Consider the following 112,959-nt stretch of genomic DNA (forward strand, 5'->3'; position numbering starts at 1 on the left):
GCGCAGGCAGGCGCCCGGGGTACGCAGTAGTGAATAGGAACTAGGAATGCCACCCAAGAAGAAGAAGCTTGCAGCGATCATCAAGCTGCAGATTCAGGCGGGTGCCGCGAACCCGGCTCCGCCGGTCGGCCCCGCGCTGGGTCAGCACGGCGTCAACATCATGGAGTTCTGCAAGGCCTACAACGCCGCCACCGAGTCGCAGCGCGGCAACGTGGTGCCGGTCGAGATCTCCGTGTACGAAGACCGGTCGTTCGACTTCAAGCTCAAGACCCCGCCGGCCGCGAAGCTGCTGCTGAAGGCCGCCGGGATCGAGAAGGGCTCCGGCGAGCCGCACAAGACCAAGGTCGCGAAGGTGACCTGGGACCAGGTGCGTGAGATCGCGGAGACCAAGAAGAGCGACCTCAACGCGCTGGACATCGACCAGGCAGCCAAGATCATCGCGGGTACGGCCCGTTCGATGGGCATCACGGTCGAATAAGCACGACGAACAGTGGGAGGGCCAGGCGCTGGCCCGGACCACGACTGATCCACTTTTTTCGTAGTTAAGGACAGAGCATGGCAAAGCGCAGCAAGGCCTACCGCCAGGCCTCCGAGCTGGTCGACCGCGAGCGGCTGTACGCCCCGCTCGAGGCGGCGAAGCTCGCGAAGGAGACTTCCAAGGTCAAGATGGACGCCACGGTCGAGGTGGCCGTGCGTCTCGGGGTCGACCCCCGCAAGGCCGACCAGATGGTCCGCGGCACCGTGAACCTGCCGCACGGTACGGGCAAGACCGCTCGCGTGATCGTGTTCGCCGTCGGTGACAAGGCCGCCGAGGCCGAGGCCGCCGGCGCGGACGCGGTCGGCACGGACGAACTGATCGAGCGCATCCAGGGTGGCTGGCTCGACTTCGACGCCGCGATCGCGACGCCGGACCAGATGGCGAAGGTCGGGCGCATCGCCCGCATCCTCGGCCCGCGTGGCCTGATGCCGAACCCGAAGACCGGCACCGTGACCCCCGCGGTCGCGAAGGCCGTCGCCGACATCAAGGGCGGCAAGATCAGCTTCCGGGTCGACAAGCAGGCCAACCTGCACCTCGTGATCGGCAAGGCGTCGTTCGAGCCGGAGAAGCTGGTGGAGAACTACGCGGCCGCGCTGGACGAGATCCTGCGGGTCAAGCCCTCCGCCGCGAAGGGCCGCTACCTGAAGAAGGTCGTCTTCTCGACCACGATGGGCCCGGGTATCCCGGTCGACCCGGCACGCACCCGCAACCTCCTCTCGGAGGACGCGAACGCCTGACGGCGACAACGTCACGACCGGCCGGTCTCCCCACCCGGGAGGCCGGCCGGTTTCGTCTGTCAGGACGTCGGCGAGGCGGCCGTGGTCGGAGGCGCGCAGGTGCGCGGGCCGGGCTCGTGGCCCGTGATCAGCCACTGGCCCTTGTCGACCTGCTGCACCGTGAAGACGCCCAGCGCGGGACCGCCGCTGACGCCGAACGCGCAGGAGTCGATGGTGATCGTGGTGCCCTGCTGGCCCGAGACGTAGCTCGGCAGGGACTCGGCGTAGTCGTTGACGTTCGTGACCCGCGTCTTCAGGTCCAGCACCGCCGCCTGGCAGTCCGCGTACCCGAGGTCCGTCGCGAACTTCTGCTGCACCGGGATGTCGAAGTACCCGCACGCCAGGTCCGGCCGCCCCTGCGCGACCTGCTGGTACACCTTCCGCACCGCCTCGTACGGCTGCGTCGAGAGAATCTTGTTGGCGTGGTACGTCCCGCCACCGGTCTCCGACGCGGGGCGGTCGTCGTCCTGCGGCGGGAAGAAGTGGTCGTACAGCAGCTTGCCCGCGACGCCCAGCACGGCGAGGAAGATCAGCGCCGACAGCACCGACGCGAGGATCCGCTTCACGAACCGCGGCATCCGGACCTTCGGCCGCGGGCTCGGCGCCGGCGGCGCCACCTGCACCTGCCCGCCCGGCGGCGGCACCGGCGGCCCGCCGGACCCCGGCACGACCTGGCCGCGCTGCTGGGCCTCGGTGTAGCGCAGGTAGTCCTGGAACTGCTGGAACTGCTGGAACTGGCGCAGCTGCTCGGGATCGAGCTGGGGCGCCGACTGCACGTGCGGCGGCTCGGCGGGCCGCGCGCGCTCCAGTTCGCCGTGGTCCTCGGACTCGTCACGCTGCTCGGGCACCCGCTCATGATGCCCGCCCGGTCCCGCCGCTGACCACCGGGAGCGGGTGTGTATGCTGGACGACGGTTCTACCGAAGACCGCTGGTCATCCACACACCGTGTGGAACGAAGGTCCCGCATCCGCCGGGCGGCCCGCGCAGGAGGAACGAGGCATTTCCGGGTGCGCCCTCGCGGCCGCCCTGCACGCCCCGCGCCTTGCTGCGCCGGGGCGTTTCGTCGTTTGAGGGCCCCTCGACCGGCCGGTGGTCACCAGCCAAGAGAGGAGGCGAGGAATGGCGAAGCCCGACAAGGTGTCGGCGGTCGCCGAGATCGCGGACAGCTTCCGCGGGAGCTCGGCCGCCGTGGTCACCCAGTACAACGGCCTCTCCGTGTCCCAGCTGAGTCAGCTGCGCCGCGCTCTCGGCACCAGTGCCAAGTACCGGGTCGCGAAGAACACCCTCGTCAAGCGCGCCGCTCAGGACGCCGGGCTCGAGGGTCTCGAAGAGCTGTTCGTCGGTCCGACCGCCATCGCCTTCGTCGAGGGTGAGCCGGTCGACGCCGCCAAGGCGCTTCGTGACTTCGCGAAGGACAACAACGCGCTTGTCATCAAGGGCGGCTACATGGATGGCCGCGCCCTCACTGTCGACGAGATCAACCAGCTGGCCGATCTCGACAGCCGTGAGGTCCTGCTCGCCAAGGCGGCGGGCGCGTTCAAGGCGAAGCTGTCCCAGGCCGCCGCGCTGTTCCAGGCGCCGGCGTCCCAGGTGGCCCGTCTGGCTGCCGCGCTGCAGGAGAAGCAGCAGGGCGGCGACGCCGAGGCACCGGCCGAGAGCTGACTTTTCACCACCCCCCGAACCCAGTAAGAAAGGACCGCCATCATGGCGAAGCTGAGCACCGAAGAACTGCTCGACGCTTTCAAGGAGCTGACCCTGCTCGAGCTCTCGGACTTCGTGAAGAAGTTCGAGGAGACCTTCGACGTCACCGCCGCCGCGCCGGTCGCCGTCGCGGCCGCCCCGGGTGCCGCTGCCGCCGCCCCGGCCGAGGAGGAGAAGGACGAGTTCGACGTCATCCTCGAGGGTGCCGGCGACAAGAAGATCCAGGTCATCAAGGTCGTCCGCGAGGTCGTCTCGGGCCTGGGCCTGAAGGAGGCCAAGGACCTCGTCGAGGGCGCGCCGAAGCCGATCCTGGAGAAGGTCGACAAGGACGCCGCCGACGCGGCGAAGGAGAAGCTCGAGGCCGCCGGCGCCAAGGTGTCGGTCAAGTAGTTTCTTCCGCACTCCGGAATTCGAGGCGGGCATCCCGAGAGGGGTGCCCGCCTTTTTCTTGCCTTATCTGCATCCGCCGTGCATGCTGGGCGTATGCAGACCAGTATGCGTGTCGCTCAGGAGAATCGGGACAGGCTCGCCAGGATCGCGGAATCCGAACTCGGCGGTGCCACGCTCGACGAGGCGCTCCGCGTGTTGCTCTTCGAACACGAGTCGCGCCGGGCGCTCGCCAAGTTGGCTGCGGATCCGGAGATGGCCGATGACTACCTCCGGGAGAGCGCTGAACTGGCCGAAGTGGACACCGAGGTCGCCGAGTGACCCGGACGGTCTGGCCTTGGCAGGTGTGGTGGGCGAACTTCGATCCTCAGGTCGGCCGAGAGCAGGCGGGGCAGCGGCCCGCCGTGGTGGTGGGTTCCGCGTTCGCCTGTGAACTGCCGAACGACCTCGTCTTGGTGGTGCCCTGCACCACCAAGGACCGAGGTCTTCCTTTCCAGCCGCGACTCGAGTCGCTGGGCAAGCCGAGCTTCGCCATGTGTGATCAGCTGAAGTCGATCAGCCGCAGTCGGTTGGTGAAGCAGCACGCCGCGCGCCTCGACAAGCCGGAAATCGAGGCGATCCGCTTCGTCCTGCGGCGGCTGATCGAGGTCTGAGTCCTCACCGGACAGTCGTTCCGCCAGGAATGACCGGCTTCTTTCGTCACCTGGTTTGTGGATTGCGAAACTCGTGAGTAACCTCCACGTCGCCCTGCTCGTTGGGTCACAAGAGGCGGACGCGCTCACCGTGCGCAACCTGTTTAGGGTGTGTGAGCCGTCACCGTAGGAGCTCCGGGAGGTGCGATGGGTGCCGAGGTGGTCATCGAGGGTCTGACGAAGTCGTTCGGCAGACAGACCATCTGGCGGGACGTCACGCTGACCCTGCCCCCGGGCGAGGTCTCCGTGATGCTCGGGCCTTCGGGGACGGGCAAGTCCGTCTTCCTGAAGTCGATGATCGGGCTGCTCAAGCCCGACCGCGGCAAGTGCATGATCAACGGCGTCGACATCGTCACCTGCAGCGAGCACAAGCTCTACGAAACCCGAAAATTATTCGGAGTTCTGTTCCAGGACGGCGCGTTGTTCGGGTCGATGAACCTGTACGACAACGTCGCCTTCCCGCTGCGCGAGCACACCAAGAAGTCCGAGACCGAGATCCGCCGCATCGTGCTGGAGAAGCTGGAGATGACGGGTCTGGCCGGTGCGGAGAAGAAGCTCCCCGGCGAGATCTCCGGCGGTATGCGCAAGCGCGCCGGGCTCGCCCGCGCGCTGGTGCTGGACCCCGAGATCATCCTGGTCGACGAGCCGGACTCGGGCCTGGACCCGGTGCGCACCACGTACATCAGCCAGCTGTTCCTGGACGTGAACGCACAGAGTGACGCCACGTTCCTGATCGTCACCCACAACATCAACCTCGCCCGCACCGTGCCGGACAACCTGGGCATGCTGTTCCGCAAGGAGCTGGTCATGTTCGGCCCGCGCGAGGTGCTGCTCACCAGCGAGGAGCCGGTGGTCAAGCAGTTCCTCAACGGCCGCATGGACGGTCCGATCGGCATGTCCGAGGAGAAGGACCAGGCGCAGATCGCCGCCGAGCAGGCGATGTTCGAGGCGGGCCACCACGCGGGCGGCGTCGAGGAGGTCACCGGCATCCCGCCGCAGATGCAGCCCGCGCCCGGGCTGCCGACCCGCCAGGGTGCGATCCGCCGCAAGGACCGCGTCATGCAGATCCTGCACACCCTGCCGCCCGCCGCGCAGGAGGGGATCATCGAGTCCCTCAGCCCGGAGGAGCAGGAGCGCTACGGCGTGCACCCGCACCGCGGTGGCTACCAGGACCCGCCGACCATCAACACGACGCCGGTCGCGCCGCACCACCGCGGTGAGCTGCCGAGCGAAGAGGTGGCCCGCATCCCGGGCGCCCACCGGCGGACCCAGGGACCGGGTGACTCATGACCTCGTCGGCCTCTCCAGCCAAGATCCCCGGAGTCGGGATGCTGCGGGAGACCGGGAAACTGTTCGCTCTCGGGCTGGACATCATCCGCGGGTTCTTCCAGCGGCCGTTCCAGATGCGCGAGTTCATCCAGCAGTCCTGGTTCATCGCTAGCGTCACGATCCTGCCCACCGCGCTGGTCGCCGTCCCGTTCGGCGCGGTCATCTCGCTGCAGTTCGGTTCGCTGGCCCGCCAGCTCGGCGCGCAGTCCTACACCGGTGCCGGCAGTGTGCTGGCCACCGTCCAGCAGGCCAGCCCGCTGGTGACGGCGCTGCTGGTCGCGGGCGCGGGCGGCAGCGCGATCTGCGCCGACATCGGCGCCCGCACCATCCGCGAGGAGATCGACGCGATGGAGGTGCTCGGCGTCTCCGCGGTGCAGCGGCTGATCGTGCCGCGCGTGCTCGCGTCGATGCTCGTGGCGCTGCTGCTCAACGGCATGGTCAGCGTGATCGGCGTGCTGGGCGGCTACTTCTTCAACGTCGTGCTGCAGGGCGGGACGCCGGGTGCGTACCTGGCGAGCTTCTCCGCGCTCGCGCAGCTGCCGGACCTGTGGGTCGGTGAGCTCAAGGCCCTGATCTTCGGGTTCATCGCCGCCGTGGTCGCGGCCTACCGCGGGCTGCACCCGTCCGGTGGGCCGAAGGGCGTCGGGGACGCGGTGAACCAGTCGGTGGTCATCACGTTCCTGCTGCTGTTCGTCGTCAACTTCGTGATCACCCTGGTCTACCTGCAGATCGTGCCCGGAAAGTTGAGCTAGCCATGGCGACGTTCGGCCAGACCGCGAAACGCATCGCGAACCGGCCCCTTGAGGTGCTGGACAACTTCGGCGACCAGATGTCGTTCTACATCCGGGCGCTGGCGTGGACCCCGCGGACGTTGCGGCGCTACACCAAGGAAGTGCTGCGGCTGCTCGCCGAGGTGAGCTTCGGCTCGGGCTCGCTCGCCGTCATCGGCGGCACCGTGGGCGTGATGATCGGGCTGACGCTGTTCACCGGTGTGCTCGTCGGCCTGCAGGGCTACTCGGCGCTGAACTCGATCGGCACCTCGGCGTTCACCGGGTTCCTGACCGCGTTCTTCAACACCCGCGAGATCGCGCCGCTGGTCGCCGGGCTCGCGCTGTCGGCGACCGTCGGCGCGGGCTTCACCGCGCAGCTGGGCGCGATGCGGATCTCCGAGGAGATCGACGCGCTCGAGGTCATGGCCGTGCCGAGCCTGCCGTACCTGGTGACCACGCGGATCATCGCCGGGTTCGTCGCGGTGATCCCGCTGTACATCATCGGGCTGTTGTCGTCGTACCTCGCGTCGAGACTCGTGGTCATCTACATCTACGGCCAGTCGGCGGGCACGTACGACCACTACTTCGACCTGTTCCTGCCACCGCAGGACGTGTTCTACTCGTTCATCAAGGTCCTGATCTTCAGCGTGGTCATCATCCTGACCCACTGCTACTTCGGTTACCGCGCCTCCGGCGGCCCCGCGGGTGTCGGTGTCGCGGTGGGCCGCGCGGTGCGGCTGAGCATCGTCACCGTGGCCATCATCAACTTCTTCGTCGGCTTCGCCATCTGGGGTACCTCGACGACGGTGAGGATCGCGGGATGAAGACGTTGCGCCGCAGGCTGCTCGGGCTGCTGCTGATCGCCGTGCTCGTCGGCGGGGTCACGCTGAGCATCGCCATGTACAACAACGCCTTCACCTCCTACGTGGACGTGAAGCTGGACGCGAGCGACATCGGCAACCAGCTGCTGGAGCAGTCCGACGTCAAGGTGCGCGGGCTGATCGTCGGCTCGGTGAAGTCCATCGACGCGAAGCCCGACGGCGCGGAGCTGACCCTGGCACTGGACCCGGAGTCGGCGAAGCTGATCCCCGCCAACGTGTCCGCGCGGTTCCTGCCGAAGACGCTGTTCGGCGAGCGGTACGTGTCGCTGGAGATCCCGCAGGACCCGTCGGCGAAGACGCTGCAGAACGGCGACGTGATCCCGGAGGACCGCACGCAGGACGCGGTGCAGCTGTCCAAGGCGCTCGACGACCTGCTGCCGGTGCTGCAGGCCGTGCAGCCGCAGAAGCTCTCCGCGACCCTGACCGCGATCTCGACCGCGTTGCAGGGCCGCGGTGACGAGCTCGGCCAGACGCTGTCGGACCTCGGGCAGTACCTCGACGGCCTCAACCCCCACCTGCCGCAGCTGCAGCACGACCTGCAGTCGCTGGCGAAGTTCTCCGGCAACCTCAGCAACACCGCGCCGGACCTGGTGCAGACGCTGGACAACCTGTCCACCACGAGCAGGACCATTGTGGACGAGCAGCAGAACCTGCAGGCGTTGTACGGCAACGTGACCGCCGCTTCGCAGACGCTGCAGTCCTTTGTGGCCGCGAACTCGGACAACATCATCACGCTGTCCGAGAGCTCCCGGCCGACGGCGGAGCTGCTCGCGAAATACGCGCCGGAGTACCCGTGCTTCCTCGGCGAGATGTCGAACCTCATCCCGCGGCTGAACCAGGCGTTCGGCCAGGGCACGGACCAGCACGGCCTGCACGCGACGCTGGAGATCGTGGCCAACCGCGGCCCGTACGTGGCCGGCCGCGACGAACCGCGGTTCGAGGACAAGCGCGGCCCGCGCTGCTACGACTTCCAGAACGGCCCGGACCCGTTCCCGCAGTACCCGCCGGACGGCCCGTTCAAGGACGGCAGCCAGCCGACCCCGGCCTCGCGCAGCGCGAGTGACGGGCTGGTGCCGGCCAACACCACCGCGACCGCGGGCGGCTACAACGGCAGCGGCACGACGGCGGGCAACCCGGCCAACACCCCGGCCGAGCAGGACTTCCTGGACGTGCTGGTCGGCCCGCAGGTGGGGCTGACCGCCGACGAGATGCCCGGCTGGAGCGGCCTGCTGGTCGGTCCGCTCTACCGCGGGACGGAGGTGACGATCCAGTGAGGGGCCTCGCCGCACCGCTGATCAAGCTGACGATCTTCATCGTCGTGACCGTGTTGTTCACCGCGGTGCTCGGCATCAGCATCGCGAACATCAACACCAGCAGCACCAAGGGTTACAGCGCGCGGTTCAGCGACGCGACGCTCGTGATGGCCGGTGACGACGTGCGCATCGCGGGCGTGCGCGTCGGGCAGGTGACCGACGTGAAGATCGTCGACCGCAGGCAGGCGCAGGTGGACTTCGAGGTCGACTCGGACCGCACGCTGCCCGCCGACGTGACGGCCACGATCAAGTACCGCAACCTCGTCGGGCAGCGGTACATCTCGCTCGGGCAGGGCACCGGCGACGGGACCAAGCCGCTGAAGCCCGGCGCCACGATCCCGCTCGACCACACCACCCCGGCACTCGACCTCGACCAGCTGTTCAACGGCTTCAAGCCGCTGTTCGCCGCGCTCAACCCGGACGACGTGAACAAGCTGTCCTACGAGATCATCCAGGTGATGCAGGGCGAGGGCGGCACCATCGACAGCCTGCTCGCCCACACGGCGTCGCTGACCAGCACGATCGCACAGAAGGACCAGGTCATCGGCGAGGTCGTCGACAACCTCAACAGCGTGCTCGACACCGTCAACGCGCACACCCCGCAGCTCAACACGCTGATCGTCAACCTGCAGCAGCTCGTCACGGGGCTCGCGCAGGACCGCAAGCCGATCGGTGACGCGATCGACGCGCTCGGCGGCCTCGCGGACACCACCGCCGGCCTGCTGGACAAGGCGCGGGCGCCGCTGAAGGACGACATCGCCGCACTCGGAGTGCTCAGTGACAACCTCAACGACAACCAGGCGCTGGTGGAGCACTTCATCCAGTACCTGCCGCAGAAGGTGACCGCGTTGACGAGCACCGCCGACTACGGGTCCTGGTTCAACTTCTTCCTGTGCTCCACCGAGGGCGACGTGACAGTGCCCCTGGTCGGGGCGATCAACGTCCCGCTCACGACGTCGGGCAACGGGCGGTGCACGGGATGAAGAGCTTCCAGCAGCGCAACCCCGTCCCCATCGCCGTCGTCGGGCTCGTCCTGATGGTGCTGGGCCTCGTCGTCGCCCTCAACGCCGACGACCTGCCGATCATCGGCGCGGGCACCACGTACAGCGCGGACTTCACCGAGGCGGCCGGGCTCAAGCCGGACGACGAGGTGCGCGTGGCCGGCGTGAAGGTCGGCAAGGTGACCGACGTCGGCCTGGACGGCGCGCAGGTCAAGGTGTCGTTCAAGGTCAAGAACGCGTGGCTGGGCGACAAGACCAGCGCGGCGATCAAGATCAAGACCCTGCTCGGGCAGAAGTACCTCGCGCTCGATCCGGTGGGGGACCGGACGCTCGACCCTGGCACCACGATCCCCAAGGAACGCACGCTCGCGCCCTACGACGTGCTCGACGCGTTCCGCGACCTGTCGACCACGGTGGACCAGGTCAACACGCAGCAGCTCGCGCAGAGCTTCGACACCCTGTCGCAGACGCTGTCCGGCACCCCGGACGACGTGAAGGGCGCGCTGTCGGGGTTGCAGCAGTTGTCGGACACCGTCGCCAAGCGCGACACCCAGCTCTCGCAGCTGCTCGCGAACACCCGGCAGATCAGCCAGACGCTGGCCAACCGCGACCAGGAGCTGACGAAGCTGCTGACCGACGGCAACCAGCTGCTCGACGAGATCTCCCAGCGCGAGCAGGCCATCTCGACGCTGCTGACCGGCTCGCAGGAGCTGTCGAAGCAGCTCAAGGGCCTGATCGACGACAACGACAAGCAGCTGACGCCGGTGCTGGACTCGCTCGACCAGCTGACCTCGATGCTGCAGCGCAACCAGGACTCGCTGGCGCAGGGCCTCGCGCGGTTCGCGCCCTACATCCGGGTGTTCACCAACACGGTCGGCAACGGGCACTGGTTCGACAACTACATCTGCGGGCTGCTGCTGCCCTCGACCGGCCCGTTGAACCAGGAGGGGTGTAACCAGCAATGACGGACACCCGCTTCGGACAGTCGCTCGCCCGCGGCGTCGCCATCGCCTGCGTGCTCGGGCTCGTCGTCGCCGGCGTGCTGTGGTGGACGCTCAAAGACGCCAACAAGAAGCACCTGACGGCGTACTTCCCCAGCGCGATCGGCCTGTACGTCGGCAACAGCGTGCGCGTGCTCGGCGTCGACATGGGCACCATCACCGGCGTCCAGCCGATGGGCAACCAGGTGCGCGTCGAGATGGAGTACGACCGCTCGATCGCGATCCCCGCCGACGCGCAGGCCGCGATCATCGCGCCGTCGCTGGTCAGCGACCGGTACGTGCAGCTCGCCCCGGCCTACACCGGCGGCAAGGTGATCGACGACGGCGCCACGATCCCGCTGAACCGCACCGCGGTACCGGTCGAGGTCGACGACCTGTACTCGAGCCTGGACAAGATCAGCCAGGACCTCGGGCCCAACGGCGTCAACTCCAACGGCTCGCTGTCGGACCTGCTGAACACGCTCGCGAAGAACTTCGACGGCAACGGCGAGTCCCTGCACGACACGATCACCAAGCTCAGCCAGCTGTCGACCACGTTGTCGGGCAACAAGGAAGACCTGTTCGCGACCATCCAGAACCTCGCGCAGTTCTCCCAGACCCTCGCCGACAGCGACGGCCAGGTGCGGCAGTTCGAGTCGAAGCTGGCCGACGTCAGCGGCTATCTGGCGGGGGAGAAGGACAACCTCGCCGCGACGGTGCAGCAGCTCGGTACCACGCTGGGCATGGTGCAGGAGTTCATCGACTCCCACCACGACAAGCTGCGGACCAATGTGGACAACCTGGCGAGCGTCACGAAGGTGCTGGTGGACCAGCGGAGCGCGCTCGCGCAGATCCTCGACGTCGCGCCCGTCGGCCTGAGCAATGTGATCAACGCCTACAACGGCTCGTCCGGCACGCTGGACGCGCGGCCGAACCTCAACGAGCTGACCCAGCCGCCGTTGGTGATGATCTGCGGCTTCCTCAAGCAGGCGGGCCAGCTGGGAGCGGTCGGGACCCTGTGCGATTCGGTCGCCGGACTCCTCGACGGCACGCTGAAGCTGCCTTCGCTGGCGCAGACGGCGTACGCGCTGCAGCACGGCCAGCTGCCGCCGCTGCCGCTGCCGTTCGTCGACCTGGTCGGAACGGGGGCGCAGCAGTGAAGCGCAGCATCGCACTGACCGCACTCGGCGCCGTCGCCGCGCTGACGCTGGCGGGCTGCGGGTTCGGCGGCATCTACGACGTCCCGCTGCCCGGCGGCGCCGACCTCGGCGACCACCCGTACACGGTGAAGGCGCAGTTCCAGGACGTGCTCGACCTGGTGCCGAAGTCCGGCGTGAAGGTCAACGAGGTCGCGGTCGGCCGCGTCGAGTCCATCGGGCTCACCCCGGACGGCTGGCACGCCGAGGTGACCATGGAGATCAACGGCGACGTGAAGCTGCCCGCGAACGCGCTGGCCAACATCCGCCAGTCGAGCCTGCTCGGCGAGAAGTACGTCGAGCTGACCTCGCCCGGCGACGACCTCGCGCAGGGCGCGCTCGCGAACAACGCCGAGATCCCGCTGGCGCGCACCAACCGCAGCGTCGACGTGGAAGAGGTGCTCGGCGCGCTGTCGATGCTGCTCAACGGCGGCGGGGTCGAGCAGATCAACACGATCACCAAGGAGCTCAACTCCGCGACGGAGGGCCGCGAGCCGGACATCCGCAACCTGCTGAACAACGCGAACCAGCTGGTGACCACGCTCGACAAGCAGTCCGCGGACATCACCCGCGCCCTCGACGGGCTCAACCGGCTCTCGTCCACCCTGGTCACGCAGAAGGACCAGCTGGCGAACGCGATCGACAACCTGGGACCCGGGCTCGGTGTCCTGGAACAGCAGCGCACCCAGCTCGTCACGATGCTCCAGGCGCTGCGGAACCTGTCGGGGGTCACCGTCGACACGATCAACAAGAGCCAGGAGGACCTGGTCGCCGACCTGCGCGCGCTGCTGCCGACGTTGCAGAAGCTCGGCGAGGCGGGCTCGGACCTGCCCAAGTCGCTGGAGCTCCTGCTGACGTTCCCGTTCACCGACTCCGCGATCCCGGGCGCGAAGGGCGACTACTTCAACCTGTACGCGAAGGTCGACCTGAACCTGCAGACGATCCTGCAGAACCTGGGCCGCAGCCGGGACAACCCGCTGTCCGGGATCCTGCCGCAGAACCTCGCGGGCGGGACCTCGTCGGACGGCACCGGCGTGCCGCTGCCGCTCCAGATCCCCGGCACGTCGAGCAGCGGCACCTCGCCGGGCACGACGGGGAGCACGGGGAACAGCCAGCAGTCGCAGTCCGGGCTCGCCGGCCTCTTCGGCCTGCTGTCGGGGGGAGGTGCCTGATGCTGGTCCGCAGGACGAAGATCCAGCTGATCGCGTTCCTGGTGATCTCGGTCGTCGCGGTCGTCTACGCGCTGATCCGGTTCGCCGGGCTCGGGCAGGTGTTCGGGCAGCACGGCTACACCGTGAAGCTGGAGCTCAACCAGTCCGGTGGCATCTTCACCGGCGCCGAGGTGACCTACCGCGGTTACGACATCGGGCGCGTCGGGCAGCTGCGGCTCACCGCGAGCGGGCTCGAAGCCGACCTGAACATCGACCCGGACACCCCGTCGGTGCCCGCGGACCTGCAGGCCGTCATCGCCGACCGGTCGGCCGTCGGCGAGCAGTTCGTCGACCTGCGCCCGACCGGCACCACCGGGCCGGTCCTCAAGGCGGGCTCGGTCATCCCGGCCGCGAAGACCCAGACGCCGATCGGCACCGAACAGGTGATCAACGACCTCGACGGGCTCGCGCGGTCGGTGCCCACCGACGCGCTGCGCACGGTCGTCGACGAGTCGTACAACGCCTTCAACGGCACCGGCACCGACCTGCAGGTGCTGCTCGACACGCTGCGGGACTTCACCAAGTCGGCGCAGGACAACCTGCCGCAGACCGTGCAGCTGCTCGGCGCGGGCGGGAAGGTGCTCGACACCCAGAACGCCGAGGCGTCGAACATGGCGGAGTTCAGCAAGAACCTGAACGAGCTGTCGGCCACGCTGAAGAGCTCGGACGGCGACCTGCGCAAGCTCATCGACGTCACCCCGGGTGCGGCGCAGTCGCTCAACCAGCTGATCACCGACACCGGGCCGGGACTCGGGGCGCTGGTCGCGAACCTGCTCACCACGTCGAACGTGCTGCTCACCCGTCAGGACGGCATCGAGCAGCTCATGGTGAGCTACCCGGCGCTCGCGGCGGCGTCCTACAGCGTGGTGCCCGGCGACGGCACCGCGCATCTGGGGCTCGCCCTCAACCTGTTCAACCCGCCGTCCTGCACGAAGGGTTACCAGGACCCGAGCCAGTACCGGACGGGCGGGGACACCACGGAACGCGAGCCGGACTGGAACGCCTACTGCGCGGAGCCGACGGGCAGCCCGATCGACGTCCGCGGCGCCCAGAACGCGCCGTACAACGGCGTGCCGGTGGCGCCGAACCAGCAGCAGCTGGCCGCCAGTGCCGACCGGCCGCAGCAGCAGCTGGCCGAGCTCGCCGGGACGCCCGGCGTCACCGGCTCGCCCGCGGTCACCATCACCAGCCTGTCGTCCCTGCTGGGGCTGCCCGGCTGACGGGGACGACACACCGTCTATCTACTCTGGAGAGTTATGAGCGCCGAGGACGCCGAGGACCGGGACCTGCCCGAGGCTCCGGCCGCGGAGACCACGGAGACCGCCGAGCGGGACGGTTCCGGGGACGCCAGGCTGGGCCGCTACCTGCTGTGGGGCTCGGCGGTGCTCGCGGTCGCCGCGCTGGCGACGGCCGCGATCTTCGGCATCCGCTGGTGGTCGGCGTCCGGCAGCGACGACGTCGCGCTCGCGCAGGCCCGTGACAAGGTCGCGCAGCAGGGCGCGGTCGCGGTCAAGGCGTTCACCGAGCTGGACTACACCAACCCGGACGCGTACTTCCAGAAGCAGCTGGACGTCTCCACCGGGGACATGCAGACGCAGATCAAGAACTCGGAGCAGACCTACCGCCAGGCGATGACCGACGCGAAGACCAAGGTCACCACCACAGTGCAGGACATCGGGGTCGAGGAGCTCGACGACCACGAGGGCAAGGCCAGCTTCCTGGCAGCGATCAGCACCCTCGTCACGAAGGAGGGGCAGCAGCCCGCGGCCAAGCCGCTGCGGCTGGAGGTCCAGATGACCCGCGTCGGCGAGGACTGGAAGGTCTCCTCGATCGGGTCGGTGCCGCTCGTCAGCAGCGGTCAGTAGCGTCGCAGGAACGGAGTTCGTAGTGCCATCCAGCAACCCCGGCCGTCCGCAGCCGGTGCGGCGGCCCAAGGTGGCGGGTCTGCGCCGCCCCTCGCCGAGCCCGCGCCCGCGGGACGCCGAGGAGACGACCGAGCCTGCCGAGACCACCGAGGCCGAGGCCGTCCGGCCGAGTCCGCGCCCGAAGGCGCGGGACGAGGGCGCGCCGAAGCCCTCGGACTACGCCGAGGCCGAGGCGGCGGTCAGCGAGCCGGAGCCGGAGCCGGAGCCGGAGCCGGAGCCGGGCGAGCGTCGCGCGCGCAACCCGTTCGTCATCGCCGGGGCGCTGTTCGGCCTCGCGCTCGTGCTCGTCGGCTTCGCGGTGTGGTTCGCGATCGAGGGCAACAAGCTCGACTCGGCGACGTCCAACACCGCGCTCGTGGACGTCGCGCGCACCTCGCAGGTGAACCAGGCCGCCACGAGCGCGGCGGAGACGCTGTTCTCCTACGACTTCAACGACATCGCCAAGACGCAGAACGCCGCGAAGGACCTGCTGCTCAACGACGACGTGCGGGCGACGTACGACAGGCTGATGGGCGAGGTCGAGCGCTTGGCGCCGCAGCAGAAGATCGTGGTCACGGTGAAGGCGACCCGCAGCGCGGTGATCATGCTGCAGGGCGACCGCGCCAAGGTCATGGTGTTCGTCGACCAGACGGCGACGCGCACGGACCAGAACCAGACCTCCAGCGGCAGTGCGCAGCTGTGGCTGAACATGCAGTACACCGGTGGCAAGTGGAAGGTGTCGGCGCTCAACACGTACAACTCGGAGAACCCGGCGACCACCAGCCCGGCCCCGAGCAGCGCCCCGCCGGCGAGTAGTCAGGCCCCCGCGAGCAGCAGCAAGGCCCCGGCGACGCCGTCCCGCTGACCCGGCGGGAAACCCTCGCGAAGACAGCGCCCCGATGATCGTCGGGGCGCTGTCCTTTTCCGCCGAGTGATCCATCCGCGCGGCCCGCGGGCCGCGGAAACAGCAGGTCACGACGGGTGGATCACCCGGTGTGCACGGCGCGAGCACATTGCGCCAACCGGCGGGTTGAGGGCGTGGCATCTTGACGGAACGGCGCCGGGGGGTCACGCTTACTGGCGACGGCACCGCCCTGCGGGAGGGCGAAGCTGGAGGCATACCTGAAGACGGTGTGATCGAGATCTGGGCCCCATCGGGAGCGCCCCTCGACAAGACACGTCATTCGGGCTAGACTGCTTCTTTGCGCTGCCCTCTTTCAGGCTGCCCGGGCACGGCAGTTAGGATAGTGGGCACCACGGCACCCCTGACAGTCGCTTTAGCAGTTGCTATCGCGGCTGCTCACCGCTCATTGTCCCCGGAAGGACGCATCTTGGCAGTCTCTCCCGCGAACCAGGCCACTGCTGCGACCACCTCTGCTGCATCCCACTCGAACCCCCAGGGAATCCCCGGAGCCCCGCTGCGGGTCTCCTTCGCGAAGATCCGCGAGCCGCTCGCCACGCCCAATCTGCTCGACGTGCAGATCCAGTCGTTCCAGTGGTTCACCGGTGACGAGAAGTGGTTCCAGCGCCGTGTCGAAGAAGGCGAGGAGAACCCGGTCGGCGGCCTCGAAGAGGTCCTGAACGAGATCTCGCCCATCGAGGACTTCCAGGGCTCGATGTCGCTGTCCTTCTCCGACCCCCGCTTCGACGAGGTCAAGGCTTCCGTCGAGGAGTGCAAAGACAAGGACATGACCTACGCGGCTCCGCTGTTCGTCACCGCGGAGTTCGTCAACAACAACACCGGCGAGATCAAGAGCCAGACCGTCTTCATGGGTGACTTCCCCGTGATGACCGACAAGGGCACCTTCGTCATCAACGGCACCGAGCGTGTCGTGGTGTCCCAGCTGGTCCGCTCGCCCGGCGTGTACTTCGACCAGGCGATCGACAAGACGACCGACAAGGACGTCTTCAGCGTCAAGATCATCCCGAGCCGCGGTGCCTGGCTGGAGTTCGACGTCGACAAGCGCGACACCGTCGGCGTCCGCATCGACCGCAAGCGCCGCCAGCCCGTCACGGTGCTGCTGAAGGCGCTGGGCTGGACCACCGAGCAGATCCGCGAGCGTTTCCACTTCTCGGAGACCCTGCTCGCGACGCTCGAGAAGGACCACACCGCCGGCACCGACGAGGCGCTGCTCGACATCTACCGCAAGCTGCGCCCGGGCGAGCCGCCGACGAAGGAGAGCGCGCAGACCCTCCTGGAGAACCTGTTCTTCAAGGACAAGCGCTACGACCTGGCCAAGGTCGGCCGCTACAAGGTCAACAAGAAGCTCGGCCTGTCGATCCCGATCGAGACCGGCACGCTGACCGAAGAGGACATCGTCACCACCATCGAGTACCTGGTCCGCCTGCACGCGGGCGAGGTCAAGATGGGCGAGGGCGAGCACGAGGTCCCGGTCGAGGTCGACGACATCGACCACTTCGGCAACCGCCGCATCCGCACCGTCGGCGAGCTGATCCAGAACCAGATCCGCGTCGGCCTCTCGCGCATGGAGCGCGTGGTCAAGGAGCGGATGACCACGCAGGACGTCGAGGCGATCACCCCGCAGACCCTGATCAACATCCGCCCCGTGGTGGCGGCGATCAAGGAGTTCTTCGGCACCTCGCAGCTGTCGCAGTTCATGGACCAGAACAACCCGCTGTCGGGCCTGACCCACAAGCGCCGCCTCAACGCGCTGGGCCCCGGTGGTCTGTCCCGTGAGCGCGCCGGCATGGAGGTCCGCGACGTCCACCCGTCGCACTACGGCCGCATGTGCCCGATCGAGACGCCGGAAGGCCCGAACATCGGCCTGATCGGCTCGCTGTGCTCGTACGCGCGGGTCAACCCGTTCGGCTTCATCGAGACGCCGTACCGGAAGGTCGTCGAGGGCCGGGTCACCGACCAGATCGACTACCTGACCGCCGACGAGGAGGACCGCTTCGTCAAGGCGCAGGCCAACGCGCCGCTGACCGACGACGGCCACTTCGCCGAGGACCGCGTGCTGGTCCGCCGGAAGGGCGGCGAGGTCGAGCTGATCGACCCGATCGACGTGGACTACATGGACGTGTCGCCGCGCCAGATGGTGTCGGTCGCCACGGCGATGATCCCGTTCCTCGAGCACGACGACGCCAACCGCGCGCTGATGGGTGCCAACATGCAGCGCCAGGCTGTGCCGCTGCTGCGCAACCAGGCGCCGTACGTGGGCACCGGCATGGAGCTGCGCGCCGCGATCGACGCCGGTGACGTGCTCGTCGCCGAGCAGGCGGGTGTGGTGGAGGAGCTCTCCGCCGACCTGATCACGATCATGCACGACGACGGCACGCGGAAGAGCTACGGACTGTACAAGTTCCGCCGCACCAACCACGGCACCTGCTTCAACCACCGGCCGATCGTGAACGAGGGCGACCGGGTGGAGAAGGGCCAGGTCATCGCGGACGGGCCGTCCACCGAGAACGGCGAGATGGCGCTGGGCAAGAACCTGCTCGTCGCCGTCATGCCGTGGGAGGGCCACAACTACGAGGACGCGATCATCCTCTCCGAGCGGCTCGTGCAGGACGACGTGCTCACCTCGATCCACATCGAGGAGCACGAGATCGACGCGCGCGACACCAAGCTCGGTGCCGAGGAGATCACCCGGGACATCCCGAACGTCTCCGAAGAGGTGCTGGCCGACCTGGACGAGCGCGGCATCATCCGCATCGGTGCCGAGGTCCGCGACGGCGACATCCTGGTCGGCAAGGTCACGCCGAAGGGTGAGACCGAGCTGACCCCGGAGGAGCGCCTGCTGCGGGCGATCTTCGGTGAGAAGGCCCGCGAGGTCCGCGACACCTCGCTGAAGGTGCCGCACGGCGAGACCGGCAAGGTCATCGGCATCCGCGTGTTCTCCCGCGAGGACGACGACGAGCTGCCCCCGGGCGTCAACGAGCTGGTCCGCGTCTACGTGGCCCAGAAGCGGAAGATCCAGCCGGGCGACAAGCTCGCGGGCCGGCACGGCAACAAGGGCGTTATCGGCAAGATCCTGCCCGCCGAGGACATGCCGTTCATGGAGGACGGCACCCCGGTCGACATCGTGCTGAACACCCACGGTGTGCCGCGACGGATGAACATCGGCCAGATCCTCGAGCTGCACCTGGGGTGGCTGGCCTCGCAGGGCTGGAAGATCGAGGGCGAGCCGGAGTGGGCCAAGGGCCTGTCCGAGGAGCTCTACGACGTCGACCCCGGCACCAACACCGCGACCCCCGTGTTCGACGGCGCGAAGGAGGAGGAGCTCACCGGTCTGCTGGCCTCGACCAAGCCGAACCGCGACGGCGAGCGGCTCGTCCGGCCGGACGGCAAGGCGGTGCTGCTGGACGGCCGCTCCGGCGAGCCGTTCCCGTACCCGGTGGCGGTCGGCTACATGTACATCCTCAAGCTGCACCACCTGGTCGACGACAAGATCCACGCCCGGTCCACCGGCCCGTACTCGATGATCACCCAGCAGCCGCTGGGTGGTAAGGCGCAGTTCGGTGGTCAGCGCTTCGGTGAGATGGAGTGCTGGGCGATGCAGGCCTACGGCGCGGCCTACACGCTGCAGGAGCTGCTGACGATCAAGTCCGACGACGTGGTCGGCCGCGTGAAGGTGTACGAGGCGATCGTCAAGGGCGAGAACATCCCGGACCCGGGCATCCCGGAGTCGTTCAAGGTGCTGTTGAAGGAGCTGCAGTCGCTCTGCCTCAACGTGGAGGTCCTGTCCTCCGACGGTGCGGCGATCGAGATGCGCGACTCCGACGACGAGGACCTCGAACGCGCCGCGGCCAACCTCGGCATCAACCTGTCCCGCAACGAGTCGCCCTCCGTGGACGACATCGCGCAATGACCCAGCCGCCGGTGTGCGGGGCCACCTCCCGCGGCCCCGCACACCGGTAGCCGACCCCTCTAGCCACATCTACCCCAAGGGGATGCAAGGACGTGCTGGACGTCAATTTCTTCGATGAGCTCCGGATCGGCCTGGCCACCGCGGACGACATCCGTCAGTGGTCCTTCGGCGAGGTGAAGAAGCCGGAGACCATCAACTACCGCACGCTCAAGCCCGAGAAGGACGGCCTCTTCTGCGAGAAGATCTTCGGCCCCACCCGGGACTGGGAGTGCTACTGCGGCAAGTACAAGCGGGTGCGCTTCAAGGGCATCATCTGCGAGCGCTGCGGTGTCGAGGTCACGCGGGCCAAGGTGCGCCGTGAGCGGATGGGCCACATCGAGCTGGCCGCCCCGGTCACCCACATCTGGTACTTCAAGGGCGTGCCGTCGCGGCTGGGTTACCTGCTGGACCTGGCCCCGAAGGACCTCGAAAAGATCATCTACTTCGCGGCCTACGTGATCACCGGCGTGAACACCGAGCTGCGGCACAACGACCTGCCGACGCTCGAAAACGAGATCGGTGTCGAGCGCAAGAACATCGAGACCAAGCGCGACTCCGACATCGAGGCGCGGGCGCAGAAGCTCGAAGCCGACCTCGCGCAGCTCGAGGCCGAGGGTGCCAAGTCCGACGTGCGCCGCAAGGTCAAGGAGGGCGGCGAGCGTGAGATGCGCCAGCTCCGCGACCGGGCCCAGCGCGAGCTGGACCGGCTCGAGGAGATCTGGACCACCTTCACCAAGCTCGAACCGCGGCAGCTGATCGCGGACGAGATGCTCTACCGCGAGCTGTACGACCGCTACGGCGAGTACTTCACCGGCGGCATGGGCGCGGAGGCCATCCAGAAGCTGGCCACCGAGTTCGACGTCAGCGCGGAGGCCGAGAACCTGCGCGAGACCATCCGCAGCGGCAAGGGGCAGAAGAAGCTCCGCGCGCTCAAGCGGCTCAAGGTCGTCGCGGCGTTCCAGGCCACCGGCAACGACCCGCGCGGCATGGTGCTCGACGCCGTCCCGGTGATCCCGCCGGACCTGCGCCCGATGGTGCAGCTCGACGGTGGCCGCTTCGCCACCTCGGACCTGAACGACCTGTACCGCCGGGTCATCAACCGGAACAACCGCCTCAAGCGGCTGATCGACCTCGGCGCGCCCGAGATCATCGTCAACAACGAGAAGCGGATGCTGCAGGAGGCCGTCGACGCGCTGTTCGACAACGGCCGCCGCGGCCGTCCGGTCACCGGGCCGGGCAACCGGCCGCTGAAGTCGCTGTCCGACCTGCTCAAGGGCAAGCAGGGCCGGTTCCGCCAGAACCTGCTCGGCAAGCGCGTCGACTACTCGGGCCGTTCGGTCATCATCGTCGGCCCGCAGCTGAAGCTGCACCAGTGCGGTCTGCCGAAGGACATGGCGCTGGAGCTGTTCAAGCCGTTCGTGATGAAGCGGCTGGTCGACCTGAACCACGCGCAGAACATCAAGTCCGCGAAGCGGATGGTCGAGCGGGCCCGCCCGGCCGTGTGGGACGTGCTGGAAGAGGTCATCACCGGGCACCCGGTGCTGCTCAACCGCGCGCCGACGCTGCACCGCCTCGGCATCCAGGCCTTCGAGCCGCAGCTGGTCGAGGGCAAGGCCATCCAGCTGCACCCGCTGGTCTGCGAGGCGTTCAACGCGGACTTCGACGGTGACCAGATGGCGGTGCACCTGCCGCTGTCGGCCGAGGCGCAGGCCGAGGCCCGGATCCTGATGCTGTCGGCGAACAACATCCTGTCGCCGGCGTCGGGCCGTCCGCTCGCCATGCCGCGTCTGGACATGGTCACGGGTCTGTTCCACCTGACCCGACTGGACGAGAACGCGGCCGGTGCCGGGCACGCCTACGCGTCGCCGGCCGAGGCCATCATGGCCTTCGACCGCAAGGCGCTGGGCCTGCACGCGCCGATCAAGATCCGGATCAACGACCGGCAGCCGGGCAAGGCCGACCTGGCCAGGCTCGCCGAGGCCGGCTGGGAGCCGGGTCAGCCGTGGCTGGCCGAGACCACGCTGGGCCGGGTGCTGTTCAACGAGCTGCTGCCCGCGGACTACCCGTTCGTGAACGAGCCGATGCCGAAGAAGCGGCAGGCCGCGATCGTGAACGACCTCGCCGAGCGGTACTCGATGACGCAGGTCGCGCAGACCCTCGACCGGCTCAAGGACGCCGGCTTCTACTGGGCGACGCGGTCCGGCGTCACCGTGTCGATCACCGACGTGGTCGTGCCCAAGGAGAAGAAGGAGATCCTCGACCAGTACGAGGCCAAGGCCGACCAGGTCGAGAAGCGCTACCAGCGCGGTCAGCTCTCGCACGCCGAGCGCAACAACGAGCTGGTCAAGGTGTGGAGCCAGGCGACCGACGACGTCGCCAAGGTCATGGAGGACGCCTTCCCGGAGGACAACCCGATCTCGATGATCGTGAAGTCCGGTGCGGCGGGCAACATGACCCAGGTCCGTTCGCTGGCCGGTATGCGTGGTCTGGTGTCGAACCCGAAGGGTGAGTACATCCCGCGTCCGATCAAGGCGAACTTCCGCGAGGGCCTGTCGGTGGCCGAGTACTTCATCGCCACCCACGGTGCCCGGAAGGGTCTGGCCGACACCGCGCTGCGGACCGCCGACTCGGGTTACCTGACCCGGCGTCTGGTGGACGTGTCGCAGGACGTCATCGTCCGCGAGACCGACTGCGGTACCCGCCGCGGCATCAACATGCCGATCGGCGAGGACCTCGGTGACGGGCGGGTCGTGCGTGCCCAGCACGTCGAGACCAGCGCGTACGCGCGGACTCTCGCCACGGACGCCACGGACGCCCAGGGCAACGTGGTGCTCAACGCGGGTGACGACCTCGGTGACCCGGCCATCGAGAAGCTGCTCTCCAGCGGCATCTCGAAGGTCAAGGTGCGCAGCGTGCTGACCTGTGAGTCGGCCGTGGGTGTGTGTGCGATGTGCTACGGCCGTTCGATGGCCACCGGCAAGCTGGTGGACGTGGGCGAGGCCGTCGGTATCGTCGCCGCCCAGTCGATCGGTGAGCCGGGTACCCAGCTGACGATGCGTACCTTCCACCAGGGTGGTGTCGCCGGTGACGACATCACCACGGGTCTGCCGCGTGTCACCGAGCTGTTCGAGGCCCGCGTGCCGAAGGGCAAGGCGCCGATCGCCGACGTCGACGGCCGCGTGCGGATCGAGGAGAGCGAGCGGTTCTGGAAGATCACGCTGATCCCGGACGACGGCAGCGAGGAGATCGTCTTCGACAAGCTGTCGAAGCGGCAGCGCCTGGCCAACACGCCGACCGGGCCGCTGGCGGACGGTGACCACGTCAACGTCGGTCAGCCGCTGCTCGAAGGCACGCCGGACCCGCACGAGGTCCTGCGCGTCATGGGGCCGCGTGAGGCGCAGATCCACCTGGTGGACGAGGTCCAGAAGGTGTACCGCGCGCAGGGTGTGTCGATCCACGACAAGCACATCGAGGTCATCGTCCGGCAGATGCTGCGCCGGGTGACGATCATCGACTCCGGTGCCACGGACTTCCTGCCGGGCGAGCTGCCCGAGCGGACCAAGTTCGAGGCGACCAACCGGCAGGTCGTGGCCGAGGGCGGGCAGCCGGCCTCGGGCCGTCCGGTGCTGATGGGCATCACGAAGGCGTCGTTGACCACGGACTCGTGGCTGTCGGCGGCGTCGTTCCAGGAGACCACGCGAGTCCTGACCGATGCGGCGATCAACGGCCGCAGCGACAAGCTCGTGGGCCTCAAGGAGAACGTGATCATCGGTAAGCTGATCCCGGCCGGTACGGGCATCAACCGCTACCGCAACATCCAGGTGCAGCCGACGGAGGAGGCCCGGGTGGCGGCGTACGCCATCCCGTCCTACGACGACGGCTACTACACCCCGGATGTGTTCGGCAGCGGCACGGGTGCCGCCGTCCCGCTGGACGACTACGACTTCGGTCGCGACTTCCGCTGACCCGAGTTGTGCACGAACCCCCCGGTTCCCTCGCGGAGCCGGGGGGTTCGTCGTTTCAGCCCCGGCGGGCGCCGGGGATGCGGTCGAGCAGGCCGAGCATCGCGTCGACGGTGGTCAGCAGCGTCTGTGGCTGGATGCGGGTGGGCCAGGTGGCGTACAGCAGCCCGCTCTCGAAGGTGAGGCCCCACGGCAGCGCGCCGGTGTTCCGTGACAACCACTCCAGCGCCTCGGGTGTGAGCGGAGCACCCTGGGGAGCGCTGCTGAACGCGACCCAGTCCGTGCTGACGGAGAGCGGCAGGTTCACTTCCAGCCACTGGCCCTGCTGCTGCGCCACCGTGACGGGAGCTTCTCGCACCGGTTTGCCGCCGAGAGCCAGGATGCTGTCCGGTTTCACCGGGCGACCGCGGAAGTCCGTGTGCAGGCGGCGGTGGAGTTTCATCGGAGGTAGCGGGGCGGTGGCCACGTCGATCCGGTGCTCGTAGAACGTGCTCGTGCCGTTGGACACCGCCCTGCGCATCGACGCCTCGCTGACCCGGACCTGCCAGCCGTCGCGCCGGAAGTCCAGCGCGGTCTCGAAGCGCGGTTTCCGGACAGTGCCCATCCAGTTGATCAGGCCACCGACATGGGTCTTGAACGGCGGGCGCAGCCCGGTAGACCACGCCGTCGCCTCGTCCCGTCCGATCACCACTCCGCCGATCGAGGCGGTCAGCGCCGCCAGCGCCTCGTAGTGCTTGCGATCCTCACGCCGCTCGCGACGCCGCACCCACCAGAACGTGAGGCTGATCGGTAGTACGAGGCAAACCAGCACCGCCAGCGCGATCCGCAGCTCGAACTCACCCATGCTCAGATGTCCAGGTACCCCTCGGTCTCTTCCTTCGGTTGGTCCTCGCCGACGTCGTCGACCTCCGCGGCCTTCATCCCGCCGCTGACGTTGCGCAGCGGCTTGTCGATCCCCGCGTTCTGGCCCTTGCCCAGCCCCAGCTCCGAGACGGCCGTGTCGCGCGCCGTGTTCAGCAGCGACTTGCCCAGGCCGTCGTTGAGACGGCCGCCGAGCAACCCCTCGTTGCTCCACAGCTTGGTGAGCGGGGACTTGTCGCCGAACTCCTTCTTCGCGGCGTCGGCGAAGATGTTGCCCACCCGCTTGTTGAGCATGGCTCGCTGGAAGGCTGTGCGCACGTTCCCCAGCCGGGAGACCAGGTTCCGCAGGAACGCCAGGATCCGGTCGAGGAACTCCCGCAGCTTGGCGACGATCCGCGACACCCGGCTGCCGGTCTGCGCCGCCCGCACGCCGGTCGCCGTGCCGGCCGCGGCGGTCGAGGCACCGAAGCTCGGGATCGCGGCCGCCAGCGCGGGGATCCAGATCATGATCAGCCAGGTGATCAGCTCGGTGAGGATGGCCTTGATGAAGTCCTCGACGACGGTCATGATCATGCTGGAGATCTGCAGCATCCGCGCCAGTTCACCGGCCTGCCCGGCGACGCCGTCGATGCCGTTCGCGAACTCGCCCAGCTTCGTGCTCGCCGCCTCGCCCGCGGGCCCGCCCCAGCTCGTCACCGAGTCCGCCAGCTCCTGCTCGAAGCGCTTGCCGAGGTCGGCGACGCCCTTGCCGATGGCGTTGAAGTTCTCCGCGGCCTGCGACAGCGCCGGGCCGTCGCCGCTGACGAAGTGGATCGCGTCCTCCAGCGGCTGCACCACGCTGATCAGGAAGTTCAGCCCCTGCCCGACCAGCCAGCCGATCGGGTCGGTCGCGATGCCGTAGGCGCTGGTGCCCACCGCGCCGAGCAGCGCCGTGCCCTCGGAGGCCAGGTTGGACACCTCCGAGCCGTCCGCGCCGTCGCTGAACTTGCCCACGGCGTCCTTGGTCTTGAGGTAGTTGCCGTAGAACGGGACCGCCTCGGCCATCTTCTGGCCGGTGTCCTTGTCGCCGGTGGTGATCTCGACGCCACCGGCCTTGGTCTTCTCTTCAGCCATCAGTGGCCCTCGATCTCCAGCTGGAAGCCCTTCAGGAGGTCCTTCACCGCGTCCTCCTGCGCCTGGTAGCCGTCCGCGGCGCCGCGGAACTTCTCCGCCCCCGACTGCAGCCCCTCCTGCAGGTCGGTGAACAGGTCGTTCAGGTCGGCCAGCATCCCGGTGTACTTCTGCTTCACGAACAGGCCGACCACGCCCCACGACTTGTCGGACACGTCGGCTTTGCTCACCAAGCCCGCGATCTCGCCGGCGGTGCCGCGCTGGGCGTCGAGCTTGCCGGCGTACTGCCGCAGCTCGTTGGCGTCGACGTCGAAGCTCATCGGCCCTCCTCGTCCTCGTCTTCCCCGGTTCGACCACACGGCCGCCGGATCGGTTCCGGACAAAGTACTCATTGGTGACGCGAGCAGGGGCACGGCTCACTCGCCCCGTCCCTTCTCGGTAGCGTGTCGCCAGAGGGGTTCGCACGAAGCGAGCAACGAGGAGGGCGTTGTGAACACTGACGAGAACGGGAGCCAGCAGGAGGCTCCGGCCACCGGACGGCACGCCGCACCCGAGGGGGCGCCGCGGCACCCGGCGATCGACCTGTCCCGGGACCCGAACCCCGGCAGGCCGGACCACGCCAAGCCGGACGAGGACTGAGGCACCCGGGCCCTGGACGTGCGGTCCGGGGCCCGGCTGCTGTTTCACACCGGTTCCGCGGCCTGCTTCTTCTCCCGGAGCGCGAAGGCCATCAGCACGCCGCCGGCGACCAGCCCGAAGGCGCCGCCGCCGGTGATCACCCACGCAGCGGAGTCGTCCTCGATCATCACCGTCGGCCACAGCCGCGAGATCGTGACGGGCACGGAGTCGCCCACCTCCGGCAGAGGAGCCCACGACAGCCACATGCTGCCGTCGAGGTGGTGCGTCGTGCCGCCCAGGACGTAGTCGCCGTCCACGTTGTCGACGGAGCCCTTGCGCCCGTGCCTGCCGTGGTTCACGTCGGTGATCCGCAGCTCGACGGGCTGCGCGAGGCCGGTCAGGTGCATGAGCCCCTCGGCGGCGAACACCGCGCCGGGCAGCAGGCAGACCAGGCCGAACGCGCCGAGCAGCACGGCGGGCCAGAGCGGGCCGTTCTTCCCCCGGCGCCTCCGCGGCTCGCCGAGCCGCTGCGCCACGAAGATCACCACGAACGGCACGAACACGAACAGGAAGACGAAGAAGAACACCCCGCCGACGACCCCGCCCGACAGTGCGGCGGGCAGCAGCCACGACGTCGTCGTCACGGTGGCCACCACTCCGGCGGCGATCCGCGGCCCCACGCCGAACCGGCGCCCGGCGGCCTGCAGCGCGATGGCCAGCGCGTACCCGCAGACCGCGACGAGGAAGTAGTCGAGAACGCTCACGAGGTGCCCGCCAGCTTGTCGAGGGCGCCCGTCATCCGGCGCCGGCTCAGGTGCCCGAACCAGCTGACCGACCGCATTCCGGCGTCCTCCTGCACGACGTCCCCGGTGTCCAGCAGCTTGCGGTTGCGGGCCCACTCCACGAAGTCGGGGTAGAACGCGATCGGATCGCCGTTGACCACGGTGCCCCGCCGCCCGGCGTTGAAGCCCTGGAACGGCCGGTCCGACACGGCCATCGTGACCACCGAGTAGTAGCGCACGTACTTCCCGCGCTGCCGTAGCGGATCGTGGCTGTGGCGGCGCTTCACGGACACCTCGATCCCGTGCACGGGACGGCCGCGGTAGGTGCCGAGGAACTCGCACATCATGCCCGGCAACGGGGTTTCCCAGCCCTGGCTGCCGTCGCCCGGCAGGTCGCCCGCCGGCTCGTACCCGACCGGCCTCCCGCGCGCCCGCCAGCCACGCCGCCGCGCGAACGCGGGCAGCACCAGTAGCCGGAACACGACGGGGGAGAGCACGGCCCAGAGGAGACCGACGACCAGGACCAGACCCGCGACGGCGCCCACATCCACTGCCACGCCTAGAAGTCCAGCTTCTTCTCAGTGTCCTCAGTGGACGCTTCGTCGCCGGTGTCCCCGTACTCCACGGTCTTGCTGACCTTGTCGAAGTAGTCCGGCACCTTCGACAGCTTCACCTGGTCCTTCGCCGTCTCGCCGACCTTCTTGAGCACGGACTTGCCGAGGCCCTCGCTGACCCGGCTGCCGACCATGCCCTCGGCCGAGTCGTAGAGCCGCGCCGTCCGGCTCGCGGTGCGGCCCGCGGCCTTGGCCGAGTCGACCTCCAGGTGTGCCAGGCTGGAGCTCATCTTCTTGGTGTCCATGACGCGCTGGAAGTTCGTCCGCAGGTTCCCCATGAACGACTTGAGGTTCGCCAGCATCTCGCGGATCCGGTCCAGCAGCTGCCGCAGCTTGTTCACCATCCGCGTCGCGCGCGAACCCGTCTGCGCCGCGCGGACGCCGGTGGCGGTGCCCGCCGCCGCGGTCGAGGCCCCGCAGCTGGGAACCGCGGCCGCGAGCGCGGGGATCCAGATCATGATCAGCCAGGTGATGAGCTCGGTCAGCAGGCCCTTGATGAACTCCTCGATGACCGTCATGACCATGCTGGAGATCTGCAGCAGCTGCGCGATGTCACCGGCCTTGCCCGCGACCTCGCCGATCCCGCCCGCGAACTGCCCCAGCTTGTCCGCGGCGGTCTCCGCGCCCCTGCCCTCCCACTTGGCGAGCGCCTCCTGGGCGTGCTGCCCGAACTGCTCGCCGAAGTCGGACAGGCCCTGCCCGATGTTGCCGAAGTTGCCCGCGGCCCGGCCCAGCTCCTCGCCGTCACCGCTGACGAAGTGGATGGCGTCCTGCAGGGGCTGGCAGATCGCGAGCAGGAAGTCCAGGCCCTTGCCGACCAGCCAGCCGATCGGGTCGGTGGCGATGTCGGAGACGTCCATGCAGGACTGGACGAGGCTGCCGCCGTCCGCGGCGATCCCGCGGACCTCGTCGAAGCCGACGCTGCCGTCTGCCAGCGCGTCCTTGCCGCCCTGGAACACCTTGACGGCGTCCCCGACGAACGGGATCGCGTCGACGACCTGTTCGCCGTAGCCCTTCTCGTCCTCGATCTCGATGGAACCCAACGGGTCCGACACGGCTGCCCCCTCAGGCGTTCAGGTCGCGCACGACCACGTCGTCGAGCTGTTTCACGATTTCGGACAGGGCCTGCTTGTGCTCGTCGTCCTTGTTCTTGTACGCCTTGGCCGCAGTGCCGATCTTGTCGGAGGCCGACTGGAGGCCGTCCTCCATCTCCTTCAGCAGGTCCTTCAGGTCGTCCAGCATGTCGGTGTACTTCTGCTTCACGAACAGCCCGACCACGCCCCACGACTTGTCGGACACGTCGGCCTCGCCCACCTGGTCGGTGACCTTCGAGACGGCGTCCTTGTTGCCCTTCAGCTCGCCGGAGTACTTCGTCAGCGCCGCGATGTCGACCGCGTACCCGTCCTTCGGCGCCATCACTGGTCCTCGTTGTCGTAGAGGTTGAGGTACCCGCCTTCCTGCGGCCGCTGCTGCGGGCGCGGCGGCGGCGTCTGCTGCGAGTCGCGGCGCAGGACGCTCTCCTGCGAGAAGTCGTCGGGCTCGGCCGGGGGCCGCGGGGGAGCCGGGCGGCGGACCGGGGTGGGCGGCGGCGCGGGCCGTGCGGGGCCTCCCGCGGGCGGCGGGGGAGTCGGCGGCGCCTGCGGTGGCGCGGGCTGCTGCTTCTCCTGCTCCATGGCGGCGCGCAGCTCCTCCGGCGTGGTGCCGAACAGCTGGGCCTGGGTCTCCAGCACCTGGTCGGTCAGGTGCATGTCGTCGCCGAGCGCGTCCTCCACGATCCCGGCCTGCCGGCGGGCGGCCTCGGCGACAGCGCGCTGCAGCGTCGACATCAGCGCCGCGGACAGCGCCTGCGGGGACTGGCGCAGCGCGAGGTCGGTCAGCCGGATGTCCTTGATCGAGCCGGACGGGCCGGCGACCACGGTGACCGACCGGTCGGGGGTGGTGGCCACCGCCTCCAGTCCGGCCAGCTCCTGCTGCATCCGCCCGACCTCGGCGAACTGCTCGTCGACGCGTTTCAACCTGGCCTGGAACTGCTCGAACTGGGCGACGAGCTGATCGAACTCGGCCGACACGGCACGACCTTTCGCGGAAGAGGGACGACTGGCACGACACGCCCACAACGGACGTGCGAGCCCATCTTGGCCGATGGCGTTCCGCTCGTGGGCCGAATGGCGCAATTGATCCAGCGGCTCACTCCTCCGGGGCGACTGACGTGGGAATCAGCGGGCGGGGCTGCGCGTTGTAAGCCGTGCGGGTGATCGGGAACGGCCGAAGATCGATCCGCCCCACGGCCGGGACGGATGGGCTAGGGTGAAGCGTCGGGCCACTCGCACCGCCCGTATGCCCCTCAAGTCACCCCCGATGTGACCGGTCTCGGATCGGGCGGGTATCTTTGACGACTGTGCCCGGCACGCGCTGGGCCGCTCTGCGTGCCGTCAGGTCGCGTCAGGGTGCGAAAGCGCCCCGACCCGCACCGCGGTGATGCGGGGCTCCGCGGAAATCCGAGGGAACGTTATCGGCCGCAAGGCCTAGACGCGGGCCGACACGCCCGACCTCGGGGGCCGGGGACTGAAGACGGAACAAGCAAGACGCGACAGAAAGCTGGTCCATTGCCCACGATCCAGCAGCTGGTCCGCAAGGGCCGCCAGGACAAGGCTGCCAAGCAGAAGACCGCGGCGCTCAAGGGGAGCCCGCAGCGGCGTGGCGTGTGCACTCGCGTGTACACCACCACCCCGAAGAAGCCGAACTCGGCGCTGCGCAAGGTCGCGCGTGTGAAGCTGACCAGCGGCATCGAGGTCACCGCCTACATCCCGGGCGAGGGCCACAACCTGCAGGAGCACTCGATGGTGCTCGTGCGTGGTGGTCGCGTCAAGGACCTCCCCGGCGTTCGCTACAAGATCATCCGCGGTTCCCTGGACACCCAGGGCGTGAAGAACCGCAAGCAGGCGCGCAGCCGGTACGGCGCGAAGAAGGAGAAGAGCTAATGCCCCGCAAGGGACCGGCCCCGAAGCGGCCGTTGATCTCCGACCCGGTCTACGGCTCCCCGCTGGTCACCCAGCTGGTGAACAAGGTGCTGACCGACGGCAAGCGGTCGCTGGCCGAGCGCATCGTCTACGGCGCGCTCGAAGGCGCCCGCGAGAAGACCGGCACCGACCCGGTCGTCACGCTCAAGCGTGCGCTCGACAACGTGAAGCCCGCCATCGAGGTGAAGAGCCGCCGTGTCGGTGGTGCCACCTACCAGGTGCCGATCGAGGTCAAGCCGGGCCGCTCCACCACCCTTGCGCTGCGCTGGCTCGTCAGCTTCTCCCGGCAGCGCCGCGAGAAGACCATGATCGAGCGCCTGCAGAACGAGCTGCTCGACGCGAGCAACGGCCTCGGGGCCAGCGTGAAGCGCCGCGAGGACACCCACAAGATGGCCGAGTCCAACAAGGCGTTCGCCCACTACCGGTGGTGAACGTAGCCCGGCTGCCGACGAAAGCCTGGCCGGGCCCCACGCTTCTAGACAGGGGATTTGTGCAGTGGCACGCGAAGTGCTGACCGACCTCAACAAGGTCCGCAACATCGGCATCATGGCCCACATCGACGCCGGTAAGACCACCACCACCGAGCGGATCCTGTTCTACACCGGGATCAACTACAAGATCGGCGAGGTGCACGACGGCGCCGCGACGATGGACTGGATGGAGGAGGAGCAGAAGCGGGGTATCACCATCACCTCGGCTGCCACCACCACCTTCTGGGCCGACCACCAGATCAACATCATCGACACCCCCGGCCACGTCGACTTCACCGTCGAGGTGGAGCGTTCGCTGCGGGTGCTCGACGGTGCGGTCGCGGTGTTCGACGGCAAGGAGGGCGTCGAGCCCCAGTCCGAGCAGGTCTGGCGCCAGGCCGACAAGTACGAGGTTCCGCGCATCTGCTTCGTCAACAAGATGGACAAGCTGGGTGCGGACTTCTACTTCACCGTGCGCACCATCGAGGAGCGCCTCGGTGCGCGCCCGCTGGTGATCCAGCTGCCGATCGGCGCCGAGAACGACTTCCAGGGCGTGGTCGACCTCGTCCGCATGAAGGCGCTGACCTGGCGCGGTGAGGTCAAGAAGGGTGAGGACTACGAGGTCGAGGACATCCCGGCCGACCTCGCCGACCGCGCCGCGGAGTACCGCGACAAGCTGGTCGAGGCCGTCGCGGAGACCGACGACGCCCTGATGGAGAAGTACTTCGGCGGCGAGGAGCTGACCGAGGCCGAGATCAAGGCCGGTATCCGCAAGCTCACCGTGGCCCGCGAGGCGTACCCGGTGCTGTGCGGCTCCGCGTTCAAGAACAAGGGCGTGCAGCCCATGCTCGACGGCGTGATCGACTACCTGCCGTCGCCGCTGGACGTGCCCGCCGTCGAGGGCACGCTGCCCGACGGCGAGACCAAGGCGACCCGCAGGCCGTCGGTCGACGAGCCGTTCTCCGCGCTCGCGTTCAAGATCGCCGCGCACCCGTTCTTCGGCAAGCTGACCTACGTCCGGGTCTACTCGGGCAAGGTCGCCTCCGGTGCTCAGGTCGTCAACGCGACCAAGGAGCGCAAGGAGCGCATCGGCAAGCTCTTCCAGATGCACTCCAACAAGGAGAACCCGGTCGAGGAGGCCCAGGCGGGCCACATCTACGCGGTCATCGGGCTCAAGGACACCACGACCGGCGACACGCTGGCCGACCCGCAGAACCCGATCGTGCTCGAGTCGATGACCTTCCCCGAGCCGGTCATCCGGGTCGCCATCGAGCCGAAGACCAAGGCCGACCAGGAGAAGCTGTCGACCGCGATCCAGAAGCTCGCCGAGGAGGACCCGACCTTCCAGGTCCAGCTCGACGAGGAGACCGGCCAGACGATCATCGCCGGTATGGGCGAGCTGCACCTCGAGGTGCTGGTCAACCGCATGAAGTCCGACTACAAGGTCGAGGCGAACATCGGTAAGCCGCAGGTCGCCTACCGCGAGACGATCCGCAAGACGGTCGAGAAGCTCGACTACACGCACAAGAAGCAGACCGGTGGCTCCGGTCAGTTCGCCAAGGTGATCATCAAGCTGGAGCCGTTGGCGACGACGGACGGTGCGCTCTACGAGTTCGACAACAAGGTCACCGGTGGCCGCATCCCCCGGGAGTACATCCCCTCGGTGGACGCGGGCGCGCAGGACGCCATGCAGTACGGCGTGCTGGCCGGATACCCGCTGGTCGGGTTGAAGGTGACCCTGTTGGACGGTGCCTACCACGAGGTCGACTCTTCGGAGATGGCGTTCAAGATCGCCGGTTCGATGGCGCTCAAGGAAGCCGCGAAGAAGGCCAGTCCGGCACTGCTGGAGCCGATGATGGCGGTCGAGGTGACCACGCCCGAGGACTACATGGGTGACGTCATCGGTGACCTCAACTCCCGCCGTGGTCAGATCCAGGCCATGGAGGAGCGGGCGGGCACCCGTGTCGTGAAGGCACTGGTTCCGCTCTCGGAGATGTTCGGCTACGTCGGCGACCTGCGGTCCCGCACCCAGGGTCGCGCGAACTACTCCATGACATTCGACTCCTACGCCGAGGTTCCGGCGAACGTCGCGAAGGAGATCATCGCGAAGGCGACGGGGGAGTAATCCCTTAAGCACCCCAACGCGGGCGCCGACAGGGGGCCTCCCCTAAGGTCCGCACAACGAACCAGATCGAGTCGCTGTCCGACTAAGCCACGTCGGCCGGTGAAAAGCAACAGTCCAGGAGGACATTCCAGTGGCGAAGGCGAAGTTCGAGCGGAGCAAGCCGCACGTCAACATCGGAACCATCGGTCACGTCGACCACGGGAAGACCACTCTGACCGCGGCGATCACCAAGGTTCTGCACGACAAGTACCCGGAGCTCAACGAGTCCCGCGCGTTCGACCAGATCGACAACGCGCCGGAGGAGAAGCAGCGCGGTATCACGATCAACATCTCGCACGTCGAGTACCAGACCGAGAAGCGCCACTACGCCCACGTGGACGCCCCCGGTCACGCGGACTACATCAAGAACATGATCACCGGTGCCGCCCAGATGGACGGCGCGATCCTGGTGGTCGCCGCGACCGACGGCCCGATGCCGCAGACTCGTGAGCACGTGCTGCTCGCCCGCCAGGTCGGCGTGCCCTACATCGTGGTGGCCCTGAACAAGGCCGACATGGTGGACGACGAGGAGATCCTGGAGCTCGTCGAGCTCGAGGTCCGTGAGCTGCTGTCCTCGCAGGAGTTCCCCGGCGACGACGCCCCCGTGGTCAAGGTCTCCGGCCTCAAGGCCCTCGAAGGCGACCCGAAGTGGGCGGAGTCGGTCCTGGAGCTCATGCAGGCCGTCGACGACAACGTGCCGGACCCGGTGCGTGACCTCGACAAGCCGTTCCTGATGCCGATCGAGGACGTCTTCACCATCACCGGCCGCGGCACCGTCGTGACCGGTCGTGTGGAGCGCGGCCAGATCAACGTCAACGAAGAGGTCGAGATCGTCGGCATCAAGGAGAAGTCGCAGAAGACGACTGTCACCGGTGTCGAGATGTTCCGCAAGCTGCTCGACTCGGGCCAGGCCGGTGACAACGTCGGCCTGCTGCTGCGTGGCATCAAGCGTGAGGACGTCGAGCGCGGCCAGGTCGTCGTGAAGCCCGGCACCACCACTCCGCACACGGAGTTCGAGGGCTCGGTCTACATCCTGTCCAAGGACGAGGGTGGCCGGCACACGCCGTTCTTCAACAACTACCGCCCGCAGTTCTACTTCCGCACCACCGACGTGACCGGCGTGGTGACCCTCCCCGAGGGCACCGAGATGGTCATGCCGGGCGACAACACCGAGATCTCGGTGTCGCTGATCCAGCCGGTCGCCATGGACGAGGGTCTGCGGTTCGCCATCCGTGAGGGTGGCCGGACCGTCGGCGCCGGCCAGGTCACCAAGATCATCAAGTGATTTCATCCGGCCCCGGGGCGCTTATAGCACCCCGGGGCCGGGTTGTGAAATCACGTGTGCGACACTATTTGGGTTGCTCGTCGCGGGGCGGCCGATTCTCGTTGAGGATCCGGCCGCCCTTGCGTGAGCGGCCTGGGGCCGGCTAGCCCGGCAGATACTCAGACCAACCGGCACGACAACGATCCCACGGGATCAGTCTGCGCTCACCTGGGCGACACGCCCGACCGCGTGGACCGGGCGAAAGCCAGTTGACGTGCGGAAATAGCGGCACAAGACGGTAAGGACGAGCTGCAACCATGGCGGGACAGAAGATCCGCATCAGGCTCAAGGCCTATGACCACGAGGCGATCGACGCCAGCGCGCGCAAGATCGTCGAGACGGTGACGCGCACCGGCGCCTCGGTCGTCGGACCTGTGCCGCTGCCCACCGAGAAGAACGTTTACTGCGTCATCCGCTCGCCGCACAAGTACAAGGACTCGCGCGAGCACTTCGAGATGCGCACGCACAAGCGTCTGATCGACATCCTCGACCCGACGCCGAAGACGGTCGACGCGCTCATGCGCATCGACCTGCCGGCGAGCGTCGACGTCAACATCCAGTAAGCGTTGGGCGAGCGGCGGAGATAAGAGACTCATGTCTGACAGGCAAGTGAAGGGCATCCTGGGCACCAAGCTCGGCATGACCCAGGTCTTCGGCGAGGGCAACCGGATCATCCCGGTCACCGTCGTGCAGGCCGGGCCGAATGTCGTCACCCAGGTGCGCACCAAGGACAACGACGGCTACGAGGCCGTGCAGCTGGCGTTCGGCGCCGTCGACCCCCGCAAGGTCAACAAGCCGCGCACCGGCCACTTCGAGAAGGCGGGCGTGACCCCGCGGCGCCACCTGGTGGAGCTGCGCACGGTCGACGCCGGCAGCTACGAGGTCGGCCAGGAGATCACCGCCGAGGTGTTCCCCGCCGGTTCGCGCGTCGACGTCACCGGCACCAGCAAGGGCAAGGGCTACGCCGGTGTCATGAAGCGCCACGGCTTCAAGGGCCAGGGCGCCAGCCACGGTAACCAGGCCAAGCACCGCGCGCCGGGCTCGATCGGTGGCTGCGCCACCCCGGGCCGCGTGTTCAAGGGCCTGCGCATGGCGGGCCGCATGGGCCACGTCAAGACCACGATGCAGGGCCTCACCGTGCACGACGTGCGCGCCGAGGACGGCCTGCTGCTGATCAAGGGTGCCGTTCCCGGCCCCAACGGCGGCCTCGTGTTCGTCAAGACCGCCGCGAAGGGTGGTGCTACCGCATGACCAGCGTCGAGCTGAAGACCCCGGCCGGCAGCGCCGAGGGCACCGTCGAGCTCCCCGCGGAGATCTTCGACGTCCAGGCCAACGTGCCGCTGATGCACCAGGTGGTGGTGGCCCAGCAGGCGGCCGGCCGCCAGGGCACGCACGACACCAAGACCCGCGGTGAGGTCTCCGGTGGCGGCAAGAAGCCGTACCGGCAGAAGGGCACCGGCCGGGCCCGCCAGGGCTCCACCCGTGCGCCCCAGTTCGCCGGCGGTGGCACCGTCCACGGCCCCACGCCGCGCGACTACGCCCAGCGCACCCCGAAGAAGATGAAGGCCGCCGCGCTGCGCGGTGCCCTCTCCGACCGGGCGCGCGCGGGCCAGGTGCACGTGGTGACCGAGCTGGTGACCGGTGAGAAGCCGTCCACCAAGGCCGCGATCAAGACGCTGTCCGCGCTCACCGAGGCCAAGCGCGTCCTCGTGGTGCTGCACCGCGGCGACGAGCTGTCCTGGCTGTCGGCCCGGAACCTGCCGAACGTGCACCTGCTCTGGTGGGACCAGCTCAACACCTACGACGTGCTGGTCAACGACGACGTGGTGTTCACCAAGACCGCGTACGAAGCCTTCGTCGCCGGGCCCGCCAAGGGCAAGGCCGTCAAGGCTTCCGCGACGTCCAGCGAGGTCGAAGGGAGTGACCAGTGAGCAGCGTGGCCATCTCCGACCCGCGTGACATCCTGCTCGCGCCGGTGATCTCCGAGAAGTCCTACGGGCTGCTCGAAGACCACAAGTACACGTTCATCGTCCGGCCGGACGCGAACAAGACGCAGATCAAGATCGCTGTCGAGCAGGTCTTCGGCGTCAAGGTCGTCAGCGTGAACACGCTCAACCGGACGGGCAAGCGCAAGCGGACCCGCACTGGCTTTGGCAAGCGCAAGGACACCAAGCGCGCCATCGTGACGCTGTCCGCCGAGAGCAAGCCGATCGAGATCTTCGGCGGACCCGCCGCGTAAGGGACGGAAGCTGTCATGGGTATTCGTAAGTACAAGCCGACAACCCCGGGTCGCCGCGGGTCGTCCGTCTCGGACTTCGCCGAGATCACCCGGTCGACCCCGGAGAAGTCGCTGCTGCGCCCGCTGAGCAAGAGCGGTGGCCGCAACGCCTCCGGCAAGATCACCACCCGGCACAAGGGTGGCGGCCACAAGCGGGCCTACCGGGTCATCGACTTCCGGCGCAACGACAAGGACGGCATCCCGGCCAAGGTCGCGCACATCGAGTACGACCCGAACCGGACCGCCCGCATCGCGCTGCTGCACTACGTCGATGGCGAGAAGCGCTACATCATCGCGCCGGACAAGCTGAAGCAGGGCGACAGGGTCGAGAGCGGCCCGCGCGCCGACATCAAGCCGGGCAACAACCTGCCGCTGCGCAACATCCCGGTCGGCACGGTGATCCACGCGATCGAGCTTCGTCCCGGTGGCGGCGCGAAGATCGCCCGCTCGGCCGGCGCCCGCGTGCAGCTCGTCGCCAAGGACGGCCCGTACGCCCAGCTGCGGATGCCCTCGGGCGAAATCCGCAACGTGGACGTGCGCAACCGCGCCACGGTCGGCGAGGTGGGCAACTCCGAGCACCAGAACATCAACTGGGGCAAGGCGGGCCGCAACCGCTGGCGGGGCAAGCGCCCCACCGTCCGCGGTGTCGTCATGAACCCTGTCGACCACCCGCACGGTGGTGGTGAGGGCAAGACGTCCGGTGGCCGCCACCCGGTGAACCCGAACGGCAAGCCCGAGGGTCGTACCCGTCGTCGCAAGCCGTCCGACCAACTGATCGTCCGCCGCCGGCGTACCGGCAAGAAGCGCTGAGCAGGGAGGTAGAAACACATGCCGCGTAGCCTCAAAAAGGGCCCGTTCGTGGACGACCACCTGCTCAAGAAGGTGGACGCGCTCAACGAGTCGGGTAAGAAGACGGTGATCAAGACGTGGTCCCGCCGGTCCACGATCATCCCCGACATGCTCGGGCACACGATCGCCGTGCACGACGGCCGCAAGCACGTCCCGGTGTTCGTCACCGAGGCGATGGTGGGTCACAAGCTGGGCGAGTTCGCCCCGACTCGGACCTTCAAGGGCCACATCAAGGACGACCGCAAGTCGCGCCGTCGCTGAGCGCGCACCGAGAAGAGGAACTAACGAATGAGTGCCCAGAAGGACGCTACGGCCGAGGCGTTGCCGATGGCCTACGCGCGGGCTCGCTTCGTCCGGGACTCGCCGATGAAGGTGCGCCGGGTGATCGAGCTGATCAAGGGTCGTAACGCCCAGGAGGCGCTGGCCATCCTGCGGTTCGCGCCGCAGGCCGCGAGCCAGCCGGTGGCCAAGGTGCTCGCCAGCGCCATGGCGAACGCCGAGAACAACCTGGACCTGGACCCCGAGACGCTGTGGGTGAAGAACGCCTACGCCGACGAGGGCCCGACGCTGAAGCGCATCCGCCCGCGTGCCCAGGGGCGCGCGTACCGGATCCGCAAGCGCACGAGCCACATCACGGTCGAGGTGGAGTCGCGCCCCGAGGCCAAGAAGAGCGGTAAGAAGAAGGGTGGCCGGTAGTGGGCCAGAAGATCAACCCGCACGGCTTCCGGCTCGGGATCACCACGGACTGGAAGTCCCGCTGGTACGCCGACAAGCAGTACGCGGAGTACGTGGCCGAGGACGTCAAGATCCGCAAGCTGCTCTCCACCGGCATGGAGCGCGCCGGCATCTCCAAGGTCGAGATCGAGCGCACCCGTGACCGCGTCCGCGTGGACATCCACACCGCCCGGCCGGGCATCGTCATCGGCCGCCGCGGCGCGGAGGCCGACCGGATCCGCGGCGCGCTGGAGAAGCTGACCAAGAAGCAGGTGCAGCTGAACATCCTCGAGGTGAAGAACCCCGAGGCCGACGCCCAGCTCGTCGCGCAGGGTGTCGCGGAGCAGCTGTCCAACCGCGTGGCGTTCCGCCGCGCGATGCGGAAGGCGATCCAGACCTCCATGCGCTCGCCGCAGGTCAAGGGCATCCGCGTGCAGTGCGGTGGCCGCCTCGGCGGTGCGGAGATGTCGCGCTCGGAGCACTACCGCGACGGCCGCGTGCCGCTGCACACGCTGCGTGCCGACATCGACTACGGCTTCTTCGAGGCCCGCACCACGTTCGGCCGCATCGGCGTCAAGGTGTGGATCTACAAGGGCGACATCGTCGGTGGCCTCAAGGCCAAGAACGAGCGGGACGCCGCCGCGGCCGCCGAGCGTGCGCCGCGTCGCGACCGTGACCGCCCGTCCCGCCCGCGTCGTTCCGGCGCGTCGGGCACCACGCCGACCTCGACCGAGGCCGGCCGGGCTGCGGCTGCCGCCAAGACTGACATGGACGTCGCGACCAGCGAGGCCCCTGCGCAGGGCAAGCCGGACGCGGCCGAGAAGACGGAGGGCTGAGGCGTGCTCGTCCCACGCAAGGTCAAGCACCGCAAGCAGCACCACCCGAAGCGCTCCGGTGCCGCCAGTGGCGGCACGAAGGTGACCTTCGGCGAGTACGGCATTCAGGCGCTTGAATCCGCTTACGTGACCAACCGGCAGATCGAGTCCGCTCGTATCGCCATGACCCGGCACATCAAGCGTGGCGGCAAGATCTGGATCAACATCTTCCCGGACCGCCCGCTGACCAAGAAGCCCGCCGAAACCCGCATGGGTTCCGGTAAGGGTTCGCCGGAGTGGTGGATCGCCAACGTCAAGCCGGGCCGCGTCATGTTCGAGATGAGCTTCCCGAACGAGGCCACCGCCCGCGAGGCGCTGCGCCGCGCGATCCACAAGCTGCCGATGAAGTGCCGAATCGTGACCCGTGAAGGTGGTGAGTTCTGATGGCGAAAGCCGGAGTCGCTCCCTCGGAGCTGCGTGAGCTCACCAACGAGGAGCTCGTGCTGCGCCTGAAGGAAGCCAAGGAGGAGCTGTTCAACCTCCGCTTCCAGATGGCCACCGGGCAGCTGGACAACAACCGTCGGCTGCGTACCGTGCGCACCGACATCGCGCGGATCTACACGATCATGCGCGAGCGGGAGCTCGGCCTGTCGGTCGCTCCCGACGGTGAGAACGAGGAAGGTGCGGCATGAGCGAGAACGAACAGCTCGCGGCGCAGCCGGTGCAGAAGCGCGACTCGGGTCGTAACTACCGCAAGGTTCGCGAGGGTTACGTCGTCTCGGACAAGATGGACAAGACCATCGTGGTCGAGCTCGAGGACCGCAAGAAGCACCCGAAGTACCCGAAGGTCGTCCGCACCACCAGCAAGGTGAAGGCGCACGACGAGGAGAACAGCGCAGGCGAAGGCGACCGCGTGATTCTCATGGAGACCCGCCCGCTGTCGGCCACCAAGCGGTGGCGACTCGTGCGGATCGTGGAGAAGGCCAAGTAAGTAGGGGTTCGCGCCCCTATCCGTTCCGCCAGGCTCGCGCGAGCGAGAACCGGCGAGACATACAGGAGTTGACGTGATCCAGCAGGAGTCGCGGCTGCGAGTCGCCGACAACACGGGTGCCAAGGAGATTCTCTGCATCCGCGTGCTCGGTGGATCGGGGCGGCGCTACGCGGGTATCGGCGACATCATCGTCGCCACCGTTAAGGACGCCATCCCGGCCGCCGGGGTGAAGAAGGGCGACGTCGTCAAGGCTGTCGTCGTCCGCACGGTGAAGGAGCGGCGTCGCCCGGACGGCTCCTACATCCGGTTCGACGAGAACGCCGCTGTCCTCATCAAGAACGACAACGAGCCGCGTGGGACCCGTATCTTCGGCCCGGTCGGCCGTGAGCTGCGCGACCGCAAGTTCATGAAGATCATCTCGCTGGCTCCGGAGGTGCTCTGAACATGAAGGTCAAGAAGGGTGACACGGTCGTCGTCATCTCGGGCAAGGACAAGGGCGCCAAGGGCAAGGTCATCCAGTCCTACCCCGAGCGCAACCGCGTGCTGGTCGAGGGCGTGAACCGGATCAAGAAGCACACCCGGATCACCCAGACCCAGCGCGGTGCCCAGTCCGGCGGCATCGTCACGCAGGAGGCGCCGATCCACGTGTCGAACGTGATGGTCGTCGACTCGGACGGCAAGCCGACCCGGGTGGGTTACCGCATCGGCGAGGACGGCAAGAAGGTTCGCATCTCGCGCCGGACCGGTAAGGACATCTGATGACGACCGCAGAGAAGATCGTGCCGCGGTTGAAGACCCGGTACCGCGAAGAGATCAAGGGCCAGCTCCAGCAGGAGTTCAGCTACGCCAACGTGCACCAGATCCCGGGTGTCGTGAAGGTCGTCGTCAACATGGGTGTCGGCGACGCGGCGCGGGACAGCAAGCTGATCGAGGGCGCCATCCGCGACCTGGCGATCATCACCGGGCAGAAGCCCGAGGTGCGCCGGGCCCGCAAGTCCATCGCGCAGTTCAAGCTGCGCGAGGGCCAGCCCATCGGCGCCCGCGTGACCCTGCGCGGCGACCGCATGTGGGAGTTCCTGGACCGGCTGCTGAGCATCGCGCTGCCGCGTATCCGTGACTTCCGCGGGCTCTCGCCCAAGCAGTTCGACGGCAACGGCAACTACACGTTCGGCCTGTCCGAGCAGTCGATGTTCCACGAGATCGACCCGGACGCCATCGACCGCCCGCGCGGCATGGACGTCACCGTTGTCACCACCGCTACCACCGATGACGAGGGCCGCGCGCTGCTTCGCAAGCTCGGCTTTCCGTTCAGGGAGGCGTAAGCCATGGCCAAGAAGGCTCTGATCGCCAAGGCCGCGCGCAAGCCGAAGTTCAAGGTGCGCGCCTACACCCGTTGCAACCGTTGCGGCCGGCCGCACTCGGTCTTCCGCAAGTTCGGCCTGTGCCGGGTGTGCCTGCGCGAGATGGCGCACGCGGGCGAACTGCCGGGCGTGTCCAAGTCCAGCTGGTAATACCGGAACTCAGGCTCCCACTTCGCCACAGGCCCTCTGGACGGGGGAACCAGGCGAGAAAGGTTGACAGGTCACCATGACGATGACCGACCCCATCGCAGACTTCTTGACTCGTCTGCGCAACGCCAACTCGGCGTACCACGACGAGGTCGTGCTGCCCCACTCGAAGCTCAAGCAGAACATCGCGGAGATCCTCAAGCGCGAGGGTTACATCGCGGGTTACCGCTCGGAGCCGGGCGAGAAGCACAAGAACCTCGTCGTCGAACTGAAGTACGGCCGCAACCGCGAGCGCAGCATCGCGGGTCTGCGCCGGGTTTCCAAGCCTGGGCTGCGGGTGTACGCCAAGTCCACCGAGCTCCCCAGCGTGCTCGGCGGCCTCGGCATCGCCATCATCTCGACGTCCGGCGGCCTCCAGACCGACCGGCAGGCCAAGCGCAACGGAGTGGGCGGGGAAGTCCTCGCCTACGTCTGGTGAGGAAGGGAGTTTAGGCATGTCGCGTATCGGAAAGCTGCCGATTCCCGTCCCCTCCGGGGTCGAGGTGAACATCGACGGCCGCAACATCTCGGTCAAGGGCCCCAAGGGCACCCTGTCGCACACCATCGCCGAGCCGATCACCGTCGAGCGTGACGAGGACGGCACGCTGCAGGTGAAGCGGCCCGACGACGAGCGGGAGAGCAAGGCCCTGCACGGCCTCACCCGGACCCTGGTGCACAACCTGGTGGTCGGCGTGACCGAGGGCTACGAGAAGAAGCTCGAGATCCACGGCGTCGGTTACCGCGTGCAGGCCAAGGGCAGCGACCTCGAGTTCGCCCTCGGCTACAGCCACCCGGTGCTCATCGAGGCCCCCGAGGGCATCACCTTCAAGGTGGAGACCCCGACCCGGTTCTCGGTGTCCGGCATCGACAAGCAGAAGGTCGGCCAGACGGCCGCGGTGATCCGTCGCCTGCGCCGCCCGGACCCGTACAAGGGCAAGGGGCTGCGCTACGAGGGTGAGCGCATCCGTCGCAAGGTCGGAAAGACGGGTAAGTGATCATGAGCGACACTGCAACCACGAAGCGGAAGCCGATCGGCAAGGACGTGTCGACCCGGCGCCGCGTCGCGAAGACGCGCCGTCACTTCCGCCTCCGCAAGAAGATCAGCGGCACCGCGCAGCGGCCGCGGCTGTCGGTGAAGCGGTCCTCCCGCCACATCTACGTCCAGGTGATCGACGACCTGACCGGCCACACGCTGGCCGCGGCGTCCACCATGGAGGCGGACGTGCGCGCCGTGGAGGGCGACAAGAAGGCCAAGGCCGCCAAGGTCGGCGAGCTGCTGGCCGCCCGTGCGAAGAACGCGGGCATCGCGGGTGTCGTGTTCGACCACGGTGGCAACGGCTACCACGGTCGCATCGCGGCGCTGGCCGACGCTGCCCGTGAGGGCGGGTTGGAGTTCTAGACCGATGATGATTTTCGACAACGGAAGGAACGCCTGATGCCGGGACGTACGCGGCAATTCGGCGGCGGACAGGGCGGACCCGGCGGCCAGGGCGGCAACGACCGCGGTGACCGCAGGGACCGCAGGGACCGTCGCGACGGTGGCCGTGGCGGGGCCGGCCAGGAAAAGACCCCGCACCTCGAAAAGGTCGTGACGATCAACCGCGTCGCCAAGGTCGTCAAGGGTGGTCGGCGCTTCAGCTTCACCGCCCTCGTGGTCGTGGGTGACGGCGACGGTCAGGTCGGCGTCGGCTACGGCAAGGCCAAGGAGGTGCCCGCGGCGATCGCCAAGGGCGTCGAGGAGGCCAAGAAGAACTTCTTCCGCGTGCCTCGGATCGCCGGCACCATCCCGCACCCGATCCAGGGTGAGGACGCCGCCGGTGTGGTCCTGCTCCGTCCCGCCAGCTCCGGTACCGGTGTCATCGCCGGTGGCCCGGTGCGCGCGGTGCTGGAGTGCGCCGGTGTGCACGACGTGCTGTCGAAGTCGCTCGGCAGCGACAACGCCATCAACATCGTGCACGCCACCGTCGCGGCCCTGAAGGGCCTGCAGCGTCCGGAGGAGGTGGCGGCCCGCCGTGGCCTGCCGCTCGAGGACGTCGCGCCGGCCCGGATGCTCCGCCAGCGTGCGGGACAGGGGGTCTGACGTGGCTCAGCTCAAGGTCACCCAGGTCAAGAGCAAGATCGGCACCAAGCAGAACCACCGGGACTCGCTGCGGACCCTGGGTCTGCGCAAGATCCGGCAGTCCGTGGTGCGGGAGGACACTCCTGAGGTGCGTGGCCTGATCCACACGGTCCGGCACCTCGTGACCGTCGAGGAGGTCCAGTCATGAGCGCCATCAAGATCCACCACCTGCGGCCCGCCCCCGGCGCCAAGCGCGACAAGATCCGCGTCGGCCGTGGTGAGGGCTCCAAGGGCAAGACCGCGGGTCGCGGTACCAAGGGCACCAAGGCCCGGAAGAACGTGCCCGCCGGGTTCGAGGGTGGGCAGATGCCCATCCACATGCGGCTGCCGAAGCTGCGTGGCTTCAAGAACCGGTTCCGCACGGAGTACCAGCCGGTGAACGTGGGCGACATCGCCCGGGTGTTCACCGACGGCGGCACCGTGTCCAAGGAGGACCTGGCCGCCCGCGGCCTCGTCCGCAAGGGCAAGCTGGTGAAGGTGCTGGGCAACGGCGAGGTCAGCGTCAAGCTGGACGTCACCGCCGACGCCTTCTCCACCTCCGCCAAGGAGAAGCTCGAAGCCGCCGGTGGCACCGCCACCACGGCCTGACGCTTTCCCCCAGGAACGGCCCGCCGGATCACCGGCGGGCCGTTTCGCTTTGTCCGGGCCGTGACCTCGGGGTGCGACCATCTGAGGGTGGACGCGGGGGAGGAGCCGGCCCGCCCGCCCGGGTGGGACGGGTGGTGGCTGGCGGGCGCCCTGCTGTGCGCGCTGGCCTCGGCGGCGACCTTCGCCAGTTCGTTCCTCACGCTGTTCGCCACGCAAGCGCTGTCGGTCACAGGCTGGGAGTCGCGCCCCGCGTCCGCAGGCGTGGTGCGCAACGGCTACCCGCTCGCGGTCGCGGGCGCGCTGCTGGCGATCGCGGCCCTGTTCGCGGTCATCACGGCGGCACGCCTGCTCCCCGACGGCGTGGCCCTGCTGACCACCGCCCTGGCCGCCGCGTTCCTGGCGGGAGTGCTGGTCACCATCGGCGCGCAGGCCGCGCACGCGACGCCTGGCGCGGGCTTCTGGCTGGCCCTGGCGGCGGCGGTGTCGTCCCTCGCCGCGGCGGCACCGGCGGCCCTGCCGCGCCGCTCGCCCTACTAACGGCGGCTAAAGGCCACCTGACGTGTAGCCCCACCGGGTGTGGCTGTTAGAGTCGGCAGCACGCTGCGGGACGAGTCTGTCCTGAAGCGCCCCTGGCTTGCCCAGGAAGTTGTGTCCCGCCGGCACCCGCCGGCCAAGCCGATCGCCGGCGACAACCGTCGGCGACGCCGAGGAGGTCCCCCGCGTGCTCAGCGCCTTCCGCTCGGCTCTCGCCACGCCGGACCTGCGCAAGAAGATCCTGTTCACGCTGTTGATCGTGGCCGTCTACCGGATCGGTGCGGTCACTCCGGCGCCAGGGGTCTCCTATCCCAACGTGCAGACGTGTGGGGCGCAGGCCGACTCATCGGGCATCTACTCGCTGCTGAACCTGTTCAGCGGCGGTGCGCTCCTGCAGCTCTCGATCTTCTCGACCGGCATCATGCCGTACATCACGGCGAGCATCATCGTCCAGCTGCTCACGGTGGTGATCCCGCGCTTCGAGGAGCTGAAGAAGGAAGGCCAGTCCGGCCAGAACAAGCTGACGCAGTACACCCGGTACCTGACGATCGCGCTGGCGATCCTGCAGGCCACCGGCGTGGTGGCGCTCGCCGACCGCGGTCAGCTGTTCCCGAACTGCACCGAGTCGATCATCCCGGACAACAGCATCTGGTCGCTGGCGATCATCGTCATCACCATGACCGCGGGCACCGCCGTGATGATGTGGCTCGGCGAGCTCATCACCGAGCGCGGCGTCGGCAACGGCATGTCCGTCCTGATCTTCCTGAACATCGCGGCCCGCATCCCGGCCGAGGGCATGAACATCCTGAACAGCCAGGGCGGCCTCGTGTTCGCGTTGGTGTGCGTGTTCGGTCTGCTCATCATCGCGAGCGTCATCTTCGTCGAGCAGGGCCAGCGGCGGATCCCCGTGCAGTACGCCAAGCGCATGATCGGGCGGCGGATGTACGGCGGCACCTCCACGTACCTGCCCATCAAGGTGAACCAGGCCGGTGTCATCCCGGTCATCTTCGCGTCGTCGCTGCTGTACCTGCCCGACCTGATCAGCAGGCTCATCGGCAACCCCACCAGCTCGTCGGGCTGGCAGGTGTTCCTGCAGAACTACGTGGTCAACCAGGGCAGCTGGGTGCACATCCTGCTGTACTTCGCCCTGATCATCTTCTTCACGTACTTCTACATCACGATCACGTTCAACGTGGACGAGCGCGCGGAGGAGATGAAGAAGTTCGGCGGCTTCATCCCGGGCATCCGCCCGGGCAGGCCGACCGCCGAGTACCTGAGCTTCGTGCTGGGCCGGATCACCCTTCCCGGGTCGATCTACCTCGGCATCATCGCGATCCTGCCGAACTTCTTCCTGTCGATGACCCAGCAGGGGAACAACCAGAGCTTCCCGTTCGGGGGGACGGCTGTGCTGATCATGGTCGGTGTCGGGCTCGACACCGTCAAGCAGATCGAAAGCCAGCTGATGCAGCGTAACTACGAAGGGTTCTTGCGATGACGCGCCTGGTTCTTGTCGGTCCGCCCGGAGCAGGTAAGGGTACCCAGGCCACAGCGCTCTCGCAGAAGCTCGACGTGCCGCACATCTCCACCGGTGACCTGTTCCGCGCCCACGTCGCCGAGCGCACCCCGCTCGGCGAGGAGGCCAAGCGCTACCTGGACTCCGGCGAGCTCGTGCCCGACACGGTGACCAACGAGATGGTGCGCGAGCGCCTCGCGGAGGACGACACCAAGGGCGGTTTCCTGCTCGACGGGTTCCCGCGCAACACCAAGCAGGCCGAGGTGCTGGGCCAGCTGCTCGCGGAGTCGGGCCAGGGGCTCGACGCCGTCATCCAGCTCGAGGTGCCCGAGGACGTCGTCGTGGCCCGGCTGCTGTCGCGCGGCCGCACGGACGACACCGAGGAGGTCATCCGGCGCCGCCAGCAGGTGTACCTGTCGGAGACGGCCCCGCTGCTGGACTACTACTCGGACATCCTGGTCAAGGTCGACGGCGTCGGCGAGGTCGACGAGGTGTCCGACCGCGTGCTCGCCGCGCTGCGCGGCCGGCAGTGACCCGGGAAGCGGTCGGATCTTGAGGCTGTTGCGACGGCGGAACTCTATCGAGCTGAAGAGCCCCGGTGAGCTGCAGGCGATGCGCGCCGCGGGGCTCGTGGTGCGGCGCACCCTGGGCAGGCTGGCCGAGGCCGCCAAGCCCGGGGTGAGCACGCTGGAGCTCGACGAGCTGGCCGAGCAGACCATCCGGGACGCCGGCGCGGTGCCCTCGTTCAAGGGCTACCACGGCTTCCCGGGGTCGATCTGCACGTCGGTGAACGAGCAGATCGTCCACGGCATCCCGTCGGCGCAGACGGTGCTCGCGGACGGCGACCTGATCTCGATCGACTGCGGCGCGATCCTCGACGGCTGGCACGGCGACTCCGCCGTCACGCTCGCGATCGGTGAGGTCGGCGCCCTCGACAAGGCGCTGTCCGCGGCCACCGAGGCCGCGATGTGGGCCGGTATCGAAGCGGCCGTGCCGGGCGCCCGGCTCACGGACATCTCGTTCGCCGTGCAGACCGCTGCCGACGCAGCCTCCGCCGCCGACGGAACCGAGTACGGCCAGATCGTCGAGTACGGCGGGCACGGCATCGGCCGCGAGATGCACATGGACCCGTTCCTGCCGAACGTCGGCAAGCCGGGCAAGGGCCCGCGGCTGGAGGTCGGCATGGCGCTGGCCATCGAGCCGATGCTCACCGGCGGGACCAACGAGACGGTCGAGCTGGAGGACGGCTGGACGGTCGTCACCGCCGACGGTTCTCGCGCCGCCCACTGGGAGCACACGGTGGCCATCACGGCCGACGGCCCCTGGGTTCTCACCGCCCCCGAAGAGGGCTGACACCGGCTGGAGCCCCGCGGCTCGCCGTTCCCGCACGAGTGAAGTGGCCGCCTGGTGGCGAGACGCTTAACACACCTCCCCCCGCCTCGCCGGGTGCGACACGGAGTGCGTACACTGTCTAGTCGGCGTACTCATCACGCCGGGTCCAGCGTGCTCGTGAAACTTTTTGCGGCTTTGGAGTCGGGGTGGCGTGTGTGCCGGCACCACCAAGGCAGGCATTCGGTGCTCAACCAATATCACGAAACGCGGAGGACATGGCTAAGAAAGACGGGGCCATCGAGGTCGAGGGTCGCGTGGTCGAGCCACTCCCCAACGCGATGTTTCGAGTCGAGTTGGAGAACGGCCACAAGGTCCTGGCGCACATCAGCGGCAAGATGCGGCAGCACTACATCCGCATCCTGCCGGAGGACCGGGTCGTCGTGGAGCTTTCGCCCTACGACTTGTCCCGTGGTCGCATCGTCTACCGCTACAAGTGATGACGGTGAGCAACGCATAAGGAAGCAGGAGACGTGAAGGTTCAGCCGAGCGTCAAGAAGATCTGCGACAAGTGCAAGGTGATCCGCCGCCACGGCCGGATCATGGTGATCTGCGAGAACCTGCGGCACAAGCAGCGTCAGGGCTGATCGCGCACTCCGCGGAGCGGATTGACAGCGAGTAGAGACCTCCCCGTACCTGCCGGTCGCGACAGCGGCACGGCACACCCCCGGACTCCAGGCCGGGGCCGGGACACCACCCGCGCAAGCGGGTGGCACGACAGCGAGTCGGTCCCGGAACCGGACGGGGAGCACACCTGGAGCGACGAACACCACTGAAGGAGCATCAGCCGACATGGCACGACTCGCCGGCGTAGACCTCCCCCGCGAGAAGCGGTTGGAGATCGCGCTGACCTACATCTACGGCATCGGCCGTACCCGCTCGAAGGAGCTCGTCGCGGCGGCGGACCTGAACCCGGACACCCGGGTGCGGGACCTGACCGACGACGACCTGGTCAAGCTCCGTGACTACATCGAAGAGCACTACAAGGTCGAGGGTGACCTCCGCCGCGAGGTGAACGCCGACATCCGGCGCAAGATCGAGATCGGCACCTACCAGGGGCTGCGGTGGCGCCGCGGGCTGCCGGTGCGCGGCCAGCGCACCAAGACCAACGCCCGCACCCGCAAGGGCCCGAAGAAGACGGTCGCCGGCAAGAAGAAGGCTGGCAAGAAGTGAGCGTCCAGGGCAAGAAGGTCGTGCGGATGGGCGGTCAGCGTGCCGTCCGCAACTCGTGCGTATCGCCGAAGGCTCTCTACGCCCGCCCGATGGCCCTGCGCAACCTGTACACCGACGCCGGTTCCGTGATCCGGCGCGGTCAGCAGGAGGCCCGCATGGCCGCTGCCGCTGCTGCTGCCGCCGAGCAGCCCGAGAACTCGCGCTAAGAGGAGAAACACCCCCACATGCCACCCAAGTCTCGTACCGCCGGGGCCAAGAAGGTCCGGCGGAAGGAAAAGAAGAACGTCGCGCACGGCCACGCGCACATCAAGAGCACGTTCAACAACACCATCGTGTCGATCACCGACCCGACCGGTGCCGTGATCTCGTGGGCGTCGTCCGGGCACGTCGGGTTCAAGGGCTCGCGCAAGAGCACCCCGTTCGCCGCCCAGATGGCCGCCGAGAACGCCGCCCGCAAGGCCGCCGAGCACGGCATGAAGAAGGTCGACGTGTTCGTCAAGGGCCCGGGTTCCGGCCGTGAGACGGCGATCCGTTCGCTGCAGGCCGCCGGTCTCGAGGTCGGCACCATCCAGGACGTGACCCCGCAGCCCCACAACGGCTGCCGCCCGCCCAAGCGGCGCCGGGTCTGAGGAACGGGGAGGAGTAACAACACATGGCTCGCTACACCGGCCCCGCGACTCGTATCTCGCGGCGTCTCAAGGTCGACCTCATCGGCGGCGACCAGGCTTTCGAGCGTCGCCCGTACCCGCCCGGCCAGCACGGCCGCGGCCGGGTCAAGGAGTCCGAGTACCTCCTGCAGCTGCAGGAGAAGCAGAAGGCTCGCCACACCTACGGCATCCTCGAGCGGCAGTTCAGCCGCTACTACAAGGAGGCCGCGCGCCGTCAGGGCAAGACCGGTGAGAACCTGCTGCAGATCCTGGAGTCCCGTCTGGACAACGTGATCTACCGCGCCGGCATCGCCCGCACCCGCCGCCAGGCCCGGCAGCTGGTCGCCCACGGCCACTTCCTGGTCAACGGCGTCAAGGTGAACATCCCCAGCTACCAGGTCGAGAAGTGGGACATCATCGACGTGCGGCCCAAGTCGCTCCAGATGCTGCCCTTCGTCGCCGCCAAGGAGTCCTTCGGCGACCGCCCGATCCCGGCCTGGCTGCAGGTCGTGCAGTCGAACCTCCGCGTCCTGGTGCACCAGCTCCCCGAGCGGGCCCAGATCGAGGTTCCGGTGCAGGAACAGCTGATCGTCGAGTTCTACTCGAAGTGATCGACCGCGGAGGCGTGCACCCGCACGCCTCCGCTTCGCCATCCCTTTCGGCGTCATATGGCGGGCGCCGGCAGGAAAGGAAAGAACGAAAGTGCTGATTTCACAGCGACCGGCCCTCGGCGAGGAGCCGATCAACGAGACCCGGTCCCGGTTCACCATCGAACCGCTGGAGCCGGGCTTCGGTTACACCCTCGGCAACTCGCTGCGGCGCACGCTGCTGTCGTCCATCCCGGGCGCGGCGGTCACGAGCATCCGCATCGACGGGGTGCTGCACGAGTTCACCACCGTCCCGGGGGTGAAGGAAGACGTCACCGACATCATCCTGAACCTCAAGGAGCTGGTCGTCTCGTCCGAGGAGGACGAGCCGGTCACCATGTACCTGCGCAAGCAGGGCCCGGGCGAGGTCACCGCGGCGGACATCGTGCCGCCGGCGGGGGTCACCGTGCACAACCCCGATCTGCACATCGCCTCGCTGAACGGCAAGGGCAAGCTGGAGATCGAGCTGGTCGTCGAGCGCGGCCGCGGCTACGTGCCCGCCCTGCAGAACAAGCAGGCCGGCGCGGAGATCGGCCGGATCCCGGTCGACTCGATCTACTCGCCGGTGCTCAAGGTGACCTACAAGGTCGAGGCCACCCGTGTCGAGCAGCGCACCGACTTCGACAAGCTGATCCTGGACGTGGAGACCAAGCCGTCGATCACGCCCCGGGACGCGGTCGCGTCGGCCGGCAAGACGCTGGTGGAGCTGTTCGGTCTCGCCCGCGAGCTGAACGTCGACGCGGAGGGCATCGAGATCGGCCCGTCGCCGCAGGAGGCGGACACCATCGCCGCCTACGCGATGCCGATCGAGGACCTGGACCTCACCGTCCGGTCGTACAACTGCCTCAAGCGCGAGGGCATCCACACGGTGGGCGAGCTGGTCTCGCGCAGCGAGGCGGACCTGCTGGACATCCGCAACTTCGGTGCCAAGTCGATCGACGAGGTCAAGCTGAAGCTGGTCGGTCTGGGCCTGTCGCTCAAGGACAGCCCGCCCGGGTTCGACCCGACGGCCGCCGCCGCCAGCTACGACGGTGAGGGCTGGTCCTCGCCGGAGAGTGTCGACGGCATTTCGGACGCTGGCCACGACGACGGCCAGGACTACGCAGAGACGGAGCAGCTGTAGGCCGTTGACCGCCCGTCCACAGTGGAGGTCCATTGTGGACGGGCGCGGCCGTCAGCCGCAAAGCTGAACGAGGAGAAGCAATGCCCACCCCCACGAAGGGCCCCCGTCTCGGTGGATCGCCGGCCCACGAGCGGTTGATTCTGGCGAACCTGGCCACGTCGCTCTTCGAGCACGGCAAGATCACCACCACCGAGGCCAAGGCCCGCCGGGTCCGCCCGCTCGCCGAGAAGCTGATCACCAAGGCGAAGCGCGGTGACCTGCACAACCGGCGCCAGATCCAGCGGGTCATCCGCGACAAGGATGTGGTGCACAAGCTGCTCGCCGAGATCGGGCCGTTCTTCGACGACCGTCCGGGCGGCTACGTCCGGATCACCAAGACGCTGCCGCGCAAGGGCGACAACGCCCCGATGGCGGTCATCGAGCTGGTGTCCGAGAAGACTGTGACCGCCGAGGCCGAGCGCGCTCGCAAGAGCCGCTTCGCCAAGGACGAGGCGAAGGCCGAGGAAACCCCGGCCGCCGAGGTCGCCGACCAGGACGCCGAGGCCCCGGCTTCGGCCACCAAGGAGGCCACGGCGGAGCCCGCTGAGGGCGCTGACGAGGACACTCCGCAGGCCGAGGCGAAGTCCGAGGAAGCCGCCGAGGAGTCCGCGGACGAAGGCAAGAAGGACGAGTCCTGACCGACTCCGTTCCGCGTGACGAGCCCGTTCTCCCCGGTGGGGAGGGCGGGCTCGTTCGTCTGCGCCTGGACGTCTCCTACGACGGCACGGACTTCTCGGGCTGGGCGCGGCAGCCGGGCCGCCGGACGGTGCAGGGGCTGCTCGAAGAGGCGCTCGCGAAGCAGCCGCCGGGTTCCGCGGTGCCGAAGTCGGTGGTGGTGGCCGGGCGCACGGATGCCGGGGTGCACGCCACGGGTCAGGTGGTGCACGTCGACGTCGTCCCGCTGAGTGGGCCCGCCGGCCGGTTGCCGGTGGACGAGCACGGGATTCCGGACCTGGAGCGCATGTGCCACCGGTGGAACCGGTACCTGCCGGGTGACGTGCGGGTGCTGTCCGCGCGCGTGGCGCCCGAGGGTTTCGACGCGCGGTTCTCCGCCGTGCGGCGGCACTACCGTTACCGCGTCTCGGACGCGCCGTGGGGCGTGGATCCGTTGGTGCGGCGGGACACCCTCGGCTGGGGGCGGGCGCTGTCCGTGACGGCGCTGAACGAGGGCGCCGAGGCGTTGCTGGGGTTGCGGGACTTCGCGGCGTTCTGCAAGCAGCGCGAGGGCAGCACCACGATCCGGGAGCTGCAACGGTTTTCCTGGCGGCGCCTGGACACGCACCTGGTGGAGGCCGAGGTCTCGGCGGACGCGTTCTGCCACTCGATGGTGCGAAGTCTGGTGGGCGCGCTACTGCTCGTGGGGGACGGGCGCCGCCCGGTCGAGTGGCCGGCGGAGGTGCTGCGCAGCCGCACCCGGGACAGCGCGGTGGCCCCGGCCCACGGCCTCACGCTGGTCGGGGTGGACTACCCACCGGACGACGAGCTGGCCGCACGGGCGGAGCAGACCCGCGCGGTGCGCCAACCCACCGACGCGGGCTGAGGTTCGCGGCCCGCGTCGACGGTGATCCTCAGTCGCCGCGGCGGACGGGGCCCAGTAGTTGCTGCTCCTTGCCCGTCGTGACGAGGCGGAGTGGGCGCCACAGGTTCGCGCCCAGTGCCACCACCTGGTCGTCCTTGAGGGTCGTCAGCTGGCGCATCATCTGCGGCGGCAGGCGCCAGATCCGCGCCGCCAGCTCGGCCTGCCCCACGGGCAACCGCTGCATCAGCACGATGTCCGCGGCGTTCGCGATCGTCGTCGCCTGCGGGTGCAGGTACGGCAGCACGTAGACCGTCGTCTGCCACGGCGAACGCGGCGGGAACAGGTCCTGCGGCGTCGGCCCGCCGTCGGTCACCACGAGCAGCGGCGCGTCCTCCGACGGCCGCGGCAGCTCGACCGGCGAGAGCCTGCGGATCTGCACCAGCGGCGACGGGCGCCCGTTCGGGCCGGTGCCCGCGGCCTGCGGCAACACCTGCCACGCCGCCGGACGGCCGGTGGCGATGACCACCCACGCGCCCACCGCCACGGCCCGCAACGCCACCTGCCGCGCGAGGTACAGACCACCGACGAGCACGATGCGCGTCGGCACCGCACGCAGGGCGGAGATGGTCAGCGGCTCGCCGTTCAACCCCGACCCGACGATGATCCCGCCGCGGTCACCGGACGGGCTGATCGCGTCCAGCAGCTTCGGGTCCACGGTGAACTCGGGGGCGACCCCGTTGTTCCGCCCAGGATCACGCAACCGGAGGCTCACGCCGTCCCTCCAATCGGCAGAGTGGCCGCGAGGCCCTCGATCTGCAGGCCGCGCAACGGGGTCAGCGACACGCCGACCTTGTCGGCCAGCGTGTTGAGCCGGTCGTCGGCCGCGTCGAGCTCGCGCGGGTTGCGTGCGCTCATCCGCACCACGCCGCGCAGGTTGATCTGGCCCTCGTCGTCGGCGGGGGAGATCGACAGCGCCACCGTGGCCGAAAGCGCGCGGACGCTCGTCAAGGCGTTGAGGCTGCTGGTGATCCGGCCCTTCGGCCAGCTGGTGACCGCGTAGCTGGCGTGCCCGATGCCCGCCGCGGTGACGCTCGTCCAGTGCTCCCGCATGTTCGTGCGCGTGTCACTGCCCGCGACGGCCGTCAGCTCGGCCGCGGAGATCCCGGCCCGCAGCACCTCGTCCGGGTCCAGCGGCCGGGTCGGCACGCCCTGCGACTCCAGCGCGTTGCGCACGCGGGACAAGGCACCGATCAGCGCCCGGTGCGCGCCGACGACACCGCCGCCGCGCTCGCGCACCGCCGCCGGGCAGCGCCGCGGATCCAGCCGGATCGCGACCCACGTGGTGCGCCGGGCGGCCGCGGGCAGCGGGCCCAGCACCTCCATGTACGAGGTCAGCGCGGGCGACTCGGACGGCAGCGCCGCGCTGCCGGGGTAGGTGTGCCAGATCACCTGGATGGAGTCGAGCACCACGCCGCGGTCTTCGAGGGTGGGCGCGAGCGCCGACAGCGGAAGACTGGGCGCGCCACCCGCCTGGGTGATCAGCGCGGGAGTCGGCTCGACGAGCAGCACCGCGGTCCACGTGCCGTCGTGCCACGCGAGGCCGACCTGCTGCCGCTCGTGGTCGGTGCCGTGCGCCACCACGAGGTCCGGCACGACGAGCCGCAGCAGGCTGACGCGCGCGTCCTCGGGACCGGTGACGGACTCGTCCTGGTTCGGCTCGACGTTCGGCCGGGGCTGCGCCGCCGTCCGGTCGTGTGAACGGAACGAGTAGCGCAACGTGAGCCCGAACCACTGCGTGAACCACTTGCCACGCCAACGGATGATCGCGACCAGCAGCGCCACGGCGACCACGCCGATCGCCACGTACAGCAGCGAGGTGTTGATGGCGAGCAGGACCAGCCCGATCGCGAGCCCGACCTCCAGCACCACGAGGTTGGCCACGGGCAGCGGGCCGAGGCTCGCGACGGTGCGCCGCCTGCGGGCGGGCGGGGCGACCGGTGCGGGAGTGGCGCCGCCGGAGGGTTGTGGCGGCCGGGCCGGGGGAGGACCACCCGGGCCACTAGGCCCGCCGGGACCGCCAGGTCCACCAGGACCACCAGGGCCGCCGGGACCGCCCGGTCCACCGGGACCGGAACCGCCGGGTCCACCAGGCCCGCCAGGGCCACCGGGTACGCGAGGAGGAGGACCGCCCGCGGGACGGCCTTGCCGGGGTGGCGGACCCGCCGGGCGCCGGGGCGGCGGCGAGCCGGGAGGCCCGCCCGGTCGTGGCGGCGTGGTGACGGACATCCGCGCTTTCTTCCCCTCGTCGTACTGCTGCCGAAAGCGAATCCGACACTAGCGGCTCGGGCCGGCACCAGTTGTCCCAAACCCGCACCAGTACGGTTCTCCTACGGTTATCCTGCGGAACCGTACCGCGACTCGGGGAGCTGTAGGTCGAGAATGCCGTCAACACCGACAACGAAATCTCAGGTCCAGGCGTACCGCTTCGTGCTGCGCCGGATGCAGTCGGCACTGGTGCGGCGTGACTCGGTCATGCTGCACGACCCCATGCGCACGCACAGCCGGGCCACCCTCGTCGGGTTCATCCTCGGTCTGCTGGGCGTGGTCGGGTTCGTGATCTTCGGCCTCATCAGCCCGTCGCCCGCGGTGCCGGACTCCGGCATCGTGATCGGCAAGGACTCCGGCACGATCTACGTCGTCTCGGGCAACCCCAAGTCGCTCACCCCGACGTTCAACCTCGCCTCGGCCCGCCTGCTGCTGCTCGCGCAGTCGAAGGGCGCGGCGACGGAGGCGGCGCAACCCACCGTGGTGCCGGACGACTCGCTGAAGGACATCCCGCACAACCGGCGCACGGGCATCGTCGACGGCCCGCAGCTGCTGCCGAGCGCGAGCCAGCGCATCTCCGACGCGTGGGGCGTGTGCGACAACCTGGTGATCAACGACCGGCTGCCCGACTCGGTCCAGCTGGAGCAGGCGAAGCTCGAGACCACCGTCTACGCGGGAGTGTCCGATCTGGGCAAGGAACTGGCGCTGGACTCGGCGGTGTACGCCAAGGCGGACAACGGGAAGTCGTACCTGATCTACCGGCTGCCCAACAACCCGAACGACCCCAACGCCGACACCGTGCGGGCGGAGGTCGATCCGAACCAGGCCGCGGTGTCGTCGGTCTTCGGGCTCAACGGCGCTCCCGTGCGGCACATCTCGATCGGCCTGCTCAACGCGATCCCCGAGGTGACCCCGCTGGCGCCGCCCACGGTGCCGAGCCTAGGCGGCCAGGCGAACTTCCCGTCGCTCGCGGGCGAGGGGCTGCGCAACGGCAACGTGTTCCGGGTGAACAGCGTGACCGGTGCCTCCGACATCTACGTCATCCTGCCCGGCGGCATCCAGAAGGTGGAGCCCGCCGTCGGTGACCTGATCCGGGCTTCGCAGTCCAGCAGCCGCGACATCCCCGTGGTCAGTCCGAACGAGATCAACGGCATCCGCCAGGTCCAGCCCGCCGATCCCGACGCGCTGCCGGTCAGCACGATGCCCGCGGTGGTGCCCACCATCCTCGACCCGGCGAAGTTCCCGACCACCTGTCTGGGCTGGACGATCGTGGACAACCAGCCGCACACCGTCGTCACGGTCGGGAGCCAGCTGCCGACGCCGCAGAACGCGAAGGTGATCGACATCGGCAAGCCGGGCCCGGACGGGAAGATCGACCACTTCTACCTGCCGCCGGGACGGGCCGCGGTGGTTCAGTCCGCGACGTCGGCGGACTCGTTCGGCAAGGGCCCGATGAGTCTGGTGACCGACAACGGCCTGCGTTACGGCATTCCGGACGCGAACACGTTGAAGGGGCTGGGGCTGGACAACCCGGCGCCGCGCCCGGCGCCGGAGACCATCCTGCGGCTCCTGCCCTCCGGAACCTCGCTGAACGTCACGGACGCGCAGCGCAGCTTCGACGACATCCCGGTGGACGGGAGCGCGGGGACCTTCCCGACGCAGCAGAGCCAGGCGGCCGTCGCCGGCAGCGGGCAGTCGGGCAGCGGCAACTGAGCGGTGTGGCACCTCCCGTGCGGTGCCACACCGGCTACGCCGGGCGGTTGCGCCGGATGGTGTGGACCACGAACAGTGTGATCAGCAGTACCAGCAGTCCGCCACCGGTGCCGGCGAGCGCCACGATCATCGGCGTCCAGTTCTTGTGCGCCGCGGGCGGCAGGCCGGACGGGAGCTGCTCCGGCTGCGCGGCCGGGATGCCCTCCTCCTCCGGCACGATCGCCGTCAGTGCCGCCACCGGGTTCACGACGCCGTAGCCGATGTAGTTGTCTCGCCCGCCCGGCGCACCCGGGTGCTGCGCGGTGGCCTCGATGCGGTGCATCACCTGGTAGGCGTTGAGGTTCGGGAACTGCGCCCGCACCAGCGCCGCCACACCCGCGACGTACGGGGCCGCGAAGCTGGTGCCCTGGATGTCCTGCTGCTTGCCGTCCTCGACCACCTGGTTCGCCAGTTTGTCCGAGCCCTGCGACGGGTCGAGCGACGTGATCTTCGTGCCCGGCGCCGCCACGCTTACCCACGGCCCGTTCATGCTGAACGACGCGACGCCACCGCTCTCGTCGATGGCCGCGACCGAAAGCACGTCGTCGGCGAACCACGGCGGGCTGACGATCGACTGCGGCTCTTCCGGGTTCGGCTGGTTGTTCTGCTTGCAGGAGTCCGAAGTGTTCCCCGCGGCCGCGACGACCACGACGTTGCTCGTGGCCGCGAAGTGGACCGCGGCCTGCAGCTCCCGCTCGCCGGAGTTGATCTGGCCGTCGGCGGGACGGCAGTTGTCCACCGACATGTTGATGACGTTGGCGCCCTGGTGCACCGCGCGCACCACGGCCTGGGCGAGCGTGTGCGTGTTCCCCGCGCCCTGCCCCTGCTCGCGGCTGCCGCCACCGGTCTGCGCGCCGCCACCGGCCGACTGGTTGTTGGGCTGGCCGTAGTTCTGGCTGGACTGCCGGATCGACATGATCTGCGCGTCCGGCGCCACGCCCTTGAAGCCGATGTTGATCGGGGTGCTGGCGGCGATGATCCCCGCGACCTCGGTGCCGTGTCCGTCGCAGTCTTCGAGGCCGTTGTTCGCCGCGTTGACGTAGTCGCCCGCGCCGATCACCGGGAACCGGAAGTACGGGTGCTGGGTGACCCCGGTGTCGATCACCGCGACCTTGACGCCGCCGCCGGCGCTGCCATGTGCCGCCACGGCGAGCTTCTGCGCCTGCTCGATCTGCAGGTACTGCTGCCCCCAGGGCTTCTCCTGCAGCACGATGTTGTTGTCGAGGTCGCGGGTGACGCACTCCTTCTGCTTCTGGTACGGGATCTCGCTCTGCTGCCCGTTCCCGTCACCCGGCGCGTTGGTGCTGACCGGCGGCGGAGCCCACGGCTCGTTCGCGGTCGAGGTGTCCTGCGCGAGCGCGCTGAGCGGGCTGAAGACCCCGAGGGCCCCCGCGAGCAGCGCGACCGCGGACCGGCCGGGAACCCCCAAGGTACGCACGCGCGCAACCCCTCTCAGCTGAACGAGACGTGCCGCAGCACGGTGTAGAGGTCCATGACCGCGAGCGCGAGCGGCAGCACCGCCGCGATGCAGATGGCCTCGAACACCTCCACGGTCCGCCGCAGCGGCGGCGAGAACCGCTGGTTGGGGAAGATCACGCCGACCACCAGCGAGCCCACCGCGACCAGCACCAGCGCGCCGAAGACCCACAGCAGCCTGCCCGTCGGGCCCTGCGTGAAGATCCAGCCGATCAGGATGCCCCCTGCCGACACCATGCCGGTGGTCAGCAGCGCGACGGCCTGCGCGCCGTTGGCGTACGACCGCGCGCGCAGGAGCAGGACCAGCGTCGCGACCACCGCGGTGACGATCCCGAAGACGCCGGGTGCGGTCGCGGTGATGATCGCGGCGACCGCGGTGGCGCCGCCGCAGCCGACCAGCAGGCCCGTCATGTAGTTGTGCGCCACCGCGGTGCGCCGCTCGATGGCGGTGTAGTCCGGGTAGGAGTCGTCCTCCTTGAGCTCCTCCGCCGTGCCGGGCACGTGGGGCAGCGGCAGCTTCGCGAGCCAGATCGTGGCGCGGGGCAGCACCGAGATCGCCGCGAGCGACACCGCCGCGGTGCCCGCCGCGATGCCGGGGGCGGGGTGCGCGATGAGCGTGGCGACGGTGAACGCGAGCACGCCGATGACCCCGGCCGTGGCGGCCGCGATGAACGTCGTGATGCCCGCGCCCATGACCAGGATCGCGACGGCCGCGAGTATCACCACGAGACCACTGCCGAGCAGCAGGTTCGCCCGCACCGTCAGCCCGGGCACCGCGTAGAACCCGGCGACGAAGGCGAACGGCAGACCGCCCGCGGCGGCGATCACGACGCCGGTGCTCTCGGCCTGATAGGCGTTCGAGATGGTGGCACCGACCGCGAGGCACGCGATGGCGGCGACGCCCGCTGTCAGCGCCGCGGCGAGACCGTTGCCGCCGAACAGCGGGCCCGCGGTGAACAGCGCGACGGCGGCCGTGATCAGGGCCAGTCCGCCCGCGATGTGCCCGATGCGCCGCGCGGTCTCCTTGGTCCACGGCCGGAAGCTGTCCGGATCGGAGTCCGCGATGGCGTCCACCACGTCGTCGTACAGCGGGGGCGGCGGGTTCTCGTTGCGGCGGCGCAGCTGGAGCAGCTCACCGTCGACGACACCGAGCGAGGCCAGGGTGCGGCTGGGGTCCAGCGGGGCGTCGCCGAGCTTGGCCAGCGCCCAGCCGCCGTGACGGGCACCGCCGTCCGGCGAGGTCTCCTTCGCCATGTCCAGGAGCATCGGCAGCAGGTCGGCGACCGCGACGTCGGCGGGCAGTGCCACGTCGATCCGGGTGCGCGGCGCGACCACCGTTACCCTGCTGAATACCGTCGTGCCCGTTGCCACGTGGGTGCCCCCTAAATAAGACAGTGCTGCGGGCTACTTATATCCGACCGGCGCCGCTGCCAGTACCCCGCCACCCGCCGAAACGTTCCGGACTGTCGGTGGGCGGTCCTAGTATTAACGCACCTGGGGTCGCCATGGGGTGGTTTCAGCGAGAACGGGACCGGCTCTGGCGGTATCGCCCCGCGGGGGTGTCCGGATTCGCTAACGTGTGGGACGGCCCCGGACCAGGCAGGAAGTCCGGGCGTCGGATTGAAGAGGGGTCCTTCGGTGAGCACGCTGCAGTTCCGGAAATCGCCGCGCATGGCGGCGCCGCGCCCACCGGGTGGAGAGGTGCACCTCGAACCGCCGCCCGAGGTGCCGCGCACGATCCCCGGCAACGTCGTGCAGAAGATGATGCCCGTGGTCATGGTCGTGGCCACGGTGGGCATGGTCGTGGTCATGTTCACCACGGGCGGGGCCGCCGCCCGCAGCCCGCTCACGCTGATGTTCCCGCTGATGATGGTCATGTCGATGGGCGGCATGTTCGCCGGCGGCGGCAAGTCGGGTGGGGCGAAGAAGGCGGAGATGAACGAGGACCGCAAGGACTACCTGCGGTATCTCGGTCAGATGCGCGAGCGCGCCCGGGAGGCGATGGCGGATCAGCGCGCCGCACTGGAGTGGGTGCATCCGGATCCGCAGGCGTTGTGGTCGTTGGCGGCGAGCCGGCGGATGTGGGAGCGGCGTCAGAACGATCAGGATTTTCTGCATTTGCGGGTGGGGCGTAGTTCGCATCGGTTGGCGACGCGGTTGGTGCCGCCGCAGACGGGGCCGGTGGAGGAGTTGGAGCCGATCGCGACCCTGGCGTTGCGGCGGTTTGTGCGGGCGCATTCGATCGTGCCGGATTTGCCGACGCAGATCACGTTGCGGGGGTTCGCGGCGGTGAGTGTGCAGGGGGATCGTGAGCTGACCCGGGGGTTGACCCGGGCGATGCTGGCGCAGTTGGTGACGTTCCACAGTTGCGATGACGTGCTGATCGCGATCGCGACGGCGGGGCGGGCGAAGGCGGAGTGGGAGTGGGCGAAGTGGCTGCCGCATGTGCAGCATCCGGAGCTGTCGGACGGGATTGGCCAGTTGCGGATGATGGCGGGGTCGTTGCAGCAGATCGAGGATTGGCTGGACGGGGAGTTGCGGGACCGGCCGCGGTTCTCGCGTAACGCCACCCCGAATCCGGATCAGCCGCATGTGGTGATCGTGATCGATGACGCGGAGGTGACCCGCGAGGAGCAGATCATCCTGGAAGAGGGCCTGGTCGGGGTCACCCTGATCGACCTGTCGGACTCGCTGGGGAATCTGGCGGCGCGGCGCGGGTTGCGCCTGGTGGTGGAACCGACCCGGGTGGGGGCGCGTAGCGCGGGTGGGGTGGAGTGGTTCGGTAAGCCGGACACGCTCAGTGTGGTGGAGTGTGAGGCGCTGGCGCGCAAGCTGGCGCCGTTTCGGGTGGGGTCGGCGGCGGAGGAGGCCAGCGCGGACGAGCCGCTGCTGTCGAACCCGACGCTGCTGGAGTTGCTCGGCATTCCCGGGGATCCGATGACGTTCGATGTGCAGCAGGCGTGGCGCCCGCGCCCGGTGCGCGACCGTTACCGGGTGCCGTTCGGGGTGGGGGAGTTCGGGCAGGCGGTGGAGTTGGACATCAAGGAAGCCGCGATGGAGGGCATGGGCCCGCACGGGCTGTGTATCGGGGCGACCGGGTCGGGCAAGTCGGAGTTCCTGCGCACCCTGGTGCTCGGGTTGCTGGCGACGCATTCGTCCACCGCGTTGAACATGATCCTGGTGGACTTCAAGGGGGGCGCCACGTTCCTGGGGTTGGACAAGGCCCCGCATGTGGCCGCCACGATCACCAACCTCGCCGGTGACCTCACCCTGGTGGATCGGATGAAGGACGCGATCGCGGGGGAGGTGGCGCGCCGGCAGGAGGTGCTGGCGAAGGGTAATTACAAGAACGTCTGGGATTACGAGAAGGCCCGGGAGAACGGGGCCGACCTCGACCCGTTGCCCGCGTTGTTCATCTGCATCGACGAATTCTCCGAGATGTTGACGGCGAAGCCGGATTTCATCGACATTTTCCTGCAGATCGGCCGCGTCGGCCGCTCGTTGCAGATGCACATGCTGCTGGCCTCGCAGCGGCTGGAGGAGGGCAAGCTGCGGGGGTTGGACACGTTCCTGTCGTACCGGATCGGGTTGAAGACGTTTTCCGCGGCCGAGTCCCGCGCGGCGATCGGGGTGCCGGATGCGTTCGAGCTGCCCTCGATTCCGGGGTCGGGGTATTTGAAGTACGACACCTCCACCATGGTCCGGTTCAAAGCCTCGTATGTGTCAGGTCCCTACCGCCCGGCGGGGATTCAGGCGGCGGGGCCGGTGTCGAGTGTGGTGCGGGCGGACAAGCGTCCGCAGTTGTTCGTGCCGGACTTCGTGGAACTGCCCCCCGAGCCGGAGCCGGAACCGGTGGCGATCGCGGCGCCGGTGAGCAAGCAGTCCGAGGAGGTCAGCGAGCCCACCGAGCTGGAAGTGATCGTGGAGCGGCTGGTGGGGCAGGGGCCGCCGGCGCACGAGGTGTGGTTGCCGCCGCTGGACGAGCCGAACTCGCTGGACACCCTGTTGCCGAACCTGAACCCGACCGAGGAGCGGGGGTTGTCGCCGGTGGGGTTTTTCGGGAACGGGAAGTTGCAGGTGCCGATCGGGATCGTGGACCGGCCCTTCGAACAGCGCCGTGACCCGCTGTGGGCGGACTTCTCCGGTGCCGCCGGGCACGGGGTGGTGGTGGGGGGTCCGCAGTCGGGTAAGTCGACCCTGCTGCGCACGCTGATCATGTCGCTGGCGTTGGCGAACACCCCGGAGGAGGTGCAGTTCTACTGTGTCGACCTCGGCGGCGGCACCCTGGCCGGGCTCGCCGGGCTACCGCATGTGGGTGGGGTGGCGGTGGCGCGGCGGGAGCCGGACAAGGCGCGGCGGATCATCGCGGAGTTGAACACGCTGGCGAACGAGCGGGAAGGCCGTTTCGGGGCGCTGGGTGTGGACTCGATGGCCGATTTCCGTAATCGCAAGCGCCGGGGGGAGATCACCGGCGAGCAGGACCCGTTCGGGGATGTGTTCCTCGTGGTGGACGGGTGGCGGGCGATCCGGGACGATTTCGACGAGCTGGAACCGCAGATCACCGCGCTCGCCCAGCGGGGGCTGACCTACGGCATCCACGTGGTGATCACCGCCAGCCGGTGGGCCGACATCCGCCCGGCGATCAAGGACATGCTCGGCACCCGCTTCGAGTTGCGGTTGGGGGACCCGAGTGAGTCCGACATCGACCGCCGCGTGGCGGTGAACGTGCCCGAGGGGCGGCCGGGGCGCGGGTTGACCCGGGACAAGCTGCACATGCTCACCGGGCTCCCGCGGATCGATGGCAGCAGTGATGCCGAGACCCTCGCCACCGGGGTGACCGACGCGGTCGCCAAGATCGCCGGGGCGTGGCGGGGGCGGAGCGCGCCGCAGGTGCGGCTGCTGCCCGAAACCGTGTCCTACGACGAGGTGTTGTCGATGGACAAACAACGCCACACCAAGCTGGTGCCGATCGGGATCAGCGAGGACGCGCTGGCCCCGGTGTATCTGGACTTCGACGCCGACCCGCACTTCTTCGCGTTCGCCGATGGGGAGTCGGGCAAGACGAACCTGCTACGCCAGATCGCCCGCGGTATCACCGAGCGCTACACCGCCAAAGAAGCGGTGATCGTGCTGGTCGACTACCGGCGCACCATGCTCGGCTTCGTCGAGGGCGCCCACCTGCTCGGCTACGCCGTCTCCGCCAACCAACTCGACGGGATGATCAAGGACATCCACGGCTCCATGACCCGCCGCCTGCCCGGCCCGGACGTCACCCAGGAACAGTTGCGCAACCGCTCCTGGTGGAAAGGCCCCGAACTGTTCATCCTGGTCGATGACTACGACCTGGTCGCCACCCAAACCAGCAACCCCCTCAAACCACTCTCGGAATTCCTGGCCCAAGCCAAAGACGTCGGACTGCACCTCATCGTCGCCCGCCGCACCGGCGGCGCGTCGCGCGCCTCCTACGACCCCATCATCGGCAAACTCAAAGAAATCGCCGCCCCCGGCCTGGTCATGAACGGCAGCAAAGACGAAGGCGCCCTCATCGGCAACGTCAAACCCAGCCTCATGCCCCCCGGCCGCGGCATCCTCGTCAGCCGCAAGGTCGGCAAACAACTCATGCAGGTCTCGTGGATCCAGCCGATCGAGTGAGCGCTTCCCGGTCCACCGACGGCTTTGTCGTGCCGTGCCGGTGGGCCGGGCGGTCCGCGTTCGCTTCCCCCGGGCGCCGGGCCGGAGGTGTGCCGTGACGGTCCGGGTCGCGGTGGACTTCGGCACGTCCAGCACCTGCGTCGTGGCGGCGATCAACGGCCGCGAACCGCAGGTGGCGGTGATCGACGGCCAGCCGCTGATGTCCTCCGCCGTGTACGCGGCCGCCGACGGCACGCTGTTCGTCGGACAGGAGGCCGAGCGGCAGGCCGCCGTGGACCCGTCGCGCTACGAGCCGCATCCCAAGCGCCGCATCGACGAGGGCGAGTTGCTGCTGGGCGACACCGTCCTCCGGGTCACCGACGTCGTGCACGCCGTGCTGTCGCGCGCGGTGTCCGAGGCCCGGCGGCTGGCCGGTGGCGCCGAGGTCGACCTACTCGTGCTGACCCACCCCGCCGACTGGGGCGCGGTGCGCACGAGGCTGCTGCGGCAGGCGGCGGGCGGCTTGGCCCGAGAGGTCCGGCTGGTGCCGGAACCCGTCGCGGCCGCCGTGTTCCACGCGGCGACGTTCGCGCCGCTGGAGGTCAACCGCGACCGGACGGTGGAGATCAGCAAGCGGCCGGGGGAGACCCTGGCCGTACTCGACCTCGGCGGTGGCACCGTCGACGTGAGCGTCGTGAGCCGTCCGCCCGTGCACACCGGACGGGGCGGGTTCCAGGTCCTCGCCACCAGGGGTGATCCCAGCTTCGGCGGTGCCGACGTCGACCAGGCGTTGCTGGAGCACGTCGGCGATCTCGTGTCGTCCGCGGACCTCCCGGCGTGGCGGCAGCTCGTCGAAGGGCGTGAGCTCGCCGACCGCCGCCGCCGTCGCGTGCTGCGCCAGGACGTCCGCGGTGCCAAGGAAACGCTTTCCCGGCACCCGTACACCGACGTCCCCATGCCGCCGCCGTTCGCCGACGCGCACGTGACGCGGGAGGACCTGGAGAAGCTGATCGCGGCGCCGCTGAGCCGCGCGGTCGAGCTCACCAGCGCGGCGATCGAGGAAGCGGGCCTGCGCCCGAAGCAGCTCACCGCGATCTTCCTCGTCGGCGGCTCCAGCAGGATCCCGATGATCTCCCGCCTCGTGCACGAGCGCACCGGCGTCGTACCGACCACGCTGGACCAGCCCGAAACCGTGGTGGCGCGCGGAGCCCTGCTCGCCGTGCGGACGGACCAGGCGCGTCCGCCGCGGCCGGTTCCCGACCAGCGCACGGAGCTCGTGCGGAACCCGCCGCGGCCGGCCTTCACCGGGCGTCCGCCGGTGCGGCCACCGGCCGGATTTCCGGCGCAGCAGCCGCAGCGCCCGCCCGCGCCGCCGGTGTCCCCGCCACACGGCGTGCCGGTCGTCGCCCTGCCCGAGAAGCCCGCCCGCAAGCGGAGGCTGCCTTGGCTCATCGGTGGCGCCGTGGCCGTCATCGCCGTGGTCGTGGCCGGGTTGCTGCTGTGGTCCGGGCAGGACGACGCGCCACCGCAGGGGAAGGTCGTCGCGCAGTACCACTACCAGTTCTCGGCGCCGCAGGACTGGACGCAGACGGGCGGGCAGCCGCAGTTCCGCGAAACCCTGATCAAACCGGGCGACGCGGTCACCCAGAGCGACGCGATCTCCGTGCAGGAGTACGAGCTCGGCTACGACGCGACGGCGAACCCGCAGCAGCTGGCCGACAACCTGCGCCAGCAGGCGCAGCAGGCCGGTTCGGTGTACTCGGGTTTCGACGCGGACGCGACGTTCGCCGGGCGCAAGGTCATCTACTACCGCCAGGCGGGGAACTTCGGACCGATCGACTGGTACGTCGTCGCGCAGGGCAAGGTCCAGGTGAACGTCGCGTGCCAGTACGCCACCCAGGCCGCGCACGATCGGGTGGCCTCGGCGTGCGACCAGGTCGTGCGGTCCCTCGAAATCACGAGTTGAAGCCCTTCCGGGCCCTCGGCGCGCGCTTTCGCAACTGCGAATTCACACCCGTTTTCCGAGGTGGATGGCCCTTTCCGGGAGTGGTTCCGTGGCTCGGCATTCACTCTCGCAACTACTTCGGGGCAAACCGCGACAAGGGGGAACCGGCCATGGCATCGTCTTCGTCGTAGGTCCCGTACCAAGGCAGTACGGGCGACAACCACAGACGAAGGGGGCATCCCTAATGGCTAACGGGTTTTCCGGGACTCCGGCGGACTTCGCCGAGGCGCAGACCCACGTTGACGAGTGCCAGCAGGCAATGGACTCGACCCTGGTCAAGCTGGCCAACGAGATCGAGGCCACCCGCGCGGGCTGGGACGGCCCGGCCGCGATCGTCTTCCAGAAGGTCATGGACGCGTTCAGCGAGAAGTCGAAGAACCTGAACAAGGCGCTCGCGGACATCGGCGAGATGCTGAAGAACTCGGGTATCGCGTACCAGACCCAGGATGACGACGTCAAGTCGCAGATCAGCCAGCTCCAGTCCGTGCTGGACGGCCTGTAAACCGCGCGTCGCGCCCACCGAATTTCACAGCCTTAAGGGAGGAAACAAATGTCTGACGGCAGGATCCTGGTCGACCCGGCCACAATCCACAACGCGGCCGACCACTGCAAGAGCGCCGGTGGCGAGATCCAGAGCCAGTTCGAGACGCTGGAGCACCAGCTGAAGAAGCTGATCGACGGCTGGACCGGTGACGCCATGGACCAGTGGCACGCCCGGCAGCAGGAGTGGAACAAGGCCCTCGAGGACATGAACTCGCTGCTGGCCCGGATCGCGATCGCGCTGCCCGAGATCGCCGACGGTTACCAGCAGACGGACACCGACGTCATGAAGATGTTCGGCGGCTGAACCGCTTTCCGAAAAAAGGGCCCCGGTTTCGTTCCGGGGCCCTTTTTCATTTCGGTGCGCCGACCTCGTACTGGGCGTCGTCGTTGAGCACCCGGACGGTGACCTTTTTGGGTTGCCCCGCGACGGTGACCGAACAGTCGAATGTGGTTCCCGTGTGGACGGGCTGGTTCTCCGGGCAGCTGACGTCTTTCACGTCGCCCTCGCCGAAGTCCTCGCGCAAAATCCGTTGGACACCGTCCTGAACGGACTGCCGGTCGAGCACGTCCCCCCGGAACGCGCCGAACCACCACGCGCCCCCGCCCCCGAGGGCCAGCACCACCACGACGGCCGCCCCGATGAGCCAGGGCTTGCGCGACCGGGCCGGCTTGGCGTCGAAGGCGCCGAACCCGCCGTAGGTCGCACCGGGCATCCCGTACCGGGGGGTGCTTTCCCCTGCTGTGGGGGGCTGCCCAGCCCAGCCGGGCGGGGAAGTCTGGCCCATGTCGACGCCGGGCTGGGCGGTGGGTGCCAGTGCTGCCGACCCCGGCGGTGGCGTTGGTTGGCCCGGTTGGCCGGTGGCTGCCCAACCCGATGGTGGCGTGGCCTGACCCGGTTGTGGCGCGAACGGTGGTGGCGTCGGTGCCGCCCAACCTGGGGGAGGAGTCGCGTGGCCCGGCGAGTGCATGCCAGGTGTTGGTGCCACCCAGCCTGGCGAGGGAGACGGCTGCCCGGGAGCCCATCCCGGTTGGGCCTGCCCGCCCATCGAGGGCTGGCCGGGCCAGGTCGCCCGCGCACTCGGTGGCGCGGGTGGCATGGGCTGCCAGGGCTGAGGGGTCGATGGACCGGCCTGGTAGGAAGCGCTTCCAGCGAAGCCCGGGTGCTGCGCCCATCCCTGCGACGGCGGAACGGGTCCGCTCGGCGTGGGTGGTGTCTGCCCGGTGCCCGGCGTCCACGGCGGCGCCCCAGCCACCCCGCCCGACCCGGCTTCACCCGGCTTGGCTCCGGCCCCGGTCGCGCCCGGCCTGACCTCAGCCGCCCCGGCCCTGGTTGCGTCCGGTCTGACCTCAGCCGCCCCGGCCTCGGCTCCGCTTTCTTGGCTCGCTCCGCTGCCAGCCGCGCCGGGCTCAGCCGCCGTGGCTCCGGCCACCCCGGCGCTCACCTCCGGCGCCGCCTGCGCCGTCCGCTCCGCGTCCTCGCCCTCCGGTCGCACGTCGTCCACGCCGCTCACCGGCCCTGGATCTCGCCCATGCGGGCGTAGAAGTCGCTCACCGCGGCGCTGTCCGCCAGCACCGTGACGTCCGACGGGTCGGGGATCTTCGGCAGGTCGTTCTCCGTGGGCGTTCCGTCGAGCCGGTAGTGCGACCGCAGCTCCAGCTCGTGCCCGCCGCCGCTGATGGTGCCTCCCAGCTCGATCTCCGTCAGCTTCCCCGCCGGATCGAGGACTATCCGCGCCTGCAGGGTCTTCGTCTTCATGTCGGCCCCGATCTGGTCGAGGATGTCCTGCGGGAACACCACCACGCGATTGGTCAGGTACGCGTCCAGCGTGACGTCGGCCGTCAGCTCGACCCCGCCGTCCGCCTTGCTCGACGCCGTCTTGGCGCGGCCCTGGTCGACCGAATCGGACACCGCCCCGAGCATCTTGCACACGTCCTGCGTCCCGGCCCAGAAGCACTCGTTCAGGTCACCCGCGGTGTACGGCATGGACACCCAGTGCGTCGGCGCGAGGCTGGCGTACACCGGCCCCAGCAGCAGGTACTCGACCGGGCTGTTGGCCGGATGGTACGAGTCCAGGTACTCGTTCGAGTCAAGATTGGAGTGGTTCTTCGCCAGCCGGGCGGGCGGCCTGCCGAGCTGCACCGCCGTCACCGTGCTGTTGATCTTCCGGTTGTCGAACCGGGCGAAGGTGTCGAGCACGCTCTTACGGCTGTCGACGCCGTTGAACCGGTCGCCGAGCTTGTCGAGCGTCGCCGAGAACTTCGCGCTCACGTACGCCGCCGCCTCGGCCCCGTTGGGCACCGGCGTGCCGGCCTTCGCGCTGGAGCACGCACTCACCAGCAGCATGACACCGGCCAGCAATGCGGCGGTTCTGGTCCTCGGTCGGGAGGCGGTCACCGCGTCACAGTAGTATGGACAACGCACGGGTACCCCGCTTTCCGGTCCTCCGGAGTGAGGGGGTATCTTCAGATGTCGTTGTGCGTTGCGGCGCGGTATACGCGTTAGGCCCGCACTCGACCCCACACGCAAGTTGACGACGAGGTAGACCCTTGCCCACGTACAGCCCCAAGCCTGGCGATGTCACCCGTGCCTGGCACGTGATCGACGCCGAGGATGTCGTGCTCGGCCGGCTCGCGACCGAGGTCGCCACGCTGCTGCGCGGCAAGCACAAGCCGACCTTTGCCCCTCATGTGGACACCGGTGACTTCGTCATCATCGTGAACGCCGAGAAGGTGGCGCTCACCGGTAACAAGCGCGAGCAGAAGTTCGCGTACCGGCACAGCGGCTACCCCGGTGGTCTGCGCAAGCGCTCGTTCGGCGAGCTGCTGGACACGCGCCCCGAGCGGCTCCTGGAGAAGGTCGTCAAGGGCATGCTGCCGAAGAACAAGCTCGGCCGCGCCCAGGCCAAGAAGCTCAAGGTCTACGCCGGCCCGCAGCACCCGCACAGCGCGCAGCAGCCGCAGCCGTACGAGATCACCAAGATCGCGCAGGTCGCCCAGTGAGTGAGGAAACGTTCGTGACCAGCACCGAGACCGAGGCCACGGAGGTCGAGGCCCCCGAGGCCGTCGACGGCGTCGTGACCAGCGAGACCCCGGCCGCCCCGCGCCCGTCGCGTGCTGCCGGCGGGTCCGCCCAGACCGTCGGCCGCCGCAAGGAGGCTGTCGTCCGGGTGCGGCTCGTCCCGGGCACCGGTGAGTTCAAGCTCAACGGCCGCAGCCTCGAGGAGTACTTCCCCAACAAGGTCCACCAGCAGCTCATCCGTGAGCCGCTGGTCACCGTCGACAAGCCGGAGTCGTTCGACATCTTCGGCAACCTCAAGGGCGGCGGCACCTCCGGCCAGGCCGGTGCGCTGCGCCTGGCGATCGCCCGCGCGCTCGTCGAGGTCGACGCCGAGGACCGTCCCGCGCTGAAGAAGGCCGGCTTCCTGACCCGGGACGCCCGCGCCACCGAGCGCAAGAAGTACGGCCTCAAGAAGGCCCGCAAGGCCCCGCAGTACAGCAAGCGTTAATTCCGCAGCACCCGCGCGAAGGCGCCCGTCCACACCTCGGATGGGCGCCTTCGTCGTTTCCACGGGCAGAAGGCACTCCCCGGGGCGGTGCTCCCCGTGAGCGCTAACGTTCCAGTGCGGGGGACGACTTGCTTTCCACCTGGCAGAGGTTCGAGGAGAGAAACACATGGCTCGCCTGTTCGGCACCGACGGGGTACGAGGTCTCGCCAACGGGGACCTGACGCCGGAGCTCGCGCTCGCCGTCGCGGCCAGTGCCGCGCGCGTGCTGGCCGCGCACGACCGGTCGCACCGCCCCGTCGCCGTCGTGGGCCGGGACCCGCGGGCCAGCGGCGAGATGCTGGAGGCCGCCGTCGTCGCGGGCCTGGCGTCGGCGGGCGCCGACGTGCTGCGGGTCGGCGTGCAGCCCACCCCCGCCGTCGCGCACCTGGTGGGGGCGCTCGACGCGGACCTCGGCGTGATGATCTCGGCGTCGCACAACCCCATGCCGGACAACGGCATCAAGCTCTTCGCCGCGGGCGGGCACAAGCTGCCCGACGGCATCGAGGACGAGATCGAGGCCGGGCTGGAGGGCAACGGCAGCCGCCCGACCGGCGCCGAGATCGGCCGGGTAACCGACGTCACAGACGCCCTCGACCGTTACACCGGGCACCTCATCGAGGCCCTGCCGCATCCGCTGACCGGGCTGCGCGTCGTGGTCGACTGCGCGAACGGCGCCGCCTCCTTCGCCGCCCCCGAGGTCTACCGCAAGGCCGGTGCGCAGGTCGTCGCGATCTCCGCCGAGCCCGACGGCATCAACATCAACGAGAACTGTGGCTCGACACACATCGACAAGCTGCAGGCCGCCGTCCGCGAGCACGGTGCGGACCTGGGCATCGCGCACGACGGCGACGCCGACCGCTGCCTCGCGGTGGACGCCTCCGGGGAGCTCGTCGACGGCGACCAGATCATGGCCGTCCTCGCGCTCGCCATGGCCGAGGCGGGCGAGCTGGTGCACGACACGCTCGTCGCGACGGTGATGAGCAACCTGGGCCTGCACCTGGCGATGCGTGAGCACGGCGTGCACCTGCGCACCACCGCGGTCGGTGACCGGTACGTGCTGGAGGAGCTGCGCGCCGGCGGGTACGCCCTGGGCGGCGAGCAGTCCGGGCACGTGGTGTTCCCCGCGCTCGCCACCACCGGTGACGGCCTGCTGACCGCGTTGCGCCTGATGAGCCGCGTCGCCGCCACCGGGAAGCCGCTCGCCGAGCTGGCCGGGGTGATGCGGCGGCTGCCGCAGGTCCTGATCAACGTCCGGGTCGCCGACAAGCACGCCGTGGTGGCCTCCGGCGCGGTGCAGGAGGCGGTGAAGGCCGTCGAGGCCGAGCTGGGTGAGCAGGGCCGGGTGCTGCTGCGGCAGTCCGGCACCGAGCAGCTGGTGCGGGTGATGGTCGAGGCGCCGACGCACGAGATCGCGCAGACCGCGGCCGACCGCCTCGCCGGTGTGGTGTCGTCAGTCTCCTGACGTCACCACGGCGCTCTCCAAGCTGTAGAACACGGGGTGCGACCCGAACAGTACGTTCCGCACCCGGTGTTCCGGCCGCAGGACCCGCGCCAGCGCTCTCAGCGCCACCTCCGCTTCGGCCAGCGCGACGCCTGAACCGGGGCAGGCGTGCGGGCCGGAGCCGAACGGCAGCCCGGCGTCCAGGCGGATGGCCACCGTTTCTCCGGCGCGAACGGCGTGACCGGCGAGCGTGACGTCCTCGGTCGCGCGCCGGTAGACGAGCCGCGCCGGGGTGATCTCGTTCACCAGCTCCCGGACGTCCCGTGTCCGCCGCTCGGTCACCAGGCGCAACCCCGCCAGCGCGAGGAAGTTCCGCGAGTTCTCGACGGCCGCGTGCGCCAGCACCACGGGCGTGACCAGGCGTTCCTCCTCCGTCACGGCGGCCTCGGGCAGTACGCCGGCCCGCGCGAAGAACATCGCCAGGCGCAGCGCGGCCGTGTCCGCGGCGCCGCCCTCGCCGAACCATGCGTCGAGGTTCGCGGTGACCGCTTCGAGGTCAGCGAGCACCCGCGGGGGTAGTTCGACGCCCAGCACGGCCTCCGCCACCGCCGCCGCGATCGGGCGGGCGAAATCCGCGACGAGGTCGAACTCGTCGCCCAAACCGCGCACGATCGCCTCGACCCGCTCCCGCACCGCGTCCGGCAGCGGTTCGGCGCGGGCGATCATCCGCCACACCACGGTCCGCAGGCGTGCGTGCGCCTGCCCGTCCAGGAACAGCAGGTTCGCCTGGTCGGAGCCGGGGTTCGAGGTCAGCGCGGGACTTCGCAAAGCGGCCAGACAGGCGGCCCGGGTGCTCAGTACCTTGTGGTCATGTGCCATGGCGGATCCCACGGTAGAGCGCGATGAGCGTGCCCGAAGACGTTTTGCGCACGCCGCTGACCGACCGGCTGTTCGCGCGGGCCGGGGACAACCGCCCGGCGTTCACGTTCCTCGACTACCCCGCGGGCGGCGAACACAGCCTGTCGTGGGGGCAGCTCGTGGCCCGCGTCCGGGTGGTGGCGCACCGGCTGCGGGAGGTCGCCGAGCCGGGCGAGCGGGTGGCGATCCTCACGCCGCAGGACCTGTCCTATCCGGTCGCGTTCCTCGGGGCGCTCGCGGCCGGGCTCGTGGCCGTGCCGCTGTTCGCCCCGTCGGGCCACGCACACCGCGGTCGCCTGCTCGGCGCCCTGGCGGACTCCGCGGCGCAGGTCTGGCTCACGTCCTCGCGCGTCGCCGACCGGGTCCGCGAGCTCGGCACGCCCCGGCACCTGCTGGCGGTGGACGAGCTGGACGGCCCCGGCGCGGACCCGGTGACCGTCGAGCCGGACGCGCCCGCGTACCTGCAGTACACCTCCGGCTCCACCCGCACCCCGGCGGGAGCGGTGATTCCGCACCGCGCCGTGGTCGCGAGCTGCTGGCAGGCGAGCCGGGCGTACGAAGTGGACGAGACCACGACGTGTGCCGGGTGGATCCCGTTCTTCCACGACATGGGGCTGATCCAGCTGGTCTGCCTCCCGGTCTTCGCGGGTGGCCGATCGGTGTTCATGGCGCCCGCGGAGTTCGTGCGGCGGCCGGAACGCTGGCTGCGGCAGCTGTCGGACTACCCGAACGTCTTCACCGCGGCGCCCAACTTCGCCTACGACCTCGCCGTCGAGGCCGCGCCGCGCGAAGGCCTGGACCTCTCGGGCGTGCGGATCGCGCTCAACGGCAGCGAACCGATCCGGCCGGAGACCGTGGAGGAGTTCCAGAAGGCGTTCGGCCCCTACGGTTTCCGGCGCGAGGCACACCGTCCGTCATACGGGCTCGCCGAGGCGACGGTCTACGTGACGAGTGCGGGGCCGGAGGGCCCGACGGTCACGGCGTTCGACCGCGAGGAGCTGGCGCGGGGCCGCGCGGTCGAGGCCGGCCCGGACGTTCCGGACCGGCAGGAGCTGGTGTCCGTCGGGCGGCCGGTGGGGCAGCTCGTGCGGATCGTCGGCGACGGGCAGGTCCGGCCCGACGGCGTGCTGGGCGAGGTGTGGGTGCACGGGCCGCACATCGCCGCCGGGTACTGGCGCCGGGAGGACGGGACGTTCGGCAACCGGCTCGAAGGCCGTGACGGCTGGCTGCGGACCGGCGACCTCGGCTTCGTCCACCGCGGCGACCTCTACCTCGCCGGCCGGCTCAAGGACCTCATCGTGATCGACGGCCGCAACCACTACCCGCAGGACATCGAAGCGACGGTGGCGCAGGCGCATCCGGCGATCCGGCGGGACCGCGTGGCGGCCTTCGGGATCCGCGACACCCGGGGCGAAGGCGTGTCCGTCGTGGCGGAGCAGGTACGCGACGTGGCGCCGGACCCGCAGGAGGTGTCGCGTGCGGTCCTGCGGGCGGTGTCGCGTGAGCACGACATCGCGCTGCGGTCGTTCCGGCTCGTGCCGCCGGGGGAGCTGCCGCGTACGTCGAGCGGGAAGGTCTCCAGGTCGGCGGCCCGTGCCAGTTACGGTGAACAACATGGATGAGCTCGTTGCCGGAGTCCGGAAGCTCGTGTGCGACACGTTCCTGCTCGACCCCGCCACGGTGCGGCCCGACACTCCGCTCGAGGAGCTGGGGCTGGACTCCAAGGGCCGGATCCGGTTGCTCGCCACGGTCGAGGTCTTCTACGAGGTCTCGATCGACCTCGACGAGCGCGACCGGCTGACCGACGTCAACGCCGTCGCCCAGGTCCTGGCCGAGGCGCTGGAGAAGAAACCGGGCGAAACGGCTGCGTCCTGAGTGCCGGGGGAGCTACATTCAGTTGCACATGTAACGGCACCGGACGCGGCTGACGTGCGTCGGATGTTCCGTCAGCGGACCTGGTGAGGGGGGCTCGGAAGTGAGTGGCGGATACACCGCGAGTACCGACGCGATGGCCACGGCGTCGAAGCAGATCGTCCAGTTGGCGGAGGACCTGCCGGACAAGAACACCGATCTCGCCAGCACGCCCGTGAACGCGCAGGGCTTCGGCCAGGCCCACGGCGACCACGCCCAGAAGTACACCGCCGGCGTGTCGACGCTGTGGCAGGCCGTGAGCGGCTACAGCAACACGCTCAAGGCGTTCGGCACCAACATCGGCAGCGGTGGCAAGAGCTACGCCGAGGGCGAGCACACGCAGTCGACCGCGATCACGAATGCGGGGACCGTCTGATGGCGAAGACGTGGGCCCAGGTCAAGGCGCTGCTCGACGACCCGAGCGTGCCGCCCGCCAACAAGATGATGCTGGTCTCCGCCTGGCAGCAGGAGAACCAGGCCCCGATGTTCGAGGGGCTGCCCGCGTCGTCCACGAAGGAGGAACGGGACGAGGCGGCGCGGTACGCGGACGCGTACGGCTCGTCGCCGATGTTCGGCTTCCAGGGCACCGACCACGCGTACGACGAGGCCAAGAAGGCCGGGGACCAGGCGTCCTACAACGAGCGCGAAGAGAAGAAGGCCGTCGACGAGGGCAAGACCAACCTCGGCACCAAGCAGCCGCCCGGCCCCGGCGGCACCGGCACGAAGACGTCCGACGAGCTGTTCGACGCGGCCGAGCCCGCGCTGAAGGTGTTCCAGACCTTCGGCTCGCTGCTGGCGAAGATCCCCGACGACTGCCGCGGCAACACGCGCGCGCTGGACTTCAACAACGACATCAAGAAGCGGTTCGACGAGCAGCGCGGCATCAGCTTCGAGAACTTCCTCGCCGACGCCGACCACTTCAAGACCGGTTCCACCACGGTGGACCAGACCATCAAGGACACCGGCACCTCGCTGAGCACCCTGTTCCACACCTGGAGCGGCTCGGCCGCGAACGCGGCGTCCGACCACTACAACGAGCAGATCCTGAGCAAGGCCAACAAACTGGCCCAGACGCTCGAAGACGCGAGCGAGGCCACCACCACCGCAGTGTCCACTGTGTACCAGCTGTGCAAGGGCAAGGCCGACGCGATCGTCGCGATGTACACCGACCAGGTGGGCAAGGCCGACTTCAACATGGCCCAGAAGGTCGTGGCGGTCGCGAACGGGGAGCACGCCGAGAAGGACGACCTCAAGGCCATCGCGGGCTGGATGGACCTGAACTTCGGTACCAACCTGGTCGACACCCTGAACGACGACGGTTGCTGCGACGACGACGACATCAAGAAGCAGGGCCAGGACCTGGCCAAGCAGTGGATCCAGAACGCCTTCAACCCGGACATGTGGGACCGCCTGTACAAGGGGTTCGACAAGACCTGCAAGGACACGCTCGACCTGGTCAACAACGCCTACGACGGGCTCGACGACGTCATGGGCAAGATCAAGAACGAGTTCGAGGGCAGTACCGGGTCGACCGGTCAGACCCAGCCGAGCAGCACGGGCAGCACGGGCACGGGCAGCACCGGCACCGGTAGCACGGGCGGCACCGGTAGCACGGGCGGCACAGGGAGCGTCGGCGGTGGCGGCGGAACGCCGTCGGCCACGGTCCCGTCCACCAGCACACCGTCCACAGAGGACCCGCAGGCGGTGGCCGACGCGGTGAAGAAGGAGGCCGCGGACGGGACCAACCCGTACACCGGCAAGCCGCTGGAGGTCGACCCGGAAACCGGCGAGCCGTACCCGATCGACCCGAAGACGGGCGAGCCGGTCAAGGACACGGGGGACGAGCAGGAGACGCTGACGGTCCAGCAGGGCGACCACACGATCGAGATGGCCGAGCCGGACAAGGACGGCAAGATGGACATCAAGGTCGACGACGGGACCGGTCAGCCGAAGGACTACAAGCTCGACTGGGGCGACGGCAAGGACACCGCGGTGGGCGACACGGCCGCCGGGACCGGGCAGGCGGGTTTCGGACCGCACGGAGCGGCGGGCACGAACGGTCAGCCGGGGCCGGACGGGACGTACCAGCCCGGCCCCGATGGCAAGATCCACATCGAGGACGGCAACCTCAAGATCACCGCGGAGCGGCCGGAGGGGCCCGACGGGCCGACGGTCGTCACGGTCGACGACGGCACGGGCAAGCCCACCACGTACACGCTCGGTGAGTCCAAAGAGGACGCTTCGAGCGCTTCCGGTGTGTCCGGGGCGGAGAGGGCCGCCGAGGTGCCGCAGGGCGGCTCCAGTCCGGCGGCGGGTGACGTTCCGGCCCAGCCCGCCGAGGTGCCGCAGGGTCAGGGAGACTCGCCGTCTTCCAGCCCGGCCGCGGCGAGCGACGTCTCGGTCCAGCCCGCGGAGGCGACGGGTCCGGTGCCCGATGGCGCCGGCGGCTTCACCGACGCGGGTGCCACCACTCCGGCGACGACGAGCGGAGACGGCCTGGCGGCGGTCGGTTCGGGGGTGGTGGGCTCGGAGAGCGCGGGTTCGCTCGGTGACACGTCGTCGCTCGGGCCGGGTGCGCACACCGGGGCGTCGATGCACCAGCCCGCGCACGCGCCGGGCCTGCAACCGGTCGGCGCGGTGGAAGGCGTGGCGGCGCAGCAGCAGTCCGGCGGTGGTTCCGGCGGGCTGGGCAACATGGCCGGAATGATGGGTGGCATGGGCGCGGCCGGCGGTGGCGGTGAGGACCAGGAGCGCAGCTCGCGGGCGTACCGGATCGACGGCGGGATCTTCAACTCCGGCGGGGCGGCCGGGCGCATCAGCGGTTCGCTCGACGACGACGGGGACCGGTCGGTCACCCAGCGGTAGGCCGCGGGACTAGGAGGGGCGCATGGTCTCGGACGAGATCCAGCGGTACAAGGCGAGGATGGACGGGCTGGTCCGCGAGCAGGCTGACCGGCGGGCGATGCTCGACCGGCAGGGCCAGGAGATCCAGGCCAGGTCGCAGGAGTACATGACGAAGCAGGTCCAGGCGGCGGAGCGGTACGTCCAGCACCGCCGTGAGCTGGGCCGCCGCGAGCGCGAGGCGGGTGGCTGGGGCACCGAGAAGGCGCTGGCGGACAAGAACACGACCATGCGCTTCGGCCCGGCGGAGGACGAGGAGGACCCCTACGCCGCGGCGCGGTCCACCGAGTCGCTCACGCCGCGCCCGCCCCAGCCCGCGGAGCCGTCGCAGGAGCCCGCGCCCCGCCGCGCGCGCCACTCCCGAGCGGACTTCGACGAGGACGACTTCTCGAACAACAGCTGGCTGGGCTGAGCCGCCCGGGCGGGCTCGGGCGGCCCTCGGCCGCCAGCGACGGTCGGGGCGGCGCGCTGGAGCGGGCCACGCCTGCTTCGGCTGTGGCGGGGCGAGGCGGCGCGGCGGACCTGGCGGTGGCGCGGCCGAGCGGGGTGAACCTTGCGGTGGCGCGGCCAGGCGAGATGGCGTGGCTGGGCGTGATGGCGGGCGGGCCGGGCTGGAGACGGGGCGGATAGGCGGCGGCTGGGCCGGGCGGGGTGGCGTAGTGAACCCGGCGGTGGCGCGGCTGGCGTGGTGCGGGGCGAACCCGGCGGTGACGAGGCCGGGCGAGGTGGCTGGGCGTAGTGGTGGCGTGGCCGGGCTGGAGGCGGGGCGGATCGGCGGCAGCTGGGCACGCTGGGGTGGGCCTGCCCGGCGGCGGTGGCCCGGGGAGGGCAGTAGCTGAGCCGCCCGGGCGGGGCCGCAGCGGGCCCCGGCCGCCAGCGACGGGCCGGGGTGGCGCGCTGGAGTGGCCCGCGGCTGTTTCGGCAGCGGGCGCGGCGAATCCGGCGGTAGCCCCAGGCGGCTGGGCGGGGCTGGGTGGCGGCTTGCCCGGCGGTGGTGACCGGAGCCGTCGTGACCGGGCGTGCCACCGCTTCTGCCCCTCGCCGCCGTCCGGCCGCCAGGGCCGTGCCGAGACTGGCGCCGGGTCGGCAGCCGCGAATCCGGCGGCAGTCCCGAGCCGATGTTCAGCCGTCAGAAGCGCACCGAAAGTGGCCGCTACCAGGCCGAACCCCTCAAGCCGCCTCTTCGGCCAGGCTCGGGTCGAAGTCGATCGACGCTCGTTTCACGTCCGCTTCCAGCAGGGGGCGGTACTTGTCGGTGCCGGTGAGGTGCGTCAGGAAGAACGCCGTGAACAGGGCGCGCACCAGTTTCTGCGTCCGGCGCTGCGGTTTGCCCTGCAGCAGCCGCTGGCTCCAGTGGCTGCCCTCGGTCACCGCGAGGTGTGTCGACTTGTCGAGGATCCTCAGCTGGACCGGACCGCCCCACGCCTTGGCGATCGCCTCGGCGTTGCCCGCCGCCGGGGTGACCAGGTCGCCCTTCGCGGCCAGGTGCAGGCCCGGCACGGTCAGCTTCCGCGCCGCGTCCGTCGCCGTCGGCAGGGTCTGCGCCGCGGCGATCGTGGCCACCGCCTTGATCCGCGGGTCACCCGCCGCGGCCAGCACCGCCGCACCGCCGCCGACGGAGTGCCCCGCCAGGCCCAGCTTCGCCGGGTCGACGCTGATCCCGCCCGGCCCGAGCCGCACGCCCGTCACGATGTCCAGCGTGGACTTCAGGTCGGCGGCGAACAGCCGGTGCGACGGCAGCGGCCCGCGCTGCGTCGACGGCGCCGCCGCGACGAAACCCCAGCTCGCCAGGTGGGTCAGCAACTCGCGGTACCGCCCCGGCGGCTGCAGCCAGCCGTGTCCGAACGCGACGCCCGGCAGGCCCAGCCCGCTGCGCGGGGTGAACACCACACCGGGCAGCCCGGCGAGCGCGAGGTTGCCGCGCACCACGTCGTGCGGACCGGGGTGCGACAGCTCCTCGAGCAGTTCCTTCGGCTTGCTGGCCATGGCCAGAAGAATAGGCCAGCGCGGCCCCGGCCCCCAGCCGAGGCGCCGCGCGCCCCAGTACCCTCGTCCGGGTGTGCGGAATCGTGGGATACGTCGGTCACCGCCCGGCGCTGGACGTCGTACTGGGCGGGCTGCGGCGGATGGAGTACCGGGGTTACGACTCGGCCGGGGTCGCGGTGCTGGACGGCGCCGGTGCGCTGACCGTCGAGCGCAAGGCGGGCCGGCTGGCCAACCTGGAACAGCAGCTCGACACCACCGGCCGCGAGCGCTTCGCCGGCACCGCGGGCATGGGGCACACCCGCTGGGCCACGCACGGCGCCCCGGTCGACCGCAACTCCCACCCCCACCGCGACACGAGCGAGCGCGTCGCCGTGGTGCACAACGGCATCATCGAGAACTTCGCCGCCCTGCGCGCCGAGCTGGAGGCCGACGGGGTCGAGCTGACCAGCGACACCGACTCCGAGACCGCGGCGCACCTGATCGCCCGCGCGTACAACGAAGGCCCCACCGCGGGGGACCTCCCGGCGAGCGTCGGCGCAGTGTGCCGCCGCCTCGAAGGCGCGTTCACACTGGTCGTGACCCACGCCGACCAGCCGGACCTGGTGGTCGCCGCGCGCCGGTCGTCCCCGCTGGTCGTCGGGGTCGGCGAGGGGGAGACGTTCGTCGCCTCGGACGTCGCCGCGTTCATCGAGCACACCCGCGAGGCCGTGGAGCTGGGGCAGGACCAGCTGGTCGTGATCAGCCGCGACGGCTACGAGGTCACCGACTTCGCCGGGGAACCCGCGCAGGCCAAGCCGTTCACGGTGGCGTGGGACCTGTCGGCCGCCGAGAAGGGCGGCCACGACTACTTCATGCTCAAGGAGATCGAGGAGCAGCCCGAGGCACTGGCCAACACGCTGCGCGGGCACTTCGACAGCGGCCGCATCGTGCTCGACGAGCAGCGGCTGTCCGACCAGGACCTGCGTGACGTGGACAAGGTGTTCGTCGTCGCGTGCGGCACCGCCTACCACTCGGGGCTCATCGCGAAGTACGCCATCGAGCACTGGACGCGGCTGCCCGTCGAGGTCGAGCTCGCCAGCGAGTTCCGCTACCGCGACCCGGTGCTCGACCGCGACACCCTCGTGGTCGCGATCTCACAGTCCGGTGAGACGGCCGACACGCTGGAGGCCGTGCGGCACGCGCGTGGCCAGAAGGCGCGTGTGCTGGCGATCTGCAACACCAACGGCGCGCAGATCCCGCGCGAGTCCGACGCGGTGCTGTACACGCACGCCGGGCCCGAGGTCGGGGTCGCGGCGACGAAGACGTTCACTTCTCAGGTCGCGGCGAACTACCTCGTCGGCCTCGCGCTGGCGCAGGCGCGTGGCACGAAGTACCCGGACGAGGTCGCGCGCGAGTTCGCCGAGCTGGAGGCGATGCCTGCGGCCGTCCAGAAAGCACTGTCCACTGTGGAGGACGTGCGGGCGCTGGGGCGGCGGATGGCCGACTCGAAGGCAGTGCTGTTCCTGGGCAGGCACGTCGGGTTCCCGGTCGCGCTCGAAGGAGCGTTGAAGCTCAAGGAACTCGCGTACATGCACGCTGAGGGTTTCGCGGCCGGCGAGCTCAAGCACGGGCCCATCGCGTTGATCGAGGAGGGCCTGCCGGTCGTCGTCGTGATGCCGTCGCCGAAGGGGCGCGCGGTGCTGCACGCGAAGCTGGTGTCGAACATCAGCGAGATCCAGGCCCGCGGCGCGCGCACGATCGTCATCGCCGAGGAGGGCGACGACACCGTGCGCCCGTTCGCGGACGAGCTGATCGAGGTGCCCGCCGTGCCGACGCTGCTGCAGCCGCTGGTGTCGAGCGTGCCGTTGCAGGTGCTGGCCGCCGAAATCGCCCGTGCCCGTGGTTACGACGTGGACAAGCCGCGGAACCTGGCGAAGTCCGTGACGGTGGAGTAAGGGCTCATGCAAGGCATCTGGAGCACCGACCAAATCCGCGAGGCCGAGGAACGCCTGCTGGCGAAGACTCCGGAGGGCGCGCTCATGCAGCGCGCCGCCTTCGGGGTCGCCGTGCAGGCGGCCGACATGTTGCGGGCGCACACCGGCCGCGTCGCCGCGACCCAGGTCACCCTGCTCGTCGGGGCCGGCAACAACGGCGGCGACGCGCTGTGGGCGGGCAAGTTCCTGCGCAGGCAAGGCGTCGCCGTCACCGCCGTGCTGCTCAACCCGGAGAAGGCGCACGCCGCCGGGCTCGCGGCCCTGCGCCGGGCGGGTGGCAGGGCTGTCACCCTCGACGAGGCTCCCCGCGTGCTCGAAGCCGCGGACCTGGTGATCGACGGCATCGTCGGTCTGCAGGCGCGCGGGCCGCTGCGGGAGGACGCCGCGAGCCTGCTCGACTTCATCGGCGCGCCGGTGCTGGCGGTCGACCTGCCCAGCGGTGTCCACCCCGATCAGGGCACTGTGGACGGTCCGGCGATCACGGCCACCCGCACGGTCACGTTCGGCGCGCGCAAACCGGTGCACGTGCTCAACCCGGAGCGGTGCGGCGAGGTCGTGCTGGTCGACATCGGCCTGCTGCCCGAGCTGGGCGATCCCGGCATCGAGCAGCTGGACGCCGTGGACGTCGGCGTCGCGTGGCCGGTGCCCGGCCCGGAGGACAACAAGTACAGCCAGGGCGTCACGGGCATCGCCGCCGGTTCGGCCACCTATCCCGGCGCCGCGGTCCTCGCCACCGGCTCGGCCGTGCTCGCGACGTCGGGCATGGTGCGCTACGCCGGACCGGCGGCGGACGTCGTGCGTTCGCGCTGGCCCGAGGTGGTGGCGACGGGTTCGGTGACCGACGCGGGCCGCGTCCAGGCATGGGTCGTCGGGCCGGGCATCGGCACCGGGCAGTCGGGCCGCCGCGTGCTGGAGCACGTGCTGTCGGCGGGGGTGCCGGTGTGCGCGGACGCCGACGCGACCACCTTGATGGCCCACCAGCCGGACGTCCTCGACGCGCGCGACCCCGGCACGCCGCTGGTGCTGACGCCGCACGCGGGCGAGTTCGAGCGGCTGACCGGCGCGCCTCCGGGCGCCGACAGGGTGGGCGCGGTGAAGGCGGCGGCCCGCCGGTTCGACGCCGTGGTGCTGCTCAAGGGCAACACGACGCTGGTCGCCGCGCCCGACGGCCGGGTGCTCGCGAACGTCGCGCGCGGCTCGTGGCTCGCGACCGCGGGGTCCGGCGATCTGCTGTCGGGTCTGGTCGGCGCGTTGCTGGCCGCCGGACTCGACCCGTGGCTCGCGGCGGGCGCCGCGGCGTACGTGCACTCGCTGGCCGCCGACCTCGCCGCGCGCGGGGTGCCGGTTTCGGCCAGCGGCGTGCTTTCGGCGATTCCGGACGCCATCCGAAGCCTAAGAAGTTATCAAGTTATGCGTTAACAACTCGCGGTTCCTCCGGTAAGAATGAGCTGACCAGCTCGGACGGAGGGCTCGATGACGAGTGCGCGCATGAAGGTGTCGGTCCTGTACGGGGTGCACGACGTGCGCACCGAGGAGCGGCCGGTGCCGGAGCCCGGGCCGGACGAGGTGCTCATCCGAGTGCTGTCGGTCGGCACCTGCGGTTCGGACGTGCACTACTACGAGAACGGGCGGATCGGCGACTTCGTGGTCGAGCAGCCGCTGGTCCTCGGGCACGAGCCGAGCGGCGTGGTGGTCCGGACGGGCAGCGCGGCGAAGCGGCACGAGGCCGGGCAGCGTGTCGCGCTGGAGCCGGGTGTGCCGTGTTCGGTGTGCGAGCAGTGCAAGGCCGGCCGCTACAACCTCTGCCCGCGCATGCGGTTCTTCGGCACCCCGCCGATCGACGGCGCGTTCTGCGAGTACGTGGTGCTGCGCGAGGACTTCGCGCACCCGGTGCCGGACTCGCTGAGCGACGACGCGGCCGGGCTGCTGGAGCCGCTTTCCGTTGGCGTGTGGGCGAACCGCAAGGCACGCACCGCGCCGGGCAGCCGGGTGCTGATCACCGGCGCCGGGCCGATCGGGCTGGTGGCGACGCAGACGGCGCGCGCGTTCGGGGCGAGCGAGGTCGTGGTGACCGACGTGAACCCGCGGCGCCTGGAGGTCGCGCGGGAGCTGGGGGCCACCGCGACGATCGACGTGTCGAAGGAGAACCTCGCCGACGCGGACTTCGACCCGGACGTGCTGCTGGAGTGCTCGGGTGTGCCGGTGGCCGCCGGACAGGCCATCCGCAAGGTGGGCCGCGCGGGCCGGATCGTGCTCATCGGCATGGGCGGTGACGAGATCCCGTTGCCGCTCGCGCACGTGCAGAACTCCGAGATCGAGATCACCGGCACCTTCCGCTACGCCAACACCTGGCCCACGGCGATCGCGCTGGCCGCCTCCGGCGAGGTGGACCTGGACCGGCTGGTGACCCACCGGTTCGGGCTGGAGCAGGTCGAGGAGGCCCTCACCGTCGCCGCCAAGGACGACTCGGTGATCAAGGCCGTCGTGCGCCCGCAGGAAGCCCGCGTTGGCTAGGACGCGGCCGTCCGACGCCGAGGTCGAGCAGCGCCGCCAGGACATCCTGCGGCACGTGATCGACTCCGGCGAGGTGCGGATCGACCAGCTGTCCGAGCGGTTCGGGGTCAGCCTGATGACCGTCCACCGCGACCTCGACGACCTGGCCGAACGGCGGCTGCTGCGCAAGCTGCGGGGCAGGGTCGCCGCGTACCCGGCGTTGACGATGGAGACGGCGAAGCGCTTCCGCGAAGGTCTGAACCTGCCGTGCAAGGAGGCGCTGTGCGCCGTCGCCGTGCGTGAGGTACGGGCCGGGCAGACGGTGTTCGTCGACGACTCGACCACGTTGTTCCCACTGGTGCGCCTGCTCGCCGGGATCGAGCGGCTGGTGGTGATCACCAACTCGCTGGAGGCCGCGCGCATCCTCGGGGAGCACGAGAGCGCGGAGGTCCTGTTGCTCGGCGGGCGGTACACCGAGTTCGACTCGTGCATCGGCCCGGACACTATCGAGGCGCTCGGGCGGATGCGCGCAGACATCGGGTTCGTGTCGGCCACCGCCGTCGCGGGCGGTCGGCTGTACCACCCGGTGCGGGACTACGCATCGCTCAAACGAGCGGCACTGGCCGCGGCGAACAAAAACGTTCTCGTCGTCGACAGCTCGAAATTCGGCCGTACCGCCACGTATTCGTACGGTGACGTTTCGGCATATGACCTGGTCATCGCGGATGGTGGGACGCCGGACGACGAACTGGCCGCGATGCGGCAGTTCGGCACCCGGGTCGAACTCGTGGACCAGCCGGGAAAATCCGGCGAAAACCCTGGACTGAATCGCGAAAGTGACGGAGGCTCTTCGGTATGACAACAGCGCCGTTGGTCGCCGGCGTCGACTCGTCAACGCAGTCGACGAAGGTGGTCGTGTGCGATGCGCTCACAGGAGCGGTTTTGCGCACGGGCCGCGCTGCGCACCCCGACACGACGGAGGTCGATCCGCGGCTCTGGTGGCAGGCGTTCACCCAGGCGTCCGACGGGCTGCTCGACGGCGTGCGGGCCATCGGGGTCGGCGGGCAGCAGCACGGCATGGTGACCCTCGACGAGCACGGCGAGGTCGTCCGGCCCGCCCTGCTGTGGAACGACACCCGCTCCGCCAAGGCCGCGGACAACCTGGTGACCGAGCTCGGCGGCCCCCGCGCGTGGGCCGAAGCCGTGGGTTCGGTGCCGGTCGCGAGCTTCACCGTCACCAAGCTGCGCTGGATGGCCGAGCACGAGCCGGAGCTTGCCGACCGCGTCGCGCGCGTGCTGCTGCCGCACGACTGGCTCACCTGGCGTCTGCTCGGTGGCGGCGAGCCGGTCACCGACCGCGGCGACGCGTCGGGCACCGGCTACTTCTCACCCGCGGAAGGCGTCTACCGCAAGGACTTCCTGAGCCACGCGTTCGGCGGCCGGACCCCGGAGCTGCCCCGCGTGCTCGGCCCGCGTGAGGCGGCGGGCGAGACCCCGGACGGGGTGCTGGTCTCCGCGGGCACCGGCGACAACATGGCCGCCGCGCTCGCGCTGGGCCTCGGCGAGGGCGACGTGGTGGTGTCGCTGGGCACCAGCGGCACGGTGTTCGGCGTGTCCGCGACGGCGCCCGCCGACCCGACCGGCATCGTTGCCGGGTTCGCCGACGCCACCGGCCGGTTCCTGCCGCTCGCGTGCACCCTCAACGCCGCCCGCGTGCTCACGGCTACGGCCACGATGCTCGGCGTCGACCTGGCTGGTCTGGACCGGCTCGCGCTCGCCGCGGAACCGGGCGCGGGCGGGCTGACCCTCCTGCCGTACCTGGACGGCGAGCGCACCCCGAACCTGCCCGACGCGGCCGGTTCGCTGCACGGCATGCGCCGCACCAACATGACCCCGGAGAACCTCGCCCGCGCCGCCGTCGAAGGCATGTTGTGCGGCCTCGCGGCGGGCCTGGACGCGGTGCAGGCCCACGGCGTCACCGCGCGCCGCGTCCTGCTCATCGGCGGTGCCGCGCAGTCGGCCGCCGTGCGTGCCGTCGCGCCGACGGTGTTCGGGCTGCCGGTCGTGGTGCCCGAACCGGCCGAGCACGTCGCGCTCGGCGCCGCGCGCCAGGCCGCGTGGGCGCTCGCCGGCGGCGACGAACCGCCGGCCTGGTCCGAGAACACCCGGCTGGAGCCGGTCACCGGGGACGCCGCGACCGGCGAGGAGCTCCGCCACCGGCACCTTGACATCCGCGAGCTCGTGCATCACGTTTCACTGAAAACAGGAGAGGACACCTGATGGCCACGATCACCTACGACAAGGCGTCCCGCCGCTACCCCGGCGCCGACCGCGCGGCGGTCGACGCCCTGGATCTCGAGATCGCCGACGGGGAGTTCCTCGTGCTGGTCGGGCCTTCCGGGTGCGGCAAGTCCACGAGCCTGCGCATGCTGGCCGGGCTCGAGGACGTGGACGACGGCGCCGTGTGGATCGGTGACCGCGACGTCACCCAGCTGCCGCCGCGCTCGCGCGACATCGCGATGGTGTTCCAGAACTACGCGCTCTACCCGCACATGACGGTGGGGCAGAACATGGGCTTCGCGCTGAAGATCGCGGGCAAGCCCAAGGACGAGATCAAGCAGCGCGTGGCCGAGGCGGCGAAGCTGCTGGACCTGGAGGACTACCTCGACCGCAAGCCCAAGGCGCTCTCGGGTGGCCAGCGGCAGCGCGTCGCGATGGGCCGCGCGATCGTGCGCGAGCCGCAGGTGTTCCTGATGGACGAGCCGCTGTCCAACCTGGACGCGAAGCTGCGTGTGTCCACCCGCACCCAGATCGCCGCGCTGCAGCGGCGGCTGGGCACCACCACCGTCTACGTCACGCACGACCAGGTCGAGGCCATGACGATGGGCGACCGCGTCGCGGTGCTCAAGGACGGGCTACTGCAGCAGTGCGACACCCCGCGGGCCCTGTACGAGCGGCCGGCGAACGTGTTCGTGGCCGGGTTCATCGGCTCGCCCGCGATGAACCTCGCGTCGGCGCGGCTGTCCGACGCCGGTGCGTCGCTGGGCGGGATCACGGTGCCGCTGTCGCGCGAGACGATCGCCGCGGCCGGTGGCGAAGACGTCACCCTCGGCTTCCGGCCGGAGTCGCTGGAGCTGACCGACCAGGACGGTCTCGCCGTGAAGGTCGACCTGGTCGAGGAGCTGGGCTCGGACGCCTTCGTCTACGGCAAGATCGCCGCCGACGGCGCGGCCGAAGGCGCCAGCGTCGTGGCGCGTGTCGACCCGCGCAAGACCCCGTCGATGGGCGACACCCTGCGCCTGCGCATCCGCCCGGACGAGCTGCACGTGTTCTCCACCAGCACCGGCCTGCGCCTGGACTGAGTGTTTTCCGGATGGCCGGCTTCGCACCGCGAAGCCGGCCATCGGCGTGCTGTGGGAAAATCGGCGCGATGAGCCCCGAACTGTTCCGCGCCGAGATCGTGATCGACCTCGCCGCCATCCGGCACAACGTCGGCCTGCTCGCCGAGCGGGCGGCCGGTGCCGCGACGATGGCCGTGGTCAAGGCCGACGGGTACGGCCACGGCGCCGTCCCGGTGGCGAAGGCCGCGCTCGACGCCGGTGCGACGTCGCTGGGGGCGTGCTCGCTCGCGGAGGGGCTCGCGTTGCGGGAGGCGGGGATCACCGCGCCGGTGTTCACGTGGCTCGACGCGCCGGGCGTGGACTTCGCGCCGGGTGTCGCCGCGGACATCGATCTGTCGGCCAGTTCCACCCACGAGCTCGCCCGGATCGCCGAAGCGGCGCAGCGGGTCGGCAAGCGCGCCCGCGTGCACCTGAAGATCGACACCGGGCTTTCGCGCAGTGGGTCTCCCGCGTACGCGTGGCCCGCGCTGGTCAAGGCCGCGGCGGCCGAGCCGGACGTCGAGGTGGTGGCGGTGTGGTCGCATCTGGCGTGTGCCGACGAGCCCGGTCACCCGTCGATCGACCAGCAGGCGCAGCGTTTCCAAGCGGCGTACGACATCGCGTGCGAAGCGGGGCTGAACCCGTTGCGGCACATAGCGAATTCCGCCGCGACGCTCACGCGCCCGGACCTGCACTTCGACCTCGTGCGCCCCGGTATCGCGGTGTACGGGCTGAATCCCGTGCCACAGCGGGAAGATCTGCGTCCGGCGATGACGTTCCGCTCGCAGGTCGTGCTCACCAAACGCATCGAGGCCGGTGAGTCCGTCTCTTATGGACAGACGTGGACGGCCGAGCGGGACACGAACCTGGCGCTGGTGCCCGCGGGGTACGCCGACGGGGTGCCGCGCACGCTGTCCGGCCGGATGGACGTGTGGCTGGCCGGGAAGCGGCGGCCGGTGGCCGGGCGGGTGTGCATGGACCAGCTGGTCGTCGACTGCGGGGACGACGAGCCGGAGGTCGGGGCCGAGGTGGTGCTGTTCGGCGCGGGCGGGCTGGGCGAGCCGACCGCGCGTGAGTGGGCGGACACGATCGGCACGATCGACTACGAGATCGTCACCGGGATGTACCGGCCGCGGGTGCGGCGGCGGTACGAGGGGGAGTGACATGACGCCGTCCCGGCGCCTGCTGACGGTCGTCGGCGGTGCTGCCGCGCTCGCGACGGGAGCGGCGGCGGCCGGGATCGCGTTCGCAGCGCAGCAGCGTCGTTCGGCCGTGGAGCCCGGCGAGCGGCTGGGTGACCTGCGTGCCGACCGGACGTGCACGGTCGCCGCGGATGACGGGACGCCGCTGGCGGTGTCGGAGGTCGATCCGGAGGAGGGCAAGCCGGAGCTGACCGTCGTGGGGGTGCACGGGTTCGCGTTGTCGCAGCGCAGCTGGTACTTCCAGCGGCGGGCGCTGGCTTCGCTGGCGTTGCCGCGGGTGCGGCAGGTGTACTACGACCACCGCGGGCACGGCCTGTCCGGGGCGGCGGACGCCGGGAGCAGCACGATCGAGCAGCTGGCGCGGGATCTGGACGCGGTGCTGCGGTCGGTGGTGCCGGAGGGGCCGATCGTGCTGCTGGGGCATTCCATGGGCGGCATGGTGATCATGGAGCTGGCGCAGCAGAACCCGGAGCTGTTCGCCGAGCGGGTGTGCGGGGTGGCGTTCCTCGCGACCGCGGCGGGTGAGGTGGGTAGTCGCGGGTTGCCGCGGAGCCTGTTGTCGAAGTACAACCCGCTGACGCGCGGGGTGGGTGGGCTGGCGGGCTGGCAGCCGGGGCTGGTGGAGTTCGTGCGGGCCGCGGGAGGTCAGCTGACACGCCCCGCCGTGCGGCGCCTGTCGTTCGGTTCGCGGGATGTGCCGTCGGAGGTGGTGGACTTCCTGCTGGAGATGCTGGCCGTGACCCCGGTGCGGGGCCTGGTGAACTTCGTGGACACGCTGGGGAGTCACAACCGGTACGCCGCGCTGGCGGGCCTGAAGCACGCCCACGTACTGGTCCTGGGCGGCGACGCCGACCGGTTCACGCCGTACTCGCACGCCGAACGGATCGCCGCGGAACTCCCGGATGCCGAGCTGGCGCGTGTCCGGGGTGCCGGGCACATGGTGCAGCTGGAGCAGCCGGAGCTGGTGAACAGCCACGTGATCGACCTGCTGCAGAAGTGCGCGGGCGTAGAGGAGGCCCCCTCGGCCCGCCGCCTGTGGCGATGGCTGGACAAGTAGCCCGAGGTGGGGGTGCGCGGGCGGGGGTGCGGCCGCACGGGCGGCCCCCGGAGCGGGGTCGCGGCGCGGGTTGCGCGGGCGGGCGAGCTGTCCGCGGGAGCGAGCCTGCGGGTGGGCCGTGGCGCGGGCGGGCAAGCTGCCCCGAGCGAGCCTGCGGGTGGGCCCTGGCGCGGGCGGGCCGGGTTGTGGTGGCGTGGGCGGGCGAGCTGTCCGCGGGAGCGAGCCTGCGGGTGGGCCGTGGCTTGGGCGGGCCGGGTTGTGGTGGCGCGGGTGGGCGAGCGATCCTCGGAGTGGGGTCGCGGCGCGGGTGGGGTGACGGAATCATCGAGCTCCGGCGAAACGAGCGGTGGTCGAGCTGGTGCTGGGGGCGGGATGGCATTGTGGCCGGGCAGGGGTCACGGCGTCATGCCGGTGAAGCGGTGGGCGCGTGATGGATGGATGATCGAGCTGCCGGTGGAACGGAGGTCTCGGCGTGAGTGAGCGGTCGGAATTCCGGCGGAGCGGAGGTGGCGGCGTGGTCGAGCAGGCGGTGGAGCTGCCGGCGGAACAGGACACGGTGGCCTACGGCGAGGAGCTGGGCCGCAAGCTGCGGGCGGGTGACCTCGTGTTGCTCGCGGGCCCGCTCGGTGCCGGGAAGACCGTGCTGACGAGGGGTATAGCGAAGGGGCTCGGCGTTTCCGGCCGGGTCAGTTCGCCGACCTTCGTGCTGGCTCGGGTGCATCCCGCGGGGGAGCGCGGCGTGCCCCTGGTGCACGTGGACGCTTACCGGCTGGGCGGAGACCTCGCGCAGCTGGACGATCTGGACCTCGACACCGACCTGGAAGCCTCGGCGGTCGTCGTCGAGTGGGGCGAGGGGTCCGCGGAGCGCCTGTCGGAGGACTACCTCGTGGTACGCCTGCAACGCCGTGACGACGACGTCCGGATCGCCACACTCGAACCGCACGGGGGTTGGAAGGAGCGGGTGTAGCCCGTCTCGACTGGCTGCTAGGTTGGCGTGGTGAGGGCGCGCTGAGCCGGGGCGGCGTGGGTGCGCTGAACCGTGTGGGGATGGGGCGGGCCGCGCGCTGGATGCGCTCAGCGGCGCCGTGAGAGCGACCTGCGTGCACTGAGTCGTGCGGCTGGGCGACACGGTGATGGCGGGCTGGCTGCGCTGAGCCGGAGCCTGTGGGGGTGAAGCGATCTCCCTGCCGTGCCGGGGGATGGGGTGATCGTGGGAAGGTGGGGGTATGAGTCGTGCGGTGGTGGTCGAGCGGCCGGGTGAGGTGCGGGTTGTGCGCAGCGAGCCGCAGCTGCCCGGGCATGGCGAGGCGGTCGTGCGGGTGGCCTGGTCGGGGATCTGCGGGTCCGACCGCGAGGTGTTCGCCGGCACGCGCGCCGAAGGGTACGTCCGCTATCCGGTGACCCCTGGGCACGAGTGGTCGGGGACGGTCGTCGAGCTGGGGCCGGGGACCGATCAGTCCCTGCTGGGCAAACAGGTGGTGGGCGAGGGGTTCCGCAACTGCGGGCGGTGCGCCTCCTGCCGTCGGGGCGACACGAACCTCTGCGAGGCTGCCTACGACGAGACGGGCTTCACGCAGCCCGGCGCGTGGGCCGACGAGCTGCGCCTGCCCGCCCGGCTCCTCCACGAGCTGCCCGCCGACGCCGACCTCCGCGCGGCCGCGTTGCTGGAACCCGCGGCCTGCATGGCGGCGGCCTGCCTCAAGGCGAACGTCGTGCCGGGCGAGCGCGTGGCGGTCGTCGGGGGCGGGACACTAGGGATGCTCGCCGTGCAACTGCTCGCCGCGAGCGGCCCGGCGGAACTGGTGGTCGTCGACCCGCGTACGGACCGTGCCGAGCTGGCCGGGCGCTCCGGCGCGGCGTTCGCATCGCCGGATGAGGAGCTGACCCCGTTCGACGCGGTCGTCGAGGCCGCCGGAGCACCCGGCACCGGCGCACTGGCGGTGCGCCTGACCCGACGCGGTGGCCGGACCGTCCTCACGGGCCTGGCCGGCACCGAGACGGAACCCATCGCCCCGGCGGAGCTCGTCGCGTCGGCGGTCACGGTGCACACCGTCTTCGGCGCGTCCTCAGCCGCCTGGAGCCACGCCGTCCGCGCCTTCGCGGCGGGGATCCTCGACCCGGCGCCCCTCATCACGCACGAGTTCCCCCTCGAACAGGCGGAAGCCGCGTTGTCCACCCTCGGCGGGAAGGTGCTGCTGCATCCGTAGCGGCTGCCGCGGTCAGGCGAGGTCCTGGGCGCAGGTGGGAGTCGGGTTGTCGACTCTCGTTGGGAGGGGCGGTGTGGCGTCGGTAGTGGCTGCTGGCGTCTTGGGGGTGCAGGTGGAAGCCGTCGGGAGAGGGGTGCTGCGCCCGTGGGGGCTGCCGCGGTCAGGTTTCCTGTGCCACCTCCAGTTCGGCGAGGTCCTGGGGGCGCAGGTGGAAGTTGTCGGGAGAGGGGTGCTACGCCCGTGGACGCTGCCTGGTCAGACGATTCCCTGTACCACCCCCAGTTCCACGAGGTCCTGGGGACGGAGGCGGAGTTGCTCGGCCGTCGCGGGGATCTCCTCCGGTGGGCGCTTGAGGATGGCGGCGGCCGCTTCCGGTGACGTCACCGAGAAGTAGCTGTCGGGCGTCACCCACGTTCGGCCGGGTGCGGCGAACGCGAGTGCGCCGCCCGAACCGCCCTCGCCGATGACCAGTGTGGTCACCGGGACCGACGCCGCCGCGATCGCGCCGAAGACCTCCGCGATCCCCGCGCCCGCGCCCGCTCGCTCGGCTGCACCGTCGTTCGCCGCGCCGGGGGTGTCGACGAGCGTCAGCACTGGGATGCCCAGCCGGTCGGCGAGCCGGATCAGCCGGGCCGCCGTGCGGAAGCCCGAAGGAAGCGTCGCCGTGCCGCACTGTGCCGCGTAGGCGATCGTCATGCCGTTGCGAGAACCGAATCCACAGTGGACACCTGCATCCACTCCGCCGCACCGGTCGCCGCTGACGTTCTCTCGCCAGTCGAAGTACGCGTCGAGATAGGCGTCGGCCCTTGGACGTTCCGGAGCCCGCGCCGCCAGCACCGCGTCCCAGCCCGTCTGCGGCAACTCCGTCTGCCGCAAGGATGTGGGTGGTTCCGGCGCCCCGCCAGTACCTTGCGTGAGCAGCGTCAACCATCGCGCCAGTGCAACAGGCAGATCGTTCACGATCTGGTCCACGTGTCCGGACGCCAGCTGCGATTCGGCCGTGTAGGCCTGCTCGTTGCCCGGCGGCCGTACCCGCGAACCGGCGAACCCCACCTGTGCTCCGGGCAGCGCGAGCACGACATCCGCACCCGCACCGAGCGTCGCCCAGCCCCCGCCCGTCGTCGGGTCGCGGAGGACCGAGATCTGCGGGATACCCGCCGCCCGGGTGAGCGCCACCTGGCGTGCGATGCGCTGCAGCTGCGACAGCGCCGCCATGCCCTCCTGCATTCGACTACCACCGGTCGCGATCAGCGAGACCACTGGCGTGCGCAGCTCCCGCGCCCGCGTGAAGGCCGCCTCGATCCGGTCTCCGGTCCGCCGTCCCACCGAGCCGCCGAGAAACCCGAACTCGAACACGATCAGCGTCGCCTCGACGTCGCCGATCTTGCCGGAACCGCAGATCACCGACTCCCGCTCACCGGTCCGTTCCCGCGCCCGCCGCCGGGCCGCGTCGTACCCCGGCCAGCCGATCGGACCGTCCACAACGGACTCGTCCGGAGGCGGGTCGAACTCCGTGAACCCGGAGCAGACGGACTCGATCAGCTCACGCATCCAGCGCCCGTTTCATCACCTTGCCCATCTCGTTGCGCGGCAGCGCGTCCAGGAACCGCACCACCCGCGGCCGCTTGTGCGGGGACAGCAGCCGTGCGACGTGGTCGACCAGCTCCTGCTCGGCGGGCGGCGCCCCGGACGGCACGATCCACGCCACGATCCGCTCGCCGAGGTCGGGATCCGGCTCACCGGTGACCGCCGCTTCCGCGACGCCCGGGTGCTCCAGCAACGCGTTCTCGATCTCCCCGGCGCCGATCTTGTAGCCCCCGCTCTTGATCAGGTCGGTGGCCTTGCGGCCGACGATCCGCAGGTACCCGTCGCCGTCGCGGGTCGCCATGTCGCCAGTGCGGAACCAGTCTCCCCCGCCGGCTACGCCCTCACTGACGAACACCTCGGCCGTCGCGTCCGGCCGGTTCAGGTACTCGGTGAACAGGTTCGGCCCGCGCACCTGGATCTCGCCGACCGTCTCTCCGTCGGAGACCTCGATGACCGCGCCGGACTCGTCGACGAGCCGCACCTCGACCCCACCCAGCGGCACGCCGACCGTGCCCGGCTTGCGTTCGCCGTCGGCCCGGACGCTGGTGTTCATCAGCGTCTCGCTCATCCCGTACCGCTCGACGACCTGCTGGCCCGTCGCGGCCGTGATGCGCTGGTGGTCGTGCACCGGCAGTGCCGCCGAGCCCGACACGAGCAGCCGTGCCTGCCCGAAGGCCTTGGCCAGCTGCGGGTTCTCGGTGACCTCGCCCGCGATCCGGTGGTACATCGTGGGCACGCCGAACATCATCGTGGCGCCCGAGGTCAGCTCCTTGGCCGCGCCCTCGACCGAGAACCGGCCCAGGTGCCGCACGCTGCCGCCGCGGCGCAGCGGGCCGAGGATGCCGAGGATCAGGCCGTGCACGTGGAACAACGGAAGCCCGTGCACGAGCACGTCGTCAGCGGTCCACTGCCACGCGTCCTCAAGGGCGTCGAGCGTGGAGGTGATCGCCCGCCGCGGCAGCACGACACCCTTCGGCGGGCCCGTGGTGCCGGACGTGTAGACGATCAGCGCCGGTGCCTCGGGATCCAGCTCCGGGGGCAGCTCACCCTGCTGGCCCGTGAGCGGAACGTCCTTCCGCGGCAACGCCTCCAGGTCCGGTGGCAGCGCGACTCCCGATTCGGCGAGCACCAGGGACGGCGTGCTGTCGGACACGATGTGCCCCAGCTCCCGCTCGCCGATCTTCGGGTTCACCGGTACCGCGGGCGCGCCGGCCAGCAGGGCAGCCACGACGGCGACGCTGGTGTGGATCGTCGGCGTCGCCCACACCGCGACCCGGCCCGGCGCCGCCTCGCGCAACTCCCGCGCCAGCGCTCCGGCCACCCGCGACAGCTGCGCGTAGTCGAGGGAGACCTCGCCGAAGCGCAGCGCTTCCTTCTCCGGCGGCGTCACCAGCGCCGGGAAAATCCGTTCGACCACCTTCGGGGCCTCCTCACGAAATTGGCAAAGTGGCTGAGCCACTTTCCGACCACTCTGCGGCTGCCCAGCCGCTGCTGTCAAGCACGCAGGGCATACCCTGGTACACCGTGCTGGTACTCGCCATCGACACCTCGACGCCTGCCGTCACCGCCGGGCTGGCGACGCTGGCGGGCGCCGACGTCTCCGTGCTCGCCGAGCGCGTCACGATCAACCCCCGTGCCCACGGGGAACTGATCACCCCGCACGTGCTCGACGCCGCCCGGGAAGCCGGCGTCACGCTGCGCGAGGTGGACGCAATCGTTTGCGGTGTGGGCCCGGGCCCGTTCACCGGCCTGCGGGCCGGCATGGCCACCGCCGCCGCGCTCGCCCACGGCCTCGGGATCGACGCCTATCCGGTATGCAGCCTCGACGCGATCGCGGCCACCGCGCAGGCCGGTGAGCCGTTCCTCGCCGTGACCGACGCCCGCCGCCGCGAGGTGTACTGGGCGGCCTACGACGCGGACGGCCACCGCGCCGACGGTCCGCACGTTCAGGCGCCGGAGCCGCTCGGCCTGCCCGTCGCCGCCGGTGACGGCGCCCTGCTCTACGCCGACAAGCTCGCCGTCCGGACCATCGAGCCGCGCTATCCGACGGTGGCCGGCCTCGTCACCGCCGCGCGGCCCTCGTTCGACGCCGAGCCCGCGCCGCTCACGCCGCTGTACCTGCGCCGTCCCGACGCGACCGAGCCGGGGGCGCGGAAGCGGGTGACGGCATGAGGATGGCCCGATTCTGTCGTGATGAAGTCGTGGTGGAAGCCTCCTTTGAGTGTTGTGCCGGGCGATGCCGGCGTGACGCCGAGCCGGGTGCGCGGAAGCGGGTGACGGTATGAAGCTCGCCCCGCTTCGCCGCAAGGACATCGGCCGCTGTGTCGAGATCGAGCGGCAGCTGTTCGCCGGGGACGACCCGTGGAGCGCGCGGGCCTTCCAGTCCGAGCTCGACGCCGGCGGCTACTACCTCGGCGCCTACACCGACGACGACGAGCTGGTCGGCTACGCCGGTCTGGTCACCGTCGGGCGCCCCGGCGACTTCGAGTCCAGCGTGCACACCATCGCTGTCGACGAGGCCCACCAGGGACAGGGCATCGGCACCGCGCTCCTGCGTGCCCTGCTGGCCCGCGCCGACGAGCTGCGCGCCCCCGTCTTCCTCGAGGTCCGCACCGACAACGACCGCGCTGTCGACCTGTACGTCCGGCACGGCTTCGTCCGCATCGGCGTGCGCAAGCGTTACTACCAACCATCGGGCGCCGACGCCTACACCATGAAGCGCCTCGCCCGCTCCGAACAGGAGGTCGGCTGATGTCCCGGATCATCATGGGCATCGAGAGTTCCTGCGACGAGACCGGCGTCGGACTGGTCCGCCTGCACGACGACGGCACTGTCGACCTGCTGGCTGACGAGGTGGCCTCCAGCGTGGACCAGCACGCCCGCTTCGGCGGCGTGGTGCCCGAGGTGGCGAGCCGGGCGCACCTGGAAGCGATGGTGCCCACGGCGAACCGCGCGTTCGAGAAGGCCGACCTCAAGCTGTCCGATGTGGACGCGATCGCGGTGACCGCGGGACCCGGCCTGGCGGGCGCGCTGCTCGTCGGGGTCTCCGCGGCCAAGGCCTACGCCGCCGCGCTCGGCGTGCCGCTCTACGGCGTGAACCACCTGGCCGGGCACATCGCCGTGGACACCCTGCAGCACGGCCCGCTGCCGAAGCCGTGCCTGGCGCTGCTGGTCTCCGGCGGGCACACCCAGCTGCTGCGCGTGGACGACATCGCCACCACCATCACCGAACTCGGGTCCACTGTGGACGACGCCGCCGGTGAGGCGTACGACAAGGTCGCCCGCGTGCTCGGCCTGCCCTACCCGGGTGGCCCGCCGATCGACAAGGCCGCCAAGCAGGGCGACCCGCGGGCCATCGCGTTCCCGCGCGGGATGACCGGCCCGCGGGACGCGAAGTTCGACTTCTCGTTCTCCGGCCTGAAGACGGCTGTCGCGCGGTGGGTCGAGGGTGCCGAACGCCGGGGCGAGGACATTCCCGTCAACGACGTCGCGGCCTCGTTCCAGGAGGCCGTGGCCGACGTGCTCACCGCGAAGGCCGTGCGCGCCGCGAAGGAGTCGGGCATCGGGACCCTGGTGATCTCCGGTGGGGTCGCGGCCAACTCCCGCCTGTCCGAGCTGGCGCGCGAGCGCTGCGAGGCGGCCGGTATCGAGCTGCGCGTACCGCGGCCGCGGCTGTGCACGGACAACGGTGCGATGATCGCCGCGCTCGGCGCTCACGTCGTGGCGGCCGGGGTGCGGGAGTCCACTCTGGACATCTCCGCGAACCCCGCCCTGCCCGTGCACGTCGTCTCGGTGTGACCCGGTAGCTGTCTTTTCCACGTCTCCCAGTCCACACGGCGGCGGCCGGACACGGAAGCCCGAATCCGGCCACCTGTGGACAACTGGGGGTATGTGGACAACTCAGGGGCGGCCGATCACCACGTCGTCGGTCTTCACGTACGCGACCCGGTGCCCGAACTGGATCTGCACGTAGTTCGTCTGCCCGCGCACCACCACGTGCGTGGTCGGGTCGAACGTCGTCGACCAGTAGTACTCCGACGGCAGCACCGGCCCCGCGACGTACTTCTGCCCGGCCGCGAAGGTGTACTGCAGTGGCGTCACCGCCTGCGGCGGCACGTTCGCCGGATACGCGGCGGCCTCCGGATACGCCCGCCCGTACACCGGCACGCTCGCGAGCCCCGGCTTCGGCGTCACCACCTGGCCCAGCGCGGGCACTGCCGCCGCGCTGCGGAACCAGCCCTTCTGGCCGAGATACCAGATCGCCGTCCACTCGCCGCTGACCTCGGCGACCGCGTACTGCTGGCCCGTCGACGCGCGGCTGCCCACGTCGGACACCCCCATCGTCGAAGGTGACCCGTCCGGGTGGAGGCCCAGGTCCTGCAGCAGCGGAGCGTCGTCCCGCGGTTCACTCCGCAGGATGACCTCGGACGATCCGCGCAGCGTGCACGCGGCTCCCGCGCTGTCACAGCCGGTGAAGGCGGGCTTGTTGGTCGCGAAGTCCGGCCGGATCGTGACGAGCCCCGTGCTCTGCCGCGCCCAGCTGCGCAGCGGTGCGCCGAGCAGGTCGAAGTAGTGGCACCAGTCCCAGTAGGGGCCCGGGTCCCAGTGCATGCCCGCGACGGTCGACGGCAGCGTGCCCGGCACGTTGTCGTGCCCGAGGATGTGCTGCCGGTCCACCGGGATGCCGTACTTGTCGGCCAGGTAGCGCACGAGCTTCGCCGAAGTCCGGTACATCGCCTCCGTGTACCAGGTGCCCTGCGCGCCGAAGCCCTCGTGCTCGACGCCGATCGACTTCGCGTTGACGTACCAGTTCCCGGCGTGCCAGCCGACGTCCTTGGTCAGGATGTGCTGGGCGATGTGGCCGTCGGTGGAGCGCAGCGTGTAGTGCCAGCCGAGGTACGTCGGGTCCTGCACGAGCCCGAGCGCCGTGTCGTAGGTGCACTCCGTGTCGTGGATGACGATGTGCGTGATCCGCTGGCTCTGCGGGCGCTCGGCCTTGTCGTAGTTGCCGTAGTCGCCGGGGCCGTCGCCGGTCTGCTGGTACGGCGCGGGAATCCACTCGGCCGACACCCCCGGCGGTGCCTCGACGTCCCCGCGCGGCGACGCGGGCAGGTTCAGCGCGCGGAGCTGGCCGCGGGCGGGGGAGACGCTGGTGGCGTCGAGGCGCACCGACTGGCCGTCGTCGGTCGTGCGGCTCGTGCCGGTGCTGATGGTGCCGAACACCTCGTCGGCGAAGAACGCTGCGGCGTCGGAATCGGTGGCGCCGCTGTAGCGCGCGACGGCGCCGTACCAGTCCGCCGGGTTCGAGCTCTTCACGCCCAGCTCCCGCTGGTACTGCGCGAGAACCGCGGCGCCGCCACGGATGTTCTGCGTCGCGTCCGTGCGCAGCGCCTCGGGGCTCTCGCCGGTGAGCTGTGCGGCGAGGTCGACGGTCTGCAGGGCCGGCACCGGCGCGGCTTCCCGCGGCTCGGCCGGGCGGAGGGCGGCGCGGGCGAGGTCGCCGCGCGGGTCCTCGGTGCCCTTGTCGTGGTGGCTCCCGCCGGCCGCGACGGTCCGCACGTCCGTCAGGTGCATCGGCCCGAAACCGGCGCCCGTGCTCGGCGTGCCGCCGTGGTGGTCCCAGCGGGACTCGAGGTACGAGACGCCCAGCAGGACCTGCTCCGGTACGCCGAACTCGGCGGCGGCCGCGGCGAAGGCGCGCTGGCGCGCCTGGTCGGCGGCGACGCTCGCCCCGGCGATCCCGGGAGCCGCGGCGGCGAGCCCGGCCGTTCCGGCGGCCGCGGCTCTGAGCGCGGTGCGACGGCTTAAGGGGTCCATCAAATCTCCTCGCATCGACGACGCGAGAAACCTACACAGAGTCCCGGTGCTTGGGCAGCGTCTTTCGACGGAAACTGTGGTGGACATGAGAAAGCCCCTGGTCCCGACGGAAGGACCAGGGGCTTCGGAGGCGCTCAGCCGGTCAGCACTTACCGCAGCAACCGCAGGACGAACCGGAGCACGAGCTGCAGCAGTTGCATCCACTCATGTGGAGAACACCTTCCCTTCGGGTTCTGCCCGGGCCGCCACTCAAGGTAGGCAGCGGTCCGGGTGACCCGGAACCGCTCAACGAGTGACGGGCGTTGACGGCACGTCACAACAGTTCCGCTCTGCGGGACAGCTTTCGGTCGCGCCGAGCAGGGTTTCCCGCACCCGGGGCAGGGGCGCGTGGACGAGACCGGCGTGTTCGGCGGAGCATCTTCACCCGTCCGAGTAAGCCCACTTCACGGCCTCTCCAGAGAGCGGAACGGACCCTCCTTGCGCGGCTAGCACTCGCGTGGCTAGAGTGCTAATTGCACGGCACCGCACACGCCCCGGCACCCGCGACGGCGGGGGTGGTAGGCGCCAAAGACAGACAAGTACCTGCCAACGCTTTCGACGACCCGTGGAGGTCAACCCGGTGAGCGTGAACATCAAACCGCTCGAGGACAAGATCGTTGTCCAGACGAGCGAGGCCGAGGAGACGACGGCTTCCGGTCTCGTCATCCCCGACACCGCCAAGGAGAAGCCCCAGGAGGGCAAGGTTCTGGCCGTGGGCCCGGGCCGCGTGGACGACAAGGGCAACCGCATCCCGGTGGATGTCAACGTCGGTGACGTCGTCATCTACTCGAAGTACGGCGGCACCGAGGTCAAGTACAACGGTGAGGACTACCTGATCCTGTCCGCTCGCGACGTGCTGGCCGTCGTCAACTGACTTCGGCTCTAGCGTCGAACGCCCCGGGTCCCGCACGAAGCCGGGGGCCGGGGCGTTCTGCTGTCCAGAGAGGACTTCCATGCCTAAGCAGATCAACTTCGACGAGGACGCTCGTCGAGCGCTCGAGCGCGGGGTGAACAAGCTGGCCGACGCGGTCAAGGTCACCCTCGGCCCGCGCGGGCGGCACGTCGTGCTCGACAAGAAGTTCGGCGGCCCCACGATCACGCTCGACGGCGTGACCGTGGCCCGCGAGATCGAGCTGGACGACCCGTTCGAGAACCTGGGCGCCCAGCTCGCGAAGAACGTCGCCACCAAGACCAACGACGTCGCCGGTGACGGCACCACCACGGCCACCGTGCTGGCGCAGTCCCTGGTGCGGGTCGGCCTCCGCAACGTCGCCGCGGGTGCCAACCCGACGGCGCTGGGGCGCGGCATCGAGATGGCGGCCGACAAGGTCGTCGAGGTGCTCAAGAGCAAGGCCACCCCGGTCAAGGGCCGCGACAACATCGCACAGGTCGGCACGGTCACCTCGCGGGACGCCACCATCGGCGCCCTGCTCGGCGAGGCCGTGGAGAAGGTCGGTGAGGACGGCGTGATCACCGTGGAGGAGTCCTCCACGCTGGCCACCACGCTGGAGATCACCGAGGGCGTGCAGTTCGACAAGGGCTTCATCTCGGCCCACTTCGCGACCAACCCCGAGGAGCAGCGGGCGATCCTCGAGAACGCCCTCGTGCTGCTGCACCGCGAGAAGATCTCCGCGCTCGCGGACCTGCTCCCGGTGCTGGAGAAGGTCGTCGAGGCCAAGCGGCCGCTGCTGATCATCGCCGAGGACGTCGACGGCGAGGCGCTGTCCACCCTCGTGGTGAACTCGCTGCGCAAGACCATCACCGCCGTCGCGGTGAAGGCGCCGTTCTTCGGGGACCGCCGCAAGGCGTTCCTGGACGACCTCGGGGTCGTCACCGGTGCCCAGGTCATCTCGGCCGAGCTCGGCATGAAGCTGTCCGAGGTCGGGCTCGACGCGCTGGGCTCCGCCCGCCGCATCGAGGTCACCAAGGACACCACGACGATCGTGGAAGGTGCCGGCACCAAGGACGACATCACCGCGCGGATCGCCCAGATCCGCAAGGAGATCGAGACCACCGACTCCGACTGGGACCGCGAGAAGCTGCAGGAGCGACTGGCCAAGCTGGGTGGCGGCGTCGCCGTCATCAAGGTCGGCGCGGCCACCGAGACCGAGCTGAACGAGCGCAAGCACCGCATCGAGGACGCCGTGGCCTCCACCAAGGCGGCCGTCGAGGAGGGCATCGTGCCCGGCGGTGGTTCGGCGCTGGTGCACGCGGTCAAGGAGCTGGACGACCTCGGCCTGACCGGCGACGAGGCGACCGGGGTGCGGATCGTGCGCGACGCGCTCACCGCTCCGCTGTTCTGGATCGCCAGCAACGCCGGCCTCGAGGGCGCGGTCATCGTGTCCAAGGTGCAGGAGCAGGGCTGGGGCCACGGCCTCAACGCCGCCACCGGTGAGATCACCGACCTGCTCGCGGCGGGCATCGTCGACCCGGTCAAGGTCACCCGTTCCGCGGTGGCCAACGCCGCGTCGATCGCCCGGCTCGTGCTGACCACCGAGAGCTCCGTGGTGGAGAAGCCGGCCGAGGAGGACGAGACCGCGACCGGGCACGGTCACGGGCACGCCCACTGACGCGAACCGGAAGGGGCGGCATCCATCGCGGATGCCGCCCCTTTTTCCGTGCAACCTGAAAACAGTGCACAACCGTTCACCGGAATTCGGGACGAAAAAGGGGCGGCACCCCACCCGATGCCGCCCCTTTTCGCTCCCCCTACTGGCCGGAAAGACTCAGTTCCCGCTTGCCGTTCTTGAGAATGCTCTCCCGTTCGGACTCCGAGAGCCCGCCCCAGATCCCGTAGGGCTCGTGCACGGCCAGTGCGTGCTCACGGCACATCCGCAGGACCGGGCACGTCTGGCAGATCGCCTTCGCCCTGGCCTCGCGGCGGGCCCTGGCCGGTCCCCGCTCGCCGTCCGGGTGGAAGAACGCCGCGCTGTCCATCCCTCGGCAGGACCCCTCCAGCTGCCAGTCCCAGATGTCGGCGTTGGGGCCTGGAAGCCTCCGCGTGTCTGCCATCGTTCACCGCCTCCGTTATTCGGTCGGATCCCCTCGTTGTCGCACTGCGACTACTCCATTCGGTGCAACGGCGGTAACGTTAGAAGCGCGCCAATAGTTGTTCAAGGGAATCGATCGGATTCATCCTTTGGATATCCCCCGCTAGCGTGAGAAAGGGATATTCGGCAGGTCAGGCGGCATAACTTCCGAGTTGCTGGGTAGTCATGCCTCCCTGATATTGGAACGGATGGACTCCCCAGGGCAGGTCGAACCGACGATGCCGGTGGCCGCTGTGGCCCGGCGTCTCGGTGTCGCCCCCGCGACACTGCGCACCTGGGACCGCCGCTACGGGCTCGGCCCCAGCAGGCACACCGGCGGCAAGCACCGCCGCTACGGGCCCGCCGACATCCGCCGCCTCGAACTCATGCAGCGTGCCCTGCTGCGTGGCGCGTCGACAGCGGAGGCCGCTCGCTTCGCCATCGAGGCGGCCGTCGACGACGTGCGCCCCGAGGCCGCGCGGCCCACGCGAGCCGAGCCGGACCGCTCGGTCGCCCGCCGGCTGCGCACGGCCGCGCTCGCCATGGACGGGGCCGCCACCCAGCGCCTGCTGGCCGCCGCGATCGCCGACGCCGGGGTCGCGTCCGCATGGGAGAACGTCATCGAGCCCGTGCTGACGGCGTTCGGCGCGGGCTGGCCCGGTGCACACGCCGGAACCGAGGCCGAGTACCTGCTCGCCGAAAGCGTTCTCGGGGCGCTCGTGCGCGCGACGCCCGTGCTCGACGTGCCTCGCAACTCCCGGCCCGTCCTGCTGAGCGGGGTGCCGGACGAGCGCGCCAACCTCCCGCTCTACGCGCTCGCCGCGACGCTGGCCGAGCGCGGCATCGCCGCCCAGCTGTTCGGCACCCCGCCGCCGGCGGAGGTGCTCGCCGTCGCCGTGCGTCGCACGTCGCCCGCTGCCGTCGTGCTCCGGGCCCAGCGCAGTACGGTCGCCGACGGCCGGTTGTTCCCGCGCGTGACCCGCGGGCGGCAGCGCAGCCGGGTCTTCGCCTGGGGTCCCGGCTGGGCGCACACACCGTTGCCCGACCAGGTCGAGATGCTGTCCGACCTGCGGACGGCCGCCGAGCGCATCGAATTTGTCCTACTGGGTCACTAGGGTGCCCCTCGTGGAAATCGAGGAGCTGCGGCGCGCGGCGTTCGGGGACGCTCCGGCGCTGCCGTCCGCGGTGCCGGACTCGCCGCGGGCGAAGCTGCTCGCCGCGATCGTGCTCGGCGCGCAGGGGCGGTACGCCGCCGCGGCCACCTTGCTCGGCGAGATCGGCCGGGGCCGGGACCCGGTGCTCGCCTCCCTCGCGCTGTCCACGTTCGCCTCGCACCGGCGGCAGCTAGGCGGGCACCGCGCCGCTTTCGCACGCGATGGTGCGGCGCTGCGGCTCGTCGCCGGGCTCACCGGAGTGGACGACCCGGACGGCCTCGACGCCGCGGGCGCCCGCGCCGACGCGCTCCTCGGGCTGGCCGCCGACAACCTCGGCGTGGGGCGGCTGCCCGTCGCCCGCCGGTTGCTGGCGCGGGCCGAGCCCCTGGGCTGGCGTGCGCGGGTGCGCAAGGGCTGGGTCACCGCCGAGATCGAGCTGGCTTCCGGTCGCGCCGCCGACGCCGTCGCGCCCGCCGAGGCGGCGCTGGACCTGGCCACCGCCACGGGCGCGCTCCGGCACGTCACCAAGTCCCAGCTGGTGCTGGCCGCCGCGCTCGGCGCGACCGGTGAACGGGAACCAGCGCTGCACCTCGTCCACGAAGCACTCGGCGTGTCGGAGAAGTTCGCACTACGCTCCCTGAGTTGGCCCGCGGGGCTGCTCGCCGCCGAGCACGACCCGGACGCGCCGGGACGGGATCGATCCAGGGTCGACGCGGTACTACACGCTGTGTTACTACGAAGTGATCCGGACGGGAGGCGGCTGGCGCGTGACTCGCCATGGGTGCCGGTGTGATGCCGGTTGGAGCAGTCGAGGAGGCCATACCGACATCCGGGCGAAGATCTTCCAAAAAAAGCCACCGGATCGTGTCAAGGTGCGGCCTAAAGCGTCCGATAGGGGATATGGAAGGTCACCCGGCTGCAGGAAGGAAACCCCGTGACTACGGTCTTGATCTGCGACGACCGACGCAGTGTCCGCGAAGGGCTCACCCGCGTGATGTCTGCTGTCCCCGGCGTCAGTCGCATCGACTGCGTAGCGCACGGTGACGAGTTGCTGGCCAGGTATTCGCGGCAGCCCGTGGACGTCGTCCTCGTCGGCACCCAGCGCGCGATGCCGGCCGGGGTGGAGGCGACTCGGCGGCTGGTGTCCGCCAATCCCCAGGCGAACGTGATCGTCTTCGGCGCTCCCGACGATGCCAGCAGCATCGCCGCGGCCATCGCCGGTGGCGCTCGCGGTTACCTGCGGTGGGACGCCTCTCGCCCCGAGCTCGTGGCCGCGCTCGCACACACGCTCGCCAGTACGTCGGTCCCGGCGCCGCGCCAGCCCGCGGATCCCGGTGTCCAGCTCACCGAGCGGGAGCTGCAGGTGCTGCGGGGGATGAGCCAGGGGAAGAGCAACGGCCAGATCGGCCGCGAGCTCTATCTCTCGGAGGACACCGTGAAGACGCACGCGCGGCGGCTGTTCCGCAAGCTCGGCGTCCGGGACCGCGCCCAGGCGGTCGCGCACGGGTTCCGCCGCGGCCTCGTCTCCTGAACTGCCGCTGTTGCGAGCATCTTTCATATTGTAAGCTGGCGCAATTCGTTGAATTCTTGAACACCTGACGTGTTCGCTCGCCGGCGTGTCCCGGGCTGCCCGGGGCACGCCGAAGGCGACCGTGCACGAGCGATGTCGAGGCCGGGCGGTACGGTGGGCATCACCGGTGCGAGGGATGTGGGTTTCGCGCGCCGTCAATTTGTACGCCAACACGTAACGCTGGGACTGTTGTCTGCGATGGCCACTGTGGGGGACGGACTGGAGGAGTCGGTCGCCGCCGCCGTGGAGGGAGATCCTCAGGCGGTGGAGCGGCTGCTTGCCGCCATCCGTCCTTTGGTGGTGCGGTACTGCCGCGCCCGGGTAGGACGGCAGGAGCGATCGTTCGCTTCGGCAGACGACGTAGCTCAGGAGGTGTGTCTCGCGGTGCTCACGGCCTTGCCTTCGTACCGTGATCAAGGGCGCCCGTTCCTGGCCTTCGTCTACGGCATCGCCCAGCACAAGGTGGCCGACGCGCATCGTGCCGCCGCCCGCAACCGGGCCGAGCCCGTGGCCGAGCTCCCCGACGAGATCGAAGGGGACATCGGCCCGGAGCAGCACGCCCTGCAGGGGGAGTTGAACGAGCGGATGGCCCAGCTGCTGCGTGTGCTGCCGGACAAACAACGCGAAATCGTGGTGCTGCGAGTGGTCGTGGGACTGTCCGCCGAGGAGACCGCGGAAGCGGTCGACTCGACGCCAGGTGCCGTCCGCGTCGCCCAGCACCGAGCGCTCGCGCGGCTCCGCAAGGCGCTGGCGTCCGAGGAGGTGGCCTGAGTGACCGACCGCGACAGCCGGGACGAGGTCAGACGCGAGCTCGGTGAGTTCCCGTTCGACGACGAGACCATGAGCGCGTCCCAGGCGGCGTTCGAGGCCGACCTGTCGGCGGTGCACGCCGACGACGCGCTGCTGGACGCGCTCGGCGGGTCCGATCCCAGGGTGGCCGACGGGCTCGGCGACCAGGAGCTGAACGCGCTGCTGCTGGCGTGGCGGCGTGACATCGACAGCGAACCGCTCGCCGAGCTGGTGGACACCGACACGGCCGTCACCACGGTGAAGACCGCGGCGCTGGCCCAGCGGCACGGGCAGCGCGCCCGCAAGCGCCGCATCCTGGTGCCGGTCGCGGTGGCCGCGGCCGTGCTGGCCATCGCGTTCAGCGGCACCGGCATCGCCGCACGGGACGCGCAGCCGGGCGACGCGTTGTGGGGTCTGACGAAGGTCCTGTACTCCGACCACGCCCGCTCGGTCGAGGCCGCCTCCGCGGCACGCACCGACCTGCAGCAGGCGAGCATCGCACTGTCCCAGGGCCGGATAGCCGAGGCGCAGCAGGCGCTCGCCGAGGCGGCGGCCAAGCTGTCGCAGGTGTCCGCGGAGGACAACCTGGCCCAGCTGATGAGCGAGCACCAGCAGCTCACCCAGCTGCTGCAGAACCCGGCGGCCGCCGTGCCGCCGGTCACGTCCTCGCCGCAGTCGCCCACCACGCTGCCGGTGTCGTCCACCACGTCGACGCCGACCAAGCCGAGCACCACGACGTCACCGGAGCCGCCGACGTCCAGCACGCCGACCCCGACGGAGACGCCGACCACGAGCCCGCCCACCACGGAGAGCAGCTCCTCGCCGACGGGGGATTCGGGCAGCACCATCCGCTACGACTCGTCGTCGGCGGACAGCGGCACCGGCGGGCAGGCGCCCGCGGGCGTCGATCCGAGCGGCGGCTGAACCAAGCACGAAAAAGAGGCCCGGCAGGCAAGCCGGGCCTCTTTTCGTGGTCTGTCAGTACGCGCTCTCGGTGGCGGTGACACCGTCCGCGAAGCCGCGGCAGTACTCCCAGCTGACGTAGTCCGCCGGGTCCGGGTCGTACGCCGGCTCGTGCGGGCGCATCCGGCCGTCGGCCAGCAGCTGTTCGAGGCTCGCCCGCAGCAGGTGCCAGTCGTGGTAATGCGGTTCGTCACATTCGCCGCAGTCCACGACGATCCCGCGCACCCCCCGCGGCTCCAGCAACGCCTGGTAGACGGCCAGGTCCGACAGGTCCGCGAGCAGCTCGGTGCGGGCCTGCGCGTCCATGGGTTCCGCCAGGTCATCGCCGGGCTCGGGGAGATCCCTCGCGGGGTCGTCCGGGTCGTCGGCGAACGGGTCGGGGGGCAACACGTCGTGCGGCACGGCCTGCACGGTACCGGGCGGGGGAGGGGAGCTGTCCAGATACCATCGGGAAGGAGTTCTCCGATCTGCCGAGGAAGGTCTGCCACCAGCCATGACGAGCGAGTTCACCGCGCAAGACAAGTTCGCGATGCTGGGCCTGACCTTCGACGACGTGCTGCTGCTGCCCGCCGAGTCGGACGTCGTGCCGAGTGCCGTGGACACCACCACGAGGCTGTCCCGCAACATCACCCTGCGCATCCCGCTCATCTCGGCGGCGATGGACACCGTCACCGAGGCGAGGATGGCCATCGCGATGGCCCGCCAGGGCGGGATGGGCGTGCTGCACCGCAACCTGCCGGTCGACGAGCAGGCCGCCGCCGTCGAGGTGGTCAAGCGGTCCGAGGCCGGTATGGTCACCGACCCGGTCACGTGCTCCCCTGACGACACGCTCGCCGAGGTCGACGCCCTGTGTGCCCGGTTCCGCATCTCCGGCGTCCCGGTCACCGACGCCGCGGGCACGCTGGTGGGCATCATCACCAACCGCGACATGCGGTTCGAGGTGGACTACAGCCGTCCCGTCAGCGAGGTCATGACCAGGGAGAACCTGATCACCGCGCAGGTCGGGGTCACCGCGGACGCGGCGCTCGGGCTGCTGCGCCGCCACAAGATCGAGAAGCTGCCGATCGTCGACGGGGCGGGCAAGCTGCGTGGCCTGATCACGGTCAAGGACTTCGTCAAGACCGAGCAGTACCCCAACGCGACCAAGGACCCGGACGGCCGCCTGCTGGTCGGCGCGGCCGTCGGCGTCGGCGCGCAGGGGCACCAGCGCGCGATGGCGCTCGCCGACGCGGGCGTGGACGTGCTGATGGTCGACACCGCGCACGGCCACTCGCGAGCGGTCGTCGAGATGGTGACGACGCTGAAGAAGGAGCTGGGCGACGCGGTCGACGTCGTCGGCGGGAACGTCGCGACCCGCGCGGGCGCGCAGGCGCTGGTGGACGCGGGCGCGGACGGCGTGAAGGTGGGCGTCGGGCCGGGCTCGATCTGCACCACGCGGATCGTCGCGGGCGTCGGCGTGCCGCAGATCTCCGCGATCTACGAGGCCGACAAGGCGTGCCGCCCGGCCGGTGTCCCGGTGATCGGCGACGGCGGCATCCAGTACTCCGGCGACATCGCGAAGGCGATCACGGCCGGTGCGTCCAGCGTCATGCTGGGCAGCCTGCTCGCGGGCACCACCGAGTCGCCCGGCGACCTGATCCTGGTCGGCGGCAAGCAGTTCAAGACCTACCGCGGTATGGGCTCGCTGGGTGCGATGCAGTCGCGTGACGGGCAGAAGTCGTACTCGAAGGACCGCTACGCGCAGGACGACGTGCTGAGCGAGGACAAGCTGGTGCCCGAGGGCATCGAGGGCCGTATCCCGTTCCGCGGTCCGCTGGTCAACGTGGTGCACCAGCTGGTGGGCGGCCTGCGCTCCGGCATGGGGTACGCGGGGGCGGAGACGATCGCCCAGTTGCAGGAGGCGCAGCTGGTGCGGATCACCGCGGCCGGGCTCAAGGAGAGCCACCCGCACGACATCACCATGACCGTCGAGGCGCCCAACTACACCGCCCGCTGACGGGTGAGCACAGACACGAGAGGGGATCCGCACGTGCGGGATCTGGTCGAGATCGGCATGGGGCGTACCGCGCGGCGGGCGTACGACCTCGACGACGTGGAGATCGTCCCGTCGCGCCGGACGCGTTCGTCCGCGGTGGTGTCCACCGCCTGGCAGATCGACGCGTACCGGTTCGACCTGCCGCTCGTCACGCACCCGACGGACGCGATCGTCTCGCCGTCGACAGCGGTGCAGGTGGGCGAGCTCGGCGGGCTGGGCGTGCTCAACGCCGAGGGCCTGTGGTCGCGGCACGCGAACGTCGAGCAGGTGATGGGACGGCTGCTCGACGCGACGAAGGACGAGGACCCGACGGCGCTGGTGCGGCTGCTGCAGGAGCTGCACTCCGCGCCCGTGCAGCCCGAGCTGCTCGCCGAGGCGCTGGGCAAGGTCCGCGAGTCCGGGGTCACGGTCGCGGCGCGGGTGAGCCCGCAGCGCGCGGCGCAGCTGACGCCGCACCTGATCGCGGCGGGCGTGGAGATCCTGGTCGTGCAGGGCACGATCATCTCGGCCGAGCACGTGTCCGGTGACGCGGACCCGCTCGACCTGAAGGAGTTCATCGGCGGTCTCGACGTGCCGGTGATCGCGGGCGGCACGGCCGACTACCGCACGGCCATGCACCTCATGCGCACCGGCGCGGCGGGCGTCATCGTCGGCCACGGCTACACGCCGGGCATCACGAGCACCGACCGCGTGCTGGGGATCGGCGTGCCGATGGCCACGGCGATCATCGACGCGGCGGCCGCGCGGCGCGACTACCTCGACGAGACGGGCGGGCGTTACGTGCACGTCCTCGCCGACGGCGGCATGACCTCTTCGGGTGACATCGCGAAGGCGATCGCATGCGGGGCGGACGCAGTGATGCTGGGCGCGCCGCTGGCCGCGGCGGCCGAGGCGCCGGGGCACGGGCTGTACTGGACGGCGGCGGCCGCACACCCGTCGCTGCCGCGCTCGCGCGTCGCCGCGGGCCCGGACTTCGAGGTCGACCTGAAGACGCTGCTCTTCGGCCCCTCCTCGGACGCCGAGGGCGCGATGAACCTGTTCGGCGCGCTGCGCCGCGCGATGGCGAAGACCGGCTACTCGGACCTCAAGGAGTTCCAGCGGGTCGGGCTCACCGTCCGGCGCTAACCCATCGGTAACTTACTCCTGGTCAGGAACGCTGTCCGGCGTTACAGTTTTATGTGTGACCGCGGGTAACAGCAGTGCAGCTGACTATGACGTGATCGTGGTCGGGTCGGGCTTCGGCGGCAGCGTCGCGGCCCTCCGGCTCACGGAGAAGGGCTACCGGGTGGCCGTCGTGGAGGCGGGCCGCCGGTTCGCCGACGACGAGTTCGCCAAGACGTCCTGGGACCTCAAGCGGTACCTGTGGGCGCCGGCGCTGGGCTGTTTCGGCATCCAGCGCATCCACCTGCTCAACGACGTCATGGTGCTGGCCGGTGCCGGGGTCGGCGGCGGTTCGCTGGTGTACGCGAACACGCTGTACCGGCCGCTCAAGCCGTTCTACCGGGACAGGCAGTGGGCGCACATCACGGACTGGGAGTCCGAGCTCGCCCCGCACTACGACCAGGCGAGCCGCATGCTCGGCGTCGTCACCAACCCGACGGTGACGCCGTCGGACGAGGTCATGCGCAAGGTGGCGCGGGACATGGGCGTCGAGGACTCGTTCCACGCCACGCCCGTCGGGGTCTACTTCGGCAAGCCGGGCGAGCAGGTGGCGGACCCGTACTTCGGCGGCGCCGGTCCGACGCGCGTGGGCTGCACCGAATGCGGTTCGTGCATGACAGGCTGCCGCGTCGGGGCGAAGAACACGCTGGTCAAGAACTACCTGTACCTCGCCGAGCAGGGCGGCGCGCACGTCATCCCGCTGACCACCGTGGACGCGGTGCGCCCGCAGCCCGACGGCTCGTGGGTGGTCGACGTCCGCAAGACCGGCACGAAGTCGAAGCGGTTCCGCGGCAGCCTCACCGCCGGGCAGGTCGTGCTCGCGGCCGGCACGTGGGGCACGCAGCAGCTGCTGCACCGGATGCGTGACGAGAAGGTGCTGCCGAAGCTGTCGCCGCGGTTCGGTGAGCTGACGCGCACCAACTCCGAGGCGATCATCGGCGCCGGGCGGCTCAAGGTCGACCCGGAGCAGAACTTCAGCCGGGGCGTGGCCATCACGTCGTCGATCCACCCCGACGAGAACACCCACATCGAGCCGGTCCGCTACGGCAAGGGCAGCAACGCGATGAGCCTGCTGCAGACCATCGCCACCGACGGCTCGCTGCCGACGCCGCGTTGGCGGCAGATGATCGGGACCCTGCTGAAGCACCCGGTGCAGTCGCTGAAGCTGCTCAACGGCTACCGGTGGAGCGAGCGGACGGTCATCCTGCTGGTGATGCAGAGCCTGGACAACTCGATCACGACGTACACCAAGCGCGGGCTGTTCGGGCGGCGGAAGTACACCTCGAAGCAGGGCCACGGCAAGCCGAACCCGTCGTTCATCCCCGCCGGGCACGAGGCGAACCTGCGCACGGCCGAGCACATCGGCGGCGTCGCGGGCGGCACGTGGGGCGAGATCTTCGACATCCCGCTGACGGCGCACTTCATCGGCGGCGCGCCCATCGGCACCGACGCGAGCGACGGCGTGATCGACCCCTACCACCGCGTGTTCGCGTACCCGACGCTGTCCATTGTGGACGGTACCGCGATCACGGCGAACCTCGGCGTGAACCCGTCGCTGACGATCACCGCGCAGGCCGAGCGCGCGTTCTCCTTCTGGCCCAACAAGGGCGAGGCCGACCCGCGGCCGCCGCAGGAGGAGGGCTACCGCAGGCTGGAGCCGGTGGCGCCGAAGAACCCGGCAGTGCCGGCGGAGGCGCCCGCCGCGCTGCGCCTGCCGTTGGTCGGTTGAGACTTCCGCCCGCTGTGCCGCCACCGGGGTGGGGGTGGCACAGCGGGCGGATCCCTCGTTACAGCTCGACGCCGGTGAACACCGTGACACGCTCCTCGGTGAGGTCGTGCATCGCGGCGAGCACGCCCTCGCGGCCCACGCCGGAGCCCTTGACCCCGCCGTACGGCATCTGGTCGGCCCGGTAGGACGGCACGTCGCCGACGATGACGCCGCCGACCTCCAGCTCGGCCGACGCGCGGAACGCCAGCTGCACGTCGCGGGTGAACACCCCGGCCTGCAGTCCGTACGCCGAGGCGTTCACCGCGGCGAAAGCCTCGTCCGCACTGTCCACAACGGACACCGCGAGCACCGGGCCGAAAATCTCCTCCGCCCACGCCTTCGCGTTCGCCGGGACGTCGGTGAGGACCGTCGGCTCCACCGTTGCGCCCTTGCGCGAACCGCCGGTGAGCACCTTCGCGCCACCCGCGGCGGCCTCCTCGACCCAGGCGACGATGCGCTCGGCGGCGGCCTCGTCCACCACCGGGCCGACGTCGACCGTCGTGTCGTACGGGTCGCCCGTCTTCAACGCGCGCACGGCTTCGACCAGTGCGGGCACGAACTCGTCCGCGGCCGAGCGCTCGACGAGAACGCGCTGCACGGCGATGCACGACTGCCCGGCCTGGTAGTTGCCGAACGTCGCGATGCGCGCCGCCGCACCCGCGAGGTCCGGCCAGTCCGCCAGCACGACCGCCGCCGCGTTGCCGCCCAGCTCCAGCACGACGTGCTTGCGTGGCGCGGCCTCCGCGAGCGACCAGCCCACGGGACCCGAACCGGTGAACGACACGACGGGCAGGCGCGGGTCGGCGACGAGCTTCGCCGTGTCCTCGTTGCCCAGCGGCAGCACGGAGAACGCGCCCTCGGGCAGGTCCGTCTCGGCGAGGATCTCGCCGAGGATGAGCGCGGACAGCGGGGTGCGCGGCGCGGGCTTGACGAGGATCGGCGCGCCGACCGCCAGCGACGGCGCGACCTTGTGGGCCACCAGGTTCAGCGGGAAGTTGAACGGCGCGATGCCCAGCACGGGCCCGCGCGGTACGCGCCGCACCATCGCCAGTCGTCCCTCGCCGCCGGCGTCGGTGTCCAGCCGCTGCAGGTCGCCGGTGAACCGCCGGGCCTCCTCCGCGGCGATGCGGAACACGGAGATCGCGCGCTTCACCTCGACCTCGGCCCACTTGAACGGCTTGCCGTTCTCGGCGGTGATGACCTCGGCCAGCTCCTCGGCGCGCTCCGCGAGCCCGCGGGAGACGTGGTCCAGCGCCGCGGCGCGCACGTGCGCGGGCGAGCGGCGGAACTCGGGCGCGACGGCCACCGCCGCGGCGACGGCACGCTCGACCTGCTCGGGC

The 112,959-nt window shown here is 70.0% G+C and carries 118 protein-coding genes (1 of these 118 only partly in view); 95 read left to right on the plus strand and 23 right to left on the minus strand.

Annotated features, from left to right (window positions below; genetic code table 11):
• Positions 1-46: 46 nt before the first annotated feature.
• Positions 47-478, plus strand: coding sequence for a 50S ribosomal protein L11 (gene rplK, locus FHX82_RS04160; RefSeq protein ID WP_091505061.1), 432 nt, complete (start codon positions 47-49; stop codon positions 476-478).
• Positions 479-555: 77 nt separating this feature from the next.
• A complete protein-coding gene (gene rplA, locus FHX82_RS04165; RefSeq protein WP_145933214.1) occupies positions 556-1,275 on the plus strand; it encodes a 50S ribosomal protein L1 in 720 nt (239 codons plus the stop codon).
• 59 nt (positions 1,276-1,334) lie between these two features.
• On the opposite strand, the gene FHX82_RS04170 is transcribed toward rplA, so the two are convergent.
• Positions 1,335-2,162 carry a hypothetical protein gene (locus FHX82_RS04170; RefSeq protein ID WP_145933213.1) on the minus strand — a complete coding sequence of 276 codons (828 nt, stop codon included), beginning with the start codon at positions 2,160-2,162 and terminating at the stop codon, positions 1,335-1,337.
• Positions 2,163-2,434: 272 nt separating this feature from the next.
• Between FHX82_RS04170 and rplJ the strand changes: the two genes are divergently transcribed.
• The 17 genes from rplJ (at position 2,435) to FHX82_RS04255 (ending at position 23,516) form a co-directional block, all read left to right on the plus strand.
• Positions 2,435-2,977 (plus strand): 50S ribosomal protein L10, encoded by a 543-nt coding sequence (rplJ, locus tag FHX82_RS04175; protein ID WP_145933212.1) that lies wholly within the window; start codon positions 2,435-2,437, stop codon positions 2,975-2,977.
• A gap of 42 nt (positions 2,978-3,019) precedes the next feature.
• Positions 3,020-3,406, plus strand: coding sequence for a 50S ribosomal protein L7/L12 (gene rplL, locus FHX82_RS04180; RefSeq protein WP_145933211.1), 387 nt, complete (start codon positions 3,020-3,022; stop codon positions 3,404-3,406).
• A gap of 93 nt (positions 3,407-3,499) precedes the next feature.
• Positions 3,500-3,724 carry a hypothetical protein gene (locus FHX82_RS04185; RefSeq protein ID WP_145933210.1) on the plus strand — a complete coding sequence of 75 codons (225 nt, stop codon included), beginning with the start codon at positions 3,500-3,502 and terminating at the stop codon, positions 3,722-3,724.
• Complete coding sequence (locus tag FHX82_RS04190) at positions 3,721-4,056, plus strand: type II toxin-antitoxin system PemK/MazF family toxin (RefSeq protein ID WP_221215332.1); 336 nt, start codon at positions 3,721-3,723, stop codon at positions 4,054-4,056. Before FHX82_RS04185 ends, FHX82_RS04190 begins: the two co-directional genes overlap by 4 nt.
• Positions 4,057-4,242: 186 nt before the next feature.
• Complete coding sequence (locus tag FHX82_RS04195; protein ID WP_145933209.1) at positions 4,243-5,385, plus strand: ABC transporter ATP-binding protein; 1,143 nt, start codon at positions 4,243-4,245, stop codon at positions 5,383-5,385.
• Entirely contained in the window at positions 5,382-6,176 is a 795-nt protein-coding gene (locus FHX82_RS04200) for an MlaE family ABC transporter permease (RefSeq protein ID WP_183176470.1), read from the plus strand. Before FHX82_RS04195 ends, FHX82_RS04200 begins: the two co-directional genes overlap by 4 nt.
• Positions 6,177-6,178: 2 nt before the next feature.
• Positions 6,179-7,018 carry an MlaE family ABC transporter permease gene (locus FHX82_RS04205; protein WP_145933208.1) on the plus strand — a complete coding sequence of 280 codons (840 nt, stop codon included), beginning with the start codon at positions 6,179-6,181 and terminating at the stop codon, positions 7,016-7,018.
• Complete coding sequence (locus FHX82_RS04210) at positions 7,015-8,349, plus strand: MCE family protein (RefSeq protein ID WP_145933207.1); 1,335 nt, start codon at positions 7,015-7,017, stop codon at positions 8,347-8,349. The genes FHX82_RS04205 and FHX82_RS04210 overlap by 4 nt, the downstream gene beginning before the upstream one ends.
• Complete coding sequence (locus FHX82_RS04215) at positions 8,346-9,371, plus strand: MCE family protein (protein ID WP_145933206.1); 1,026 nt, start codon at positions 8,346-8,348, stop codon at positions 9,369-9,371. Before FHX82_RS04210 ends, FHX82_RS04215 begins: the two co-directional genes overlap by 4 nt.
• Entirely contained in the window at positions 9,368-10,354 is a 987-nt protein-coding gene (locus FHX82_RS04220; RefSeq protein ID WP_145933205.1) for an MCE family protein, read from the plus strand. Before FHX82_RS04215 ends, FHX82_RS04220 begins: the two co-directional genes overlap by 4 nt.
• Complete coding sequence (locus tag FHX82_RS04225) at positions 10,351-11,529, plus strand: MCE family protein (RefSeq protein ID WP_145933204.1); 1,179 nt, start codon at positions 10,351-10,353, stop codon at positions 11,527-11,529. Before FHX82_RS04220 ends, FHX82_RS04225 begins: the two co-directional genes overlap by 4 nt.
• A complete protein-coding gene (locus tag FHX82_RS04230; RefSeq protein ID WP_145933203.1) occupies positions 11,526-12,737 on the plus strand; it encodes an MCE family protein in 1,212 nt (403 codons plus the stop codon). The genes FHX82_RS04225 and FHX82_RS04230 overlap by 4 nt, the downstream gene beginning before the upstream one ends.
• The gene (locus FHX82_RS04235; RefSeq protein WP_145933202.1) at positions 12,737-13,996 is read left to right on the plus strand and encodes an MlaD family protein; all 1,260 of its coding nucleotides are present in this window, start codon (positions 12,737-12,739) and stop codon (positions 13,994-13,996) included. Before FHX82_RS04230 ends, FHX82_RS04235 begins: the two co-directional genes overlap by 1 nt.
• Before the next feature lie 36 nt (positions 13,997-14,032).
• The gene (locus FHX82_RS04240; protein ID WP_145933201.1) at positions 14,033-14,641 is read left to right on the plus strand and encodes an Rv1363c family protein; all 609 of its coding nucleotides are present in this window, start codon (positions 14,033-14,035) and stop codon (positions 14,639-14,641) included.
• Positions 14,642-14,663: 22 nt separating this feature from the next.
• Entirely contained in the window at positions 14,664-15,545 is an 882-nt protein-coding gene (locus FHX82_RS04245; protein WP_145933200.1) for a hypothetical protein, read from the plus strand.
• 466 nt (positions 15,546-16,011) lie between these two features.
• Positions 16,012-19,512, plus strand: a complete 3,501-nt coding sequence (rpoB, locus tag FHX82_RS04250; protein WP_145933199.1) for a DNA-directed RNA polymerase subunit beta — start codon at positions 16,012-16,014, stop codon at positions 19,510-19,512.
• 92 nt (positions 19,513-19,604) lie between these two features.
• Positions 19,605-23,516 carry a DNA-directed RNA polymerase subunit beta' gene (locus FHX82_RS04255; RefSeq protein ID WP_145933198.1) on the plus strand — a complete coding sequence of 1,304 codons (3,912 nt, stop codon included), beginning with the start codon at positions 19,605-19,607 and terminating at the stop codon, positions 23,514-23,516.
• Between the two features lie 55 nt (positions 23,517-23,571).
• Here the strand turns inward: FHX82_RS04255 and FHX82_RS04260 are convergent, their stop codons facing one another.
• Genes FHX82_RS04260 through FHX82_RS04270 form a run of 3 tightly spaced genes read right to left on the minus strand, consistent with a single transcriptional unit; the run spans position 23,572 to position 25,804 of the window.
• Positions 23,572-24,357, minus strand: a complete 786-nt coding sequence (locus tag FHX82_RS04260; protein ID WP_145933197.1) for a hypothetical protein — start codon at positions 24,355-24,357, stop codon at positions 23,572-23,574.
• Between the two features lie 2 nt (positions 24,358-24,359).
• Positions 24,360-25,487 carry a WXG100 family type VII secretion target gene (locus FHX82_RS04265; protein WP_145933196.1) on the minus strand — a complete coding sequence of 376 codons (1,128 nt, stop codon included), beginning with the start codon at positions 25,485-25,487 and terminating at the stop codon, positions 24,360-24,362.
• A complete protein-coding gene (locus tag FHX82_RS04270) occupies positions 25,487-25,804 on the minus strand; it encodes a WXG100 family type VII secretion target (protein ID WP_145933195.1) in 318 nt (105 codons plus the stop codon). The genes FHX82_RS04265 and FHX82_RS04270 overlap by 1 nt, the downstream gene beginning before the upstream one ends.
• A 169-nt stretch (positions 25,805-25,973) precedes the next feature.
• Between FHX82_RS04270 and FHX82_RS04275 the strand changes: the two genes are divergently transcribed.
• Positions 25,974-26,123, plus strand: coding sequence for a hypothetical protein (locus tag FHX82_RS04275; RefSeq protein ID WP_145933194.1), 150 nt, complete (start codon positions 25,974-25,976; stop codon positions 26,121-26,123).
• A 44-nt stretch (positions 26,124-26,167) separates the two neighbouring features.
• Here FHX82_RS04275 and FHX82_RS04280 read toward each other — a convergent pair whose 3' ends face one another.
• From FHX82_RS04280 to FHX82_RS04300, 5 genes are read right to left on the minus strand one after another with little or no spacing between them, the layout of a single operon-like run.
• On the minus strand, positions 26,168-26,866 hold the full coding sequence (locus tag FHX82_RS04280) for a hypothetical protein (protein ID WP_145933193.1): 699 nt from the start codon (positions 26,864-26,866) through the stop codon (positions 26,168-26,170).
• A complete protein-coding gene (locus FHX82_RS04285; RefSeq protein ID WP_145933192.1) occupies positions 26,863-27,441 on the minus strand; it encodes a hypothetical protein in 579 nt (192 codons plus the stop codon). Before FHX82_RS04285 ends, FHX82_RS04280 begins: the two co-directional genes overlap by 4 nt.
• Positions 27,442-27,443: 2 nt before the next feature.
• Positions 27,444-28,553, minus strand: a complete 1,110-nt coding sequence (locus FHX82_RS04290) for a WXG100 family type VII secretion target (protein WP_145933191.1) — start codon at positions 28,551-28,553, stop codon at positions 27,444-27,446.
• 10 nt (positions 28,554-28,563) lie between these two features.
• Positions 28,564-28,914 carry a type VII secretion target gene (locus tag FHX82_RS04295; protein WP_145933190.1) on the minus strand — a complete coding sequence of 117 codons (351 nt, stop codon included), beginning with the start codon at positions 28,912-28,914 and terminating at the stop codon, positions 28,564-28,566.
• On the minus strand, positions 28,914-29,567 hold the full coding sequence (locus FHX82_RS04300) for a YbaB/EbfC family nucleoid-associated protein (protein ID WP_183176471.1): 654 nt from the start codon (positions 29,565-29,567) through the stop codon (positions 28,914-28,916). Before FHX82_RS04300 ends, FHX82_RS04295 begins: the two co-directional genes overlap by 1 nt.
• 537 nt (positions 29,568-30,104) lie before the next feature.
• On the opposite strand from FHX82_RS04300, the gene rpsL reads away from it, so the two are divergent.
• The 38 genes from rpsL to truA all read left to right on the plus strand — a co-directional run bounded on the left by rpsL (position 30,105) and on the right by truA (position 52,982).
• Positions 30,105-30,479: a 30S ribosomal protein S12 gene (gene rpsL / locus FHX82_RS04305; protein WP_003102113.1), complete on the plus strand. Its 375-nt coding sequence runs from the start codon at positions 30,105-30,107 to the stop codon at positions 30,477-30,479.
• The gene (gene rpsG / locus FHX82_RS04310; RefSeq protein WP_145938393.1) at positions 30,479-30,949 is read left to right on the plus strand and encodes a 30S ribosomal protein S7; all 471 of its coding nucleotides are present in this window, start codon (positions 30,479-30,481) and stop codon (positions 30,947-30,949) included. Before rpsL ends, rpsG begins: the two co-directional genes overlap by 1 nt.
• 64 nt (positions 30,950-31,013) lie before the next feature.
• Positions 31,014-33,113, plus strand: coding sequence for an elongation factor G (fusA, locus tag FHX82_RS04315; RefSeq protein ID WP_145938392.1), 2,100 nt, complete (start codon positions 31,014-31,016; stop codon positions 33,111-33,113).
• A gap of 130 nt (positions 33,114-33,243) precedes the next feature.
• Positions 33,244-34,437: an elongation factor Tu gene (gene tuf / locus FHX82_RS04320; protein ID WP_145938391.1), complete on the plus strand. Its 1,194-nt coding sequence runs from the start codon at positions 33,244-33,246 to the stop codon at positions 34,435-34,437.
• A 296-nt stretch (positions 34,438-34,733) separates the two neighbouring features.
• Positions 34,734-35,039: a 30S ribosomal protein S10 gene (gene rpsJ / locus FHX82_RS04325; RefSeq protein ID WP_003883485.1), complete on the plus strand. Its 306-nt coding sequence runs from the start codon at positions 34,734-34,736 to the stop codon at positions 35,037-35,039.
• Between the two features lie 31 nt (positions 35,040-35,070).
• Positions 35,071-35,727: a 50S ribosomal protein L3 gene (gene rplC, locus FHX82_RS04330; protein WP_145938390.1), complete on the plus strand. Its 657-nt coding sequence runs from the start codon at positions 35,071-35,073 to the stop codon at positions 35,725-35,727.
• On the plus strand, positions 35,724-36,407 hold the full coding sequence (gene rplD, locus FHX82_RS04335) for a 50S ribosomal protein L4 (protein WP_145938389.1): 684 nt from the start codon (positions 35,724-35,726) through the stop codon (positions 36,405-36,407). Before rplC ends, rplD begins: the two co-directional genes overlap by 4 nt.
• Positions 36,404-36,715 carry a 50S ribosomal protein L23 gene (gene rplW / locus FHX82_RS04340; RefSeq protein ID WP_145938388.1) on the plus strand — a complete coding sequence of 104 codons (312 nt, stop codon included), beginning with the start codon at positions 36,404-36,406 and terminating at the stop codon, positions 36,713-36,715. Before rplD ends, rplW begins: the two co-directional genes overlap by 4 nt.
• 15 nt (positions 36,716-36,730) lie before the next feature.
• Positions 36,731-37,564, plus strand: a complete 834-nt coding sequence (rplB, locus tag FHX82_RS04345; RefSeq protein WP_145938387.1) for a 50S ribosomal protein L2 — start codon at positions 36,731-36,733, stop codon at positions 37,562-37,564.
• An 18-nt stretch (positions 37,565-37,582) separates the two neighbouring features.
• Positions 37,583-37,864, plus strand: coding sequence for a 30S ribosomal protein S19 (gene rpsS, locus FHX82_RS04350; RefSeq protein WP_027940998.1), 282 nt, complete (start codon positions 37,583-37,585; stop codon positions 37,862-37,864).
• A gap of 27 nt (positions 37,865-37,891) precedes the next feature.
• On the plus strand, positions 37,892-38,299 hold the full coding sequence (rplV, locus tag FHX82_RS04355) for a 50S ribosomal protein L22 (RefSeq protein WP_145938386.1): 408 nt from the start codon (positions 37,892-37,894) through the stop codon (positions 38,297-38,299).
• Positions 38,299-39,153, plus strand: a complete 855-nt coding sequence (rpsC, locus tag FHX82_RS04360) for a 30S ribosomal protein S3 (RefSeq protein WP_145938385.1) — start codon at positions 38,299-38,301, stop codon at positions 39,151-39,153. The genes rplV and rpsC overlap by 1 nt, the downstream gene beginning before the upstream one ends.
• A 3-nt stretch (positions 39,154-39,156) precedes the next feature.
• Entirely contained in the window at positions 39,157-39,576 is a 420-nt protein-coding gene (gene rplP / locus FHX82_RS04365; protein ID WP_145938384.1) for a 50S ribosomal protein L16, read from the plus strand.
• Positions 39,576-39,824, plus strand: coding sequence for a 50S ribosomal protein L29 (rpmC, locus tag FHX82_RS04370; protein WP_091505024.1), 249 nt, complete (start codon positions 39,576-39,578; stop codon positions 39,822-39,824). The genes rplP and rpmC overlap by 1 nt, the downstream gene beginning before the upstream one ends.
• Positions 39,821-40,123, plus strand: coding sequence for a 30S ribosomal protein S17 (gene rpsQ, locus FHX82_RS04375; RefSeq protein WP_145938383.1), 303 nt, complete (start codon positions 39,821-39,823; stop codon positions 40,121-40,123). The genes rpmC and rpsQ overlap by 4 nt, the downstream gene beginning before the upstream one ends.
• Positions 40,124-40,196: 73 nt before the next feature.
• On the plus strand, positions 40,197-40,565 hold the full coding sequence (rplN, locus tag FHX82_RS04380) for a 50S ribosomal protein L14 (protein ID WP_091505022.1): 369 nt from the start codon (positions 40,197-40,199) through the stop codon (positions 40,563-40,565).
• 2 nt (positions 40,566-40,567) lie between these two features.
• Positions 40,568-40,882: a 50S ribosomal protein L24 gene (rplX, locus tag FHX82_RS04385; protein WP_145938382.1), complete on the plus strand. Its 315-nt coding sequence runs from the start codon at positions 40,568-40,570 to the stop codon at positions 40,880-40,882.
• The gene (gene rplE / locus FHX82_RS04390) at positions 40,882-41,445 is read left to right on the plus strand and encodes a 50S ribosomal protein L5 (RefSeq protein ID WP_145938381.1); all 564 of its coding nucleotides are present in this window, start codon (positions 40,882-40,884) and stop codon (positions 41,443-41,445) included. The genes rplX and rplE overlap by 1 nt, the downstream gene beginning before the upstream one ends.
• A 3-nt stretch (positions 41,446-41,448) precedes the next feature.
• Entirely contained in the window at positions 41,449-41,634 is a 186-nt protein-coding gene (locus FHX82_RS04395; RefSeq protein WP_091505019.1) for a type Z 30S ribosomal protein S14, read from the plus strand.
• Positions 41,635-41,710: 76 nt separating this feature from the next.
• Complete coding sequence (gene rpsH / locus FHX82_RS04400) at positions 41,711-42,109, plus strand: 30S ribosomal protein S8 (RefSeq protein ID WP_091505018.1); 399 nt, start codon at positions 41,711-41,713, stop codon at positions 42,107-42,109.
• 16 nt (positions 42,110-42,125) lie between these two features.
• Complete coding sequence (gene rplF, locus FHX82_RS04405; RefSeq protein ID WP_145938380.1) at positions 42,126-42,665, plus strand: 50S ribosomal protein L6; 540 nt, start codon at positions 42,126-42,128, stop codon at positions 42,663-42,665.
• Positions 42,666-42,667: 2 nt separating this feature from the next.
• Positions 42,668-43,069, plus strand: a complete 402-nt coding sequence (rplR, locus tag FHX82_RS04410; protein ID WP_145938379.1) for a 50S ribosomal protein L18 — start codon at positions 42,668-42,670, stop codon at positions 43,067-43,069.
• A gap of 36 nt (positions 43,070-43,105) precedes the next feature.
• Positions 43,106-43,750, plus strand: coding sequence for a 30S ribosomal protein S5 (rpsE, locus tag FHX82_RS04415; RefSeq protein ID WP_145938378.1), 645 nt, complete (start codon positions 43,106-43,108; stop codon positions 43,748-43,750).
• A 1-nt stretch (position 43,751) separates the two neighbouring features.
• Positions 43,752-43,937, plus strand: coding sequence for a 50S ribosomal protein L30 (gene rpmD / locus FHX82_RS04420; protein WP_145938377.1), 186 nt, complete (start codon positions 43,752-43,754; stop codon positions 43,935-43,937).
• Positions 43,934-44,377 (plus strand): 50S ribosomal protein L15, encoded by a 444-nt coding sequence (gene rplO / locus FHX82_RS04425; RefSeq protein ID WP_145938376.1) that lies wholly within the window; start codon positions 43,934-43,936, stop codon positions 44,375-44,377. The genes rpmD and rplO overlap by 4 nt, the downstream gene beginning before the upstream one ends.
• A gap of 87 nt (positions 44,378-44,464) precedes the next feature.
• Positions 44,465-44,914, plus strand: a complete 450-nt coding sequence (locus FHX82_RS04430; protein WP_145938375.1) for a hypothetical protein — start codon at positions 44,465-44,467, stop codon at positions 44,912-44,914.
• A gap of 184 nt (positions 44,915-45,098) precedes the next feature.
• Positions 45,099-46,406: a preprotein translocase subunit SecY gene (secY, locus tag FHX82_RS04435; RefSeq protein WP_145938374.1), complete on the plus strand. Its 1,308-nt coding sequence runs from the start codon at positions 45,099-45,101 to the stop codon at positions 46,404-46,406.
• Positions 46,403-46,957, plus strand: coding sequence for an adenylate kinase (locus FHX82_RS04440; RefSeq protein ID WP_145938373.1), 555 nt, complete (start codon positions 46,403-46,405; stop codon positions 46,955-46,957). Before secY ends, FHX82_RS04440 begins: the two co-directional genes overlap by 4 nt.
• A gap of 25 nt (positions 46,958-46,982) precedes the next feature.
• Positions 46,983-47,777, plus strand: coding sequence for a type I methionyl aminopeptidase (gene map / locus FHX82_RS04445; protein WP_145938395.1), 795 nt, complete (start codon positions 46,983-46,985; stop codon positions 47,775-47,777).
• Between the two features lie 254 nt (positions 47,778-48,031).
• Entirely contained in the window at positions 48,032-48,253 is a 222-nt protein-coding gene (infA, locus tag FHX82_RS04450; RefSeq protein WP_004558881.1) for a translation initiation factor IF-1, read from the plus strand.
• A 33-nt stretch (positions 48,254-48,286) separates the two neighbouring features.
• Positions 48,287-48,400, plus strand: coding sequence for a 50S ribosomal protein L36 (rpmJ, locus tag FHX82_RS04455; RefSeq protein WP_004558882.1), 114 nt, complete (start codon positions 48,287-48,289; stop codon positions 48,398-48,400).
• 205 nt (positions 48,401-48,605) lie between these two features.
• Entirely contained in the window at positions 48,606-48,986 is a 381-nt protein-coding gene (rpsM, locus tag FHX82_RS04460) for a 30S ribosomal protein S13 (protein WP_145938372.1), read from the plus strand.
• Positions 48,983-49,192, plus strand: a complete 210-nt coding sequence (locus FHX82_RS04465) for a hypothetical protein (protein ID WP_145938371.1) — start codon at positions 48,983-48,985, stop codon at positions 49,190-49,192. The genes rpsM and FHX82_RS04465 overlap by 4 nt, the downstream gene beginning before the upstream one ends.
• Positions 49,193-49,210: 18 nt before the next feature.
• Positions 49,211-49,615 (plus strand): 30S ribosomal protein S11, encoded by a 405-nt coding sequence (gene rpsK, locus FHX82_RS04470; protein ID WP_091505007.1) that lies wholly within the window; start codon positions 49,211-49,213, stop codon positions 49,613-49,615.
• A 23-nt stretch (positions 49,616-49,638) separates the two neighbouring features.
• Positions 49,639-50,244: a 30S ribosomal protein S4 gene (gene rpsD, locus FHX82_RS04475; protein WP_145938370.1), complete on the plus strand. Its 606-nt coding sequence runs from the start codon at positions 49,639-49,641 to the stop codon at positions 50,242-50,244.
• Positions 50,245-50,335: 91 nt separating this feature from the next.
• Positions 50,336-51,403, plus strand: coding sequence for a DNA-directed RNA polymerase subunit alpha (locus tag FHX82_RS04480; RefSeq protein WP_145938369.1), 1,068 nt, complete (start codon positions 50,336-50,338; stop codon positions 51,401-51,403).
• Between the two features lie 80 nt (positions 51,404-51,483).
• Positions 51,484-52,080, plus strand: coding sequence for a 50S ribosomal protein L17 (gene rplQ, locus FHX82_RS04485; protein ID WP_145938368.1), 597 nt, complete (start codon positions 51,484-51,486; stop codon positions 52,078-52,080).
• Between the two features lie 65 nt (positions 52,081-52,145).
• The gene (gene truA / locus FHX82_RS04490) at positions 52,146-52,982 is read left to right on the plus strand and encodes a tRNA pseudouridine(38-40) synthase TruA (RefSeq protein WP_229881525.1); all 837 of its coding nucleotides are present in this window, start codon (positions 52,146-52,148) and stop codon (positions 52,980-52,982) included.
• 28 nt (positions 52,983-53,010) lie between these two features.
• Here truA and FHX82_RS04495 read toward each other — a convergent pair whose 3' ends face one another.
• The gene (locus FHX82_RS04495; RefSeq protein ID WP_145938366.1) at positions 53,011-53,733 is read right to left on the minus strand and encodes a hypothetical protein; all 723 of its coding nucleotides are present in this window, start codon (positions 53,731-53,733) and stop codon (positions 53,011-53,013) included.
• Positions 53,730-54,902, minus strand: coding sequence for a type VII secretion protein EccE (gene eccE / locus FHX82_RS04500; protein WP_145938365.1), 1,173 nt, complete (start codon positions 54,900-54,902; stop codon positions 53,730-53,732). The genes FHX82_RS04495 and eccE overlap by 4 nt, the downstream gene beginning before the upstream one ends.
• A 498-nt stretch (positions 54,903-55,400) precedes the next feature.
• On the opposite strand from eccE, the gene eccB reads away from it, so the two are divergent.
• Positions 55,401-56,999 (plus strand): type VII secretion protein EccB, encoded by a 1,599-nt coding sequence (eccB, locus tag FHX82_RS04505; RefSeq protein ID WP_145938363.1) that lies wholly within the window; start codon positions 55,401-55,403, stop codon positions 56,997-56,999.
• Positions 57,000-57,033: 34 nt separating this feature from the next.
• Here the strand turns inward: eccB and mycP are convergent, their stop codons facing one another.
• Both mycP and eccD read right to left on the minus strand, forming a co-directional pair.
• A complete protein-coding gene (mycP, locus tag FHX82_RS04510) occupies positions 57,034-58,476 on the minus strand; it encodes a type VII secretion-associated serine protease mycosin (protein ID WP_145938362.1) in 1,443 nt (480 codons plus the stop codon).
• 14 nt (positions 58,477-58,490) lie between these two features.
• The gene (gene eccD, locus FHX82_RS04515; RefSeq protein ID WP_145938361.1) at positions 58,491-59,885 is read right to left on the minus strand and encodes a type VII secretion integral membrane protein EccD; all 1,395 of its coding nucleotides are present in this window, start codon (positions 59,883-59,885) and stop codon (positions 58,491-58,493) included.
• Positions 59,886-60,152: 267 nt separating this feature from the next.
• Between eccD and eccCa the strand changes: the two genes are divergently transcribed.
• The 4 genes from eccCa (at position 60,153) to FHX82_RS04535 (ending at position 66,997) form a co-directional block, all read left to right on the plus strand.
• Complete coding sequence (eccCa, locus tag FHX82_RS04520; protein ID WP_183176472.1) at positions 60,153-64,166, plus strand: type VII secretion protein EccCa; 4,014 nt, start codon at positions 60,153-60,155, stop codon at positions 64,164-64,166.
• A gap of 94 nt (positions 64,167-64,260) precedes the next feature.
• On the plus strand, positions 64,261-66,111 hold the full coding sequence (locus tag FHX82_RS04525; RefSeq protein ID WP_229881542.1) for a type VII secretion-associated protein: 1,851 nt from the start codon (positions 64,261-64,263) through the stop codon (positions 66,109-66,111).
• A gap of 223 nt (positions 66,112-66,334) precedes the next feature.
• A complete protein-coding gene (locus tag FHX82_RS04530; RefSeq protein WP_145939136.1) occupies positions 66,335-66,652 on the plus strand; it encodes a WXG100 family type VII secretion target in 318 nt (105 codons plus the stop codon).
• A gap of 48 nt (positions 66,653-66,700) precedes the next feature.
• Complete coding sequence (locus FHX82_RS04535; protein ID WP_145939135.1) at positions 66,701-66,997, plus strand: WXG100 family type VII secretion target; 297 nt, start codon at positions 66,701-66,703, stop codon at positions 66,995-66,997.
• A 46-nt stretch (positions 66,998-67,043) separates the two neighbouring features.
• On the opposite strand, the gene FHX82_RS36785 is transcribed toward FHX82_RS04535, so the two are convergent.
• Together FHX82_RS36785 and FHX82_RS04545 are read right to left on the minus strand one after the other, a co-directional pair.
• Positions 67,044-67,406 carry a DUF4333 domain-containing protein gene (locus FHX82_RS36785; protein ID WP_229881540.1) on the minus strand — a complete coding sequence of 121 codons (363 nt, stop codon included), beginning with the start codon at positions 67,404-67,406 and terminating at the stop codon, positions 67,044-67,046.
• A 794-nt stretch (positions 67,407-68,200) separates the two neighbouring features.
• Positions 68,201-69,088, minus strand: coding sequence for a hypothetical protein (locus FHX82_RS04545; RefSeq protein ID WP_229881539.1), 888 nt, complete (start codon positions 69,086-69,088; stop codon positions 68,201-68,203).
• A gap of 152 nt (positions 69,089-69,240) precedes the next feature.
• On the opposite strand from FHX82_RS04545, the gene rplM reads away from it, so the two are divergent.
• From rplM to glmM, 3 genes are all read left to right on the plus strand, one after another.
• Positions 69,241-69,693: a 50S ribosomal protein L13 gene (rplM, locus tag FHX82_RS04550; RefSeq protein WP_145939133.1), complete on the plus strand. Its 453-nt coding sequence runs from the start codon at positions 69,241-69,243 to the stop codon at positions 69,691-69,693.
• A gap of 14 nt (positions 69,694-69,707) precedes the next feature.
• A complete protein-coding gene (gene rpsI, locus FHX82_RS04555) occupies positions 69,708-70,199 on the plus strand; it encodes a 30S ribosomal protein S9 (protein ID WP_145939132.1) in 492 nt (163 codons plus the stop codon).
• 166 nt (positions 70,200-70,365) lie between these two features.
• Positions 70,366-71,700 carry a phosphoglucosamine mutase gene (glmM, locus tag FHX82_RS04560; RefSeq protein ID WP_145939131.1) on the plus strand — a complete coding sequence of 445 codons (1,335 nt, stop codon included), beginning with the start codon at positions 70,366-70,368 and terminating at the stop codon, positions 71,698-71,700.
• Here the strand turns inward: glmM and FHX82_RS04565 are convergent.
• Positions 71,689-72,558 (minus strand): cytochrome P450 family protein, encoded by an 870-nt coding sequence (locus FHX82_RS04565; protein ID WP_145939130.1) that lies wholly within the window; start codon positions 72,556-72,558, stop codon positions 71,689-71,691. The genes glmM and FHX82_RS04565 overlap by 12 nt on opposite strands.
• A gap of 23 nt (positions 72,559-72,581) precedes the next feature.
• Between FHX82_RS04565 and FHX82_RS04570 the strand changes: the two genes are divergently transcribed.
• The 6 genes from FHX82_RS04570 to FHX82_RS04595 all read left to right on the plus strand — a co-directional run bounded on the left by FHX82_RS04570 (position 72,582) and on the right by FHX82_RS04595 (position 78,248).
• A complete protein-coding gene (locus tag FHX82_RS04570; RefSeq protein ID WP_145939129.1) occupies positions 72,582-74,219 on the plus strand; it encodes a fatty acyl-AMP ligase in 1,638 nt (545 codons plus the stop codon).
• Positions 74,212-74,472: an acyl carrier protein gene (locus FHX82_RS04575; protein WP_145939128.1), complete on the plus strand. Its 261-nt coding sequence runs from the start codon at positions 74,212-74,214 to the stop codon at positions 74,470-74,472. The genes FHX82_RS04570 and FHX82_RS04575 overlap by 8 nt, the downstream gene beginning before the upstream one ends.
• Positions 74,473-74,572: 100 nt before the next feature.
• Positions 74,573-74,884 (plus strand): hypothetical protein, encoded by a 312-nt coding sequence (locus tag FHX82_RS04580; RefSeq protein WP_145939127.1) that lies wholly within the window; start codon positions 74,573-74,575, stop codon positions 74,882-74,884.
• A complete protein-coding gene (locus tag FHX82_RS04585) occupies positions 74,884-77,373 on the plus strand; it encodes a WXG100 family type VII secretion target (protein ID WP_145939126.1) in 2,490 nt (829 codons plus the stop codon). Before FHX82_RS04580 ends, FHX82_RS04585 begins: the two co-directional genes overlap by 1 nt.
• Before the next feature lie 22 nt (positions 77,374-77,395).
• The gene (locus FHX82_RS04590; RefSeq protein ID WP_145939125.1) at positions 77,396-77,821 is read left to right on the plus strand and encodes a hypothetical protein; all 426 of its coding nucleotides are present in this window, start codon (positions 77,396-77,398) and stop codon (positions 77,819-77,821) included.
• A gap of 169 nt (positions 77,822-77,990) precedes the next feature.
• The gene (locus FHX82_RS04595; RefSeq protein ID WP_183176473.1) at positions 77,991-78,248 is read left to right on the plus strand and encodes a hypothetical protein; all 258 of its coding nucleotides are present in this window, start codon (positions 77,991-77,993) and stop codon (positions 78,246-78,248) included.
• Positions 78,249-78,579: 331 nt separating this feature from the next.
• Here FHX82_RS04595 and FHX82_RS04600 read toward each other — a convergent pair whose 3' ends face one another.
• Positions 78,580-79,395: a dienelactone hydrolase family protein gene (locus FHX82_RS04600; protein ID WP_145939244.1), complete on the minus strand. Its 816-nt coding sequence runs from the start codon at positions 79,393-79,395 to the stop codon at positions 78,580-78,582.
• 71 nt (positions 79,396-79,466) lie between these two features.
• Here FHX82_RS04600 and glmS point away from each other — a divergent pair, with 71 nt between their 5' ends.
• The 10 genes from glmS to FHX82_RS04650 all read left to right on the plus strand — a co-directional run bounded on the left by glmS (position 79,467) and on the right by FHX82_RS04650 (position 91,707).
• Positions 79,467-81,329, plus strand: a complete 1,863-nt coding sequence (gene glmS, locus FHX82_RS04605) for a glutamine--fructose-6-phosphate transaminase (isomerizing) (RefSeq protein ID WP_145939243.1) — start codon at positions 79,467-79,469, stop codon at positions 81,327-81,329.
• A 6-nt stretch (positions 81,330-81,335) separates the two neighbouring features.
• Positions 81,336-82,787 carry an NAD(P)H-hydrate dehydratase gene (locus tag FHX82_RS04610; protein ID WP_145939242.1) on the plus strand — a complete coding sequence of 484 codons (1,452 nt, stop codon included), beginning with the start codon at positions 81,336-81,338 and terminating at the stop codon, positions 82,785-82,787.
• 54 nt (positions 82,788-82,841) lie between these two features.
• Positions 82,842-83,882: an NAD(P)-dependent alcohol dehydrogenase gene (locus tag FHX82_RS04615; RefSeq protein ID WP_145939241.1), complete on the plus strand. Its 1,041-nt coding sequence runs from the start codon at positions 82,842-82,844 to the stop codon at positions 83,880-83,882.
• Positions 83,875-84,720, plus strand: a complete 846-nt coding sequence (locus FHX82_RS04620; RefSeq protein WP_145939240.1) for a DeoR/GlpR family DNA-binding transcription regulator — start codon at positions 83,875-83,877, stop codon at positions 84,718-84,720. The genes FHX82_RS04615 and FHX82_RS04620 overlap by 8 nt, the downstream gene beginning before the upstream one ends.
• Entirely contained in the window at positions 84,717-86,141 is a 1,425-nt protein-coding gene (gene xylB, locus FHX82_RS04625) for a xylulokinase (RefSeq protein ID WP_145939239.1), read from the plus strand. Before FHX82_RS04620 ends, xylB begins: the two co-directional genes overlap by 4 nt.
• Positions 86,141-87,223 carry an ABC transporter ATP-binding protein gene (locus FHX82_RS04630; RefSeq protein WP_145939238.1) on the plus strand — a complete coding sequence of 361 codons (1,083 nt, stop codon included), beginning with the start codon at positions 86,141-86,143 and terminating at the stop codon, positions 87,221-87,223. Before xylB ends, FHX82_RS04630 begins: the two co-directional genes overlap by 1 nt.
• A gap of 68 nt (positions 87,224-87,291) precedes the next feature.
• The gene (gene alr / locus FHX82_RS04635; protein ID WP_145939237.1) at positions 87,292-88,404 is read left to right on the plus strand and encodes an alanine racemase; all 1,113 of its coding nucleotides are present in this window, start codon (positions 87,292-87,294) and stop codon (positions 88,402-88,404) included.
• Between the two features lies 1 nt (position 88,405).
• Positions 88,406-89,500, plus strand: coding sequence for an alpha/beta fold hydrolase (locus FHX82_RS04640; RefSeq protein ID WP_183176474.1), 1,095 nt, complete (start codon positions 88,406-88,408; stop codon positions 89,498-89,500).
• 514 nt (positions 89,501-90,014) lie between these two features.
• On the plus strand, positions 90,015-90,467 hold the full coding sequence (gene tsaE, locus FHX82_RS04645; protein ID WP_145937975.1) for a tRNA (adenosine(37)-N6)-threonylcarbamoyltransferase complex ATPase subunit type 1 TsaE: 453 nt from the start codon (positions 90,015-90,017) through the stop codon (positions 90,465-90,467).
• A 259-nt stretch (positions 90,468-90,726) separates the two neighbouring features.
• Entirely contained in the window at positions 90,727-91,707 is a 981-nt protein-coding gene (locus FHX82_RS04650; RefSeq protein ID WP_145937946.1) for a zinc-dependent alcohol dehydrogenase, read from the plus strand.
• 255 nt (positions 91,708-91,962) lie between these two features.
• Here the strand turns inward: FHX82_RS04650 and FHX82_RS04655 are convergent, their stop codons facing one another.
• Together FHX82_RS04655 and FHX82_RS04660 are read right to left on the minus strand one after the other, a co-directional pair.
• On the minus strand, positions 91,963-93,258 hold the full coding sequence (locus FHX82_RS04655) for a carboxyl transferase domain-containing protein (protein WP_145937947.1): 1,296 nt from the start codon (positions 93,256-93,258) through the stop codon (positions 91,963-91,965).
• Entirely contained in the window at positions 93,251-94,711 is a 1,461-nt protein-coding gene (locus FHX82_RS04660; protein WP_145937948.1) for an acyl-CoA synthetase, read from the minus strand. Before FHX82_RS04660 ends, FHX82_RS04655 begins: the two co-directional genes overlap by 8 nt.
• A 107-nt stretch (positions 94,712-94,818) precedes the next feature.
• Between FHX82_RS04660 and tsaB the strand changes: the two genes are divergently transcribed.
• The 3 genes from tsaB (at position 94,819) to tsaD (ending at position 97,092) form a co-directional block, all read left to right on the plus strand.
• Positions 94,819-95,466, plus strand: coding sequence for a tRNA (adenosine(37)-N6)-threonylcarbamoyltransferase complex dimerization subunit type 1 TsaB (gene tsaB / locus FHX82_RS04665; protein WP_145937949.1), 648 nt, complete (start codon positions 94,819-94,821; stop codon positions 95,464-95,466).
• 109 nt (positions 95,467-95,575) lie between these two features.
• Positions 95,576-96,046, plus strand: coding sequence for a ribosomal protein S18-alanine N-acetyltransferase (rimI, locus tag FHX82_RS04670; protein ID WP_145937950.1), 471 nt, complete (start codon positions 95,576-95,578; stop codon positions 96,044-96,046).
• Positions 96,046-97,092, plus strand: a complete 1,047-nt coding sequence (tsaD, locus tag FHX82_RS04675; protein ID WP_145937951.1) for a tRNA (adenosine(37)-N6)-threonylcarbamoyltransferase complex transferase subunit TsaD — start codon at positions 96,046-96,048, stop codon at positions 97,090-97,092. The genes rimI and tsaD overlap by 1 nt, the downstream gene beginning before the upstream one ends.
• A 102-nt stretch (positions 97,093-97,194) precedes the next feature.
• On the opposite strand, the gene FHX82_RS04680 is transcribed toward tsaD, so the two are convergent.
• Positions 97,195-99,111 carry an N-acetylmuramoyl-L-alanine amidase gene (locus tag FHX82_RS04680; RefSeq protein WP_145937952.1) on the minus strand — a complete coding sequence of 639 codons (1,917 nt, stop codon included), beginning with the start codon at positions 99,109-99,111 and terminating at the stop codon, positions 97,195-97,197.
• Between the two features lie 619 nt (positions 99,112-99,730).
• On the opposite strand from FHX82_RS04680, the gene groES reads away from it, so the two are divergent.
• Entirely contained in the window at positions 99,731-100,024 is a 294-nt protein-coding gene (groES, locus tag FHX82_RS04685; protein ID WP_026153773.1) for a co-chaperone GroES, read from the plus strand.
• 79 nt (positions 100,025-100,103) lie between these two features.
• The gene (gene groL, locus FHX82_RS04690; protein WP_145937953.1) at positions 100,104-101,720 is read left to right on the plus strand and encodes a chaperonin GroEL; all 1,617 of its coding nucleotides are present in this window, start codon (positions 100,104-100,106) and stop codon (positions 101,718-101,720) included.
• Between the two features lie 139 nt (positions 101,721-101,859).
• Here groL and FHX82_RS04695 read toward each other — a convergent pair whose 3' ends face one another.
• Positions 101,860-102,162 carry a WhiB family transcriptional regulator gene (locus FHX82_RS04695; RefSeq protein WP_145937954.1) on the minus strand — a complete coding sequence of 101 codons (303 nt, stop codon included), beginning with the start codon at positions 102,160-102,162 and terminating at the stop codon, positions 101,860-101,862.
• 262 nt (positions 102,163-102,424) lie between these two features.
• Between FHX82_RS04695 and FHX82_RS04700 the strand changes: the two genes are divergently transcribed.
• The 5 genes from FHX82_RS04700 (at position 102,425) to FHX82_RS04720 (ending at position 106,616) form a co-directional block, all read left to right on the plus strand.
• Positions 102,425-103,294, plus strand: a complete 870-nt coding sequence (locus tag FHX82_RS04700) for a MerR family transcriptional regulator (RefSeq protein WP_373308718.1) — start codon at positions 102,425-102,427, stop codon at positions 103,292-103,294.
• A 10-nt stretch (positions 103,295-103,304) separates the two neighbouring features.
• Positions 103,305-104,126, plus strand: a complete 822-nt coding sequence (locus FHX82_RS04705) for a hypothetical protein (protein WP_145937955.1) — start codon at positions 103,305-103,307, stop codon at positions 104,124-104,126.
• A gap of 141 nt (positions 104,127-104,267) precedes the next feature.
• On the plus strand, positions 104,268-104,864 hold the full coding sequence (locus tag FHX82_RS04710) for a response regulator transcription factor (RefSeq protein ID WP_027940930.1): 597 nt from the start codon (positions 104,268-104,270) through the stop codon (positions 104,862-104,864).
• A gap of 237 nt (positions 104,865-105,101) precedes the next feature.
• A complete protein-coding gene (locus FHX82_RS04715) occupies positions 105,102-105,674 on the plus strand; it encodes a sigma-70 family RNA polymerase sigma factor (RefSeq protein ID WP_145937956.1) in 573 nt (190 codons plus the stop codon).
• The gene (locus tag FHX82_RS04720; protein WP_229881535.1) at positions 105,675-106,616 is read left to right on the plus strand and encodes an anti-sigma-D factor RsdA; all 942 of its coding nucleotides are present in this window, start codon (positions 105,675-105,677) and stop codon (positions 106,614-106,616) included.
• Between the two features lie 54 nt (positions 106,617-106,670).
• Here the strand turns inward: FHX82_RS04720 and FHX82_RS04725 are convergent, their stop codons facing one another.
• Entirely contained in the window at positions 106,671-107,066 is a 396-nt protein-coding gene (locus FHX82_RS04725; protein WP_229881534.1) for a DUF5319 domain-containing protein, read from the minus strand.
• Positions 107,067-107,148: 82 nt separating this feature from the next.
• Here FHX82_RS04725 and guaB point away from each other — a divergent pair, with 82 nt between their 5' ends.
• From guaB to FHX82_RS04740, 3 genes are read left to right on the plus strand one after another with little or no spacing between them, the layout of a single operon-like run.
• Positions 107,149-108,651, plus strand: coding sequence for an IMP dehydrogenase (gene guaB / locus FHX82_RS04730; RefSeq protein ID WP_145937957.1), 1,503 nt, complete (start codon positions 107,149-107,151; stop codon positions 108,649-108,651).
• Between the two features lie 33 nt (positions 108,652-108,684).
• Entirely contained in the window at positions 108,685-109,815 is a 1,131-nt protein-coding gene (locus FHX82_RS04735) for a GuaB3 family IMP dehydrogenase-related protein (protein WP_145937958.1), read from the plus strand.
• Between the two features lie 55 nt (positions 109,816-109,870).
• A complete protein-coding gene (locus FHX82_RS04740) occupies positions 109,871-111,580 on the plus strand; it encodes a GMC family oxidoreductase (protein ID WP_145937959.1) in 1,710 nt (569 codons plus the stop codon).
• A gap of 58 nt (positions 111,581-111,638) precedes the next feature.
• Here the strand turns inward: FHX82_RS04740 and FHX82_RS04745 are convergent, their stop codons facing one another.
• Positions 111,639-112,959 carry the 3' portion of an aldehyde dehydrogenase family protein gene (locus FHX82_RS04745; RefSeq protein ID WP_145937960.1) on the minus strand. The gene runs 125 nt beyond the window's last position, so 1,321 of the gene's 1,446 nt are visible here — the last part of the coding sequence; the start codon falls outside the window, past its right edge; the stop codon is at positions 111,639-111,641.

It is taken from the genome of Amycolatopsis bartoniae, from assembly GCF_014191255.1.
In the GTDB taxonomy this organism is placed as follows: Bacteria; Actinomycetota; Actinomycetes; order Mycobacteriales; family Pseudonocardiaceae; genus Amycolatopsis_E; species Amycolatopsis_E bartoniae.

What these genes read in the sequence shown, in the direction of transcription:
- rplV (WP_145938386.1), top strand. Translation starts at nt 37,892, where the DNA reads ATGAGTGCCCAGAAGGACGCTACGGCCGAGGCGTTGCCGATGGCCTAC.
- rplA (WP_145933214.1), top strand. Translation starts at nt 556, where the DNA reads ATGGCAAAGCGCAGCAAGGCCTACCGCCAGGCCTCCGAGCTGGTCGAC.
- FHX82_RS04585 (WP_145939126.1), top strand. Translation starts at nt 74,884, where the DNA reads ATGGCGAAGACGTGGGCCCAGGTCAAGGCGCTGCTCGACGACCCGAGC.
- rpsG (WP_145938393.1), top strand. Translation starts at nt 30,479, where the DNA reads ATGCCCCGCAAGGGACCGGCCCCGAAGCGGCCGTTGATCTCCGACCCG.
- rpsJ (WP_003883485.1), top strand. Translation starts at nt 34,734, where the DNA reads ATGGCGGGACAGAAGATCCGCATCAGGCTCAAGGCCTATGACCACGAG.
- rpsH (WP_091505018.1), top strand. Translation starts at nt 41,711, where the DNA reads ATGACGATGACCGACCCCATCGCAGACTTCTTGACTCGTCTGCGCAAC.
- FHX82_RS04615 (WP_145939241.1), top strand. Translation starts at nt 82,842, where the DNA reads ATGACGAGTGCGCGCATGAAGGTGTCGGTCCTGTACGGGGTGCACGAC.
- alr (WP_145939237.1), top strand. Translation starts at nt 87,292, where the DNA reads ATGAGCCCCGAACTGTTCCGCGCCGAGATCGTGATCGACCTCGCCGCC.
- rplC (WP_145938390.1), top strand. Translation starts at nt 35,071, where the DNA reads ATGTCTGACAGGCAAGTGAAGGGCATCCTGGGCACCAAGCTCGGCATG.
- FHX82_RS04195 (WP_145933209.1), top strand. Translation starts at nt 4,243, where the DNA reads ATGGGTGCCGAGGTGGTCATCGAGGGTCTGACGAAGTCGTTCGGCAGA.
- FHX82_RS36785 (WP_229881540.1), bottom strand. Translation starts at nt 67,406, where the DNA reads ATGCCCGGTGCGACCTACGGCGGGTTCGGCGCCTTCGACGCCAAGCCG.
- rpsM (WP_145938372.1), top strand. Translation starts at nt 48,606, where the DNA reads ATGGCACGACTCGCCGGCGTAGACCTCCCCCGCGAGAAGCGGTTGGAG.
- rplQ (WP_145938368.1), top strand. Translation starts at nt 51,484, where the DNA reads ATGCCCACCCCCACGAAGGGCCCCCGTCTCGGTGGATCGCCGGCCCAC.
- guaB (WP_145937957.1), top strand. Translation starts at nt 107,149, where the DNA reads ATGACGAGCGAGTTCACCGCGCAAGACAAGTTCGCGATGCTGGGCCTG.
- xylB (WP_145939239.1), top strand. Translation starts at nt 84,717, where the DNA reads ATGACAACAGCGCCGTTGGTCGCCGGCGTCGACTCGTCAACGCAGTCG.
- rplR (WP_145938379.1), top strand. Translation starts at nt 42,668, where the DNA reads ATGAGCGACACTGCAACCACGAAGCGGAAGCCGATCGGCAAGGACGTG.
- FHX82_RS04630 (WP_145939238.1), top strand. Translation starts at nt 86,141, where the DNA reads ATGGCCACGATCACCTACGACAAGGCGTCCCGCCGCTACCCCGGCGCC.
- groL (WP_145937953.1), top strand. Translation starts at nt 100,104, where the DNA reads ATGCCTAAGCAGATCAACTTCGACGAGGACGCTCGTCGAGCGCTCGAG.
- FHX82_RS04650 (WP_145937946.1), top strand. Translation starts at nt 90,727, where the DNA reads ATGAGTCGTGCGGTGGTGGTCGAGCGGCCGGGTGAGGTGCGGGTTGTG.
- rplD (WP_145938389.1), top strand. Translation starts at nt 35,724, where the DNA reads ATGACCAGCGTCGAGCTGAAGACCCCGGCCGGCAGCGCCGAGGGCACC.
- FHX82_RS04610 (WP_145939242.1), top strand. Translation starts at nt 81,336, where the DNA reads ATGCAAGGCATCTGGAGCACCGACCAAATCCGCGAGGCCGAGGAACGC.
- rplL (WP_145933211.1), top strand. Translation starts at nt 3,020, where the DNA reads ATGGCGAAGCTGAGCACCGAAGAACTGCTCGACGCTTTCAAGGAGCTG.
- FHX82_RS04270 (WP_145933195.1), bottom strand. Translation starts at nt 25,804, where the DNA reads ATGAGCTTCGACGTCGACGCCAACGAGCTGCGGCAGTACGCCGGCAAG.
- FHX82_RS04570 (WP_145939129.1), top strand. Translation starts at nt 72,582, where the DNA reads ATGAGCGTGCCCGAAGACGTTTTGCGCACGCCGCTGACCGACCGGCTG.
- FHX82_RS04715 (WP_145937956.1), top strand. Translation starts at nt 105,102, where the DNA reads ATGGCCACTGTGGGGGACGGACTGGAGGAGTCGGTCGCCGCCGCCGTG.
- FHX82_RS04395 (WP_091505019.1), top strand. Translation starts at nt 41,449, where the DNA reads ATGGCCAAGAAGGCTCTGATCGCCAAGGCCGCGCGCAAGCCGAAGTTC.
- FHX82_RS04575 (WP_145939128.1), top strand. Translation starts at nt 74,212, where the DNA reads ATGGATGAGCTCGTTGCCGGAGTCCGGAAGCTCGTGTGCGACACGTTC.
- infA (WP_004558881.1), top strand. Translation starts at nt 48,032, where the DNA reads ATGGCTAAGAAAGACGGGGCCATCGAGGTCGAGGGTCGCGTGGTCGAG.
- rpsD (WP_145938370.1), top strand. Translation starts at nt 49,639, where the DNA reads ATGGCTCGCTACACCGGCCCCGCGACTCGTATCTCGCGGCGTCTCAAG.
- FHX82_RS04205 (WP_145933208.1), top strand. Translation starts at nt 6,179, where the DNA reads ATGGCGACGTTCGGCCAGACCGCGAAACGCATCGCGAACCGGCCCCTT.
- FHX82_RS04220 (WP_145933205.1), top strand. Translation starts at nt 9,368, where the DNA reads ATGAAGAGCTTCCAGCAGCGCAACCCCGTCCCCATCGCCGTCGTCGGG.
- FHX82_RS04695 (WP_145937954.1), bottom strand. Translation starts at nt 102,162, where the DNA reads ATGGCAGACACGCGGAGGCTTCCAGGCCCCAACGCCGACATCTGGGAC.
- rpsS (WP_027940998.1), top strand. Translation starts at nt 37,583, where the DNA reads ATGCCGCGTAGCCTCAAAAAGGGCCCGTTCGTGGACGACCACCTGCTC.
- tsaD (WP_145937951.1), top strand. Translation starts at nt 96,046, where the DNA reads ATGTCCCGGATCATCATGGGCATCGAGAGTTCCTGCGACGAGACCGGC.
- FHX82_RS04655 (WP_145937947.1), bottom strand. Translation starts at nt 93,258, where the DNA reads ATGCGTGAGCTGATCGAGTCCGTCTGCTCCGGGTTCACGGAGTTCGAC.
- FHX82_RS04440 (WP_145938373.1), top strand. Translation starts at nt 46,403, where the DNA reads ATGACGCGCCTGGTTCTTGTCGGTCCGCCCGGAGCAGGTAAGGGTACC.
- rplO (WP_145938376.1), top strand. Translation starts at nt 43,934, where the DNA reads ATGAGCGCCATCAAGATCCACCACCTGCGGCCCGCCCCCGGCGCCAAG.
- FHX82_RS04265 (WP_145933196.1), bottom strand. Translation starts at nt 25,487, where the DNA reads ATGGCTGAAGAGAAGACCAAGGCCGGTGGCGTCGAGATCACCACCGGC.
- FHX82_RS04535 (WP_145939135.1), top strand. Translation starts at nt 66,701, where the DNA reads ATGTCTGACGGCAGGATCCTGGTCGACCCGGCCACAATCCACAACGCG.
- FHX82_RS04565 (WP_145939130.1), bottom strand. Translation starts at nt 72,558, where the DNA reads ATGGCACATGACCACAAGGTACTGAGCACCCGGGCCGCCTGTCTGGCC.
- rplF (WP_145938380.1), top strand. Translation starts at nt 42,126, where the DNA reads ATGTCGCGTATCGGAAAGCTGCCGATTCCCGTCCCCTCCGGGGTCGAG.
- rplK (WP_091505061.1), top strand. Translation starts at nt 47, where the DNA reads ATGCCACCCAAGAAGAAGAAGCTTGCAGCGATCATCAAGCTGCAGATT.
- FHX82_RS04235 (WP_145933202.1), top strand. Translation starts at nt 12,737, where the DNA reads ATGCTGGTCCGCAGGACGAAGATCCAGCTGATCGCGTTCCTGGTGATC.
- rplJ (WP_145933212.1), top strand. Translation starts at nt 2,435, where the DNA reads ATGGCGAAGCCCGACAAGGTGTCGGCGGTCGCCGAGATCGCGGACAGC.
- eccB (WP_145938363.1), top strand. Translation starts at nt 55,401, where the DNA reads ATGCCGTCAACACCGACAACGAAATCTCAGGTCCAGGCGTACCGCTTC.
- rimI (WP_145937950.1), top strand. Translation starts at nt 95,576, where the DNA reads ATGAAGCTCGCCCCGCTTCGCCGCAAGGACATCGGCCGCTGTGTCGAG.
- FHX82_RS04225 (WP_145933204.1), top strand. Translation starts at nt 10,351, where the DNA reads ATGACGGACACCCGCTTCGGACAGTCGCTCGCCCGCGGCGTCGCCATC.
- FHX82_RS04185 (WP_145933210.1), top strand. Translation starts at nt 3,500, where the DNA reads ATGCAGACCAGTATGCGTGTCGCTCAGGAGAATCGGGACAGGCTCGCC.
- rplE (WP_145938381.1), top strand. Translation starts at nt 40,882, where the DNA reads ATGACGACCGCAGAGAAGATCGTGCCGCGGTTGAAGACCCGGTACCGC.
- glmM (WP_145939131.1), top strand. Translation starts at nt 70,366, where the DNA reads ATGGCTCGCCTGTTCGGCACCGACGGGGTACGAGGTCTCGCCAACGGG.
- FHX82_RS04295 (WP_145933190.1), bottom strand. Translation starts at nt 28,914, where the DNA reads ATGGCGCCGAAGGACGGGTACGCGGTCGACATCGCGGCGCTGACGAAG.
- FHX82_RS04680 (WP_145937952.1), bottom strand. Translation starts at nt 99,111, where the DNA reads ATGGACCCCTTAAGCCGTCGCACCGCGCTCAGAGCCGCGGCCGCCGGA.
- rplB (WP_145938387.1), top strand. Translation starts at nt 36,731, where the DNA reads ATGGGTATTCGTAAGTACAAGCCGACAACCCCGGGTCGCCGCGGGTCG.
- rplX (WP_145938382.1), top strand. Translation starts at nt 40,568, where the DNA reads ATGAAGGTCAAGAAGGGTGACACGGTCGTCGTCATCTCGGGCAAGGAC.
- FHX82_RS04240 (WP_145933201.1), top strand. Translation starts at nt 14,033, where the DNA reads ATGAGCGCCGAGGACGCCGAGGACCGGGACCTGCCCGAGGCTCCGGCC.
- FHX82_RS04530 (WP_145939136.1), top strand. Translation starts at nt 66,335, where the DNA reads ATGGCTAACGGGTTTTCCGGGACTCCGGCGGACTTCGCCGAGGCGCAG.
- FHX82_RS04200 (WP_183176470.1), top strand. Translation starts at nt 5,382, where the DNA reads ATGACCTCGTCGGCCTCTCCAGCCAAGATCCCCGGAGTCGGGATGCTG.
- rpmC (WP_091505024.1), top strand. Translation starts at nt 39,576, where the DNA reads ATGGCGAAAGCCGGAGTCGCTCCCTCGGAGCTGCGTGAGCTCACCAAC.
- FHX82_RS04260 (WP_145933197.1), bottom strand. Translation starts at nt 24,357, where the DNA reads ATGGGTGAGTTCGAGCTGCGGATCGCGCTGGCGGTGCTGGTTTGCCTC.
- FHX82_RS04640 (WP_183176474.1), top strand. Translation starts at nt 88,406, where the DNA reads ATGACGCCGTCCCGGCGCCTGCTGACGGTCGTCGGCGGTGCTGCCGCG.
- rpsK (WP_091505007.1), top strand. Translation starts at nt 49,211, where the DNA reads ATGCCACCCAAGTCTCGTACCGCCGGGGCCAAGAAGGTCCGGCGGAAG.
- FHX82_RS04600 (WP_145939244.1), bottom strand. Translation starts at nt 79,395, where the DNA reads ATGGCCAGCAAGCCGAAGGAACTGCTCGAGGAGCTGTCGCACCCCGGT.
- FHX82_RS04210 (WP_145933207.1), top strand. Translation starts at nt 7,015, where the DNA reads ATGAAGACGTTGCGCCGCAGGCTGCTCGGGCTGCTGCTGATCGCCGTG.
- rpsQ (WP_145938383.1), top strand. Translation starts at nt 39,821, where the DNA reads ATGAGCGAGAACGAACAGCTCGCGGCGCAGCCGGTGCAGAAGCGCGAC.
- rpsE (WP_145938378.1), top strand. Translation starts at nt 43,106, where the DNA reads ATGCCGGGACGTACGCGGCAATTCGGCGGCGGACAGGGCGGACCCGGC.
- FHX82_RS04590 (WP_145939125.1), top strand. Translation starts at nt 77,396, where the DNA reads ATGGTCTCGGACGAGATCCAGCGGTACAAGGCGAGGATGGACGGGCTG.